78 protein-coding genes, 5 tRNA genes and 1 riboswitch are annotated in these 88,750 nt (G+C 42.0%); of the genes, 55 read left to right on the forward strand and 28 right to left on the reverse strand.

Going from position 1 to position 88,750, the window contains the following annotated elements:
- The 18 genes from B4C48_RS12700 to B4C48_RS12785 all read left to right on the forward strand — a co-directional run.
- The coding region (locus B4C48_RS12700; RefSeq protein ID WP_291357072.1) for a lysophospholipid acyltransferase family protein at nucleotides 1-420 on the forward strand (420 nt) is incomplete at its 5' end.
- Nucleotides 417-677 (forward strand): phosphopantetheine-binding protein, encoded by a 261-nt coding sequence (locus B4C48_RS12705; RefSeq protein ID WP_067722984.1) that lies wholly within the window; start codon nucleotides 417-419, stop codon nucleotides 675-677. The genes B4C48_RS12700 and B4C48_RS12705, both read left to right, overlap by 4 nt.
- 9 nt (nucleotides 678-686) lie before the next feature.
- Entirely contained in the window at nucleotides 687-935 is a 249-nt protein-coding gene (locus B4C48_RS12710; RefSeq protein WP_131216725.1) for an acyl carrier protein, read from the forward strand.
- A complete protein-coding gene (locus B4C48_RS12715) occupies nucleotides 932-1,486 on the forward strand; it encodes a Clp protease (RefSeq protein ID WP_291357080.1) in 555 nt (184 codons plus the stop codon). The genes B4C48_RS12710 and B4C48_RS12715 overlap by 4 nt, the downstream gene beginning before the upstream one ends.
- Before the next feature lie 11 nt (nucleotides 1,487-1,497).
- The gene (locus B4C48_RS12720) at nucleotides 1,498-3,168 is read left to right on the forward strand and encodes an AMP-binding protein (RefSeq protein WP_291357082.1); all 1,671 of its coding nucleotides are present in this window, start codon (nucleotides 1,498-1,500) and stop codon (nucleotides 3,166-3,168) included.
- A 12-nt stretch (nucleotides 3,169-3,180) separates the two neighbouring features.
- The gene (locus tag B4C48_RS12725) at nucleotides 3,181-3,915 is read left to right on the forward strand and encodes a glycosyltransferase family 2 protein (protein ID WP_291357084.1); all 735 of its coding nucleotides are present in this window, start codon (nucleotides 3,181-3,183) and stop codon (nucleotides 3,913-3,915) included.
- Nucleotides 3,916-3,970: 55 nt separating this feature from the next.
- Nucleotides 3,971-4,846, forward strand: a complete 876-nt coding sequence (locus B4C48_RS12730; protein WP_291357223.1) for an acyltransferase — start codon at nucleotides 3,971-3,973, stop codon at nucleotides 4,844-4,846.
- A gap of 2 nt (nucleotides 4,847-4,848) precedes the next feature.
- Nucleotides 4,849-6,381 carry an HAL/PAL/TAL family ammonia-lyase gene (locus B4C48_RS12735; RefSeq protein ID WP_291357086.1) on the forward strand — a complete coding sequence of 511 codons (1,533 nt, stop codon included), beginning with the start codon at nucleotides 4,849-4,851 and terminating at the stop codon, nucleotides 6,379-6,381.
- Between the two features lie 19 nt (nucleotides 6,382-6,400).
- On the forward strand, nucleotides 6,401-6,820 hold the full coding sequence (locus B4C48_RS12740; RefSeq protein WP_291357088.1) for an acyl-CoA thioesterase: 420 nt from the start codon (nucleotides 6,401-6,403) through the stop codon (nucleotides 6,818-6,820).
- Between the two features lie 5 nt (nucleotides 6,821-6,825).
- Nucleotides 6,826-7,473 carry a LolA family protein gene (locus tag B4C48_RS12745; protein WP_291357090.1) on the forward strand — a complete coding sequence of 216 codons (648 nt, stop codon included), beginning with the start codon at nucleotides 6,826-6,828 and terminating at the stop codon, nucleotides 7,471-7,473.
- Nucleotides 7,448-9,772 (forward strand): MMPL family transporter, encoded by a 2,325-nt coding sequence (locus B4C48_RS12750; RefSeq protein ID WP_291357092.1) that lies wholly within the window; start codon nucleotides 7,448-7,450, stop codon nucleotides 9,770-9,772. Before B4C48_RS12745 ends, B4C48_RS12750 begins: the two co-directional genes overlap by 26 nt.
- A gap of 21 nt (nucleotides 9,773-9,793) precedes the next feature.
- Entirely contained in the window at nucleotides 9,794-11,092 is a 1,299-nt protein-coding gene (locus tag B4C48_RS12755) for an NAD(P)/FAD-dependent oxidoreductase (protein ID WP_291357094.1), read from the forward strand.
- Nucleotide 11,093: 1 nt separating this feature from the next.
- Nucleotides 11,094-11,642 carry a DUF3261 domain-containing protein gene (locus tag B4C48_RS12760; protein WP_414631514.1) on the forward strand — a complete coding sequence of 183 codons (549 nt, stop codon included), beginning with the start codon at nucleotides 11,094-11,096 and terminating at the stop codon, nucleotides 11,640-11,642.
- Between the two features lie 11 nt (nucleotides 11,643-11,653).
- Nucleotides 11,654-12,853, forward strand: a complete 1,200-nt coding sequence (locus B4C48_RS12765) for a beta-ketoacyl-[acyl-carrier-protein] synthase family protein (protein WP_291357097.1) — start codon at nucleotides 11,654-11,656, stop codon at nucleotides 12,851-12,853.
- A complete protein-coding gene (locus B4C48_RS12770) occupies nucleotides 12,850-13,287 on the forward strand; it encodes a 3-hydroxylacyl-ACP dehydratase (protein WP_291357099.1) in 438 nt (145 codons plus the stop codon). Before B4C48_RS12765 ends, B4C48_RS12770 begins: the two co-directional genes overlap by 4 nt.
- On the forward strand, nucleotides 13,284-14,009 hold the full coding sequence (locus B4C48_RS12775; RefSeq protein ID WP_291357101.1) for a 3-ketoacyl-ACP reductase FabG2: 726 nt from the start codon (nucleotides 13,284-13,286) through the stop codon (nucleotides 14,007-14,009). Before B4C48_RS12770 ends, B4C48_RS12775 begins: the two co-directional genes overlap by 4 nt.
- Nucleotides 14,009-15,229, forward strand: coding sequence for a beta-ketoacyl-ACP synthase (locus B4C48_RS12780; protein WP_291357103.1), 1,221 nt, complete (start codon nucleotides 14,009-14,011; stop codon nucleotides 15,227-15,229). The genes B4C48_RS12775 and B4C48_RS12780 overlap by 1 nt, the downstream gene beginning before the upstream one ends.
- Nucleotides 15,230-15,251: 22 nt before the next feature.
- The gene (locus B4C48_RS12785; RefSeq protein ID WP_291357105.1) at nucleotides 15,252-15,686 is read left to right on the forward strand and encodes an excinuclease; all 435 of its coding nucleotides are present in this window, start codon (nucleotides 15,252-15,254) and stop codon (nucleotides 15,684-15,686) included.
- Nucleotides 15,687-15,805: 119 nt separating this feature from the next.
- Here the strand turns inward: B4C48_RS12785 and secF are convergent, their stop codons facing one another.
- From secF to queA, 7 genes are all read right to left on the reverse strand, one after another.
- A complete protein-coding gene (gene secF / locus B4C48_RS12790) occupies nucleotides 15,806-16,774 on the reverse strand; it encodes a protein translocase subunit SecF (protein WP_291357107.1) in 969 nt (322 codons plus the stop codon).
- Nucleotides 16,775-16,784: 10 nt separating this feature from the next.
- A complete protein-coding gene (gene secD, locus B4C48_RS12795; RefSeq protein ID WP_291357109.1) occupies nucleotides 16,785-18,686 on the reverse strand; it encodes a protein translocase subunit SecD in 1,902 nt (633 codons plus the stop codon).
- Nucleotides 18,687-18,737: 51 nt separating this feature from the next.
- Nucleotides 18,738-19,067 carry a preprotein translocase subunit YajC gene (gene yajC / locus B4C48_RS12800; RefSeq protein WP_086195837.1) on the reverse strand — a complete coding sequence of 110 codons (330 nt, stop codon included), beginning with the start codon at nucleotides 19,065-19,067 and terminating at the stop codon, nucleotides 18,738-18,740.
- Between the two features lie 104 nt (nucleotides 19,068-19,171).
- A complete protein-coding gene (gene tgt, locus B4C48_RS12805; protein WP_291357112.1) occupies nucleotides 19,172-20,302 on the reverse strand; it encodes a tRNA guanosine(34) transglycosylase Tgt in 1,131 nt (376 codons plus the stop codon).
- 243 nt (nucleotides 20,303-20,545) lie between these two features.
- Nucleotides 20,546-21,112 (reverse strand): LemA family protein, encoded by a 567-nt coding sequence (locus tag B4C48_RS12810; protein WP_291357114.1) that lies wholly within the window; start codon nucleotides 21,110-21,112, stop codon nucleotides 20,546-20,548.
- Between the two features lie 28 nt (nucleotides 21,113-21,140).
- The gene (locus tag B4C48_RS12815) at nucleotides 21,141-22,169 is read right to left on the reverse strand and encodes a hypothetical protein (RefSeq protein ID WP_291357116.1); all 1,029 of its coding nucleotides are present in this window, start codon (nucleotides 22,167-22,169) and stop codon (nucleotides 21,141-21,143) included.
- Nucleotides 22,170-22,195: 26 nt separating this feature from the next.
- Nucleotides 22,196-23,233: a tRNA preQ1(34) S-adenosylmethionine ribosyltransferase-isomerase QueA gene (gene queA, locus B4C48_RS12820; protein WP_291357118.1), complete on the reverse strand. Its 1,038-nt coding sequence runs from the start codon at nucleotides 23,231-23,233 to the stop codon at nucleotides 22,196-22,198.
- A 194-nt stretch (nucleotides 23,234-23,427) separates the two neighbouring features.
- On the opposite strand from queA, the gene B4C48_RS12825 reads away from it, so the two are divergent.
- Nucleotides 23,428-23,514: transfer RNA gene (locus tag B4C48_RS12825), tRNA-Leu, on the forward strand.
- A gap of 303 nt (nucleotides 23,515-23,817) precedes the next feature.
- Nucleotides 23,818-24,288, forward strand: coding sequence for a hypothetical protein (locus B4C48_RS12830; protein ID WP_291357120.1), 471 nt, complete (start codon nucleotides 23,818-23,820; stop codon nucleotides 24,286-24,288).
- Between the two features lie 126 nt (nucleotides 24,289-24,414).
- Here B4C48_RS12830 and B4C48_RS12835 read toward each other — a convergent pair whose 3' ends face one another.
- Nucleotides 24,415-26,646, reverse strand: coding sequence for an NADP-dependent isocitrate dehydrogenase (locus tag B4C48_RS12835; RefSeq protein ID WP_291357122.1), 2,232 nt, complete (start codon nucleotides 26,644-26,646; stop codon nucleotides 24,415-24,417).
- An 831-nt stretch (nucleotides 26,647-27,477) separates the two neighbouring features.
- Here B4C48_RS12835 and B4C48_RS12840 point away from each other — a divergent pair.
- The 9 genes from B4C48_RS12840 (at nucleotide 27,478) to B4C48_RS12880 (ending at nucleotide 37,922) form a co-directional block, all read left to right on the forward strand.
- Complete coding sequence (locus tag B4C48_RS12840; protein WP_291357124.1) at nucleotides 27,478-28,755, forward strand: sensor histidine kinase; 1,278 nt, start codon at nucleotides 27,478-27,480, stop codon at nucleotides 28,753-28,755.
- A 74-nt stretch (nucleotides 28,756-28,829) separates the two neighbouring features.
- On the forward strand, nucleotides 28,830-31,589 hold the full coding sequence (glnE, locus tag B4C48_RS12845; RefSeq protein ID WP_291357126.1) for a bifunctional [glutamate--ammonia ligase]-adenylyl-L-tyrosine phosphorylase/[glutamate--ammonia-ligase] adenylyltransferase: 2,760 nt from the start codon (nucleotides 28,830-28,832) through the stop codon (nucleotides 31,587-31,589).
- Between the two features lie 18 nt (nucleotides 31,590-31,607).
- Complete coding sequence (locus tag B4C48_RS12850) at nucleotides 31,608-32,534, forward strand: branched-chain amino acid transaminase (RefSeq protein WP_291357128.1); 927 nt, start codon at nucleotides 31,608-31,610, stop codon at nucleotides 32,532-32,534.
- Between the two features lie 127 nt (nucleotides 32,535-32,661).
- Nucleotides 32,662-33,405, forward strand: a complete 744-nt coding sequence (locus B4C48_RS12855; RefSeq protein ID WP_291357130.1) for a GT-D fold domain-containing glycosyltransferase — start codon at nucleotides 32,662-32,664, stop codon at nucleotides 33,403-33,405.
- Nucleotides 33,406-33,446: 41 nt separating this feature from the next.
- Nucleotides 33,447-34,325 carry a mitochondrial fission ELM1 family protein gene (locus B4C48_RS12860; RefSeq protein ID WP_291357132.1) on the forward strand — a complete coding sequence of 293 codons (879 nt, stop codon included), beginning with the start codon at nucleotides 33,447-33,449 and terminating at the stop codon, nucleotides 34,323-34,325.
- A gap of 12 nt (nucleotides 34,326-34,337) precedes the next feature.
- On the forward strand, nucleotides 34,338-35,366 hold the full coding sequence (locus B4C48_RS12865; protein ID WP_291357134.1) for a glycosyltransferase: 1,029 nt from the start codon (nucleotides 34,338-34,340) through the stop codon (nucleotides 35,364-35,366).
- Nucleotides 35,363-36,118, forward strand: a complete 756-nt coding sequence (locus tag B4C48_RS12870; protein WP_291357225.1) for a polysaccharide deacetylase family protein — start codon at nucleotides 35,363-35,365, stop codon at nucleotides 36,116-36,118. Before B4C48_RS12865 ends, B4C48_RS12870 begins: the two co-directional genes overlap by 4 nt.
- Nucleotides 36,112-36,891 carry a glycosyltransferase family 2 protein gene (locus B4C48_RS12875; protein WP_291357227.1) on the forward strand — a complete coding sequence of 260 codons (780 nt, stop codon included), beginning with the start codon at nucleotides 36,112-36,114 and terminating at the stop codon, nucleotides 36,889-36,891. The genes B4C48_RS12870 and B4C48_RS12875 overlap by 7 nt, the downstream gene beginning before the upstream one ends.
- The gene (locus B4C48_RS12880; RefSeq protein ID WP_291357136.1) at nucleotides 36,888-37,922 is read left to right on the forward strand and encodes a glycosyltransferase; all 1,035 of its coding nucleotides are present in this window, start codon (nucleotides 36,888-36,890) and stop codon (nucleotides 37,920-37,922) included. The genes B4C48_RS12875 and B4C48_RS12880 overlap by 4 nt, the downstream gene beginning before the upstream one ends.
- Here B4C48_RS12880 and B4C48_RS12885 read toward each other — a convergent pair whose 3' ends face one another.
- Nucleotides 37,923-38,807, reverse strand: coding sequence for a glucosamine inositolphosphorylceramide transferase family protein (locus B4C48_RS12885; protein WP_291357138.1), 885 nt, complete (start codon nucleotides 38,805-38,807; stop codon nucleotides 37,923-37,925).
- A gap of 79 nt (nucleotides 38,808-38,886) precedes the next feature.
- Between B4C48_RS12885 and B4C48_RS12890 the strand changes: the two genes are divergently transcribed.
- Nucleotides 38,887-39,648, forward strand: coding sequence for a glycosyltransferase family 25 protein (locus tag B4C48_RS12890; protein WP_291357140.1), 762 nt, complete (start codon nucleotides 38,887-38,889; stop codon nucleotides 39,646-39,648).
- Nucleotides 39,649-39,754: 106 nt separating this feature from the next.
- Here the strand turns inward: B4C48_RS12890 and B4C48_RS12895 are convergent, their stop codons facing one another.
- From B4C48_RS12895 to B4C48_RS12915, 5 genes are all read right to left on the reverse strand, one after another.
- Nucleotides 39,755-40,681, reverse strand: a complete 927-nt coding sequence (locus tag B4C48_RS12895; RefSeq protein WP_291357141.1) for a glycosyltransferase family 32 protein — start codon at nucleotides 40,679-40,681, stop codon at nucleotides 39,755-39,757.
- A 99-nt stretch (nucleotides 40,682-40,780) separates the two neighbouring features.
- Nucleotides 40,781-40,999, reverse strand: coding sequence for a hypothetical protein (locus tag B4C48_RS12900; protein ID WP_291357144.1), 219 nt, complete (start codon nucleotides 40,997-40,999; stop codon nucleotides 40,781-40,783).
- Nucleotides 41,000-41,121: 122 nt separating this feature from the next.
- A complete protein-coding gene (locus tag B4C48_RS12905) occupies nucleotides 41,122-41,988 on the reverse strand; it encodes a lysophospholipid acyltransferase family protein (protein ID WP_291357146.1) in 867 nt (288 codons plus the stop codon).
- 280 nt (nucleotides 41,989-42,268) lie between these two features.
- A complete protein-coding gene (gene aspS / locus B4C48_RS12910; protein ID WP_291357148.1) occupies nucleotides 42,269-44,059 on the reverse strand; it encodes an aspartate--tRNA ligase in 1,791 nt (596 codons plus the stop codon).
- 74 nt (nucleotides 44,060-44,133) lie between these two features.
- Nucleotides 44,134-45,399: an O-antigen ligase family protein gene (locus tag B4C48_RS12915; RefSeq protein WP_291357150.1), complete on the reverse strand. Its 1,266-nt coding sequence runs from the start codon at nucleotides 45,397-45,399 to the stop codon at nucleotides 44,134-44,136.
- 263 nt (nucleotides 45,400-45,662) lie between these two features.
- Between B4C48_RS12915 and znuD the strand changes: the two genes are divergently transcribed.
- Nucleotides 45,663-47,732 carry a zinc piracy TonB-dependent receptor ZnuD gene (gene znuD / locus B4C48_RS12920; RefSeq protein WP_291357152.1) on the forward strand — a complete coding sequence of 690 codons (2,070 nt, stop codon included), beginning with the start codon at nucleotides 45,663-45,665 and terminating at the stop codon, nucleotides 47,730-47,732.
- Nucleotides 47,733-47,838: 106 nt separating this feature from the next.
- Nucleotides 47,839-49,302, forward strand: coding sequence for a phospholipase D family protein (locus B4C48_RS12925; protein ID WP_291357154.1), 1,464 nt, complete (start codon nucleotides 47,839-47,841; stop codon nucleotides 49,300-49,302).
- A gap of 98 nt (nucleotides 49,303-49,400) precedes the next feature.
- Here B4C48_RS12925 and B4C48_RS12930 read toward each other — a convergent pair whose 3' ends face one another.
- The gene (locus B4C48_RS12930) at nucleotides 49,401-49,859 is read right to left on the reverse strand and encodes a hypothetical protein (RefSeq protein ID WP_291357156.1); all 459 of its coding nucleotides are present in this window, start codon (nucleotides 49,857-49,859) and stop codon (nucleotides 49,401-49,403) included.
- Nucleotides 49,860-50,043: 184 nt separating this feature from the next.
- Here B4C48_RS12930 and B4C48_RS12935 point away from each other — a divergent pair, with 184 nt between their 5' ends.
- On the forward strand, nucleotides 50,044-50,517 hold the full coding sequence (locus tag B4C48_RS12935) for an RcnB family protein (RefSeq protein WP_291357158.1): 474 nt from the start codon (nucleotides 50,044-50,046) through the stop codon (nucleotides 50,515-50,517).
- Between the two features lie 85 nt (nucleotides 50,518-50,602).
- Here B4C48_RS12935 and B4C48_RS12940 read toward each other — a convergent pair whose 3' ends face one another.
- Nucleotides 50,603-51,100: a phosphate-starvation-inducible protein PsiE gene (locus B4C48_RS12940; protein ID WP_291357160.1), complete on the reverse strand. Its 498-nt coding sequence runs from the start codon at nucleotides 51,098-51,100 to the stop codon at nucleotides 50,603-50,605.
- 168 nt (nucleotides 51,101-51,268) lie between these two features.
- Between B4C48_RS12940 and B4C48_RS12945 the strand changes: the two genes are divergently transcribed.
- On the forward strand, nucleotides 51,269-51,478 hold the full coding sequence (locus tag B4C48_RS12945; RefSeq protein ID WP_291357162.1) for a hypothetical protein: 210 nt from the start codon (nucleotides 51,269-51,271) through the stop codon (nucleotides 51,476-51,478).
- Between the two features lie 67 nt (nucleotides 51,479-51,545).
- Here B4C48_RS12945 and B4C48_RS12950 read toward each other — a convergent pair whose 3' ends face one another.
- The 3 genes from B4C48_RS12950 to B4C48_RS12960 all read right to left on the reverse strand — a co-directional run bounded on the left by B4C48_RS12950 (nucleotide 51,546) and on the right by B4C48_RS12960 (nucleotide 56,222).
- Nucleotides 51,546-53,327: an acyl-CoA dehydrogenase C-terminal domain-containing protein gene (locus tag B4C48_RS12950; protein WP_291357164.1), complete on the reverse strand. Its 1,782-nt coding sequence runs from the start codon at nucleotides 53,325-53,327 to the stop codon at nucleotides 51,546-51,548.
- Nucleotides 53,328-53,495: 168 nt separating this feature from the next.
- Complete coding sequence (locus B4C48_RS12955; RefSeq protein ID WP_291357166.1) at nucleotides 53,496-55,295, reverse strand: acyl-CoA dehydrogenase C-terminal domain-containing protein; 1,800 nt, start codon at nucleotides 55,293-55,295, stop codon at nucleotides 53,496-53,498.
- Nucleotides 55,296-55,598: 303 nt separating this feature from the next.
- Nucleotides 55,599-56,222, reverse strand: coding sequence for a hypothetical protein (locus B4C48_RS12960; protein WP_291357168.1), 624 nt, complete (start codon nucleotides 56,220-56,222; stop codon nucleotides 55,599-55,601).
- 137 nt (nucleotides 56,223-56,359) lie between these two features.
- Here B4C48_RS12960 and baeS point away from each other — a divergent pair, with 137 nt between their 5' ends.
- From baeS to B4C48_RS12980, 4 genes are all read left to right on the forward strand, one after another.
- A complete protein-coding gene (gene baeS, locus B4C48_RS12965; protein WP_291357170.1) occupies nucleotides 56,360-58,033 on the forward strand; it encodes a sensor histidine kinase efflux regulator BaeS in 1,674 nt (557 codons plus the stop codon).
- Between the two features lie 13 nt (nucleotides 58,034-58,046).
- Nucleotides 58,047-58,733 (forward strand): response regulator, encoded by a 687-nt coding sequence (locus tag B4C48_RS12970; protein WP_291357172.1) that lies wholly within the window; start codon nucleotides 58,047-58,049, stop codon nucleotides 58,731-58,733.
- Nucleotides 58,734-58,828: 95 nt separating this feature from the next.
- A complete protein-coding gene (locus B4C48_RS12975) occupies nucleotides 58,829-60,229 on the forward strand; it encodes a hypothetical protein (protein ID WP_291357174.1) in 1,401 nt (466 codons plus the stop codon).
- A gap of 54 nt (nucleotides 60,230-60,283) precedes the next feature.
- Nucleotides 60,284-61,360, forward strand: a complete 1,077-nt coding sequence (locus tag B4C48_RS12980) for a hypothetical protein (protein ID WP_291357176.1) — start codon at nucleotides 60,284-60,286, stop codon at nucleotides 61,358-61,360.
- A gap of 55 nt (nucleotides 61,361-61,415) precedes the next feature.
- Here B4C48_RS12980 and B4C48_RS12985 read toward each other — a convergent pair whose 3' ends face one another.
- The 5 genes from B4C48_RS12985 to B4C48_RS13005 form a co-directional block, all read right to left on the reverse strand.
- Nucleotides 61,416-62,861 carry a protein adenylyltransferase SelO gene (locus B4C48_RS12985; RefSeq protein WP_291357178.1) on the reverse strand — a complete coding sequence of 482 codons (1,446 nt, stop codon included), beginning with the start codon at nucleotides 62,859-62,861 and terminating at the stop codon, nucleotides 61,416-61,418.
- Between the two features lie 103 nt (nucleotides 62,862-62,964).
- The gene (locus tag B4C48_RS12990; RefSeq protein WP_291357180.1) at nucleotides 62,965-64,131 is read right to left on the reverse strand and encodes an acyl-CoA desaturase; all 1,167 of its coding nucleotides are present in this window, start codon (nucleotides 64,129-64,131) and stop codon (nucleotides 62,965-62,967) included.
- 289 nt (nucleotides 64,132-64,420) lie between these two features.
- The gene (locus B4C48_RS12995; RefSeq protein WP_291357182.1) at nucleotides 64,421-65,131 is read right to left on the reverse strand and encodes a glycerophosphodiester phosphodiesterase; all 711 of its coding nucleotides are present in this window, start codon (nucleotides 65,129-65,131) and stop codon (nucleotides 64,421-64,423) included.
- A 335-nt stretch (nucleotides 65,132-65,466) separates the two neighbouring features.
- The gene (locus B4C48_RS13000; RefSeq protein ID WP_291357184.1) at nucleotides 65,467-66,045 is read right to left on the reverse strand and encodes a cob(I)yrinic acid a,c-diamide adenosyltransferase; all 579 of its coding nucleotides are present in this window, start codon (nucleotides 66,043-66,045) and stop codon (nucleotides 65,467-65,469) included.
- A 95-nt stretch (nucleotides 66,046-66,140) separates the two neighbouring features.
- Entirely contained in the window at nucleotides 66,141-67,979 is a 1,839-nt protein-coding gene (locus B4C48_RS13005) for a TonB-dependent receptor plug domain-containing protein (RefSeq protein WP_291357186.1), read from the reverse strand.
- A gap of 38 nt (nucleotides 67,980-68,017) precedes the next feature.
- Nucleotides 68,018-68,221, reverse strand: a riboswitch (cobalamin riboswitch).
- A 156-nt stretch (nucleotides 68,222-68,377) separates the two neighbouring features.
- On the opposite strand from B4C48_RS13005, the gene B4C48_RS13010 reads away from it, so the two are divergent.
- The 4 genes from B4C48_RS13010 (at nucleotide 68,378) to B4C48_RS13025 (ending at nucleotide 72,465) form a co-directional block, all read left to right on the forward strand.
- Complete coding sequence (locus B4C48_RS13010; RefSeq protein ID WP_291357188.1) at nucleotides 68,378-69,019, forward strand: phosphoribosylanthranilate isomerase; 642 nt, start codon at nucleotides 68,378-68,380, stop codon at nucleotides 69,017-69,019.
- Complete coding sequence (trpB, locus tag B4C48_RS13015; protein WP_291357190.1) at nucleotides 69,003-70,229, forward strand: tryptophan synthase subunit beta; 1,227 nt, start codon at nucleotides 69,003-69,005, stop codon at nucleotides 70,227-70,229. Before B4C48_RS13010 ends, trpB begins: the two co-directional genes overlap by 17 nt.
- Nucleotides 70,230-70,780: 551 nt before the next feature.
- Nucleotides 70,781-71,299 (forward strand): DUF1543 domain-containing protein, encoded by a 519-nt coding sequence (locus B4C48_RS13020; protein ID WP_291357192.1) that lies wholly within the window; start codon nucleotides 70,781-70,783, stop codon nucleotides 71,297-71,299.
- Between the two features lie 173 nt (nucleotides 71,300-71,472).
- Complete coding sequence (locus B4C48_RS13025) at nucleotides 71,473-72,465, forward strand: DUF2804 domain-containing protein (RefSeq protein ID WP_291357194.1); 993 nt, start codon at nucleotides 71,473-71,475, stop codon at nucleotides 72,463-72,465.
- A gap of 58 nt (nucleotides 72,466-72,523) precedes the next feature.
- Here B4C48_RS13025 and B4C48_RS13030 read toward each other — a convergent pair whose 3' ends face one another.
- Nucleotides 72,524-73,402 carry a metal-dependent hydrolase gene (locus tag B4C48_RS13030; protein WP_291357196.1) on the reverse strand — a complete coding sequence of 293 codons (879 nt, stop codon included), beginning with the start codon at nucleotides 73,400-73,402 and terminating at the stop codon, nucleotides 72,524-72,526.
- A 136-nt stretch (nucleotides 73,403-73,538) separates the two neighbouring features.
- On the opposite strand from B4C48_RS13030, the gene B4C48_RS13035 reads away from it, so the two are divergent.
- From B4C48_RS13035 to B4C48_RS13055, 5 genes are all read left to right on the forward strand, one after another.
- Nucleotides 73,539-74,576 carry an AraC family transcriptional regulator gene (locus B4C48_RS13035; protein ID WP_291357198.1) on the forward strand — a complete coding sequence of 346 codons (1,038 nt, stop codon included), beginning with the start codon at nucleotides 73,539-73,541 and terminating at the stop codon, nucleotides 74,574-74,576.
- 441 nt (nucleotides 74,577-75,017) lie between these two features.
- Nucleotides 75,018-75,821: a tryptophan synthase subunit alpha gene (gene trpA / locus B4C48_RS13040; RefSeq protein WP_291357200.1), complete on the forward strand. Its 804-nt coding sequence runs from the start codon at nucleotides 75,018-75,020 to the stop codon at nucleotides 75,819-75,821.
- A complete protein-coding gene (gene accD / locus B4C48_RS13045; protein ID WP_291357202.1) occupies nucleotides 75,818-76,714 on the forward strand; it encodes an acetyl-CoA carboxylase, carboxyltransferase subunit beta in 897 nt (298 codons plus the stop codon). The genes trpA and accD overlap by 4 nt, the downstream gene beginning before the upstream one ends.
- Nucleotides 76,711-77,994, forward strand: coding sequence for a bifunctional tetrahydrofolate synthase/dihydrofolate synthase (gene folC / locus B4C48_RS13050; protein ID WP_291357204.1), 1,284 nt, complete (start codon nucleotides 76,711-76,713; stop codon nucleotides 77,992-77,994). The genes accD and folC overlap by 4 nt, the downstream gene beginning before the upstream one ends.
- Nucleotides 77,991-79,022: an SPOR domain-containing protein gene (locus tag B4C48_RS13055; RefSeq protein ID WP_291357206.1), complete on the forward strand. Its 1,032-nt coding sequence runs from the start codon at nucleotides 77,991-77,993 to the stop codon at nucleotides 79,020-79,022. The genes folC and B4C48_RS13055 overlap by 4 nt, the downstream gene beginning before the upstream one ends.
- Before the next feature lie 18 nt (nucleotides 79,023-79,040).
- Here the strand turns inward: B4C48_RS13055 and B4C48_RS13060 are convergent, their stop codons facing one another.
- The 3 genes from B4C48_RS13060 to B4C48_RS13070 form a co-directional block, all read right to left on the reverse strand.
- Nucleotides 79,041-79,622, reverse strand: coding sequence for a dual specificity protein phosphatase family protein (locus B4C48_RS13060; RefSeq protein WP_291357208.1), 582 nt, complete (start codon nucleotides 79,620-79,622; stop codon nucleotides 79,041-79,043).
- Nucleotides 79,619-80,434: an MBL fold metallo-hydrolase gene (locus tag B4C48_RS13065; RefSeq protein WP_291357209.1), complete on the reverse strand. Its 816-nt coding sequence runs from the start codon at nucleotides 80,432-80,434 to the stop codon at nucleotides 79,619-79,621. Before B4C48_RS13065 ends, B4C48_RS13060 begins: the two co-directional genes overlap by 4 nt.
- A 382-nt stretch (nucleotides 80,435-80,816) precedes the next feature.
- Nucleotides 80,817-81,458: a peroxiredoxin gene (locus B4C48_RS13070; protein WP_291357211.1), complete on the reverse strand. Its 642-nt coding sequence runs from the start codon at nucleotides 81,456-81,458 to the stop codon at nucleotides 80,817-80,819.
- A 340-nt stretch (nucleotides 81,459-81,798) separates the two neighbouring features.
- Between B4C48_RS13070 and secA the strand changes: the two genes are divergently transcribed.
- From secA to B4C48_RS13110, 8 genes are all read left to right on the forward strand, one after another.
- Nucleotides 81,799-84,531, forward strand: coding sequence for a preprotein translocase subunit SecA (gene secA, locus B4C48_RS13075; RefSeq protein ID WP_291357213.1), 2,733 nt, complete (start codon nucleotides 81,799-81,801; stop codon nucleotides 84,529-84,531).
- Between the two features lie 180 nt (nucleotides 84,532-84,711).
- Nucleotides 84,712-85,038: a hypothetical protein gene (locus B4C48_RS13080; protein WP_291357215.1), complete on the forward strand. Its 327-nt coding sequence runs from the start codon at nucleotides 84,712-84,714 to the stop codon at nucleotides 85,036-85,038.
- A gap of 158 nt (nucleotides 85,039-85,196) precedes the next feature.
- Entirely contained in the window at nucleotides 85,197-86,417 is a 1,221-nt protein-coding gene (argJ, locus tag B4C48_RS13085) for a bifunctional glutamate N-acetyltransferase/amino-acid acetyltransferase ArgJ (protein WP_291357217.1), read from the forward strand.
- A 149-nt stretch (nucleotides 86,418-86,566) separates the two neighbouring features.
- Nucleotides 86,567-87,634 carry a quinolinate synthase NadA gene (gene nadA / locus B4C48_RS13090; protein ID WP_291357219.1) on the forward strand — a complete coding sequence of 356 codons (1,068 nt, stop codon included), beginning with the start codon at nucleotides 86,567-86,569 and terminating at the stop codon, nucleotides 87,632-87,634.
- 153 nt (nucleotides 87,635-87,787) lie between these two features.
- Nucleotides 87,788-87,864, forward strand: a tRNA-Pro gene (locus B4C48_RS13095).
- Nucleotides 87,865-87,908: 44 nt separating this feature from the next.
- Nucleotides 87,909-87,985 (forward strand) — tRNA-Arg (locus B4C48_RS13100).
- A gap of 39 nt (nucleotides 87,986-88,024) precedes the next feature.
- Nucleotides 88,025-88,100 (forward strand) — tRNA-His (locus tag B4C48_RS13105).
- 3 nt (nucleotides 88,101-88,103) lie between these two features.
- Nucleotides 88,104-88,180: transfer RNA gene (locus B4C48_RS13110), tRNA-Pro, on the forward strand.
- Nucleotides 88,181-88,750 lie beyond the last annotated feature (570 nt).

The raw sequence follows: 88,750 nt of genomic DNA on the forward strand, positions 1-88,750 counted from the left end.
TTTACCAAAGGTCCGGTGCAAAATGCTGGTTATATTTTAAATGCCGGTTCTGAACAGTTTATTCAGGACTGTGTAGAAAAATTAAAGACTGATCAGGCGGCGTCCTTGTTGATTTTTCCTGAGGGGACACGTACCGCAAAAGGTGAACTGTTAAATGAATTTCAGCGCGGTGCGGCGAACATTGCGATTCGTGCCAATGTGCCGATTCGTCCGGTACTGATCACCTGTACGCCTTCAACTTTAACCAAAAATGAAAAGTGGTATCACGTTCCTTCACAGCCGTTTCATATTCATGTGAAGGTGCTAGATGCCATTCAAGTCGATGATCTTCTGGATGATGCCACGGTCAGTCCGAAAAATGTGCGTCATCTGAACCATCAATTACAACAATTTTTTAACCAAGAGTTATCTGAAAAATGAGCAATCTTGCTGATGAATTAAAGCAAATGATTATTGATGTACTGGCCCTTGAGGACATCAGCATAGATGATATTGAAACCGAAGCCCCTTTATTTGGTGATGGCTTGGGTCTAGATTCCATTGATGCCTTGGAACTTGGCTTGGCGCTAAAAAAACGTTACAACATTCACTTGAATGCTGAATCGGCAGAAACTAAGCAACATTTTAAATCAATTCAAAGCCTGGTGGCTTTGGTTGAAGCACAGCAAAAGGCGTAAGAGGTTGGGATGTTAACTCAGGAACAAGTGCTCGAAAAATTAAGAGAATGGATGGAAGATCTGTTCGAAATTACCCCTGAAGATGTTCAGCTAGATGCGAATTTGGCGAATGATCTGGATGTAGACAGTATTGATGCGATTGATCTTGTGGTCAAAATTAAAGAACTGACCGGTAAGCAGGTCAATCCTGAAGACTTTAAAAATGTCCGTACAGTGCAAGATGTCGTCACTGTGATTCAGAATATGTCTGCTGCATGAAATGGCTCTTGAAAGGGATAGTGGCAATCGGACTGATTCTCTATCCCTTTTTAGTGGGCTATAGTTTAGCGTATGGTCAATATATCTGGGTCAGTAGTCTGCTGATTATCCTGGGATTATTACGTCTGTTCAGTAAGGGCAATGCCTTGCTGTGGCCTTTAACCGGATTTGCGATTTTGTGTGGCAGCTTAAGCCTGATTTTAAAAGATCATGCCTGGCTAAAGCTGTATCCGGTGTTTATGAGTGTCGGTGCGCTGGTGATTTTTGCCTCGACTTTAGTTAAGCCGCCTTCCATGATTGAGCGTTTTGCCCGTCTGGCAGAACCGAACTTACCCGAAGCCGGGGTAATCTGGACCCGTAAAGTCACCATGGTGTGGTGTGTTTTCTTTGTGCTGAATGCGCTGATTGCCTTGGCAACGGTACTGTTTGCGCCAATGCAGGTTTGGATGCTGTATAACGGTTTTATTTCCTATGTACTGATGGGACTGTTACTGCTGGGCGAATTTATCTTGCGTAAGCGCCAGCAGCGCTTAAATCAACTTCAGGAATAAAACAGATTGTTATGTTGTGTCATTTTCAAAATCATCTTCATTCACTGAAACCGCTGTGTATTCAGCCTGATTTAAGCCAGATCCGTTTTCAGGATTTCTGGCAGGATGTGATCCAACAAAGCTATGCCATTGAGTCACTTGCGCAGGACAGCTGGGCACTCTGGGAAGCGGATAGTTACCAGTTTTTAGTGCTGTTATTTGCTGCACTTTTAGCTCAAAAACAGGTGCTGTTGCCGCCGCATCGGGTCAGCGATTTAGAAAAAGAACTGGCAGAACAGAATATTTATTTTTTACAGCGTCAGCCTGTAGCTTCTATACAAAATCAAAAGATTGAACTAAATCTGGATGATGCCTTTTTAAATCAGGCCCAACTCTTTTTTTATACTTCCGGTTCTACCGGTCAGCCAAAGAAAATTCCGCGCAGCTTGCATCAGTTACTCAATGAAGTGCAGGGACTAGATGCCAGTTTTCAGTTGCCGGAGCAGGCGATTGCCATTGCAACCGTCAGTCATCAGCATATTTATGGCCTGCTATTTAAGTTGCTCTGGCCATTGGCAAGCGGTCGCTTTTTTTATCAGGCACAGCTGGCTTTCCCTGAAGATGTCGCCGATATCCAAAAAAAATTAACTGCTTTAAAGCTTCAGAATTATGTGATTTCCAGTCCGGCTTTATTAAAACGCTGGACCCGTGATGTGCTGTTGCAAGATTGCCTGACGGTTTATTCATCCGGCGGGAAATTAGAGTCAGGAATTCGGCCATATCTGAACCGCCCCATTACCGAAGTGTTTGGCAGTTCGGAAACCGGTGGGATTGCACATCGACAACAGGATGATGCCTTGTGGACACCGTTTGCCAATGTGGATATACAGGCAGCTGAGCAACAGGAACTGCAAGTCAGAACCAATCATGCCTTTAGTGAAGACTGGATTTTTACGGGTGATAAAGTTGAAGTGATAGAACCCGGCAATTTAAAAAGTTCGTTCCGTTTGTTGGGACGCTTGGACCGGATTGTCAAACTGGAAGAAAAGCGCTTAAGTCTGGATGCGATTGAGCAAAAAATTATCGAGCTGGATGACATTGCGCAATGCCATGTGCTGATTCTAGAGCGGGAACATCGTCAGATTTTAGCCTGTGTTGCTGTACTGTCCGATCAGGCAAGAGTACAGTTAAAGCAGAGTTCTAAAGCGCAGTTTGTGGCAGCTATAAAAGCGCAGTTAAAATCCAGGCTGGAAAGCATAGCCATTCCAAGACAGTGGCGTTTTTTGACACAATTACCGCAAAATGCGCAATCTAAGCTGAATAAACAATACATGAAATCCTTATTTCAACCTATGTTGCTACCTATAGTACTGGAACAACAGAATGAGCCAGATCAGGCGCTCTATCGTCTGGAGTTTTCTCCTGAGCTGGAATGCTTTAAAGGGCATTTTCCCAGCCAGCCCATTTTCCCGGGTGTGGGGCAAATCGGTTTTATTCAGCATTTTGCCCGCCAGAACTGGGCACAACTTGAATGGTGCAATGGTTTTGAACAGCTCAAATTTCAGGATTTAATTCAGCCTTATATGGTGCTGCAATTGAAAATGTCGAGAAAATTGCACAAAGTCAGTTTTGAACTTACCCATGCAGAGCAGACCTTGGCCTCTGGACGCTTGTTATTTCATACACCAAACGATCCGATTTAAAGGTAAATGTAGATGCAGCAATGTTTTGTCATTCCAGTTTATAATCATCCTCATCATATTGAGGCTTTGGTGACTCATTTGAACCAGTTTCAAATGCCCATCATTCTGGTCAATGATGGCAGTGATGCCGCATGTACTCAGCTTTTACATACGATTGCCGCAGAAAATTCATGGGTCGAACTGGTTGAACATGACCATAACCAGGGTAAAGGTCAGGCGGTGATGACCGGTTTACGCCATGCTTATGCCTTGGGTTTTAGTCATGCCTTGCAGCTTGATTCTGATGGTCAGCATGACTGGCAAGATGTAGCAAAATTCCTGCAAATTTCCCAACAAAACCCGGAAGCGATGGTTATCGGGCAGCCGGTATTTGATGAATCGGTTCCTAAAAAACGCCTCTATGGCCGTTATGCCACGCATATCTGGGTGTGGATCAACAGCCTGTCCTTTGATATTAAAGACAGCATGTGCGGCTTCCGGGTTTATCCGCTTGCCAGTACCATTCAGGTGCTGGATTCTGCAAAATTTCAGCCGCGTATGGGTTTTGACAGTGAAATTCTGGTGCGCTTAAAGTGGGCCAATGTTCCCTTTATCAACGTACCGACCAAAGTGATTTACCCAGAAGATGGCATTTCGCACTTCAATGTATGGCGTGACAATATTGGGATGAGTCAGGCACATTTACGCCTGTTTGGCGGCATGCTGATTCGTCTGCCTAAATTGCTGTCAAAGAAAGTAAAAGGTTGATGGCGTGACTGAGCTAAAGAAAACCCAGTGGAATGAGATTAAAGAACGCGGCGGCATGACCTCATTGAGTCTGGTGCTGGCGTTTTACCGTCTGGGTGGCCGTTGGTTATGTCGGGTACTGATGTATTTTATTATTTTATGGTACTGGCTGTTTGCGACAGTGGCACGTCAGGCTTCGCTGCAATATTTAACCCGCTTACACCATTTTGCAGGCAGCCATTCGCCGTTTCCGCATCCTCCCAGTCTGGCGCATAGCTATCAGCATTTTATGCAGTTTGGTGAATGTATTCTGGATAAAATTGAGGGTTGGCTGGGTAAAATTCAGGAGCAGCAGCTGGTTTTACATGGGCATGAGCATTTCCGCGCGCATTATCAAAAAGGCACGGTGATTGTAGTATCGCATTTCGGCAATATAGAATTGCTGCGGGCGATCAAGTCAGACCATCCGCAAAAAATTAATGTGTTGGTCTACCAAAAGCATGCCACCAAATTTAACCAGTTCCTGAAAAAACTGAATGATCATGCCGATGTCAATCTGGTTTCAGTGGATGAGCTGGGTATTGAAACCGCAATGATCCTGCAAGACAAACTTGATCAGGGGGAATGGGTCATTGTCGCGGCAGATCGTGTGCCGGTGCAGTCAGATCGGGTACAGCCGATTTCATTTTTAGGTGAAGAAGCCAACTGGCCGCAAGGGGCATGGATTTTAGCCAGTTTGCTGAAAGTGCCGGTATTGGCCGTGTTTTGTTATCGAGTTGAGAATCAATTTGAAGTACATATTCATGCCATCGCTGAAAAACTGAATTTCCCTCGAAATAACCGTCTGCAGGCGATGCAAAATACTACCCGTCAATATGTGGCATTACTGGAGCAGCACTGTATGCGTGCGCCATATCAATGGTTTAATTTTTATAATTTCTGGAACAAATAATAATGCAAGTGTTAGTTGTTGGGGAAACATCACTTTCGATTGAAGATGTGGTGGCGGTTGCGCGTCAGGAAAAATCGGTGGCTTTGCCTATCAGTGCTGAATGGCGTGAATTAATTCAGCGCGGTGCAGATTTTCTGGATCAGCTGTTACAGGATGAAGGCGTGATTTATGGCGTCACCACCGGTTATGGAGATTCCTGTCTAGTGGAAATTCCCGCGCATCAGGTCAATGAACTGCCTTTGCATTTATCCCGTTTTCATGGCTGTGGCCTCGGTCAAAATCTAGATTTAATCACAGCACGTGCGGTGCTGGTGACACGCTTATGTTCTCTGGCGCGCGGCTATTCCGGTGTTTCGCATGCTTTGCTGCAACGTCTGGTGTGGATGCTGAATGAAAATGTGATTCCGGTGATTCCATCGGAAGGTTCAGTCGGTGCCAGTGGTGATTTAACGCCATTGTCCTATATCGCAGGGGCTTTGGTCGGTGAGCGTGATGTTTATTTTCAAGGTCAGATTGTTCCGGTCAGTCAGGTTTATGCTGAAAAAAATATGCAGGCTTTGGTGCTGCGTCCTAAAGAAGGTCTGGCACTGATGAACGGCACCGCAGTGATGACAGCCATTGCCTGTCTCAACTATAAAAAAGCCGAACAGATCAGTTTAGCCAGTACCTGCATTACCGCACTGAATGTATTGGCTTTGGAAGGTAATCCAAGTCATTTCGATGAAGTGCTGTTTGCACAAAAACCGCATCCAGGTCAGCAAAATATTGCTGCACAACTGCGTCACTGGCTGAACAGTGAAGTACAAACCGAACATCAGAGTTCACGCCTGCAGGACCGTTATTCCTTGCGCTGCGCACCGCATATTATTGGCGTGTTTGAAGATTCTAAACCCTGGTTACGCCAGTTTATTGAAAATGAACTGAACTCGAGTAATGACAATCCGCTGATTGATCCGGTGAATTTACGCGTGTTGCATGGTGGTCATTTCTATGGCGGGCATATTGCTCAAGCCATGGACAGCCTGAAAATAATGATTGCTAATATTGCCGATTTAATGGATCGTCAATTTGCGCAACTGGTGGACTATAAAATGAATAACGGTTTGCCGCGTAACTTGACCGGTGCAACCGATGACCGCCTGCCATTGAATCATGGTTTTAAAGCGGTACAGATTGGCGTGTCGGCATGGACAGCGGAAGCGTTGAAACAGACGCTTTCGGCTTCGATTTTCTCGCGCTCGACCGAATGTCATAACCAGGACAAGGTCAGTATGGGGACTATTGCGGCACGTGATGCCAGTCGGGTGATTGTCCTGACTGAACAGGTGATCGCGGCACTGTGCTGTGCCAGTGTGCAAGCGGTGAACTTAAAAGGTTTAGATGGCAAGTTAACTGAAGTTTTGACTGCATTTAAAGCGTGGGTCTTGCAGACATTTGATTACGTTGTGGAAGATCGACCATTGCAACAGGAGTTGCAACAGCTGGTAGATCGTCTGGAAAATTTAGAATTGTTAAGTAGTGAACTCGTTTGCTAAACGTGATGGGAAACAGACTATGCATGCCGATGTGATTATAGAAGTGCCATTTCATGATGTGGATACCATGGACGTGGTCTGGCATGGGCATTATTTGAAATATTTTGAAATTGCGCGCTGTAAGTTGCTGGATCAGTTTGATTATAACTATAAGCAGATGCGTGATTCCGGCTATGCATGGCCTGTGATTGAAAGTCATGTGCGTTATGCGCATGGCATTCTGTTTCAACAAAAAATTCGGGTGCGTGCCATTTTAAAAGAATGGGAAAACCGCCTGAAAATTGAATATCAAATTTTTGATGTGGAAAGTGGAAAAAGACTGACCAAAGGCTATACCACACAAGTGGCGGTGCAAATCGAAAACCGGGAAATGTGTTTCCAGTCACCGCAAATTTTATTGCAGCGTTTAAACGCCTGGTCTGAGTTTAAGCCGGAGTAAAGCAGATGACATCTCTCAATCTACCACGTGCAGTCTGGCTATTTTTAGCGAGTTTGCTGTGTCTCACATTCATGTTGCCGCAACCGGTGCATGCGCAAAATCCGCAGCTCAGACAAATCTTTGGGCAGCTTTCCGCAACTCCTACCGTACGTGCCAATTTTGACCAGCAAAAAAAACTGGCATCCATGAACAAAACTTTTGTTTCTAAAGGCACGGTATTATTTTCCAAATCGCAAGGGGTGATTTGGAAAATTCAAACGCCGGTCAAGGCCGACCTGATTGTGACGCCGCGTAAACTGGTGCAAAAAACCCAGCGCACGCATAGTCAGATTGAAATTGATAAATCACCGTATGGTTCGGTGGCGACCATGTTCTTGCAGCTGATGTCGGGCAATGAAACGGCTTTAGCCAAGAACTTCAATATTGTTTCGGCAAGTTATACCCCGGCGCAGTGGAATGTGATTTTAACCCCGAAAAGCAGTTTATTTAAAAAATTATTTGTCCGGGTTGATGCGCAAGGGCAGCGTTATGTCGATCGTATTGTGTTGCAGGAAAAAGCCAATAACAGCACCACCATTCGCTTTAGCCAACAAACCACTCAACCCCAAACCTTAACGGCTGAGGAAAATGCACTTTTCCAACTGGCAAAATAAATTTACGGCGCTGTGGCTGATTGTACTGAGCGTGATTGCCATTGCGCTGGGTACGGCTTGGCTGAAAAAAGATATTCATATTCAAACCAATATCTTTGCCTTGTTGCCTGAATCGACGCATGAGCCACGGCTGGAACGGGCGCAGCAATATGTCAGTCAGCAACTGAATGATAAAGTCTTTGTGGTATTGAATGCTAAAGATGATGCTGCCTTGGCCAAAGCTACAACCACCTTTCAACAAAAAGTGGCACAAAGTGATTTGTGGCAGCCCTTAAATGCTCAAGTAGATAGTGACCAGTTCGCGCAGCTATTATATCAACATCGTGCAGGTTTATTGACCGCCGATGATCAAAAGCTGCTGGAACAACACGATTATACCTCCCTGACTGAACAGGGCTTATTGCAAATCATGAGTCCGGGCATTCCCATTACGGCAGAGCTATTACAACAAGATCCGCTGCTGTTATTTCCACGTTATGCCATGGGCTTATCCAGTTTACAGAGCAATTCAGATATTACTTTGGAACAGGGTTTTGCTACTATTCGGGATGAGCAGGGAATTTCACGGCTAGTGGTCCTTGAACTCAAAAATAGTCCTTACAATATTGATTACCAGGAAAAAACGGCGGTCTGGATTAAGCAGCTAGACCAGCAACTGCAACAGATGCAGGTTGAGCCGCATTGGACAGGTACGTTATTGTTTGCCCAATTCGGTACGACTTCGGCTGAAAAAGAAATCTCCACCATTGGTCTGGGTTCAACCTTGGGTATTTTCTTTTTAGTGCTGTTCGGTTTCCGCTCGATTCGCCCCATGCTGACTGAAATGATTGCCGTGGGAACCGGTTGTCTGGTGGCCTTTGCCATCACCCATTGGGTCTTTGGTGAAATTCACCTGATGACCTTGGTGTTTGGCGCCAGTCTGGTCGGGGTTTGCGTCGATTTCTCTTTTTACTTTATGGCGATGCAATCGCAGCATCGACAGATCAACGGTTTTGCGGTACTCAAACCGCTGTTACCGAGCCTGTTTATGGGCTTAATGACCACTCTGGTCGCGTATATTTTCTTGAGCTTTACCCCATTTCCGGGCTTTAAGCAGATTGCTGTTTTCTCGATGGTCGGTCTTGCTGCCGCATGGGTCACCAGTGTTTTATTGCTGCCACGATTACCGGCCTTAAATGCCGAACCTGCAATTCGAACCCTCAGTTTTATCGGTAAAGCACGCGCGGTCATCCAGAGCAAAAAAGCTCTGCGTTATGGCTTAATTGCAGTGCTTACTGTAGTCACCGGCAGCAGTTTAATGTTGCTGCAAAGCAATGATGACGTACACAATTTACAAAGTATGGATCAGAAGCTGAAGCAGGAAGATCAATACGTGCGTGAACGTTTTATGCAGCAACAAAGCAGCGAATATTTTGTGGTGCATGGCAACACCGCGGCAGAGCTTGAGCAAAATGAGCAGCAATTGCTGCAAAAACTGCAACTGTTACAAAGTAAAAAGGCCCTAGATACTTTCCAGGCTTTAGGACAATGGTCGCCATCACTCGCACAGCAACAGCATAATATTCAGTTATTGCAGGACATACCGGCCAGTGCCTTACAGGATTATGCCGTAGCGATGCAACTGAATCCGGCGCAGGTCTTGGCTTGGCAGAAGCAACTTTCCGAGCAGCCATTACTTAGTCCTGCTGAAATGAAAAAGCATCCCTTGGCATTTTTACAAATGAGTCCGACCGAGCGACTGGTGCTGCTGCAAAATGTGCATGATGTAAAGGCTTTAGAGCAACTGAATAGTCCGGAAGTGCAATTATTGCGTCCAGTCGATCAGATGTCTGAACTGTTTAAACAGCATCGTATCCAGGCACAGTGGTTGCTGGTATCTGCCTTAATCACCTTGGCGATCAGCTTGGGTCTGATTTATGGCATCAAGTCGATTTTACCTTTGGTATTGCCGGTAACGCTGGCCTTGATGACCACCTTTGCGATTCAGGCCTGGCTGGGTGTGGAAATTAATTTATTCAGCATTATGGGTACCTTTCTGATTATCGGGATTGGGGTGGACTATGCCATTTTCTACCGCCATGGACATGATCATCCGCAAGTGGTAGGCATGGCGCTATTCCTTTGTATGATGTCAACTTTATTGGGTTTCGGGTTATTATCCTTTAGCCAGACCTATGCCATTCATTGCTTTGGTTTGACCGTATTACTTGGGGTGATTTTTTCATTTATTTACGCAACCTTGTTTACATCTTCCGATGCCAAACATGTGGTGCTTCAACAATATCAGCCAAAGAGCTGAGAAACTATAAGGTACAGTGCAATGAGCACCATGCAACACACAGATGTATTGATTATCGGCGCGGGACCATCAGGCAGTTCGGCAGCAGCATTGCTGCGCCAGAAGGGCTATCAGGTGACCCTGATTGAAAAACAATATTTTCCACGCTTTTCAATTGGTGAATCATTGCTGCCACAATCGATGGTTTTTCTGGAAGAAGCTGGGCTGCTGGATACGGTACGTGAGCATGTGGGCGAGTTTGCATTTCAGTTTAAAAACGGTGCGGCATTCTTAAGAGGCAAGCAGCGCAGTTTTTATGACTTTACCCAAAAATTTAGCGATGGTCCGGGCACGACCTGGCAAGTACGCCGTGCCAACTTTGACCATTTACTGGCACAGCAGGCAGAAAAATTCGGTGCAGACATCCGTTTCGGTCATGAAGTGATTGATGTGGATGTTGCGTCAGAACATCCGGTACTCACCGTAAAAGATGAGCAGGAAAATGTATACCAGATTCAAGCGAAGTTTTTACTCGATGCCAGCGGTTTTGGCCGGATCTTGCCGAAGTTCTTAGACCTGGAAAGTCCATCCAACTTTCCGGTACGTCGTGCCGTGTTTACCCATATTGAAGATGGCATTCTGGATGATCCGGAATTTGACCGGGAAAAAATCCTGATTACGGTACATGCCAAAGATCATCGCGCTTGGTACTGGCTGATTCCATTTGCCGATGGCCGTTCATCTTTTGGTGTAGTGGCAGAGCAGGACTTCTTTGAGCACTATGGCTTTGATGGCAGTGCCGATTATGATGTCGAGGCCTTGTTTAAGCGTATTCTGGCGGATGATGAAAGTTTGTCGCAGGTATTACGCAATGCCAAATTTGACACGCCAGTACGCACCTTGGTGGGCTATTCTGCCAATGTGAAACATCTGGCTGAGCGTAACTATGCCTTGCTGGGCAATGCCGGTGAATTTCTTGATCCGGTATTTTCTTCAGGTGTGACTATTGCGCTGAAATCTTCCAGTCTGGCGATTCCATTGGTGGATCAAGTGCTGCAAGGACAAACGGTCAACTGGATGGAACAGTACGAAAAACCGCTGCGTGAAGGCATTCAGGTATTCCGTGCCTATGTGGAATCCTGGTATAGCGGTGAATTTCAGGATGTGGTGTTTTCCACCCAGCAAGATGAAAAGATTCGTCGGATGGTTTCATCCTTACTTGCCGGATATGCCTGGGATACCACCAATCCGATTCATAAAAATGCCAAAAAGCGTTTAAGTACCTTGGCGGAATATTGCCGTGATCCGCAGTTACAGCAAACACAAATGAATGGTGCTTAAGATGAAACTGAAATGGGCGGGAATGTTCATCAGTGCTGTGCTGCTGTGTAGTGGCTGTCAATCCATGCTGCCCAAAGCGCAGGGTTTAAGCACTACAACTTGGGTTGCACAGAATTATCAACGTCAGGATCAGTTAGAAATCCAGTGGAAAGAACAAAGTTTTAGCTTTTTGCTGTATCAGCAACAAGGCCAAAAACTGGAAATGCTGGCGTTGACCCTGACCGGGCAGCAATTGTTCAAGCTGAGTTTTGATGGTCAGAAAGTGCATGTCGAACAGCGTATTGAACAAATGAAGCTGTTGCCATTTGAATTTGTGGTGCGCGATATTTTATATGCCACTTATCCGAATTTTGCCCAGTTACAGCAGCAGAATGTCCGGATTGAAAATTCCGCTCAGACCCGAAAAGTATTGATCAACCAGCAGCATGTACTGAATATTCAGCAACAGGATGATGTGATTGAGCTGAATAATCTGCAGGTGCCGTATCAAATGGTGATTAGTCCTATTAATGATGGTTTAGCGAATACTGATGCGGACAGCACTGAATAAGAGGCATGATCATGGGTGATCAAATCAATACACAACATCCTGCAGTCGGGATTCAGTTCAGTGTGGGTTTATCCGCACTCGGCAATAGCGCTGAACAGATCAAACAGGCACTGACTAGCGAGCAAAATACCTTGAGCTTGGCGTCAGGATTTATTCCTGAAAAACAGGTCTGGGTAGGTGCTTATCAACACGCCTTAATCGACAACATTCCAGAGTTTTTACAGGATGTCGATTCGCGTAATTTACGTTTTGCCTTGACGGCTTTAAAGTCAATTGAAGCGGATGTGAAGGCCTATACCGCGCAGTTTGATCGCAAACGTCTGGCAATTATTTTAGGCACATCGACCTCAGGCATTGCCGATAATGAAAAACTGCTGAAACAATATTTTAACCATCAGACTGATGTAGACGTTCAGCATCACAAACAGGAAATGGGCAGTTTGACCAAAGGCTTGCAAATGTATCTAGGCTGGGAAGGGCCGGCTTATACCATTTCTACGGCCTGTTCTTCCAGCGCTAAAGCCATGGCGGCAGGACAGCGTTTGATTAATGCCGGTCTGGCGGATGCAGTATTGGTTGGTGGTGTAGATACCTTGTGTCAGCTGACCTTGAATGGATTTGATAGCCTGGAAAGTCTATCCAATAATCTGTGTCAGCCCTGTGGTGCACAGCGTGACGGGATTAATATTGGTGAAGCAGCGGGTCTGTTTTTATTGTCCAAAGAAACTGCACCGGTGATGCTGATGTCAGCCGGTGAATCGATGGATGCCTGGCATATTTCCGCACCGCATCCGGAAGGCAAAGGCGCTGCCGAAGCCATGCAAAAAGCCTTGAGTATGGCTGGGATTAGCGCAAACGATATTGGTTATCTGAATATGCACGGCACAGCGACCCCGCAAAATGATGCCATGGAAATTAAAGCGGTTCAGACGGTATTTCAGTCCTATGAGGTGCCGATCAGTAGCAGTAAACATAAGACCGGACATTGTCTAGGTGCGGCGGGAGCCATTGAAGCGGTAATTTGTCAGCAGGTATTAGCCGATCAATCCTGGCTGCCTTTGCATCACTCGGGCAGTATCGATCCGGAGCTGGATGAAGCCAACTATGTGCTGAATGCAGCACTGCAACAGCCCATCGAGTATGTCATGAGTAATTCTTTTGCCTTTGGCGGCAGCAATATTAGTTTGATTTTTGGAACAAAACTGAAATGATGGATGCTGTACAGTTTATCCCGCATCAAAAGCCCATGGTGTTTGTGGATCATCTGATTGAAGCCAATGAACATTTTGCGATTGCTGAACTGGTGATTCGCCCCGAGTTGATGTTTTGTGAAGCTGAAGGTTTACCGAGCTGGACCAGCATTGAACTGATGGCACAGACCATCAGCGCCTATGCAGGCCATAAAGGTCAAATGCTGGGCTTGCCGCCTAAAATCGGTTTTTTATTGGGCACGCGTAAAATGCAGTTGCCTGTGCCTTATTTTGCTTTAGGGGAAACCGTTAGGATTAAAGCAGAACAGGGTTATTTACATGAGGGGTTGGGGCAGTTTCAATGTGAAATTGAATACCGAGAACATCGTTTCAGTGCCATGTTGAGTGTATTTGAACCGCCAGAAATGAAAGAAGATATCAGGAAGTCAGAGTGAGTAGACGAATTTTAGTAACCGGCTCAAGCCGCGGAATCGGTAAAGCCATTGCCTTGCAACTGGCACAGTCGGGTTTTGATGTCACGGTGCATGCGCGTTCCAGACAACAAGAAGCAAAACAAGTCGTAGAAGAAATTCATGCCTTGGGACAATCCAGCCATGCACTGTTATTTGACGTGAATGACCGTGAAAAAGTCATGCAATTGCTTGAGCAGGATGTTGCAGAACATGGGGCGTTTTACGGGGTGGTGTTGAACGCCGGTTTAACCCGTGATGCAGCATTCCCGGCTTTAACCGACAGTGACTGGGATGAAGTGGTTTCGACTTCTCTGGGCGGTTTTTATAATGTTTTAAAACCTTTGGTGATGCCGATGATCCGTCTTAAAAAAGGCGGACGCATTGTGACCATGTCCTCTGTGTCAGGTGTAATGGGCAATCGTGGTCAGGTCAATTACAGTGCAGCAAAGGCGGGCTTGATTGGCGCGACCAAAGCTTTGGCACTGGAACTGGCGAAACGCAAGATTACCGTCAATTGCGTAGCACCCGGTTTGATTGAAACTGAAATGGTCACTGAAGAAGTCAAAGAACATGCCTTGAAGATGATTCCATTACAACGCATGGGGCAGGTCGATGAAGTGGCGAAAGTGGTTAAATTTTTATGCAGTGATGATGCCAGTTATATCACTCGTCAGGTGATCTCTGTGAATGGAGGCTTGATTTGATGAAACGTGTTGTGGTCACGGGCATGGCGGGAATCACGTCTTTAGGTGAAACCGCAGATCAGGTTTTTGCTCAATTTGAACAGGGTAAAAGCGGTATTCGCTATATGCCGGAATGGGAAGTTTATACTGACTTGCGCAGCAAATTGGGCGGTCCGGTAGAGTCTTACACCATCCCCAAACATTTTAACCGTAAAGTAACACGCGGCATGGGACGGGTGGCTTTAATGTCGACCGTATGTGCTGAAACAGCGCTGCAAGATGCCGGTCTGTTAAATGATCCAATCTTAAACAGTGGTCAAACCGGTGTAGCCTTTGGTTCATCTGCCGGTAGCGTGGATGCGATTGGCGAGTTTGGCAGCATGTTGATTGATAACAATATGAACAAACTCAATGCCACCACGTATATCCGCATGATGTCGCATACCAGTGCGGTCAACATGACCGTTTATTTTGGCTTGAAAGGCTTAACTCTGCCGACTTCAAGTGCCTGTACCTCGGGTTCAATGGCGATTGGTCAGGCTTATGAAGCGATTAAATATGGCAAGCAGACCGTGATGCTGGCAGGTGGTGCGGAAGAGTTGAGTGCCGCAGGTTCAGCGGTATTTGATGTGTTGCTGGCCACCAGCAGCCAAAATGAACATCCGGAAAAAACTCCACGTCCATTTGATGCCCAGCGTGATGGTCTGGTGGTGGGTGAAGGTGCAGGCTGTTTAATTTTAGAAGAATATGAACATGCCAAAGCCCGTGGGGCCAAAATTTATGCAGAAATCATCGGCTATGGCAGCAATACTGATGGTCAGCATGTCACCCGTCCAGATTCGGACATGATGGGACACTGTATGCAACTGGCTCTGTCAGATGCACAAATTGCGGCAGACCAGATTGGCTACGTCAATGCACATGGTACATCGACCGATCAGGGTGATATTGCAGAAACTCAGGCAACCGCAAGAATTTTGGGCAAAAAACCGATCAGCTCTTTAAAAAGCTATTTTGGGCACACGTTGGGTGCGTGTGGCGCAATTGAGGCCTGGCTGAGTATTGAAATGATGCAACGTAGCCAGTTTATTGCTACATTAAATTTAGAACAAATAGATACGGCATGTGGCGATCTGGATTACATCGTGAATGATTCTAGAAATATGCATGCTGACATCATCATGAGTAATAATTTTGCTTTTGGAGGAATCAATACCTCCCTTATTTTTAAACGGGTTTAACAACAACAAAAGGGTAAAAATCATGTTAATGAAAAAATTAACACTTACAGCTGCATTGTGTTTTGGTGGGGTCGCTTCAGCTCAGGCTGCAGATCAAATGCATGACTTCAATTTTCAGGAAGCTGTAAATCGTGCAGTTGCAGATGGAACACTGGATGGTTCAGTTAAGTTTTATCTGGCGGGAACCAGAGCGGGCGGTAAAGTGATTCAAAAGGGTCTGGTCACCAATAAAAAAACAAACGGTTTTGCCAAATCTGCTGAAACGTCATGTGATCATGTATTGCGTTCAGCTCTAATCCAGTTCCAGAATACGGCAAAAGCGCAGGGTGCCAATGCAGTCACCAATATCGTCAGTTACTTTAAATCCAATGAAACAAGAAGCACGACGACTTACCAGTGTGCCAAGGGTATGGCTGTTGCAGGGGTGGCTTTAAAAGGCGATCTTGCCAAGTTATAAGCTTTCTGCGCCTCTGATTTTAAATATTGAGTTGAAGCTATAATTTTTATATTTTTGAGTCAGATAAAAAAAGCCCATCATGTGATGGGCTTTTTTATAGAATTTAAACCAAACAAAAATTACTTAGGAATTTCCTGTTCTTCATCAAATTCAGGTTTTACTTGTACAATAAAGTCTTGACGGTTCAGGCCGCGCCATAAGGCAAATGCAGTACCAATATAAATTGAAGAATAAGTACCGACAAATACACCAATAAACATGGCAACAGAGAACCAGTGCAAACCTTCACCACCCAGGAACATCATCGCAACCACAACCAGCAATAAGGTCATGGAAGTATGAATGGTACGGCGTAAAGTTTCGGTCAAAGAAATATTGACCACTTCACGAGGGGTAGCACCGCGAATCTTACGGAAATTTTCACGGATACGGTCAGAAACCACGATGTTATCGTTTAGCGAGAAGCCTAACAGTGCCAGAATGGCAGCCAGTACGGTTAAGTCAAACGGCCATTGCATCATGGCAAAAACACCAATGGTTACAATGACATCGTGGAATAACGAAAGCACTGCGCCTACCGCCAGCTTGAATTCGAAACGAATAGTCACGTAAACCAGCATCAACAGCAAAGCCAAGGCTACGGCACCTGCCGAACGGACATAAAGTTCATTACCGACTTGTCCACCGACAGAATCCACTTTGTGGACTTCAGCAGGGTTGTTCGGTAATTGTGCCGCCTTGGTAATGGCGTTATTCAGATCTTCTACTTCAATGTCCTGCACAGGCATACGAACCAAAAGGTCTTTGTTGCTACCGAGGGTTTGCACCACAGCATCTTTAAAACCTGCCTGGCTCAAGGCCTGAATAACTTCAACCTGGTTGGCAGGTTGTTTATAGTTCAACTCGGCAGAGACACCGCCGGTAAAGTCCAAACCGAGGTTTAGACCTTTGGTGGCAATAAAAAAGATACTGGCCAGGGTTAAAAGAATAGAGATAATTGCCGCAGGTTTGGCAATTTTCATAAAGTCTATGATGCGCTCATCATCCGGGCGACCGTATTTCTTTTTCGGTTGAGTCATATCAGTCATCTTCGATCTCCTAAATGCTCAACTTTTTCAAGTTACGTTTTTTGCCATAAATAAGCTGTACGATCGCGCGTGTTACAGTAATGGCTGTAAACATCGAGCAGACAATACCAATCATCAAGGTGACTGCAAAGCCTTTAATCGGGCCGGTACCAATGGCAAACAGAATGAACGCAACCAGGAAAGTGGTTAAGTTCGAGTCAAAAATGGTGTTATAGGCCCGATCATAACCTGCGACAATGGCCTGTTTGGGCGATGCTCCCCATTTCATTTCTTCCCGTATTCGCTCACAGATCAGTACGTTGGCATCGACCGCCATACCAATGGTAATCACGATACCGGCAATACCCGGAAGGGTGAGGGATGCGCCAATCCATGACATGACTGTCAGGATCATCGCCAGGTTGGCAATCAGGGCAAAGTTGGCAATTAAACCGAATAGACGGAAGAATACCACCATCCAGATTGCGACCAGAATGAAACCGATTTGAGTTGATAACACGCCTTTGTCAATATTTTCCTGACCCAGGCTTGGACCCACGACACGTTCTTCAACGAAGTACATAGGCGCAGCCAAAGCACCGGCACGAAGCATCAAGGCAAGTTCAGCCGCTTCTTGAGGTGAATCCAGACCGGTAATACGGAACTGGGAACCTAATACTGCCTGAATGGTTGCTGCATTAATGATGACAGATTCTGCATAAGGCGTACGAACTTCAGTTTGCGCACCGGTTACAGGATCTGGAACATAACTGATTTTCTGCTTGTTCTCGATGAACAATACCGCCATGCGCTTACCAACCGCATTACGGGTTGCATCAGCCATCAGTTTGCCGCCAGCGCTGTCCAAAGTAATATTTACTTCAGCACCACCGGTATCCTGGCTAAAGCCACTCGATGCGTTTTGTACACGTTCACCGGTCAGAATACGGTTACGATTAAGCAGTAATTCACGACCACTATCCAGTGACTCATAAGCAAAAGCTTCTGTACCTGGCGGTAAGGCTTTTCCTGACGCCTTACCGGTATATGGATCGATATACTGGTCATTCAAATCGGAAACGATACGGAATTCCAGGTTCGCTGTACGACCTAATACACGTTTCGCTTCGGCAGTGTCTTGCACCCCTGGTAATTCAACCACAATACGGTTGCTACCTTGAGTTTGAACCAATGCTTCCGCTACACCTAACTCGTTAATACGGTTACGTAAAGTGGTTAAGTTCTGGTTGACTGCATAAGACTGAATTTCCTGCTTGCGTACATCGGTATAATTCAAACGCAGGGTTGAACCCGTTTCGGATGCAACAGCTTGCTGATTGAATTCATTACCATTACGGCGTAAGAAATCCATCACCGCGTCACGATCGCTGTTGTTGGCGAACTGTACGGTAATAGTATTGTTATTCAAAGACAGGCTGTTGAATTTCAGTTTGTTGTCACGCAGTTGACGACGCAAATCAGTCGCCGATGTTTCCATACGCTGACTGATTGCCTTGTCCATATCCACTTCCAGCAAGAAGTGAACACCACCACGTAAATCCAGACCCAGTTTCATGGGTTTGGCACCAATTTTCTGTAGCCATTCTGGAGTCGTTGGCGCAAGGTTTAATGCCACAACATAATTTTCGCCAAGTCCACGACGTAAAACTTCTTTAGCTTTTAACTGGGCTTCGGAAGAGTCTAAACGTAAAAGGGCAGCATTATTGCTAAAGCTGTTGTCATGGCTTGTAATTTTTTCACTTTGTAATAATTGCTCTGCTTTTTGCACGATGCTTTGATCAATTTGGGTACCAGCTTTGGCACCCGAAATTTGAACAGCAGGTTCATCGGGGTACAAACTAGGCAGGGCATATAATGTGCTAATCATTAAAACCACAATGATCAGCAGATATTTCCATGCTGGGTAACGCATCTGTTTTCTTCTTAAAATGAAAAAGTCGTGCAAGGGCACGACTAATTTTGATTAGAGATTATTTAATGTGCCTTCAGGAAGAACTGAAATCACACTTGCGCGCTGAATTTTTACTTCTACGCCACGGCTTAATTCAACCACTGCAAAATCACCTTCAATTTTAGTGATTTTACCCATTAAGCCACCCGCAAAAACAACTTCGCTACCTACACCCAGGCTTTCAACCAGAGTACGGTGTTCTTTTGCGCGTTTTGCTTGAGGGCGCCAGATCAGGAAATAGAAAATTGCGACAAAAACCGCAATCATCAAAAGGTTAGTCACCAAACTTGGTTGTTGTGCAGCTTCACCTGCTGCGTGAGCAGTAGAAATAAAAAGGCTCATTTCAATTTCCTAAACTAAAAAAATGTATTATCAACTACATGATAAATAAACTGACTTGCTCTGCAATTTACCTTGTCTTTTTCCTCAGCGCAAATGCTGATGGATTAATCTTCAGGACAAGGCGGCACTTCTAGACCACGACGCGCATAAAAATCCTGTACATATTCATCAAAAGTACCATTATCCAACGCATCACGAATGTCTTGTGTAAACCTTTGGTAATAACGCAGGTTATGAATAGTCCCCAGCATAGAACCGAGCATTTCACCGCATTTTTCCAGGTGGAATAAATAGGCGCGAGTGAAATTCTGGCAAGTGTAACAATCACAATCCGGGTCAAGCGGACGTTGGTCATGACGATATTTGGCATTACGGATACGTACCAAACCGTCTGTCACAAAATAATGACCGTTACGTGCATTACGCGTTGGCATCACGCAGTCAAACATGTCTACACCACGGCGGATACCTTCGACGATATCTTCTGGCTTGCCGACACCCATCAGGTAACGCGGTTTGTCTTCCGGCATTTTCGGTGGAAGATGATCCAGAATCTTGATCATTTCTTCTTTCGGTTCACCAACAGACAGACCACCAATGGCAAAGCCATCAAAGTCAATTTCTTTCAAGCCTGCCAGTGACTCATCACGCAGGTCTTCATACATACCGCCCTGAATGATCCCGAACAGGGCATTTTTATTTTTTAACACATCATGATGATGGGTTTTACAACGTTTAGCCCAACGTAGTGACAGCTGCAAAGATTTTTGTGCTTCTTCACGCGTAGCAGGATAAGGTGTGCATTCATCAAAAATCATCACGATGTCTGAATTCAGGGTATGTTGAATATCCATTGAAATTTCAGGTGATAAGAAGACCTTAGAACCATCAATAGGAGAGCGGAAGGTTACACCTTCTTCTTTAATTTTGCGCATGGCACCAAGACTGAAAACCTGGAAGCCGCCTGAATCGGTCAGAATCGGTTTATTCCATTTCATAAACTCGTGCAAGCCGCCGTGTTCACGAATCACGTCCAGACCTGGACGCAAATAAAGATGGAAAGTATTACCCAAAATAATTTGAGCTTTAATATCTTCAACATCACGTGGGAGCATGCCTTTGACTGTACCGTAGGTACCGACAGGCATGAACACAGGGGTTTCCACCACGCCGTGTTCAAGCGTTAAACGACCACGACGGGCACGACCCGACTGACCTAATTTCTCAAACTTCATAAAATATCCTGAACAAGAGCAAAGCACTGCGTGCAGTGCAAGAGCGAAAAAACAGTTCGCCGCTAAAAGTTCGCTATTTTCCTTGATTACGCACATAAACGCCAGTGTTGTCGAATTTTAACTCGATTCTTTTTTGCTGAAGAAAATAAGCTGAAAGAGTGGCTCTGCTTGCCCTGCGGATGGGCATACAGAAAAGATGGTTTTCTGCATGCCGATATTTTGATTTATTCTAATATTAACAATTTAAAAATTCGGTCGGTAGTCAAAATTCTGCGTAGCTGCCAGATCGCGGAAGGGACGAATGGCTTTTTTACCCAGTGACATGGTGTTGACGATGTTATTGGGAAAAATCTGAATATTGTTATTAAACAGTTCGACATTACGGTTAAAAATGGTAATGGCTGCCCCGACATTTTCATTCTGCTCTTCAATTTCATTCATCATTTTTAGATAAATTTCATTGGCTTTCAACTCGGGATAGTTCTCTACCACCACATTGAGACTACGCATCACTTCCTTATTGAGGCTTTCGATACGTTGTAACTGGGCAACATCGGCATTGTTTACATTGAGATTTAAAATATTCTGACGCAGTTCAGTGACTTTTTCCAAAGTACCTTGTTCAAAATTGGAATATTGTTCCACCAAAGGTTGCAGGCCATCCAGAATTTTAATTTTCTGACGTTCATAGCTTGCCACATCTGACCAGGCACGAATAGAGGCATTATGATGACGCACAATATTATTGCGAATCATGATACAGGCCACGATCACGGCAATAATCAACAATAAAAAAATCAATAGCCCCATTTATTTGTCCCCAAAACATTTATTATTACTATTTTAAAAATTGTGTTAAATCACGCTGTAAGCTTTCTAAATAAGGTAATTTAAAAGTACGTAAGTGTCCACGTAATGCGGAAATATCTTGAATGTTTTTTGCCCGTGTTGAAATGTGAAATAAATCGGCAGGCCCTAAAAAACATAAGATATGACTGTCGGGATGGAAGATTAAATCGCCCTGACGTTGGGCAAAAAACTCATCCAGTCGCAGCACAAATGCAGGGGTGAGCTGTTTCGCCATCTGCATTTCATCGCTGCCAAAAATATTGAGTTTTTGATTGATTTGTATATCACTGGTATGCCAAGGGAAACTGTAAGGATAATAAAAGTCCTTGTTAGCTGTAGTGACAGCTAACCCTTGTACTTCGATATCAAAAACAAAGACACCCCATAAATCTTTATGTACTTCGCTGACCTGTACTTCATTGCCGTCTTTATTACGGATACGGATTTCATTGACATAATGATATTGAAACACCATGACCTGATGCTGTTTGCCTTCATCATCCGTCCATTGGGTGCTGGCGTAATAGGGAAAGTCATTGGAAATACTGCCCTGATTAAAAACCGGGAACAGGCGTTTTAAATGAGCAATAAATAAAACCGGTTGCATGGGAACAGAAAGATGTTGCGGCTGCTGCTGGAAGGCGAGATTGTATTTTTTGGCAATGGTTTGCTGTTCCAGATATTCAATGACTTCATCCACGGGCTTGCTTTCTTCGTAGCTAATATAGGCCCAGAAAATCATAAAAAAACCGCTGATCAAGCTGATCTGAATCCAGATATTGCCTGGATTGATAAAAATCAGCAGGATAAAAAAAAGTCCTGCTGCTGCCAGAAGCAACGGGAGGACATTTTCAAACTTGAGCACGATCGGGGCATTCCAAGGGTGCAGGCCATCTAAAATATCCTGATGCGTTTGCGCCTTGCGGCCAATGTCCCAAAGCCGCGCAACATTATTAAAGACCCGTTCATTTTTTTTACGTCGAATATGAATCGAATGTTTAACAGTATCGAGCGGCATGGCGTGCTTCTTTTTATCGGCAAATATTAAGGTGTGATTTTATCAATCAACATGGCATCGCCATAACTGAAGAAACGGTACTTGGCTTCTACAGCATGATGATAGGCATTTAAAATATTATCACGATTCGACAGGGCCGAAACCAGCATCAATAAAGTTGATTCAGGAAGATGGAAGTTGGTAATCAGACGATCGACCACTTTAAACTCGTAACCTGGGTAAATAAAGATTTGGGTATCGCCCGTCCAGCCTTTTAGTTCACCGCCATTGGCCTGTGCAGCGCTTTCAGTGGCACGGGTTGCCGTGGTACCGACAGCAATCACTTTCTTGCCACGCGCTTTGGTTTCGCGGATTAGCGCCATAGATTCATCTGAAACATCACACCATTCACTGTGCATAATATGATTTTCAATATCGGTGGTACGAACCGGCAGGAAGGTACCCGCACCGACATGCAAAGTTACAAAGGTTTTCTGGATGCCTTTTTCTTCCAGCTTTTTCAACAAAGCTTCGTCAAAATGCAGGCTGGCAGTCGGGGCAGCAACACTGGCGATTTTAGTTGGATCATTAAAGACAGTTTGATAACGCTCGGTATCAATCGATTCAGCTTCACGGTTGAAGTAAGGCGGAATTGGCAATGCACCGTATAAATCTAGAACATTTAAAATCGGCTGAGAAAACTCGACAATGAACAGGTTCTCATGACGGCCTTTAACAGTGACTTTAACTTCATCTGGACCAATAAACAGTTCTGCACCTTCTTTAGGCGAGTTGCTGGCTTTAATGTGGCAATGCGCAATGAACTTGTCCATCATGCGTTCCACTAAAACCTCAACAGCGCCGCCAGTGGCACGTTTACCTTTCAGGCGCGCTTTCATGACCTTGGTGTCATTTAAAACCAGCAAATCGCCCGGTTCGAGTAAATCGAGAATATCAGTGAAGTGATGGTCATGATATTGGCCTTGAGCATCTAGATGCAAAAGACGTGAAGCACTACGGGTTTCAAGCGGGTAACGGGCAATCAGCTCGTCAGGGAGATCAAAATTAAAGTCGGAAAGTTGCATCTTCAATGTATAGAAATAAGAAAAACCTGTGCATTATAGGCCTGAAATGGACAAAACAGATGATATGTGATGCTTTTTAAGACAAAGTTTTTGATTTTGCTTTAAAAGTGAGCGATTGACTAAATTAGCTAATTGACAATTTCACGTTTGATAGTAATATAGCCACCACAAGCTGATTAGCTTGCAACACCTTTCCCGAGGTGGTGAAATTGGTAGACGCGGCGGACTCAAAATCCGCTGTCAGAGATGACGTGTCGGTTCGAGTCCGACCCTCGGGACCAAAATTCTAAAGAACCCCAAGCATATTAAGTCTTGGGGTTTTTTATTGCCTGATGAAAAGTGGGTAGTTGCATTTAAAGCATGGATAGATTTTATGTTATTCTTTTTAAAATATTTTTTATTTTTATGAAAATGATAACGATTGATTTATTAATTAAAATTTTGCCAGTATTTCTAGCTGTTGTGCCTTTTTTAGTCTGGCTTGATAAATCTAAGCGTTTTATGCATCGGCGGAAATTTTATTTGAATCGCTTGGAAGCTGTTAAGCAATACTTGGATAATTATTATAATTCGGACAAAATAAATTGGAGAATGATTGCGCTGCACAAGCATTGGTGTGTTCTGAGAAAATTGGACATTTAGAAGTGGATTATGTAATTAAAGAATTTCCGCAACGTTTTTTTATAATTATTAAAAAATTAATTACTGCACGTCATTTTATAAAAGCATTGATTGAAAATGATAAAATAATTCTTGTGGCGCACTCCTCTAAAGAAAATTATAAAAAGAAAAGAATGATTTTGGTTGGGATGTATTTGTCTTCAATTATTATTATCCCTCTAAATAATATTTTGGTCTTTCTGATCAAAAAAATAGGCTGGTTTCCTTTATTTGATGTGTCGGAATGGGTGGTGGTAGCAGGAGGGTTCTGTACTCTTGTTATTGGTACTATTATTGCCATTATTTCTGGTCTTCTATTTCGTACGATTGATGCGGCTATAGAAATTTATGATGATTTAAAAGTGGAGTGTATTCCTAAAAAGCAAGAAAGCTAAATTTGGTCTGAATTCTAGTTCATAGTCTTGAATGAAAATTAGAGTGTTATAAAAAGACACATAAAAAAACCGGCGCCTAAACGCCGGTTTTTTCTACATCACTGACACCGTCAGTTTTGTATCAACTTAGATTGAAGCAAGAGCAGCATTCAAAGTAGCGCTTGGACGCATTACCGCATTTACTTTCTCTTGATCAAGAGCGTAATAGCCGCCGATGTCTACTGACTTACCTTGCACTTCTGCAAGTTCAGCAACAATTTTCTCTTCATTGTCAGCAAGTGCTTTCGCAAGAGGAGCAAACTTCGCTTTAAGCTCAGCATCTTCGTCTTGTGCAGCAAGCGCTTCAGCCCAGAATTTAGCCAGGTAGAAGTGGCTGCCACGGTTATCCAGCTCACCAGTACGACGAGAAGGTGACTTGTCGTTGTCTAGCAATTTGCCAGTTGCCTGATCTAGAGTTCGAGCAAGAAGTTTCGCACGAGCATTGTTTTCTTTAATGCCCATTTCTTCTAGAGAAACAGCTAGAGCAAGGAATTCACCCAAAGAGTCCCAACGCAAGTGGTTTTCTTCTACCAATTGCTGTACGTGTTTAGGTGCTGAACCGCCTGCACCAGTTTCGTACATGCCGCCGCCAGCCATCAACGGCACGATAGACAGCATTTTCGCAGAAGTACCCAGTTCCATAATCGGGAACAAGTCAGTCAGGTAGTCACGCAAGATGTTACCAGTTACTGAAATGGTATCCAGGCCACGAGCAACACGTTCAAGCGTATAACGCATTGCACGTACTTGTGACATGATTTGGATATCCAAACCAGTTGTGTCGTGATCTTTCAGGTATTTTTCAACTTTCTTGATCAGTTCGTTTTCGTGTGGACGGTACGGGTCAAGCCAGAAGATCGCAGGCATGCCTGAGTTACGTGCACGAGTCACAGCAAGTTTCACCCAGTCACGGATTGGAGCATCTTTCACCTGACACATACGCCAGATATCGCCTTCTTCCACATTTTGAGACATCAACACTTCACCAGTTTCTAGGTCAGTTATGTTCGCAACACCTGCTTCAGGAATTTCGAAAGTCTTGTCGTGTGAACCGTATTCTTCTGCTTTTTGTGCCATCAAACCAACGTTAGGTACAGTACCCATTGTACGTGGATCGAAGTTACCATTCCATTTACAGAAGTTGATCATTTCCTGGTAAATACGCGCAAAAGTAGATTCAGGCATTACAGCTTTACAGTCGTAAGGTTTGCCGTCAGCACCCCACATTTTACCGCCACCACGGATCATTGCAGGCATAGAAGCATCTACAATCACGTCGTTAGGAGAATGGAAGTTAGTGATGCCTTTAGCTGAATCAACCATCGCAAGTGCTGGACGGTGTTCTTGACAAGCATGTAGATCTTCGATGATTTCTTCACGCAACGAAGTTGGTAAAGTTTCGATTTTCTCGTAAAGACCCGCCATACCGTTGTTGATGTTAATACCCAATTCATCAAACAGTTTGCCATGTTTCTCAAACGCTTCTTTGTAGTAAATGCGTACACAGTGACCGAATACGATCGGATGTGACACCTTCATCATGGTCGCTTTAACGTGTAGAGAGAACAGGATGCCTGCTTCTTTACAATCATCTAATTCTTTTTCATAGAAGTCGCAAAGCGCTTTTTTGCTCATGAACATTGAGTCAATGATTTCGCCTTCAAGAAGCGCAACTTTTGGCTTAAGAACAATGGTTTCACCAGACTTAGTGATCAATTCCATTTTCACGTTACGCGCGCGGTCTAAAGTCATAGACTTTTCACCATGGTAGAAGTCACCTTCGTCCATATGAGAAACGTGAGTTTGTGACCACTGTTTCCACTCGCTCATAGAATGCGGGTGTTTTTTCGCGTAGTTTTTCACTGCGGCAGGTGCACGACGGTCAGAGTTACCTTCACGCAATACCGGGTTTACAGCAGAACCTAAACATTTGCTGTAACGTGCTTTAATAGCTTTTTCTTCCTCAGTTACCGGGTTTTCCGGGTAGTCAGGAAGCGCATAGCCTTTCGATTGAAGTTCCTTGATACACGCTGTCAACTGGCCGACTGAAGCACTAATATTTGGGAGTTTGATGATATTAGTGTCAGGATCTTGTGTGAGACGGCCAAGCTCTGCTAGGTTATTTGGTACCTTTTGCTCGTCGCTTAGGAATTCGCTAAATTCTGCAAGCACACGTACGGCCACAGAGATGTCTTTTTTAACAATCTCAACACCAGCCGGCTTGGTAAAGGTCTCAATGATCGGCAGCAGGGAGTAGGTCGCCAACAATGGCGCCTCGTCGGTCAATGTGTAAATGATTTTTGACTTTCCACCAGCCATATGTAGCCCCTTGCTTTGGATTGAGTTTTCAGGCACCGAGCTTGTGGCTCAGTCCCGCGAACCGGTTTGCTTAAATAAAACATTAAAAAGTATCGGTGCTTATTTGCACCTCAGCCAAACAGCAAGATCTTGCATACTGATCTTTGGCTGAAAATTTGTATACATCAGTGTTGTTCACCAATACCGATATTCTACGTGAAATTTAGTTTTATTTCGAATCTAGACGTGGTAGTCAGTCTGTTAGAACGCTCAAACACTCATCTAATTGACCAACAGGGGATTTTGGGTGTTAATGTAATATATTTTATATTTATCAATTATTTGTATATTTTTTAATAAAAATATTGATTAAAATTTAAACATATTATTTTTCTGATTTGTAAACTAATTACTTACAACATGTTGGGTATCATGGAAATAAATCATTCATAACAGAATAACCTATAAATTAATTTTATATATGCTCAGAAAAATCGTTCTTGAGAAATAGATGTTTCTCATTATTCGGATACAATTTTATCTATAGTTCTGTATACCGCTATACACCTCAGTTGAAGTCGGAAATGACTGATTTTTTAGAACGCTTTAAATTAAATAGTATTAAATTAAGGTGATCATTGAGACAAATCAGGTTATTATTCACATTAATTATTTGGTTAAATTTTGAACATTTTAATCGGATGATAAAATAATTTAGGCTAAATATGACTTAGAATGTCACATTCTATCTATTTATGTCTTTATTGATTGTGTTCATAGTGAAATTTTGTTAATAAGGTAAAAGGTAATAATTATTTTTTACAACAATAATAGTGATTGGATGAATCAAATATGAAAATGCAGTTGCTTGAAATAGGCTCAGAAACTGAGCAGCTTAGTGCATGTAAGCTTTCACTATTATTGGGTGTGTTTACCCCGACTAATCAGGTTGAACGTTTTTTAAAATTTGCCCGTAAAATGCTTGGAGCAGATCAGGCGGTATTGACTTTTCATAATGAGCCTTATATCTGGTATTCCTCAAGACAGGGTTTTAAGGCATTTTGCTCGCCAGGTGAAACCTGTTTAAGTCCTTATTTTGAAGGCCAGACCTTTATTGATCATCAACATGCACAATATGCAAATCTGGTACAGCATATTGGTGAGTTCGGCGTAGATGCAAACCGTTATCTGGCTTTCGATCTGCGGATGAGTGATGGCGTGTCCATTGGCCAAGCGCTATTTTTTGATTTAAAACAGGAAAGTTTTGCGTCTGAAGATATTGCAGCCGTAAATGATTTTACCACCAGTCTTATCCATGTGATTGAATTGAAAGCCGATCATGCCGAACTTAAAGATATGTACGAGCAGCAAGCGGCACTCAACTTCAGCAAGACCAAGTTTTTCCAGATTATTGCCCACGACTTGAGAGCACCTTTTCATGGTTTGCTGGGTTTTTCCGAGGTGTTGGCGCAAGAACGTGAAACACTGGATGAATCGAGCGTACAGAGTATTGCTGAATATTTGTATGATACGGCACAATCCACCTATAACCTGCTGGAAAGTCTGCTGAATTGGGCAATGGCTGAAGGTGGACGTTTTATTTATCATCCGATTAATTTTGAGTTAAAACAGTCGACTAAAATTGTCTGCGATGTACTTAACAGTCTGGCTTTAAAGAAAAATATCCAGTTAATTGACCAGATTGAAGACGACATGAAAGTTTATGCCGATATCAACATGATTACTTCGGTGATTCAGAACCTGGTATCAAATGCCCTGAAATTCACGCCAATCGATGGTACGGGTAAAGTCATTATTGCTGCGAACAGATTGGATACGCACGTGCATATTTCTGTCCGTGATACGGGACTGGGCATGAATCAGGCTCAAATAGAGCAACTGTTCCAGCAATCTGTAACTGCTAGTATCAAGGGTACTGCAGGGGAGAAAGGGACTGGACTGGGACTGGTGTTGTGTAAACGCTTTATCGATCTGAACCATGGCGAAATTTTCGTAGAATCTCAGGAAGGTGAAGGAACGATTTTCCATGTGACCTTGCCGGCAGCCACCAATGCCCATCAAGCCTTAATTCCGGAACAGATCATCAAGAATGAAAAAGTGAAAGTATAGAAAAATAAATTTTCTTTTCCACTCTCTCTTGTCAGCTGCTATAACTAGGAAAAAATCAGGCTGAAGGTTTTAAGATGAATGCGGAACAATTGCAGAACACATTGCGAGCGAGCCAATACGCAGAACAGGTATTGGGGAAACACGGCGCTTTATTAGAACAGGATTATGCAATTGATCAATTTCTTCTTCCTTTAAGCACGCTTCAAATCCAGAACTTTGTTCATGACACGCTAGAGCAGATTGCAGATGAAAACACATGGATGCGTGCCATCCGTGTGCTTCGCGCGCGTCTGATGTTTCGCTGGATCTGGCAGGATGCCAATCGGCTGACCGATGTAGTTACGCTGACACGTGAGCTTTCCGATTTTGCCGATGCAGCCATTTGCGCGGCTAAAGATTTTGCCCAGGTACCTTTGGTGGCCAAGCATGGTGAGCCAATAGGATACGGTGGTGCCGTGCAGGATTTAATTGTTGTGGCTATGGGTAAACTCGGGGCACAAGAGCTGAATCTTTCCAGTGATATTGATTTGATCTTTGCCTTTGATGAACAGGGCGAAACAAACGGCCGTAAATGTCTGGATGTACAGCAGTTTTGTATTCTGTGGGGACAGAAACTGATTTATCTGCTGGATCATATTACCGCAGATGGTTTTGTATTCCGAGTTGATATGCGTCTGCGTCCCTGGGGTGATGGTTCAGCTCTTGCGATTAGTCATGCCGCATTAGAAAAATATTTAAGCCAGCATGGACGTGAGTGGGAGCGCTATGCCTGGATTAAAGCTCGTATTGTCACCGGTGGAAAAGAAGGTGATGAGTTACTGGAGATGACCCGTCCCTTTGTGTTTCGCAAATATGTCGATTACACCGCCTTTGAAGCCATGCGCGAAATGAAGGCGATGATCGAGCGTGAAGTACAACGCCGAAATATTGAAGATGATATCAAGCTGGGTGCAGGCGGAATTCGTGAAGTCGAATTCATCGTTCAAGTCTTTCAATTGATTTATGGTGGCTCAAAACTGGAGTTGCAGGATCGCCAGTGTCTGGTCAGCCTGCATCATTTGGGAGAAGTAGGGCTACTTGAGCAAAATGCCGTGCTTGAACTGGAGGATGCTTACCTGTTCCTGCGCCGTATCGAGCATGCCATTCAGGCTTTACATGACCAGCAAACCCAGTCCTTACCAACTGAGCCTGATTTAAGAAATCGTATTATTGAAACTTTGGGTTTTGAATCCTGGGATGCCTTCCTTGAGGTACTGAATCAAAAACGCGGCAAAGTTATTTATCAGTTTGAGCATTTAATTAAAGAAAAAGAGCCTGATCCGCTGGTGGAAAGTTTTACTCAGCTTGAAAAACAGCTGAATGAAGTACTGGATGAAGATGCCAAAAATCTGGTACATGAGTTTTGGTATGGCCATGCTTTAAAAAAATTACCGGCGAAAGCGGTACAACGTCTGAAAGCTTTTTGGCCGCACCTGATTGAAGCGATTTTACAGTCCGATAAACCGCAAGTCGCATTGCTGCGCTTAATGCCGTTGGTGGAATCGGTGATGCGTCGTACCGTGTATCTGGTGATGCTGATTGAAAGCAAAGGCGCACTGCAGCGTCTGGTGAAGATGGCAACTGTCAGCCCGTGGATTTGTGAGGAACTAACCCATTATCCAGTATTGCTGGATGAATTTTTATCAATGGATTTTGAATTGCCAAAACGCAAGGATCTGGAAGATTCACTGCGTCAGCAATTGTTACGCATCGAGATTGATCAGATTGAAGATCAGATGCGGGTTCTGCGCCTATTCAAGAAATCCAATGTATTGGCTGTGGCCGCCAGTGATGTACTGGCAGAAAGTCCGCTGATGAAAGTATCTGATGCATTAACCGATATTGCAGAAGTTTCAGTAAATGCCACGCTGCATTTGGCTTATCAGATGGTGGCGAAAAAACATGGTTTCCCATTGGATGCCGAAGGCCAGCGCTGCGCCCTGGATCATACTGCTTTTACCGTGATTGGTTATGGGAAAGTTGGCGGAATTGAACTGGGTTATGGTTCCGATCTGGATCTGGTGTTTATTCACTATATGAGTGAACAGGGCGATACAGATGGCATTAAACCGATTAGCGGTTTCGAGTTTGCCATGCGTGTGGCACAGAAATTCATGTCATTGATGACCACCCAAACTTTAGATGGGCGGGTCTATGAAATTGATACCCGTTTACGTCCATCCGGTGAAGCCGGTTTACTGGTGACAAGCCTGAAAGCCTTTGAACAATATCAATTAAAAAGTGCCTGGGTATGGGAACATCAGGCGCTGGTTCGGGCCAGATCGATTGCCGGTGAAGCTTCACTGCGAGAAAAATTTGAAGATTTACGCTGTCGTATTTTGACTCAACCGCGGGATGAGGCGAATGTTCGTGCAGAAGTGCTAAAAATGCGTCAGAAGATGAAAGAACATCTGGGTTCCTCCAAAGAGCAGCAAAAAGATGGGATTTTTCATTTAAAACAGGATGCAGGAGGTATCGTTGATATCGAATTTATGGCACAGTATGCGGTATTAGCATGGAGTGGGTCGAATCCTGATCTCGCCCATTACTCCGACAACGTACGAATCCTTGAGGATGCCGCAAAAACGGATCGCTTATCCAGCGCCGATGCGACAGCATTGATTCAAGCTTATCTCAGTGAACGAGCCGAGAGCCACCGTTTAGCCCTTGCAAATCAATCCATGCAAGTTGCAGCTGACGACTGGCACGATACCCGAGAGGTCGTTTGCAAGTTATGGCAAAGATTAATTGATCCAACTGCAACTTTTGCGTTGGATAGAAATGACTGTGTATAAAAATTTGGAGTGTGTGCCATGAACTTGGCTGATCGTGATGGTTTTATTTGGCAAGATGGACAAATGGTTGACTGGCGTGAGGCGAAAATCCACGTCCTAACTCATACATTACACTACAGTATGGGTGTCTTTGAGGGTGTCCGTGCTTATGAAACACCAAATGGTACCGCGATTTTCCGTCTCCAAGATCATACAAAACGTTTGCTTAACTCTGCAAAAATTTATCAAATGAAAGTTCCATTTGATCAGGCAGCACTTGAGCAGGCTCAAATTGATGTAGTACGTGAAAATAAATTAGCTTCATGCTATTTGCGTCCAATTATCTTTATCGGTTCAGAAAAACTCGGTATTGCTGCAACCAATAATACGATTCATGCGACTGTAGCGGCATGGGGCTGGGGTGCTTACCTGGGTGAAGAAGCCATGGCGAAAGGTATTCGCGTGAAAACTTCATCATTTACCCATCACCATCCAAACGTGACCATGTGTAAAGCAAAAGCGTCTGGTAACTATACCTTGTCGATTCTTGCGCATCAGGAAGTGGCACATTCGGGTTATGACGAAGCGATGTTGATGGACCCGCAAGGTTATGTATGCCAAGGTTCTGGCGAAAACGTATTCTTGGTGAAAGATGGCGTATTGCATACCCCTGATATCGCTGGCGGTGCTTTAGATGGTATTACCCGTCAAACCATCATTACCATTGCTAAAGACTTGGGTTATGAAGTGGTCGAACGTCGCATCACCCGTGACGAATTCTATATTGGTGATGAAGCATTCTTCACGGGTACTGCTGCTGAAGTGACGCCAATTCGCGAATATGATGACCGTATCATTGGTGAAGGCTGTCGTGGTCCAATTACGACACAAATCCAGAAAGCGTTCTTTGATGCAGTTCAGGGTAAAGATCCTAAATATGCACACTGGTTAACTTACGTAAAATAAGTTGATCGGTTAAGATGAGAAGGCGGAACGAAAGTTTCGCCTTTTTTGTATTTAATAGATATTGTACAGGTGCTGAATGACATTTGAGTCGGCTATGCGTAGATTTAAACTACGCATGAAAAAAAGAATGTATAAACTTGATAAAAAGCGCTGGCTTTCTGAAAATCAGTCAGATTTGCAATATTTTGAAGAAAAATTACTGTATTCCATGCCAGAAACTTTACAGTTGGTTGCGCAAGGAAAATCACTAGCACGTTTTGGCGATGGCGAAATCACTTTAATGGATGGCGATGATATTGATTTCCAGAAATGTCATCCTGAACTCGCATTGGAACTTGAAAATATTTTAAAAAACCAAGATGAAAAATTGTTAGTCTGTTTGCCGACCATATTGAAAGCTTGTAATGATGATGAAGTCAATTGGTGGCTAAAATTTTGGTATGTACGTTGGAAAGACTTAAAACAAAAACTGAGCTTTGAACATTCATACGGACATTCTATGGTGACACGTCCAGATTTTTTCATCATGTATCCCGAACAGGCAGTGCCGGCATGGAAATCAATTTGGCAGAATCGTAAAACTGTTTTAATTACAGGTGAGGGTTCTAAACTAAATTTAGAGCATACGCTGTTTGATAATGTTTCAGCCCGTCAAATAATTTATTCAAAAGCGACGAATGCGTTTGCTGATGCAGAGCGGATTATTGCGGAGGTGCAAAATACTGCTAAGCAAAGCTGTTTGATTTTGATTGCTTTAGGTCCTACTGGAACGGTTTTAGCCAAACGTTTTTCCGACCTGGGCTATCAAGCATTAGATATTGGTCACATCACTAGTTCATACGATACGGTTTTTCAGCAGAAAGCAGGCTAATTGGCAGTCCATTCAAGCAGCATCTATGAGGATTTTTCTCTATGCATATTGTCTACGTCAGTGATGGTAAAGCAGGACACCGTTCGCAAGCAGTCGGTTTATATAAAGCCATGCAACGCATAAGCAATATCGAAGTGACCTTTCAGGAAATCTCCATTCAGCAATTGCCAATTTTCACGCTGTTAAAAGGCATGTTGAGTCATCAATTGGCACTGTTTGAAAAAAAGCCGGATTATATTTTTGGCGTGGGCAGTCATACCCAATCACAGGTCTTGCTGCTGGGGAAAGTATATCCACAGGCGAAAACGGTTATTTTAATGAAGCCGAATTTTCCGTTTACCTGGTTTGACCATACCATCATTCCTGAACATGATGGCGTACCTGAATCTAGACATGTGATTACCACTCAAGGGGCTTTAAACCCGATTGTCAATGAACAGCGCCATCAAGCCAATCGGATTTTGGTTGCTTTAGGTGGCTCATCCAAACGTCATCAGTGGAATGAAAAGAAGGTGTTAGAGGTGATTCAGAATATTGTGCAGCACCATCCACAAGCTGAAATTATTTTAACCACTTCACGTCGTACTCCCAAAGAATTTCTTGGACATTTATCAGCTCAGCCTTATGTCAGTCAGCTACAGATTTTCCCGGTGGAAGATACGCCGCAAGGCTGGATCTTTGAGCAGATGCAACAAGCCGAAGCAGTTTGGGTCACGGAAGACAGTGTTTCCATGATTTTCGAGGCTTTAACAGCCGGTTGTAAGGTAGGGATAATTGCGATAGACCGTTTGAAATCTGATAGAATTACCACATTGTTGGATCAGCTTTTATCGACATCGTCAGATAAACCACATCACAATCTATTGAATTTAAAACTGAATGAAGCAACCCGAGTTGCTGATATATTATTGAAAAAATAGAGTTGTTTCTTCATGAAAATTTTACATATTGCGAATTTTGGCTTTAATAAACAAGGCGCGCATTTTTACTGTACAGACCGCAAAATTTCAGCGGGATTAATTGAAAATGGTCATTTTGTTTATGATTTCAGTTTTCGCGATATGGCGCGTATGGGAACAGTGTTCAAAACCAAAAAACTCGGTGCGAACTGGGCCAATAAAGAAATTCTAAAAATTGTGGATAATATTGAGCCGGACTTGGTTTTGGTGGGACATAGTGACTTGATGAGTCCAAATGTGCTCAAAGAAATCAAGCAGCGTTATCCTCAAACCAAAATAGCTTTCTGGTACGTTGACCCCCTGTATCTGGAACAGAAACTCGGTTTTGTACGTGAATTTTCACCCTATCTGGATGCCATTTTCTGTACCACGGGTGGTGAATATCTGAAAAAACTCAAGCAGCCGCATTTAAAAGTGGCTTATATGCCCAATGTGGGACATCGTAATGTAGAACAATTAAAACAGTTTGAATCAAGTAATATTGATAAGGAATTTATTTTCTGTGGCGTGGTGTATAAAGAGCCGGAACGTGAAAAATTCCTTAAAGATTTGGCTGACACTTTAAAGAATAATCATATTCAATATCAGTATTATGGCTGTTTTGAACAGCCGGGCGTGTATGGGAAAGGCTATTATAAAGTATTGTCTGAATCACGTATGGGACTGAATTATTCACGTAAAAATGATGTCACCTTATATAGTTCAGACCGGATTGTGCAGCTCACAGGCAATGGCTTATTAACATTTAGTCCACGAATTCCAGGCTTCGATAAATTATATTCTGATCAAGAAGTGATTTATTTTGATGATCAGTTTGATTTGGCTGAAAAAATTAAATTTTATGCAGAACATCCAGTTGAGGCGAAGCGTATAGCGGAAGCGGGTTGGAATAAAACACGCAACAGTTTTAATGCTAAACGCATTAGCCAGTTTATGCTTGAAGTGACGTTTGATCAGCCATTGTCCGAAGCTTATGAATGGTCACATGAGGTATACGCATAATGTGGTTATTGTATGTGGTATTGGGTTTAGTCGTCTTTGTGGCAGTATTATATCTACTGGGAAATTATACCTTTTGGCTGCCATTTCGTAGCGCCAGTTTGCCAAGAATAGTCATGCTGCATCAAGTCACGCCACATGTAGAAGCTTCAGGCATGAATATGCCCCCCGCCAAGTTTGAGCAACTGCTGCAATATCTAACTAAAAAGAAGTCTACATTCTGTTTTGTTTCGGAACTGGATCAGTTTCAGGGGCAAAAAAATATCGTAGCATTATCCTTTGATGATGGATTCTTAGATAATTACCAGTATGCCTATCCCTTGCTGAAAAAATACCATGCCAAGGCGACCATTTTCCTGGCAACCCAAATCGAAGGTATTGAAAAACTCAGCCCTGAACAGATTTGTGAAATGTCTGATTCAGGCGTGATTGAGTTTGGCGCGCATACCCAGCATCATGTTAATTTGCTGAAACTGTCCGATGAACAGGCTTTTGCAGAAATGCAGGCCTCAAAACAGGATGTTGAAGCACTGGTTGGACGTTGCCCAAGTTTTGCTTATCCCTTTGGCCGTTTTAATGAAAAGCATCAGCAAATGGCCAAAGAAATTGGTTTTAAAAATGCAGTGTCTACCCGCAAAAAAATCGAAGCCTATACAGCGGAAAATCAATTTAATATTCCTCGTGTCAGCACACACGGGGCGATGAATGCCTTACAAATGCGTATTGCCTTAGCCAAAGGACGTTATAAATTATGAGTATTCCATGTAGTGTTTATATCGTCACTTTAAATTGCGGCGCATGGCTTCAAGATACCTTATACAGTGTGCGTGATTTTTCTGAAGTGATTATTTTGGATTCTGGCAGTACGGATGATACGTATGCGATTGCCCAGTCATTTCCGAATGTGCGCATTTCGCACCAAAACTGGCAGGGTTATGCCGGACAAAAAAGTCTGGCCTTGGCGCAGTGTAAAAATGATTGGGTACTGAACCTGGATGGCGATGAAGTTCTGTCATCCGAGTTAAAAAATGAAATTGAACAGACCATTCAGGCCAATCAGATTGATGCCTTAATCACGCCAATTAATGACGTATTTTTGGGTGTGCCGAACAGCAAGCACACGAAAAAGCATGCCAAAGTACGCTTTTTCCGCAAAAGTAAAGGGCATTATGACCTGGAAAATGAGGTCCATGAAAATGTGCTTGTCGATGGTCAGAGTGTTCGTGCGCAAGGCGATATTTACCATTACGGTGAATCCAGCATTTTTGTCAAAGTGGAAAAAAACAATCAGTATTCCAATTTGAAAGCTGCCGAGAAATTTCAAAAAGGCAAAAATCCAAGCTTGTTAAAGTTGAGCTTAGTTATGCCGGTGACTTTCTTGAAATCATATTTCATCCGCCGGAGTTTTTTGAATGGCTGGCGTGGTTTTGTGAACAGCATGATTAATGCGTTTTATGCTTTTTTAAAAGAGGCCAAGTTGTTTGAACAGTATCAAAATGCGTCCAAGAATAAACAGGACAAGCCATGAAGATTGTTCAGGTTTTGGCGACCAGTGGCGGTGTCGGTGGTTTAGAGCAGCACACATTTAATCTGGTCAATGAAATGTCATTGCAGCATGAAGTGCATATGATTGCACATCCATGTTATGCAGAAAAGTTTAATCAACATGTACATTTTCATGCGCTTGATTTTGCTCGTAGTCGCTGGAATATTTTCTTACTCTGGCAGCTGAAAAACTTGATCAATCAAATTCAGCCGGACATTGTGCATGCCCAGGCAGGTAAGGCAGCGGAGCTGATTTCCCGGATTCGACCATTTTTAGCCAATGTTAAAGTGGTGACGACTGTTCACGGCACCAAAAAGAATAAATCTGCTTATTTGGTGGGAGAAGCAGTCATTGCCGTGAGTCAGGCATTAACACAAGAGATTCCTGAGTCGAAAGCCCATGTGGTTTATAATGGGGTATATGCACAACCCAGTCTGACAGATGCACAAAAGCAGGCATTGAAAGCAGATATTGATAAGAATTTTCCTGCCTTGGGTGCGGGCAAAAAAAATGTGATGTGTATTGGCCGTTTAGAGCCAGTTAAAAATATTGCACTCTTGATTCAGGCCATGCAGTGTGTAGATGCCAATGTGTATATCATCGGTGATGGTTCATTACGCCCGGCACTTGAACAGCAAGTTGCTGAATTGAATATGCAAAATCAGGTCGCATTTTTAGGCTTTCGAACCGATGCACGTGACTTGATTCAGTTGGCCGATGTCGTGGTGCTTTCATCAGACCGTGAAGGATTTCCTTTGGTGATGGTAGAAGCCTTACAGGCAGATAAAGTCATGGCTGCAACGAAAGTGAATGGCGTAATTGAATGGCTGCCTGAAGCATATTTGGCTGAAATTGGCGATGTACAAGGATTACAGCAGGCCATTCAGAATGCGTTGAATGGCAATGCTCAGCAGGATTTTCTGCCCTTATTTGCTCAAGCCAAAGCGGAGTTGACTGTTGCTGCAATGACACAGCAAACGCTCAATATTTATGAGCATTTGCTAAAGAGTTAGCTATTGCTTAGCGGATAAACGAATTGCATCCAGCACCACAAAGTTATTTTCTGCATTAATAGTGTGGCAGCCATCGTCCTCATTGTTCCAGTTTGGCAATACCACTTCTAAAAGGTGTTCTTGATAAACCGTCGGGCTAAGTTGAATAATTTCTTTTAGCTCAATATTGCCGCCATAGCGTTTGAGTGAATCCTGGCTTGGTCGAACCAGTTTGTCATTGTAAATAAAAGGTTTGCCTGCCATACGGAACTGTTGCTGGCCTTTGCACACCGGGTTTTGCGGATGCTCTTGCCAGTCTGAATTAAGAATATCTTTAGTAAAGAACAGGTCTAAACGGTCACCAAACTTTTTACAGTTTCTGCGTGTCGAGCTAAACAGGTACCACATGCCTTCATGGTAAAAAGGTGTGCTATCGACAGCTTCAATACCTTCCAGAATATTGGAATGTTTTTCCCATTTCAGAGGAAACTCGGTACATTTCCACAGCTCAATGGTCTTATTGGCACTGGTTTCGGGAATCATGTACCAGTCATTTTCGATTTTAAATACGCATGGATAAGACAAGTGATAATCCAGTTTTAAAATGGTTTGTGGTTCTGTATAGCGTCCATCTTTGAAAATTTCCAGCACTGAGAGAAACCCTACAGGGTGTACATCATCAACTTCTTCAAAGAAAATAAAATGACGATCATTTTCCTGCACATAAAAACAGTCTGCAAAAGTGAATTTTCCGGGCGAATGGATTTCAAATAAATTATGTAGCTGATCTTGGCTTTTTAAGGGGTGATCAAGCCAGCCAAAGCGCATGTACCAATGAGAATTAAACTTTTTGAGTTGTTGGTTTTGTTGAAATTTGTACCACTTCTTTAAAATTGTACGCATCATATAAGTAAGGAAACATATAAGGCTATCTATCCAATTCTACATTAGATATTATGCGATTAGGGTAAAAGCGGTACATTTTATGAAAACTTACATCGTCAGTATTGAAGAAGATAATTCTCCTCGCTTAAATAAATTATTTAGCCAGCCTTTTTTTAAAGATGGGCAGACTAAATTCTGCAAAGTAGGTATTAAGGGAGGGAATTTATCTGCTAAACAATATTTTGAATTGGGTGTAAAAGGCCGGTCTAAACCATTATCACCTAGCATGGTGGGATGTACTTTGTCTCATTTAGAAGCGTTAAAAGCCTTTTTAGCTACAGATGATGAATATGCTCTTGTCATTGAAGATGATGCAATTTTTCCAAATGATTTAACGATTGAAAAATTATCAACAGCATTGTCTTCGCTTAAGTTACCTAGAAATACCTTGTTCAGTATAGGGGGCATTCGGATGAAAGAATGTCAAAAAGTTCGTGGAGATATTTTAGATCAAGAGTTTTTATCTCAGAAAATTTTAAAAGTATCACCAGATTTTTATCAGCGAATTTGTTATGCCGTTGCCTATATTGTTGATCGGGAAATTGCGCAGACATTGATTAATTATCATCGTCCTGTGCGAGCAGCAGATGACTGGCGATATTTAACTGATTTCAATGAAACAGCCTCGATTTTGATGACAGCAATTGTTGATCATCCAATAATTGCTGCTGGGGAGCAGAACTCACAGCTTAGCTCAATTGAACAGGAAAGAGTTGAAAGTTCAGATGTACCTATGAGTCGTTTTGGTACACCTTTACGATATAATATTGCAAAGTTTTTATACAAAAAATATCCAAAATAAAAATATTTTTTCTTAAGTAAACAGTTTTGAAGAAAAAATTATTACCATTATAATTTTATAAAGGTACTCTAGATATACAATCTTAAGTAATACGGTTTTTTCATATTTAAAAATCTATAAGAGAATCTTTTTTAAATTTTTGTTTTAGTAAATAAGGAGAAATAAGTGCTCGATCTGATCCTATAAGCTTAATAAGTTTTGGCATAATATCCGGCCTTCGCATTAATATAAGTGATTCAATAAAGTAAGTATGAGATTTAGCACCTATATTTTGATAAAGAAAAGCATTTTTATCACAATTGATTAATGAAATACTTGCTTTAGTTTCTCTTAATACTTTTTGACAAACAACATATGCAATTAAGTATTCAAGTATTCCTATTTTTTGAAAATAATCGGAATAGTTAGGAATGGTTTTTTTTATTTCTAAAATATAATTCTTCGATCCTAAATTTAATGCATAAATTAATTCATCTAACCATTTTTTGAAGAAAATATTTCCTTTTTCTGAAGCTAAAAGCCAATTTTCAATGACGGGATATTCAGGTACAGTAACATTTTCTGCCCTGTAATATCCAAATGCAGATGTTCTGTTTTTATTGCAAATATCAATAATCCAATCTAAATTAGAATAAGTTATGATACTGCCATCTAGCCATATACCACCATAATGATATAGTAAATAGAACCTTATTAAGTCTGATTTTTGCTGAGGAGTAAGATTATTAAATTCAGTAAAATTCAGGTCGCAAAAAGATGCAGTATTTTTTATATTTAAAACATTAATTTGATAGGTTGGATTTAGTTTTTTTATTTGATCAAAACATTTTTGAACAATAGGGGGGATTTCTGAGTCCCAGTACATCCATATTATTTTAGGTATATTAATTTCATGTGAATCATCTATTGGATTTAAAATGATAGGATCTGCATAATTGTCTGGATTTAAATTTTTTAATCTAATGTTTTTATAATATCTTATATTTAATGACACTAGACGAAATATTTTTCTTATAGATTTTCTTAATCCCATTCAATAGCCTTTTAAATTTAAATATTATAAAATTTTAAAAATAAATATCTTAAAAAAGATTTATTTTTGTACTTTGAAATTTTTTCAGAAATATCGTAGTTATTCCTTATCCGGATTTCCTCTCAATACCATATAAATTAATCCCACAAAAATAAGTAAGGCTCCGCCTAAACTGCTGACACAAAAATATAGAATGCGTTCGTTTGTATGCATGTTAAATAAGCCATTGGCTAGGATATAACGCATAAATAGCCACTGCACAACAGAAAACACAATCAACATAATGCCACGATTACGAACAGCGGGACGCATAGCCATAGCTTGCTTGACTCAATAATAGAAAAACAGGGCTATTATGCCATTAGCAGCCAGCAATCTCAATTCATTCCATTTTGGTGTTCTGTTCACCTAACTTGAGATGAGAAGGGGAAAGATAATATTTAAACTCTATAGGGATTAACATTTCCATAACAATTTCTAAAGCGTTTATAAGACCAAATATACTGTTCTGGCATTTTCGCAATCATGAGCTCCATTTCTTGATTTAAGCATCCAACACTTTTTTGCAGCTCTTTTGATGAGATTTCCGTTGATAGAGGAATACATTGAATATCGAAACTAGATGTATCGGGATTTCTTGTACAGCTTAAGCCCACTACATTGCACTGAGTTTTATATGCTAATTTAGAAACAATGGTAGCGGATAGGGTATTTTGCTGAAAAAAATGAGCATAAATACCCCCCGAAGATTTAGGTAAATGATCGGGAAGAACTACCGTAAGACCACCTTGCTTTAAGTATTTGAAAATAGAACGTACACCGGTTTCATCGGCAGGAACCAATATTGCGTTAGTCTTTTGACGTGATTCTAAAATATAGCGATTTATGCCTTTTATCTTATTTGGCTTATACATAATCATGGGTTGAGTATGTGTACAAAGCCAGGCATTTAATAGTTCCCAGCTACCAAAATGTGGCACGACGACAATAACGCCTTTTTGATTGGTCAAGGCTTCTGTTAAATAGTTTGTACCATGAATTTTATTTAAGAGTTTTAAACTGTATTGAGGTGACATCCCCCAGCATTTAATACATTCTACATAACTTAAACATTGACTTCGAATACTTTCATGAAGCAACTTTGCTCTTTGCACTACTGTCAATTCTGGGTAAGCCAACTTTAGATTAATACAAGTTATACGTTTAAATGACGAATTGCTTCTACAGAGTAGCCATGCTGCAAAGCAGGCTAGATTTTGCAGCATACGTAAAGGTAGTAAGGCTAGAACTTTAAATAAAAAGTACATAAATTCTTAAAGGACTCTTGAAGTATTAGGTTAAATTAGAATGTTGACAAGAGTCTAAAAATCTAAGATAGAAATGATTAAAAAAGAATCTTACTAACAAGATAGAATGAATTAAATTAGTGTAATAATGCACATAGGATTTAATTCTTAAACAAGATAACATATCGCATCTAGTGAATTATTATCAAAAATTATCAAATTTTAATTATTTTCTATCCTATTTTTGAAACAATAAAAAACCCTGCCTAAGCAGGGTTTTGATCACTGAACTAATAAAACATTAAACTTCTTGTTTAGTTTCAGCTTTAGGTTTTTCGCGTAAACGGATACCCAAATCACGTAATTGATTGCCTTCAACTGGAGCAGGTGCTTGAGTTAATGGACATTCAGCAGTTTTGGTTTTCGGGAATGCAATCACGTCACGGATTGAAGATGAACCTGTCATCAACATCACCAAACGGTCAAGACCGAATGCCAAGCCACCATGAGGAGGCGCACCGAATTTCAATGCATTTAACAAGAAGCTGAATTTCTCTTCGGCTTCTTCTTCAGAAATACCCAGCGCTTCGAAGATCGCTTTTTGCATTTCTAAGTTAAAGATACGCAGTGAACCACCACCAATTTCAGTACCGTTCAATACCATATCGTAAGCAACAGAAAGTGCAGCACCTGGATTGTTCTTCACTTCTTCAACGCTTGATTTAGGCAGCGTGAATGGGTGATGCACAGATGTCCATTTACCGTCATCTGTTTCTTCAAACATAGGGAAATCAACAACCCAAAGTGGCGCCCACTCGCAAGTCGCCATCTTCATGTCATGACCGACTTTAATACGTAAAGCACCCATTGCATCATTGACAACTTTGGCTTTGTCCGCACCGAAGAATACGATATCGCCATTTTCAGCGCCAACACGTTTCAACAAATCAAGCACGATTGGCTCGATGAATTTAACGATTGGAGATTGCAGACCTTCAATACCTTTTTCAAGTTCGTTGACTTTAATGTAAGCCAAGCCTTTTGCACCGTAGATGCCAACGAATTTAGTGTATTCATCAATTTGGCTACGTGGCAGCGCACCAGCACCTGGTACGCGAAGCGCAACGATACGGCCTTTAGGATCTTTAGCTGGACCTGCGAATACTTTAAACTCAACGTCTTGCATCATGTCTGCAACGTCAACCAGTTTCAAAGGAATACGTAAGTCAGGTTTATCAGATGCATAGTCGCGCATTGCGTCTGCATAAGTCATACGCGGGAATTTGTCGAATTGAACGTCTAGAAGTTCTTTGAACATCTTGATCGTTAATGTTTCCATCAAATCCATAATGTCATCGTCACTCATGAACGATGTTTCAACGTCGATTTGGGTGAATTCAGGCTGACGGTCAGCACGTAAGTCTTCATCACGGAAACATTTAGCGATTTGGTAGTAACGATCGATACCGCCTACCATCAACAACTGTTTGAACAGCTGTGGAGACTGTGGAAGTGCATAGAAGCTACCGTTAGAAACACGACTTGGAACGAGGTAGTCACGTGCACCTTCAGGCGTCGCACGAGTCAAAATCGGTGTTTCAACATCTAAGAAACCATTTTCTTCAAAGTAGTTACGAATTAGGTTGGTTAATTTAGAACGGAAACGCAGACGTTCTAACATCTCTGGACGACGGATGTCCAAGAAACGATATTTCAAACGCACTTCTTCAGAAATATTGGTGTTTTCGTCATTTAATGGGAATGGCGGAGTTTCAGATGCAGCAAGAACTTCGATTTCTTTACCCAGAACTTCGATTTGACCGCTAGTGATATTCGCGTTTTCAGTACCTGCATAACGACGACGTACGCGGCCTGTAATTTTTAATACAAATTCTGAACGTGATTTGTCCGCAGTTGCGAATGCTTCAGGGGTATCTGGGTCAATAACCACTTGAACAAGACCGTCACGGTCACGCATGTCCAGGAAGATAACACCACCGTGGTCACGGCGACGGTGTACCCAACCGCATAATGTTACGGTCTGGTCAATTTGGGCTTCAGTTAATGAGCCACAGTAATGAGTTCGCATCATAGCGTAAAAAATCCAACTATATGGGTTAAGGTCAGCGTATACGTAAACAGCGTACCGCTTTTTCGAATGTTGAATTATGCCTCTTTGGCCGAATTGTCACAAGTTCTAATTAAAAGTGAGCTATAGGTGAATAATAGTACTATTAATAGGCTATAAATAAATAAGGAATAGTTTCTTACGAATGTATAATCAGTTAATCCACAAATAAATGTAAATAAAACTATACATATGCCAGTTACACAAATATTTCTATGCAATTCGCTAATATTATTTTTGAAAATTGTGGAAATAAAAATAAATAAAGGAAAAAATATTAATGTAGACATTCCTATGAAGCCTAGTATACCGTGGCTTGCAAGCTCTTGAGTAAAGAGATTATGTAAATGAGGTTGTTTTATCTTTAAAGTTAGCTGCTTTTCTAATTCTTCTGTACCTACTCCATATAAAGGGTTTTTCTTAAAATTATTAAAAAATTCTTTATACATTAAAACTCTTAGCCCGGTACTGGACTCATTAAATTTTTCAATATTTTTAACTGATAAATCAGATTTAAAAGCCTCAATGCGATTTTGAATTGGAGAAGCTGGCGCAAATATTCCTATAATTCCTAAAAATAAGCATAATAAACAAGAAAAAATAACTTTTTTAGATTGTTTTTTATAATAATAAATAAAAATAATTAAGAATATTATTAGTATACTTACCCATATCCCTCTTGATCCATGAAGACAAATCGTGAGGATGTTTAACAGACTTAATGTGATAATTACATATGAAATTTTATTTTTATAAAAGAAAGAATAAATTAATGAAAATAATGATAAACAAATTATAGAATAGTCATAAATAATTATTGTATCTATACGTGCTACTAAATTATCACGATTAAATTTTTCTATTATATTTATATAGGTATTTAAAATTAAAGAAAATACACATGCTAAGGTAGCTAAAATATAAATTGTCTGAATCTTAATTTTTAAATTTTTAATAATAGTAGGGAGTAATAATAGTAAGAATGAATAAATATAAAAGTAAGGATGATAATGTTTGATTTTGAATTGAGTTATGTGGAGATTACTATGTAATATATATTCATTTAATGTTATGAAAATCAAAGGAGTTATGCAAAATATTAGTAAATCTCTTGTTATTATTGTTTTTTTAAAAATTAATGTAATTAAAATAAAAAAAATAATAATAAAATCGAAAAAAAAGTATAGTGTTCCGATTGGATATACTATTTTAAAAAAGAATATAGTGAGGATTATTAATGTAATCCATGAAAATATTTTTAATATTTTTTTCTGAGATAGCAAAGTTTTTTGTAAAGTCATCATAGTAAATATGGTTGAAAGATGCTGCCATTATATACTTTAACAAGTAAAATTATTAACTTAAGATTTTTTTGTTCCAAACTTAGGATCTGAATTCCAATCGACTTTCTCGCTATTAGCATAAAGTGACCAATGGAATGGCAAGATAAAATTTAATTAAAATATGTATATACATCTAATTTAGATGAGTATGCATTTTTTCTTGCAATGAAATTGAAATGTTATATTATAACATTGTTCAGAAATTGCAGCCTAGAGTCCGTTCCATGCTTCTCCATAAGAATTTAATTACATTGTCTATTTTTGCTGTTATTGCCCCAGCTGTTTTTGCTGATGAGGATGCTAAAACTCAACAACTCGCCACCCTTAAATTGCAGGCACATCCCTTAGTACAGTCAGCTGCAGATTTTGCAGTGGCTGATCAAGTGATTGATCACAAAAAGCTTGCCGAAGGCGGTACGAGCATTGGTGACGCTTTGGCGGGTGAGCTTGGGGTATCTTCGAACCAGTATGGTTCAGGTTCAAGCCGTCCAGTCATTCGCGGACAGGACGGTGCGCGGGTAAAAATCTTGCAGCATGCTTCTGAAACAGCCGATGTCTCTACGCTTTCACCAGACCATGCAGTAACGGTTGATCCTATTCTGGCGAAACAGGTCGAGATTATTCGTGGACCATCGACTTTGCTGTATAGCGCAGGAAAAGTGGGTGGACTGGTCAATGTCACCGATAATAAGATTCCAGCGCAAATGCCTGAAAAGGGTTATGAAGGTCAGCTGGGCTTACGTTACAACACGGGTAGTGATGAAAAACTGGCTAGTGCGGGTGCCACGGTGGCTTTAGCCGATCAGGTGGCTTTACGTGTAGAAGGCTCAAAACGTGATGCCAACAATTATATCGCACCCGGTTATTTCCATGATCATGATGGCGAGTTAGAAAAAGAACGCCGCGTCGGCAATACCTTTGCTGAAGGTGAAACGGTCAATGTCGGATTGTCCTGGATTCATGACCGCGGTTTTAGCGGGATTTCATACAGTAACCGTCAGGACCAGTATGGCTTGCCGGGCCATAGCCATGAATATGAAGACTGCCATCCGCATGATAATGAACTCTTTTGTGGTGACCATTCAGGTCATGCACTGGACCATGATGAACATGATCATGATGAAGAACATGGTCATGCAGCCGGACCGTGGGTCGATTTGAAAACAGAACGCTATGATTTTCGCACCGAACTTAATGATCCTTTTGCCGGCTTTCAAAAGCTGCGTGCCCATGCCAGCTATACTGACTACAAGCATGATGAAATTGAAGAAAATGCTGTGCAAACCAGCTTTAAAAGTAAAGGCTATGATGCACGTTTAGAACTGGTCCACAATCCGATTGCCAACTGGGAAGGGATGATCGGTGCTCAATATAACCAGCAAAAACTGGATATTACTGGGGCAGAAGCCTTACTGGATCCGAACAAAACCCAGAAATGGAGTCTGTTTGCCCTAGAGCATAAACAGTTTGATGATGTACACGTCGAATTGGGTGCACGTTTGGATCAGCAAAAAATTGACATCGATTCCAATAAAAAAGACTTTGATGATTATGGTTTTTCCTACTCAGGCGCGCTGAACTGGGAATTTGCGCCGAGCTATAAATTATCACTGGTCGGTTCGCATCAAGAACGTCTGCCTTTGGCGCAAGAACTGTATGCCAATGGCAAACATTTTGCGACCAATACTTATGAACGCGGCAATGAAAACCTGGCTGCAGAAAAATCCAATAATCTGGAGCTGGGCCTGCACTATGAAAATGGTCCGCTGGATTATCATGTACATGTCTATCACAACTGGTTTGACAACTACATTTATGCGGCAACCACAGATAAATTTGAAAACTTCCGTCTGGTGGATTACACCCAAGATAAAGCCAAGTTTTATGGCGCTGAAGCAGCTGCTTCTTATGCACTGAGTGATACCTATAAAGTGGGTGTGTTTGGCGATTATGTGCGGGGCAAAATCGAGAGTGAAAATGCACCTCGCGTTCCGGCAGGGCGTCTAGGAACCAAAGTGGATGCGAGTTTTGATGATCACTGGTCAGGTCTGGCTGAGTATTATCATGTGTTTAAGCAAGACAAGACGGCCAGCTATGAACAGGAAACTAACGGCTACAACATGTTGAATGTGGGTCTGTCTTATGCGGGCCAACTGAAAGATCGCAACGATTACCGCGTGTATTTTAAAGCCAATAACCTGCTGGATGATCAAGTCTATTCACACGCTTCATTCTTGTCGAATATTCCACAAGTAGGACGTAACTTTACTGTGGGTCTGGAAGTGGGTTTCTAGAAAATCTTATTCTGAAATCTGCTGATCCAAACAGGTGAAACAGAAATCCTCTTGATAAATCAAGCAATAAAACCTAGTCTGATGATATTGGACTAGGTTTTTTGTTATGCGTATTTTTCAACGAATTCATCAGAAACTGAACTGGTCACGCCGTCGTTATATCAGCGTGATTATCGGTTTGCTGGCTTTGGGATATCTCTCCTCGGCCATTTATCATACTTATAAGCCGTTGCCTGAAGGCCTGAATTTTAGCGGTAAGTTGCGTCATGCTGAGGTGAAGTTTATTGCAGATCAAACCTATCTGGATGCGACTGGAAAACAGCAGCAAGACCATCATATTTTTAATGAAATGTTAAAGTTGATTGATGAAGCGCAGACCACCATTGTACTGGACATGTTTTTATTCAATAGCGAAGTAGGGGAATCGACCTTAGCGCATCGCCCACTCGCACAACAGCTCACCGATGCCTTAATTGCAAAACGCGGCGTTCAGCCAAATATTGAAATTAAAGTCATTACCGATCCGATTAATTCTGTCTATGGTGGTCTTGCACCCAAACATTATCGTCAGTTAAGAAACGCAGGCATTGATGTGATTGAAACGGATTTAAGACCACTGCGTGCATCCAATCCAATATGGTCGGGCTTCTGGTATCTCTGTTGTCAGGATGCCGGTAATAATCCTGAAAAAGGCTGGCTCGCCAATCCATTTGGTCAGGAAAAAATTACCCTGCGCAGTTATTTTAATCTGTTTAATTTCAAGGCCAATCACCGTAAAACCTTGGTGGCAGATACAGCTGAAGGCTGGAAAGCTTTGGTGACTTCGGCCAATCCGCATGATGGCAGTTCGCGGCATTCCAACGTTGCCTTGCTGGTAACGGGTAATACCGCAATTGATGTATTAAAAACCGAACAGGTAGTCGGCCGAATGTCCAAAGGTGACATTCCTATGGTGATTACCGGGGAGTTTCAGGGTGATCAGTCTTTACCTCAGGTTCAGGTATTGACGGAAAAAGCCATTTACGATGCAACCCTCAAACTGATTGAAACTGCCAAACCCAAAGAGCAGATTGATTTGGCCATGTTCTATTTGTCTGAACGACATATTGTGAAAGCCTTGATTGCAGCGCATGAGCGTGGAGTTAAAGTTCGTGTCTTGCTCGATCCGAATAAGGATGCTTTTGGGCGGAAGAAAAATGGTATTCCTAACCGGCAAGTGGCTTCTGAATTAAATGCTGCCGGTGTGCCGGTGCGTTGGTGTAATACTCAGGGTGAGCAATGTCATAGCAAGATGATCATCAAAGCAAATGCACAGCAGTCAAACCTGATTTTAGGTTCAGCCAATTTCACTGCACGGAACATCAAAAACTATAATCTGGAAACCAATTTACGCGTGGTTGGTTCATCACAAGCAGCTGTATTTACGGATGCTCAAGCTTATTTTGATACGGCTTGGGCCAACTTGAATGGTAAAAACATGAGTGTGGATTACCGTCAATATGCAGATGAATCGAAAATGAAATATGTGATTTATCGTTTTATGGAATGGAGCGGGTTGTCGACGTTTTAATTTTGATTTATGAATAGAAATCCCTCCTAACCTCCCTTTAAGAAAGGGAGGAAAGTCCCTCTTTGAAAAAGAGGGATTTAGGGAGATTTCATTTTTTTTTAATTTTTTGGCTCAGGATTAGGCGGAACCATCTGATCCAGATCTTTATCAGAGAGTTTATCCAGCTCGTGTAAATCTGTTTTAATTTTCCACTGGCTTTCATCTTCAACCGGCTGAGGTAAACGTGCCTCTAACCAGTCACAGACGACATCGGGTGTAAAATCTGGATGATTGCACTGAATCACCCAAGCCAAAAAGTCTTTGGCTTCACCATTCATATAAGGTGGCGGAGAGACAGGCAAAAACTGTGTCGGTAAACGCTCATTCTTGGAAATGTAATTCAATACATGACCTAGTTCCTGTACGGTTTGCCAGGCCAGAGGGTGTTCAATATTGATTTGAAATTTAAACCACCAGGCATGATGACCATCTGAACCATAGGCATTAATTAAAGATTCTTGAATACTTGGAACCTTGCAAAAGAATTGATGTAGGCGGTCAAAACTTAAATCAGACACTCTGTTTGATCCCATAATAAAAAACAGTATTTTAGCATATTCAGCATTTGAGTCGGGATGTCTCTCAATAGAAAATCCGTGAACTATTTCATTTACAAAACTTTGCATTTGCTGTTTTTTTATTCATTTTTTATCCTACACTCGGGATTAAAATAAGTTTTATACAGTAGGTGGGGGGGCTCTTATGAAGTTAGCAGTTCTTTGTGCTTTGAGTGGCATGCTACTCTTGGGAGCTTCTGCAACAACGCAGGCGGAAAATCGCTGGTCAAATTATCGCGGGGTAGATACTACCAAGTATCAACCTCGTCCCTACTATCCGCAAAATCATTATCCACAAAACAGTTATCCTCAAAATCACTATTCGTATCAGCAGCGAAATTATCCACAGCGCTATCCGAATTATCCGCAGCGTCCACCGCATCATCAGAATTATCCGGTCATTCAGAATGGCGTTAGCATTCAATATCAGGCACCTACGACCATCACACAAAACTCTCAAAGTTATAGCTGGGTGAATGGTGATCCGAGAACGGCACGAATTGAAAGCTCAAGTACGACCTTTATCAGTGATTGGGAGCGTTTAGGTTTACCTGCACCGCCGACTGGCACCTATTGGATATATGAAAATGGTCGTTATGTGTTGGTGCCGAATCGCTGATTTGAAACCTCTCCCTAACCCTCTCTTGCGCTTCACTTTAAAAGCAGTGCTTTAAAATGCGCTCAGGAGAGGCAATTATGCTAGTTTAAGCCAATTCATCATCTTGGGGTTGTGGAGTTTTACCTTCAGGCAATGGCTTTTCTGAGTGTTTATCGCGAATCACCGACGGATAGGTCCAGGAAGAAAAACGCACCACCAAAATCGAAAATGCCAGAATCAGAATTGAACCGGTAATAATGACCAGATCCATATCGGCTTTATGGTCATGTTGGATATCTGAAATAAGTAAACGGGTCAGTGCAGTAATGGCAATATAAATTAAAAAACGCACTGGCATATGATTGGTTTTGAAGTAAATACCCACCATGGCACCCAATTCAAGATAAATAAACAGCAGCAAAATATCGTCAATGCTTGCAAATTTTTTAATGGTTAAAATTTCAAATACCGTATGTCCGGCAGACCAGATCACCATACAGCCAATAATAAACAGGGCAATATAGTGAAAACTTTCTACGGCGATATTTCCGAAACGGTCGAGGAGGGTCTCAATTTTTTCAACTTTGCTATCAGGTTTTGGCATCTTTTCCTCCTGTATCTTGAATGGTTATTTAGATGAATTATCATGCAATTTTCATGCACATTAGAAATGGAAAAATGAAAGATTATAAATAATTTAAGAGAGTGTATTTTTTTTATACTAAATTCATGTAATGTATGAATGGTTATTTCATTGATCAGGGAAAAGAAAATGTTAGAAATAATTCAAACAAAAATTAATAATTTACAGAATGGCAAAAAACTTATTTTAGGTTCAGGGATTAAAATGGACGAAATGCAGAAGCTGATTGCATTATGCGAAAATTTACAAGCCGAGGGGGTGATTAAAATTGTGAAAATGAATCAAGACACACAGCGTGACAAAAAAAGTACAGATTCGATTGTTGTTGAGAAAATCTAATTCATTTTTATCCATAAAAACGCCTGCACATGCAGGCGTTTTTTTATAGCTTATTTTTTATTTAAAATTAAGCCTGGGTTGTAAAGTAATCTTCAGAGAAGTTCATAACCACTTCAGCACCGGCTTTTACTTTGGTAATGCGCAGTGTAAGTTCAGGCAAAATGCGTTGTACAAAGTAAAGTGCAAGTGACAATTTATTTTGATAGAACTCGCCGTCTTTGGCTTTCGCTGCATTGGCAATTTTTGCAAACATGTAAGAGAAGCTGAGCAGACCTACTGCATGCAGATAATCCACTGCTGCTGCATTCGGGAAGTCGATATTCTCTTTACTTGCTTCTAAAATATATTGCGTTACCGATTCAACTTCTGCTGCTGCATCTAAAGTAGCATCTTTAATGAAGTTAAGATCTGCATCTAGGCCATTGGTAAAATCACGGATTTCCTGGATGTATTCTGCAATGAAAGCGCCACCACATTTAATGGTCTTACGGCCGATCAAATCCTGTGATTGAACGCCGTTGGTACCTTCGTAAATCTGTGAGATACGCAAGTCACGGATACACTGTTCCATGCCCCATTCACGAATGAAGCCATGACCACCAAACACCATTTGTGCATCTAAAGTTGCGTTAAATGCTGTGTCAGTCAGATAAGCTTTTGCGATTGGCGTTAATAGCGCAACACGGTCATTGGCTTTCTTCACTGCTTCTGCATCAGTCGAGAATTTGGTGATGTCGAGCTGTTGACCGACATACACGGCAAAGGCACGAGATGCTTCGTTGTTGGCACGTGCATTAAGCAGCATACGGCGTACGTCACCATGGACCAAAATACTGTCCGCAGGTTTGTTTGGAGATTTCACGCCAGAAGCACTACGGCCTTGAATACGGTCAGTCGCATATTGCGCAGCATTCTGGTAAGCAAACTCAGAAGCACCTAAACCTTGAATACCCATAGACAGACGTTCGTAGTTCATCATCACGAACATGGCAGCCAGGCCTTCGTTTTCTTTACCGACTAAATAACCTTTGGCACCGTCAAAGTTCATCACGCAAGTTGCAGAGGCTTTAATGCCCATCTTGTGTTCGATTGAACCTGGACCTGCATGGTTTCGTTCACCCAAAGAACCGTCTTCATTGACCAGGAATTTCGGTACGATAAACAGTGAAATACCACGTGAACCGGCAGGTGCATCAGGCGTTTTCGCAAGAACAAGGTGAATGATGTTTTCAGCCAGGTCATGGTCACCACCGGTAATGAAGATTTTGGTACCAGTAATGTTGTAAGTACCGTCTTCGTTACGTTCAGCTTTGGTTTTGATAATACCCAGGTCTGTACCGGCATGTGGCTCGGTTAAGCACATGGTACCTGACCATTCGCCAGAATAAATTTTAGGTAAATAGGTTTCTTTTTGCTCTTGAGATGCATAGCTGTTTAACGCCATACCTGCACCGACAGAAAGAAGCGGGTAGAGCATGAAAGATGGGTTAGTCGCGAACAGCATTTCGTCTGCAAGCACAGTCAGCATTTTCGGCATGGCTTGACCGCCCCATTCTTCATCTGCTGCCAGGCCAATCCAGCCGCCTTCCGCATATTGTTTGAAGGCCTCTTTAAAGCCAGCAGGTGTGGTCACATTACCGTTGCTATATGTTGCACCTTCTTCATCACCAGTACGGTTTAAAGGTAAAGTCACGTTTTGTGCAAATTTCGCCATTTCTTCAAGAATGGCTTCTGCTGTTGCTGCATCAACATGCGCAAGATTTTCATTGTTTTGCCAGAATTGTTCTGCATTGAAAACATCGTTCAGGATGAATTTCATATCCGCAAGAGGCGCATTATAGATTGGCATAGTGAGTCACCTGTTTATTGTTTGATTCAGTTCGGTTTGATGAGTCTAATACAGGAAAATTCATGTTGTTAGACGACTAAAGGTTAATTATTTTCTATCTTTGATAAAGAAAAAGGACTGTCAAAAGTCTGACCGTCCTTTTTCTCACATCAGTTTAAAACCATGTACTTAGAATGCGAAGTGTTCAGCATCTAAAGCAAGTAATGGCTCAACGCCACCCGCAATCACGTCAACGTGTGAGCGAACGCGTGGAAGAATTTTCTTGAAGTAGAAACGGGCAGTAGTCACTTTCGCGTTGTAGAAATCTACGTCAGTTGTACCAGCAGCCAATGTTTCCTGAGCAACAAGTGCCATACGAGCCCATAGGTAAGCAAGCGTTACATAGCCAGAGAAGTACAGGTAATCTACTGCAGCAGCGCCAACTTCATCCGGGTTTTGCATTGCACGCATACCAATCTGCATAGTCAAATCACCCCACTCTTTGTTTAGAGCAGCAAGTGGTTCAACAAATTCTTTCATTGCAGCATTGTCTTTGTGGGCTTCGCAGAATTTATGGATGACTTTGGTGAAGTCTTTCAACATTGCACCTTGAGTACCCAAAACTTTACGACCTAACAGGTCAAGCGCCTGAATTTCAGTGGTACCTTCGTACAAGCAAGCGATACGTGTATCACGAACAATCTGTTCCATACCGTGTTCAGAGATGAAACCGTGACCACCGAATACTTGAACGCCGTGTTTCGCAGATTCAGAACCGGTTTCAGTCAAGAATGCTTTTGCAATCGGAGTAAGTAGCGACAACATGTTGTCCGCAGCTTTACGTTCTTCAGTTGCACCTTGCTCTACCGTGTCTGCATAGAAAGACAACAAGTAAACCAATGCACGGCCAGCTTCAGCAAAAGATTTTTGCGTGAGCAGCATGTTGCGTACAGCAGGGTGAACAATAATTGGATCTGCTTCTTTTTCTGATGCTTTAACGCCTGAAAGTGAACGCATTGCCAAACGGTCTTTAGCATAAGCCAATGCACCCTGGAACGCGCCTTCAGAAGCTGAAAGACCTTGTACCGCAGTACCAATACGGGCAGTGTTCATGAATGTGAACATGCAGTTTAAGCCGCGGTTTTCAGGGCCAATCAGGAAGCCTTTTGCGTTATCAAAGTTGATTACACACGTCGCGTTACCGTGAATACCCATTTTGTGTTCGATTGAACCACAACGTACTGCATTGCGTTCACCAATTGAACCATCAGCATTCAGGTTAAATTTAGGAACGATAAATAATGAGATACCTTTAGTGCCTTTCGGTGCACCAGGAAGACGCGCCAACACGATGTGAACAATGTTCTCTGCCATGTCGTGTTCACCAGCAGAGATAAAGATTTTCTCGCCAGAAATTGCATAGCTGCCATCTGCATTTGGTTCAGCTTTAGTACGGATAATACCCAGGTCAGAACCTGCATGAGATTCAGTCAAGCACATGGTACCCGTCCATACACCTGAAACCAGGTTAGGCAGGTAAGTGTCTTTTTGTTCTTGAGAACCGTGATGTTCCAAAGTACGCACTGCACCGTGTGAAAGGCCAGGGTACATGCCCCATGCCCAGTTTGCAGTACCGACCATTTCAGAGATCACGTTGCCTAAAGAAACAGGTAATGCTTGACCGCCATATTGTTCTTCAGCAGAAAGTGACGGGAAACCCAATTCGATATATTTTTGATACGCTTCTTTAAAGCCTGTAGGTGTAGTCACTACACCGTCGTTCCAGGTACAACCTTCACGGTCGCCCACTTGGTTTAGAGGAGAAAGTTCATTTTCACAAAAGTCAGCCGCAGCTTCTAAATATTGATCAACCAATTCACGGCTTACGGTGTCAGAAAATGCCGGCAAGTTTGCATAATGTTGTTCAGCATTTAACAATTCATGTAGAACAAATTGCATATCACGTAAGGGCGCTTTGTATTGTGGCATATCGGTTTCCTCAATACTGGTTTAACCAGCTTATAATCCTAATAAACATTGAAACGTGCTTTCAATAACACGTATTTGTATGGCTTAATCGTGCAACATCTTCTTACTTGGTACAAGCGTTTCCATGCGTTTTCTTGGTGACTGTAAAGTCAAAGATTTCTAACTTGAAATTGCTAAGTAGCTTGAGTGTAAATGCTTTTATGTTTTATTCGATGTCATAAATAGTCAAAAACCTAAAATTTTATAAATAATAAAAAAGGCGCAGTATTGCGCCTTTTTTATTTGGGAGAGGTTTTATGATGCTTACTTTATTGCAGCAGGAGCAACAGGTGCTTTAGGCTGGAAGCGAACTTCACATTTACCATTCATACTGTGGGTGCCCACCTTAACTTGTACTGCAGCGCCATTGGCTTTGCCCTGACAAGCTTTTAACATGGCTTGCTGATGCGCTTGACGTTGTGCCAGGCGCTGATCAAATTGCTTGGTTAGTTCAGCACGTTTGGCATCAGTGAGTGGTTCTGATGATCGCATTTGCATGCCTTTCATCCCACCGGCCATACCTTGCATATGCATATCTTTCATTTCACCACGCATGCGTTTCATCTCTTGACGATCCGCTTTGAAGCGCATGTTACATGTACCATCAATGGTCTTTTCACCAGCCTTGATTTGTACGGCAGAGCCGACCGCTTTACCATCACAAGCTGTTTTCATGCTTTTCATCATTTGCTGGCGTTCGGCACGGGCTTGCTGAAAATGCTCACGCTGTTCAGGTGTCATGTTTCGTTTATGCTTTTGATGATCCTGCATCATGCGCGCATGATCAGCATCTTTATCTTGAACGGTATTGGTGGATTGACAGGCAGTCAAAGCACCCATGCCAATTAGGCTTGCGCCCACTAAAGCTATTTTTGCCATGGAATTCATTGTTGTTATCTCCAATGAAAAAAACGAAATTTGATAAGTTAAAGATTAAACAATAATGATGAAGAAACAATGAAGAGTATTTTTTTAGAAGGTTCGTTACAATGACCTAATTGAAAAGAAATCTTGAGACTTTGCTTTTGAATATTCGCCGTGTTCCGATCGCCTTGCGCTTGTTTTTGACCGTATTACTCACGACTTTAGTGATTACCACGGTCAGTCTGGGTGTATTGCATTGGACCATGCAAAAGAACTTTGCCCGTTATGTGGCAGATGTGGAAATGCAGAAGCTGGATCATGTGATTAGTAATCTGGCTGGCGTCTATTCGGTTTATCATGACTGGGGTAATGCCATTCAGGCGCAAATCCTGCAAATCGAAGGCACGGCTGCACCGGATGACTATGACCGTTTGTCTCGCTGGTGGTTACGTCGTCAATATGATATTGCTTTGCAGCAGCGTTATTTTCAGGAAAATACTTTAATCAGTGTTTCTCCGGGATTAAATAAAACCGAGCAGAGTAAACCGATTTTAGATGCAGAAGAACTGCGCATGATGGAGTTGAATTTACCTTCAGAGTATCAGCCTTTTGAAGGACTCAAATTTCCTTTAAGTTCCAATCAGAATATCTTCCGTCCAGACAGAAAATCGGAAGCTAAACCTGGCGATACTGCACAAAACCAGAACCAAAGCCAGAATCAGAAAAAGCAGTTTATCTCTTTGCCCGACCGTTTAGGTTTAAGTTCCCGGTTATCCTTATATGATGCCAATAAACAGTTTGTAGTAGGCGAGCCGTCTGATATTCCAGTTTCCTATCGTCGTATTATGGTGAACGATAAAATTGTCGGTTATCTGGGGTTAAAACCGGTGCTGGATCAGGATGATGCTTCAAGTATTAACTTTTTCAGTAATCAAAAACGTTATTTATTATTGGTATATGGATTAACTTTTCTGACCAGCCTGATCGCAGCGTTATTGCTGGCCACTTATTTTAAAACGCCAATTCAACGCTTGCTGCAAGGTACACGCGAACTGACCAAAGGCAATTTCCAGCATCAGGTCAAAGTCAACCGTAATGATGAACTGGGTGATTTATCAACAGAGCTGAACCATCTTGCCGTGATTCTGGATCAGCATGAACAATCACGCCGTCAGTGGGTGGCAGATACTTCACATGAATTAAAAACTCCGTTGGCGGTACTGCAAGCCCAAATTGAGGCGATGCAGGACGGTATTCGCAAACCCACACAGGAACATTTTGAATCGATGCTGCGTCAGGTCACCAGTCTGAAAAAACTGACTCAGGATCTGGCGGATTTGGCTCAGGCTGAAGCACAGCAACTAAAATGTTATTTTGCCGAAGTGAATCCCTGGAATGTGGTACTGCAAGAAGTTGAAAACTTCAAACCAAAATTTGCCCAAGCGGATCTGTCTGTTTCAGTACAGGGTGAAGGCGCGAATTTACAATTAGATATAGATCGTTTTAAACAAATTATGGTCAACTTACTTGGTAACAGCATTCGCTATACTGAAGCGGGTGGTGAAGTGCGTGTGCATACCGAGCAATCGGCGACCCATTGGAGCGTGATTGTGGATGACAGTCCGCTTGGATTGAGTGATGAACAGTTGGCACGTTTAGGCGAGCGCTTCTATCGTGTGGATGATTCGCGGACCCGTAGTACCGGTGGTACAGGTTTAGGTTTGGCATTATCTGGTAAAATTGCGCAGGCATTAGGTGGAGAGCTAAGTTTTGATCATTCACCACTCGGTGGTTTGCGTTGCAAACTGACTTTTCCAAAACAGTTAAACAAATAAAAGGATGAGATTCATGAAACATGTCATGCTGGTTGAAGATGAAGTTGAACTTGCGCAGCTGGTGCGAGACTATCTGGAAGCGGCTGGTTTTGAAGTCAGTATGTTTCATGATGGGCAAGAAGCGTATGACAGCTTTACTCAGCGTAAACCAAGTTTAATGATTCTGGACTTGATGGTGCCGCGTATGGATGGCTTGACGATTTGCCGTAAAGTACGTGAACAGTCTGATTTGCCAATTATTATGGTGACTGCACGGACTGAAGAAATTGACCGTGTGTTGGGTTTGAACATGGGTGCAGATGATTATATTTGTAAGCCTTTTAGCCCGAAAGAACTGGTGGCGCGTGTACAAGCGGTGTTGCGCCGTTTGGACCGTCATGCCGAGCCTGAACAGAACAGCCTGTTCCGTATGGATAAAGCCCAGCAACGAATCTGGTATCAGCAAAAAACCTTGAACTTAACGCCAACTGAATTCCGTTTGCTTGAATTATTCCTGGAGCACGTTGGACAAGTTTATTCACGTGCGCAATTACTCGATCATATCAATCCAGACAGCTTTGACGTCGCAGACCGTGTGATCGACAGCCATATTAAAAACCTGCGCCGTAAAATTTCTGATGCTGCCGAAACAGGCAACCGTCATGAATGGATTCAGGCGGTGTATGGTGTGGGTTATCGTTTTGAATATCCTGAGGATTGATTGAAATATAATTTTAAAATCATTGTAAAGCTCCTAAAAAAGCTTTATTTTTTAGGAGCTTTTTTTTACTCATAATTTTAAGAGGGTAGGGGTAAATGATTTTAAAAAAAACACTATTAGCAATAAGCTGTTCTTTCTTTTTAGTGGCTTGTGGTGGTGGAGGTGGTGAGTCATCTTCATCTAGTGGAACAGATGGTGGACAGGTAACGACACCTGCTTCAGATTTAGAAAAAGCAAAACAACTTGTAAAAACAACCAATGCTATTGTTTCTTATTATGATGGTTTTCAAAATATTGCTGATCAATATAAAGTTCCTGCACAAGTAATAAATGACACATCTTCAGATTTGAGCCGTGCAACGAATTTATTATTAGTGATTGCAGAGGTTGTTACTCAGGATGCGCAGGGGCAGACCAAAACTTATACAGCACAACAAATACAGGATTTAATTAATCAGGATGATGCACGTAATTTTAAATTCAAGAGCAATAATTTAACCGCTAAGGTGGTTGGTGACTCTATTACCATTTCAGGTGATGCCAGTGTCCAATATTGGCAAGCGTTTAATTGGGATAAAATTACAGCGGACAATGCGTGGAGTAATACAAATTGGTATAATGATTCTGCATACTCAATTTATGGTGATGATGCTGAAGTTACAGTATCAAATTTGGTCTTAGAAGCACCATTTATTGATACCGCTCGCACAACTTATAATTATAAGATTCAGAATAATGGAAAAATTTCTACCAAGAATCTTAAAAATCAGACTGCGAGTTTTAGTTTTACCTCTGATAGTACTGCATCTATGGTTTATGCTACGGCAGACACCATGGAAAACCGTGAAGGTATTCCAAATCAAGCGACTTTGAAATTACAAGGTTTAGTCTTTGAAAGCGCAGATGTAAAAGCTAATTTATCTGAAGTTTCTTTAATTGTACGCAAAGCTATATTTAATAATGGTGTTGGAATTCAAGAACAATTGATTCCATCTGAATTAGTGCTGAAAGGTCTTGTAAGTTATCAGCAGGAATCCTTGAATTTAGAAGCCAAACTTAATTTGAATAATGATTTATCTCAAGCTATTGATGTGAGTGCTGGACAGGAAACATCGACTAATTTCATCAATGCGAATTTAAATGTCAAATTAAGTGGTAACTTAAAAGGCGCCAATGCAGTACCTACACCATTTAGCATTGATATTAGCGCAAAACGTGCTGAATTTACCAAAGGTACAGCGACTGTTGCCGTTGTCGTTGATAAAAATGCATTGGATATTGAGTTAACTGCAAAAGACCTAGATCAGGACCATCAAATTATTGCGGGTGTGCTTAAGCATAAAAATGGAGCATCCATCAGTATTGCAGATGTACAGAATTTTACCTCAGCGAATATTCTGGTTGCAGGAAAAAGTTATGGGACACTCACTAAAAATTCATCTGGGCAATATGTGGTTAAATTTAGTGATGACACAATAACTTATATCGCTCCTTAATCTAAAACTTAACTTTGAGAAGAAGGCAGCATTTGCTGTCTTCTTTTATATCTAATGAAAAAATATTTATTCATATTGGCTGTAAGTTTGCCATACTCTGCTTATGCGGAAAAAACGATTCAATACAGTATAAATGCAGATATTTATAGTGAGCCTGTTAGTGTACATGCCTTTTTAAATAGCTGGGAAACGCCCAATTTAAAAAAAGGTAATAATGCCTTTGCGCATGGGAAAATGAAATTAGAAACCAAACAGGATAATTGGACTGTAGGTTGGGTTTGGGCTTATGACTATCAGATTCACTTTAGTAATGATATGGCAAAGCTCTATTATCAAATTGAAAATGATCAGTTAATTGATGCAAATAAATACAATCAATTAAAATTAGAAGCTCAACATGTCGACACAGTGGGAACTCGTTTTGCCTATGACTGGAAGGTTCATCCTGATTGGACCATTGTGACAGGAGCAACTGCGCTTATCGGACGTCATTATGTAGATGGTAAATTCCAGGCAACAGGTCAAACAACCAATATGACTGAATTGATGGATCGGGTTGCTTGGTTAAATGGTTCATTGGATTATAGTTATGACCGTCCTGCATTAAAAGAAGAGGAATTAGGCTGGGATGGAAGAACGAGTCAAGGTTATGGCTATGCCCTAGAGTTTGGTTTACATGGACAAATCAAAAAAGATTGGAATATTAATCTTCAGGTCGATGATTTATTCAGTTATTTATATTGGGATAATGCTCCATTTACGCGCTACGACCTTCGTTACGATCAAAATCAACGTCCTCGAATGGATTTAAGTGGACAATTAAGTAAGAGCAAGCAGTATCGTCAAAAACTGCCTTTCAAATTGAGTTCGGAAATTAGCTATGATGTTCAAACCAAGCCTTGGAGTGTGAGCATCAGTAGTTTTTCAAATGAGTATATAACATTAGCTCAACTGAATGCTTTTTGGAAAACAGAACAATTAAAATATGGTCTGCATATAGAGCCGCAAACACATGCTTTGGGATTATCGGTACAGCATAAAAATTTTGGGGCTAAGTATATGACCGATGATTTAGACAGCAATCAGGCACATCGTTTTAGTGCTTTTTTATATGCTCAATATCACTGGTAAAACCTTTCAAAATTAAAATGTCAAAAAAAAACGGAGCATATTGCTCCGTTTTTTGTTATGAGGAACAGCTCACCATCACTTCAGGCACATCACTCGGCAAGGGGCCTAAATCTTCAGTCTGCTCTAAATCGGGTTGTTTAAGATAAGGCTGGTGCAGCAACTTAAACAGACGCTCCACTTCCGCAAAATCATCCCGTTCCGCCAGCTCAATGGCTTTTTGCGCCATGTGATTACGTAAAATATACTGCGGATTGGCTTGCACCATTTCGGCATCAAGTTCATCTGTTTCTTGGTTTGCTCGAATATTTTCATATTGAGTCAAAAAACTTTCAAACTGGCGTCGGTCCAGACAGTCATCTTTAATCATTTCAAACTGTTTGTTCTGAAGCTGAATAAAGTTTTGGGTATAGTCCAGTTGCTCGCTTTGCAGAATTCTTAAGAAAGCCATGCCGCAGTCAAAACTGTCTTTATGGAAACTTGGCAAGCCCATTTTCTGGTTTAAACCATGTTTATAATGCTCTAAGAATGTTGGCTCATAGTGCTCTAAACATGAAGCTAAATCCTGTTTCCATTGCTCTTTATCATAGTCTGTAGGGCAGAGCGGAACCAGGTTGTTTAACCATTGCCATACATTCCAGTGCCCAATACTTGGCTGCTGCTGATAGGTATAACGGCCTTGATAATCCGAGTGGTTGTTGATCCAGCTCGGACGGAAACGTTCCATAAAACCATAAGGACCAAAGTCCAAAGTCGAACCGGTAATATTCAGGTTGTCAGTATTCATCACGCCATGGGCAAAACCCACCAGCTGCCATTTGGCAATCATCACTGCAGTACGTTGGGTGACTTTGGTTGCAAAAGCTAAAACAGGCTGTTCAGCATCGAGACATTCCGGATAATGCCATTCAATGCACTTTTGGGTAAATTCAGTGAGTAATTCAGGTTGATACTGATTAATCCATTCAAAATGTCCAAAGCGAATATGACAGTCTGATGTGCGCAGCATCATCGCGCCCGGTTCCAGTTTTTCGCGTTGTATGCCTTGGGTGGAAGAGGTGAATCCAACTGCATTACTGGATGCAATACCCAAAGCATTCAAGGCATGACCGGCCAAGTATTCGCGAATCACGGAACGTAAAACGGCACGACCATCACCCATACGCGAGTAGGGCGTTGAACCAGCACCTTTTAAATGCAGGTCGATGGTTTGACCATTTGTATCTAGAATTTGTGCAATCAGTAAGCCACGGCCATCACCGAGTTGTCCTGCCCATTGTCCAAACTGATGCCCGGCATAGACCATCGCCAAAGGTTCAAATTCGGTAAAGGTTTTTTGTCCACTACAGATTTCAACCCATTTGGCTTTATCTTGTTCTGACCATTGTAGTTGATTGGCCAGAGCTTCATTGAAATGACCGGCTTTGGCGCCTTTTAAAGGAACTGGCATTTGATGATGATAAAGCTTGGGATTGAGCGATGGATAGCGAGGATTAAATTGCATAGGACAATCTAAGAAATGGGAGAGATGTGATCACTATAACAAATTTAAACGGCCAAAATGAATAAAGCCCCAACAATGGGGGCTTTATCGATCGAATCAGGTTTTATTCTGAAACAGGATTCTTTTTAATGCTGCGCATTAAAATTTTTAGGGTATTACGGTGATGGGAAAGACGTTGTTCAACTAGCTGGAAATCCATTTTAAGTTTGCTATCCATCTGGTGAATTTTTTCAGCAACAGAAGCTTTTTTGGCTTGAATCTCTTGCTCTTTTAGCTTGGCCCAATCATTTAAAGTTTGGGTAAACGCTTCATATTCCTGAGCAATACGAAGTTTAGCTGCCGCCATATCTTCATTGACATTATGACCATACACCGCTAAATCTTGTTCAGCATATTTAAAGCGCATTGCCAATTCAGCTTTTTTAATATTAAAGCTCGGAATACGACGTAAATTTTTAGCTAAGCCCAATTTTGAACATGACCAGATCAGCCATTTGGTAGGATCGTACTGCCACCATTTCACGCCATTACGGTAATCGTATTGGAAAATGTGGTGGTAGTTGTGATAACCCTCACCCCAAGTGGCAATCGCTAAAACGAAATTGTCACGTGCAGTGTTTTCGTCGGTATATGGACGTTTGCCCCACATATGACAAAGTGAGTTAATAAAGAAGGTCACATGATGGCTCAAGATCAGGCGGAGTAAACCACCCAATAACAATACGCCCCACATATCATCAACTGCCCAACCCACTGTAGTCAAAATCACAGCATGTACGGCAATGACCAGTGGAATGTAATATTTGTCCTGAAACATCACCACTTTGTCATTTAACAAATCGGGTGCATTTTTATAATTCGCTTCTGCTGCCGGATAGTTACGAAGCATCCATCCAATATGGGCATACCAAAAGCCATTATTAATTGAATATGGGTCTTGATCGACATCATCGACATGGCGGTGATGGGTACGGTGACCTGAAGCCCAGAACAAAATACTATTTTGAACGGCAAAAGTACCCATAAGCATTAAAATAATTTTTAATGGCAAAGTTGCTTCGTAAGCACGATGTGCCCATAAGCGGTGATAACCCGCAGTAATCCCTAAACTACTCACACCGAGTAGTACAAATAAGCTGATCCATGCGCCTAAGCTAAAATCATGATGATAAGCATATAAAGGGATAGCGATTACAGCCACAATTGGCAAGAATACCAATGCGAATACTGCAATCCAGTTAATTGGGGCTTTGGGTAGGGGAGCATTCATCTCCAACAGCACTCCTAGAACCTTTTAAAAGGTAAAGGTAAGGTATAAACGAATTCTTAATTCAATACAGTTTATATGGATTAAGACTTCTTCAATATTAGCATGAGCTACTAAATCTTCACTAGCGTTATTCTACAGGTGTATTGTACTAAACAGTAACAGAATACGAGGCAGGGTTGATTGATTTTATCGAAGGTCAAAGCAGCTTCTTTCCACCCTGACGATATGAATCATTTTTGATTAAATAAATAGTGAATTAAGTCATATAAATGGGGGCGAAAAATTTATTTTAAAGTTGCTCCAGCATCATTTTCGGAAAATCGGTAATCAATCCGTCTATTCCTAAACTTTGCAGATGCTTGGCGCGCTCAATATCATTCACTGTCCAGACACTGATGTGTAAATGAGCTTGTTGGGTAGCTTGAATCATCTCATCAGTTGCCAGCTGATTCATCCAGCCAATTTGGCAACAACCCAGTTCTAACGCCTGTTCAATAGCTTGGTGTTTGATGTCATCTTCAATCAATAAGCCGCGTTTAAATATCGAGTCTTGCTGTTTTAAGACCTGATGGATTTTTAAATCGAAACTGGTGATTACGGCAGTTTGTTCAAAGCCGTGTAATTGTTTTTGTAATTCTAAGACTAGTTTTTCAGCTTCCGCCATAGTTGCAACAGCTTTGACTTCAACTTCAATATGCTCAAAGTCATGAATAATGCTCAGGGTCTGGCGGAGTGTCGGGGTGAGCTGTTTTTCCCAGTCCATCCAGATATGCGCCTGATTATAGGCTTCAAGCTGATGGCTGTTTAGGTCATAGAGCGGCTGATCTGTACCGGTGGTTCTTAAAAAGTTGTCATCGTGCATGATAACGAGTTCATTATCTTTAAGCTGACGGACATCAAATTCGACTGCACGGATGCCCAAGTCATGAATGTATTGAAAGCCGCCTAGGGTATTTTCCGGGGCTTCACCACGTGCACCACGATGGCCGATGATTTTCATAATGAACTCTTTTTCTAGATTGAACTGTGAAAGTGAATCACTGCTTTTATCTTATCATTCAATGCATGTTAGATATTGGAATTTAAGGTTTACTTGTTTTAAATTGCAGTAGAGATTGTGAATTGATTTTGTATAGGTGATTTCTTACTTTTCAAAGATGAAAAGTAACAAAAATCTTTTGTCTGGCAAAAGGTTCATCCCTGAAACCTTTGCCAGACGGCGACATCCTTGTCACCTGGCGCGGTAGCAGTATACTGGTACTTTGTTTTTAGAAAGAGCAACAAGTAGTCATTTTTTATCAGCGAAACGAGTGACAATTTTGAATTAACAATAAGTTAAATCGTCTCATTAATATTTTTTTGCCACAGTACTTCAGATCCACCTTCAGCACGTTGCAATGTCCGCGAGGCAACAAATAACCAGTCAGAAAGACGGTTTAAAAGCTGCAATGACGTTGCCTGAATATTTTGATCGCGGGTATGTACCGTCATCAGGCTGCGCTCAGCACGGCGGCATACTGAACGTGCTTGATGTGCATAACTGCATGCTAAAGTTCCGGCCGGTAAAATAAAGTCTTTCAGCATGGGTAAAGCTTCATTCATACGGTCAATTTCATTTTCCAGAAATTCAACTGAAACCGGTAAAACCATGTTGTAGTTGGGAATACAAACTTCACCACCCAGGTCAAAGAGCCAATGTTGAATCAGGCTTAAAGACTTATCCCAAGCAGCTTTGTCTTCAATATTACTCACGGCAATTTGTGAACGTAAAATACCAATACAAGAGTTGAGTTCATCGACATCACCTAAAGCGGCAATACGCAAGTCATCTTTGGCTACGCGTGAACCGTCGCCTAGTCCGGTTGTACCAGAGTCGCCTGTGCGGGTATAAATTTTACTTAAACGGTGGCCCATTTATAATTCCTTAAAACTTTGATATCTGAATATAAAAAGGATAATGCCATAGGCATGACATTATCCTCAAAAGTATTTACTAAAAGTCGGCAAACTTAGTATGTGAAGGTCACACCAGCAGAGGCTAAACGACCGCCATTAACATAGTAGTAGCCTCGATCTTGATAGGCGGCTTTGTATTCTACATCGCCAATATTTTGAATATTGCTAAACAATTTAACATGGGGATTAACATTCCAGTAGGCATTGACGTCAACAGTTGCATAACCCGGATTTTGGTAGTTTTTGTCCCAGTCTTTCGATTTTGATTTGGCAATTAAAGACGCGCTAATTCCATAGATTTCATTTTGAATACCTGTAGTTAAAGTGAAACCCTGACGGGGACGGCGGCCTAACTCCTGATGGGTTTCATCATTTTCAGATTTCACATAGCTATAAGCTGCTTTGGTAAATAAATCATTTTGTTGCCAAGCCAAATATAGCTCTACGCCTTTATAGGTGGCTTTATCAATATTGCCCAATTTACCGAAGTTTTCTGAACCAATCAGGTCTTCAACTTCAGTGTAATAGGCAGATAGGCCAGTTTTAAAACCTAAAGCTAAAGTCTGATCAATCCCGGCTTCATAAGACATACTTTCTTCTGGCGCAAGTTCAGGGTTGCCGTTCCAGGCATTGTAAAGCTCATTCAAGGTAGGCGATTTAAAGGCTGTTCCAATATTGGTGTAAATACTGGTAGAAGGGAGAACCTGATAACGTGCTGCTATTTGCCCTACAGTATGTGAGCCATATTTTTCATTGTCTTCAACACGAATACCGGCCTGGGTATTTAGCTTTTCACCTTTGAACTGATGCTGTACATAGTAGCCGGTGGAATCGACATTTTCCTGATAAGGTGCGCCGTAAGACAAAATGTCTGCATCAAGATTACGCTGAGTGAAACCTGCAAGAATGCTGTGCTGAGGTAAAAAGTTCCATTTACCGTAAAGTTCAGCTTCCTGGGTTGTGCTATGTACAAAATCAGTCGAATCTTTTTGCTCGACCTGATCTTTAAATTGAGATAAACGTCCATTCAGCTCAATGTTTTCCGTAACCTTGGCGCGGCCTCTTAAATTAACGATTTCATTTTCAAAATCCTGTTTGAGCAAGCTGCCATCAAAGGCATAGGCATCATATAAATTTGTACCTTCATTGCGGCTGTAATCTATAGATGCGGCAAATTGCTGTTTTTCTAAGCCCACTTTGGCGCTATAACCTTTTTGCTCAAATGAAGCTGTTTCAGAGCGATCGGTTTTTTGGTTGGTGACTTGAGTGGCGTCAGACTCCAGACGTTGGCCACGAATTTGTGCATAGAAACCATCGTCATATAAATCAGCCCCGAGGACAGATTTATAAGTTTGATGTTCACCGATTTCACCGGTGATAAATGCACTGGTTTTTTCCGGGGTTTTGGAAACCAGCTGAACTACACCGCCAATGGCATCCGTACCGTAGAGTACAGATGCAGGACCTTTGAGCACCTCAATCTGTTGAATATCTGTGGTATCGATAAATGCTAAATTGGCAGTTCCTGAGGATGGGTTGTTGAGTCGAATACCGTCACGGAGGACGAGGGTATGATCAGATTCCGTACCACGTAAATACATGTCTGCAAGTTGACCCATGCCGCCATTCTGCACCATGTTAATTGCAGCATCATGTTTTAACAGATCAGGAAAAGAAGCAATCGGTGACTGCTCGACAATATGTGGCTCAATAAGCGAAATTCTTGCAGGGACAGCGGTAATCTTTTCTTCAGAGCGTGTGGCAGTCACCACTAAAGTGTCTAAAGAAGCATTCACAGTGGTTGTGTTGTCTTGTGCAAAGACAGATGCAGAGAAACCCATCGCAATAGCGATTGCGCCCACTAAGGCTGTAGTCTGAAATTTAATCGTCATGATTTAAGCTCCATACATTCACCCCCCGTGAATGATTGAGTTAAAGAACACAACAAGCAGGTATCCGGACTTAAATGTGCATGCATCTACATGTTACATATCCACCTTCCCACATTATTATGCAGTGGTGTAAATCAGCTGATTTATAAAGATATGCTTTTCATTTTACCGTTGCGGGGGCAGTGTCGGATTTGCACCAACTTCCCTAAAGCCTAAGCTTGACTCGTTGCAATTGCGCGCAGTATAAGGTTTGTGCAGGCATTAGACAATCTATGGCAATATTATTCCGGATGAACTTTACTCAAGCTTTTAAAATTGCATTACAATGATTCGCCCCCATATTTATAGACTGACTATAAATCGGGCAAAGATTCAGCCAAAAAATTAGAGCGAAGTATATGCGAACCCGTGCCAAAATTTGCGGAATCACACGAATAGAAGATATACATTCTGCTGTAAATGCAGGAGCAGATGCGATTGGTTTTGTGTTTTTTCCACCCAGTCCACGCAGTGTGACCCAAGAGCAAGCGAAAGAACTGATTCAGCATGTACCTGCCTATGTGCAAACTGTGGGCTTGTTTGTGAATGCATCGCTTGATGAAATTGAGCAGATTTTAAAACAAGCGCCAGTCGATATTTTACAGTTTCATGGGGATGAAAGCCCTGAACAATGTCAGCAGATTTCCAGTCAGGTCGGTCGTCGCTGGTATAAAGCGATACAGGTAAAACCTGAGCTAGATGTCATCAATACTATAAAAAGCTACCAAAATGTAGGCGCAAGTGCAGTATTATTAGACGCCTGGCATCCTGAACTGAAAGGCGGAACCGGGCACAGCTTTGACTGGTCAAAATTCCCCAAACTCGATATTCCTTTAATTTTGGCAGGCGGTTTAAAGTCTGACAATATTGAAGACGCTATAAAGACGACCAATGCTTATGCAGTAGATGTCAGCGGAGGCGTAGAATCCGCTAAAGGTATAAAAGACCAACAACTGATTGAACAGTTTATGCAAGGAGTCCAACGTGGATCAGCAAAATAAGATTGACTATACCCAATTCCCGGATAAACGCGGGCATTTCGGTATCCATGGCGGACGTTTTGTGTCAGAAACTCTAATGGCAGCATTAGAAGACTTAGAAAAACTTTATTCTCGTATGAAGGATGATCCTAAGTTTCTGGCAGAATTCGACCGTGATTTAGCCTACTATGTAGGTCGTCCTAGTCCTCTATATTATGCTGAACGATGGTCGAAGGAATTAGGTGGGGCGCAAATTTACTTAAAACGTGAAGACTTAAACCATACAGGCTCACATAAAGTCAACAACACCATTGGTCAGGCGCTTCTGGCTAAGCTTTCAGGTAAAAAACGTATTATCGCTGAAACTGGCGCAGGTCAGCACGGTGTAGCAACCGCAACCATTGCAGCGCGTTTGGGCCTTGAATGTATTGTATATATGGGTGCAGACGACGTAAAACGTCAAGCCATGAACGTGTATCGTATGCGTTTGCTGGGTGCAAAAGTTGTTGCAGTAGAAAGTGGCTCTAAAACTTTGAAAGATGCCATGAATGAAGCAATGCGCGATTGGGTAACTAATGTTGATACCACATATTATGCAATTGGGACGGTAGCAGGTCCACATCCTTATCCGCAACTGGTTCGTGATTTCCAATCAATCATTGGTCGTGAAGCGCGTAAACAAATTCAGGAACAGGCTGGCCGTCTTCCAGATGCATTGGTTGCATGTGTCGGCGGTGGTTCAAATGCGATGGGCTTGTTCTATCCATTCTTGAACGATGAAGATGTAAAAATGTACGGTGTTGAAGCAGCAGGTTTGGGGATTGAAACCGGTAAACACTCTGCGCCACTCAATGCCGGTCATGTCGGGGTACTGCATGGTAACCGTACTTACTTGATGTCGGATGAACAGGGTCAGATCATTGAAACCCATTCAATTTCTGCCGGTCTGGATTATCCGGGTGTAGGTCCTGAACATAGTTTCTTAAAAGATATGCACCGTGTTGAATATGTGCCGATCAATGACCAAGAAGCGCTGCAAGGTTTCCGTGATTTAACGCATATTGAAGGGATTATTCCTGCCTTGGAAAGTTCACATGCGATGGCTTATGTGACCAAACTTGCACCGACCATGGATAAGGATCAAATCATTATTGCGACGGTTTCTGGTCGTGGTGATAAGGACTTGATGACTGTTGCCCGTATTGATGGCGTGGAAATGGTAGAGATGTAAAAATTTTCCTAGTTCCTTTGTGGGAAAGAGGAAAAAAGCCCTCCTTTCTCAAAGGAGGGTGGGGAGGATTTAAAAAAATCGTGCCGAAGCAATTCAGCACGATTTTTTTTGAAATAGAAGTTTATCCAAAACGTGAACAAGTGAAGGCAACATGGTTATTGCCCGTTAAGCAGCATTACAGGGATGTAATGTCTGCTTAACAAGATGGTTTTCTTGCGAAGCTTCGCTTCTCATTTTGCCGAAACAAAAGTTAGATATTTCCTACCAAAGAAAACTCTAGTCAAATTCAACTTTCTGGTTATGAAGATCTCTACATGTTGACGGAGTCTTGCTGCTTATAACTCAAATATAAGGAGCTCGTAATGTTACTTTGGATAAGCCCAAAGTAACCAAAGGCATTGTCATTCGCAAAACTCGTCTTATACTTTCATGTGATTAATTTAGTCGCAAAAACATTTCTATCGAGTTGTGGTCTGCCTCGAACAATTGCGAATGACGTTTCCGTGAATCGCAGATTCTTTGTAAAAATGCTTCAAAAGAAAGGAAATAAAATGCCCAGCTTATTTATCGTCATGCTTGGTGGCCGTCATGCGCGTGCCAATACCGAAGTCCATGATGTGGTACTCGCCGTGGGGGATTCATTAGAAGAGACCTATCCTCAACTTAACACTGCATGGTTTGGCGAGCAAAAAGGCTTGCACATTGATGCCTGGGCGCAAATCAATGGCGTAGAATTTAAAGGCATACATTATCAAATTCAATTTAGTAATGCCCAGCCGAACTCATCTGAACAAAAGCTGTTTTTAATTAATCTGGGTGGCTACGATGCCCGGGAGTTTGGGGAGCTGCATCGCTATGTTTTGGTTGTGGCGCAAAATGCGATGCTGGCAAAACAACGTGGTAAAGCTTACTTTGCCTCACATTGGAAAAAACAGCATACCGACCGAGTATTAGATGTGGACGATTGTATTGCGATTGATCAGGTACATGGCCGTTATGTGCATCTGATTGAAGGCGAGTTCAGTGGCAACCGTTGGGAAAATACGTATTTGATGCTATCTCATGACTGATTTATATGTGTTTGATTAATAAATTATATTTATAAAATATTAAATCAAAAGGAATAATATATATTTTTTGTATTTATTCGATGAAATCTGCTGATCGATACTTCTAACTTGGATTTATATAGGCATAATAAGCGTAAGAATTTATGATCTCTTGGCTAGATGGAATTTGATAAATGGATTTGATTCAATCAAATGGACAACCGAATTATGGCCGCTTTAAGTCTCTCCCAAAAACCATCGATTTGAATCAATACCAGTATAAGACGCCTTATGGAAAGGTCTTAACCGGTTGGCGCAAACGATTAAAATACAAAAAGTTTAAATTTTGCTGTATTCAGCATGAGCATTACACGATTGGCCTGGCAATTGCCGATATTGCATGGGCAGGGCATGGCTTTTTTTATATTTATAATCATCAAAATCAGGAAGTTTTAGAATGGAATGCGATTAACCTCTTATCGCGCAATACCGTGGTAGATGAGCAGCCGCTTTATAACCAGAGTTTTTTTTCCAAGTCACCTTTTCAAATTGATATTCAGCATGCCAACGGCGTACGTTACATCCATGTGACCAAATATGGTGAAATCAGGCTCAGTGCACGAATTTTCTGTGCCGGGACAGACCCGCTGAGTATGTGCAGCCCGACGGGAATTAATGGTTGGACCTATACTCAAAAACTCACGACTTTGGCCTGTGAAGGCTTTTTTATTAATAAACAGCGTGAAACCATACAGTTTAATGAAAGGACTTTTGCCTCACTGGATGATACCTGTGGTTTTCTACGTCCGGAGACGGCATGGTTCTGGTTGTCGTGTAACTTTTGGGATCAAAACAATAACCGGATCGGCTTAAACCTGGCTTCTGGCGTGAATGAAAGTTTTGGCAATGAAAACTGCTTGTGGGTGAATGGCGTGCTGTATCCTGTAAGTGATGTTTTATTTCAGCATCAGGGGGATGATCATTGGACCATTCGCTCACTAGATGAAAAGTTAAACCTGGATGTAAAGACGGGTTGGCGTCGTTTTGAAAATCTGAATTTAAGACTGGTCGGCAGTCAGTTCAGTCAATGGCAAGCCAAAATTAGTGGCACCATTCAGCAAGATGATCAGGAAATTATTTTGCTCAATGAATATGGTTTGCTCGAGCAGCACTATGCCAAGTGGTAAGCGCCAAGTGACCAATCTACAAAAATAAAAAAGCCTGCAAATTATGCAGGCTTTTTTTCTATTCTTTTGCCGCTTGCCAAAACGCTTCACCCGCTTGTATGGGATCGCCAGTTTCTTCTAAAGTTTTAACCCAGACATCATATTGGGCAATCACTGGATGCTGGCTAGGATGAAAATCCTTTTTAAACCAGTCACCGTATTGTTTATTCATTCGGGTCAAGATGCCACGTTTACCAAAAAACCACGGTAAGCCTTTGATATTCATTTGCAAACGTTGCAATCGACTAAATCCGTCATGTTCTAACATCATGTTGGTGCGGTAAATGGTAAAGCCAAACATTAAAAATGTAGTCCACACCAAGGTGAATTTACGTGTAGATTCAGGCACATTACCAACCTGTTTCATCACGTCAAAAGCCACATCCCGATGTTCCATTTCTTCAATCGCATGCCAGGCAAATAGTGCGCGTACATAAGGATGAGCATCGCGCAAAGTTTCTTTTTGGCTATAAAAGGTTTCCGCCATTAACGCCGTCAAGTGTTCAGCGGCAGCGGTCATGGCAATATTGTATTGTGGAGAGCGTTTTTCCAGTTCGAATTTAAAAATTTTATTTAAACGCTGGATAAACTGATCGACCGGCATGCCTTGTTCTTTCATGACCTGATTCATTTTGTCATGGGCAATGCCGTGCTGTGCTTCCTGACGGATAAAATCTGCCACACGCTGTTTTAAATCCGGGTCGGTAATCTGGTCACGGAACAGTCGTACAGACTGAATAAAATAGCGTTCACCATCCGGAAAAGTCAGGCTGAGTGCATCAAACATTCGGGTAATAAACGGGTCGCCACCGAACCAGAAGCGAGGTACTTCATTCAGTTTGAAATCCAGATTGCTACGAACCACAGGTTCGACTTGATGATGGACTATCGCATTCATATTTATTTTATTCGAATCGCCTTGGATAGCTGTAGTATGTTGGGATTTTGCATATTTGTTTTGACAGTTATTGCCATTTTTTATACATTTTACGCCAAGGTGAAAATATCGCATGTCAAATTATAAGTGAATCATCATGCAAGAATTACAAATACCCAATGGTTATTTTCAACTCTGGAATATGTATCTGATAGAGCAGGGGCTCGACTTTCACACGCTTGAATTTTTAGCACCTTATTGGGACGATCTGGATCAGGTGCTGCAATTGCCTATTGATACCCAATCACCTTTTTCTTTTTTTTACAGCATTTTGCAATTAACCCGTGAGCAGCTGGATTGCCCGCAGCTGATTATTGAAATGGCCAAGCGCATTCGTCCTGAACATTTCGGCGTACTCGGTTATATGGCCACCCGAAGTAACAGTGTGGCTGAAGCATTGCAATATATCATGCGTTTCAGCCGTCTGGTGATCGATGGTGCCGATGCGGTTCCGATACAGATGCATCAGCAGGGCAATGAAATCTGGCTGTTCTGGCCACTTTCAGATGAAAAATATGCCTTGTTAAATGAAATGACCATGGCGGCCATGGTGCATTTGGCCAAGCAAATTTTTCCCGATCCACCGAAATTTTTAAATATCCAGATGGCGCATCGAGCGCAAATGGCGCAATATCATTATCAAAAATTTTATGGTTGTGAGGTGCTGTTTGATCAGCCACGTTATGCCTATGTCATGAGTGTAGATAGCTTGACGTTGAAATCGGTATTGGCCGATCCGTCATTAATGCAGTTATTGCTGAAACAGGCCGAGGAGGCCATTGCACTCAAGCCAAGTTATGAAAGTCTATTACAGCAAATCCATGCCGCAGTGGCTGAATATTTAAGACTGCATGCCACAGTGCCCAAAATTGATCAGATTGCAGATGAATTGCACCTGTCGACACGGACGTTGCAGCGCCAACTGCAGGAGCAGAACACTTCATTTAAAAAATTATTGGAAGCAGAGCGGATGAAACGCTGTGAGCAGTTATTGCAGCAGAATTCCAGCTTCACTGATATTGCCATGCGCCTGGGGTATTCAGATCAGTCGGCATTGGCACGTGCTTATAAAGCCTATAGCGGTCAAACCTTATTACAACGAAAGCAGCAACTGAAAGCCCAATCTGAACTATAAAAAAATACCTTATTCCTGCCATTTTTTTTAATCAATACAAGTGTGGACATACACTTCATCTTAGGATTCGGCAGCCCTGAAAAATTCAAATTAAAAAACCTGCATCATAGAGTGCAGGTTTTTGCTATTTCATGAAATTTCAGTTTTAAAAGACAAGCTATTTATTTTTATAAATTTTTTATAAGTAGGAAGAAGTTTATCTTCATTAGTGATATTTTTTTACATAGCAAAATTAGGCATCTTTGATCATTGAGAAAAAATCGTAAATATCAGTAAATGGTGTTCTCGGATTGTTCTGAAAAGATGAGATGGTAAGTTGAATGTAGCGCGAAATGCTCAAGCCCTATTCAATGAGTAAAAAATAGCGTTACAATGCGTTGTCTTGTATTTCTACAAAGCCAACTCCTCAGTTTTTTAATAATTCAAGGAAAGTACAACCCTATGTCACGTTTAGCCACTCGTTTTGGACAGCTTAAATCTCAGCAGCGTAAAGCGCTCGTTTCTTATGTAATGGCTGGTGACCCTCATCCACAAGTAACCGTTCCATTGTTACACCAAATGGTTGAGGCAGGGGTAGATGTGATTGAGCTTGGACTTCCATTTTCAGACCCTATGGCAGATGGCCCCGTGATTGCCCTTGCAGCGGAACGCGCATTGGCTGGTGGTACCAATACCTTAGATGCTTTGAACATGGTGAAAGAGTTCCGCCAAAAAGATACAGAAACACCGGTGGTTTTGATGGGGTATTTAAACCCTGTTGAAGTGATCGGTTATGAAAAGTTTGTATCTTATGCCAATGAATGCGGTGTAGATGGGGTACTTCTAGTAGATTTACCGCCTGAAGAAGCCAAAAATTTAGATGACGTGTTGAAAAAATTCGACATGGATCAAATTTTCCTGCTTGCACCAACCTCGACTGATGAGCGTATTCAGCATGTGGCAAATCAGGCCAGTGGCTTTATCTACTATGTATCCTTGAAAGGGGTAACCGGTGCTGCAACTTTAGATGTTGCTGAAGCGGCAGCCCGTATCCAGAAAATTAAAGCTGTGACTGACGTTCCTGTGGGTGTCGGTTTTGGGATCAGCGATGCTGCCTCGGCAAAAGCCATGGGTGTAGCGGCTGATGCTGTGATTGTTGGTAGTGCATTTGTAAAACAGTTTGCGAACCTAGCGCCAGAACAAGCCGTTGTTGAAACGGTCAATAAAGTCAAGGAGCTTCGAGCTGCGCTCGATGAGTTAGTATGAATCAAGAAGTGAAATCAGGAAAAATTCTTAGCCCAGCGACGCCGTGGACGGAACGTCATGTTCCGGGTATTCACACGCCCGATGAGCAAACCTCACTCAAAGCAACATTTACCGAGCCTACGATTGAGTGTCCTGAATGTCACGCACTGGTTACACGTACCGCGATGTCATTTAACGCCTATGTTTGCCCACAATGTGATGAACATTTGCGTATGAAAGCACGCGATCGCTTAAACTGGTTCTTTGATCAGGTTCAAAATGAACTGGGTCAGGAATTTGTGGCCAAAGACCCACTCAAATTTGTCGACAGCAAGGCATATCCAGACCGTATGTCTGAAGCACAAAAGAAAACCGGGGAAACTGAAGCCTTAGTGGTGATGCAAGGTTTACTGAAAGGCATTCCTTTAATCGCATGTGCATTTGAATTCGACTTTATGGGCGGTTCAATGGGTACTGTGGTCGGTGACCGTTTTGTGCAAGCGGCTGAACGTGCCATTAAAGCCAAACAGCCTTTAATCTGTTTCGCAGCTTCAGGTGGTGCACGTATGCAGGAAGGCATGTTGTCATTGATGCAGATGGCGCGTACTTCAGCAGCGATTCAACGCATGAAAGATGCAGGTTTACCGTATTTAGTGGTACTTACTCATCCGGTTTATGGTGGTGTAACCGCTTCACTGGCAATGCTCGGTGATGTGCATATTGCCGAACCTAAAGCCATGATCGGTTTCGCGGGCAAACGTGTGATTGAGCAAACGGTACGTGAAAAACTGGAAGAACCGTTCCAGCGTGCAGAATATTTGCTTGATCATGGTGTAATCGATCAAATTGTTCACCGTCACGCATTACGTGATACTGTATATCGTATTGTAGCGAAACTGATGAATTTGTCTTGAACACAGCACCACTTGCAACAGACTCTTTAAACACATGGCTCGATTATTGGAGCCATGTTCACGTTACGGGTATTGATTTAGGTCTGGAACGGGTTATTCCAGTGGCTGAAAAGCTGGGAGTGACGCGTCCTCAGGCTAAAGTCCTAACAGTAGCGGGAACCAACGGTAAAGGCTCAACCACCACCACTTTGGCTGCCATTTTAAATGCGCAGGGCTATCAAGTGGGATTATATCAATCACCGCATATTTACCGTTTTAATGAGCGGGTGAAACTGGCCGGGATTGAAGTGGATGATCAAACCTTGGTGGATGCATTTGTGCAAGTGGACCAGGCACGGCGTGACTGTGATCTTACCCTGTCTTTTTTTGAAGCCACCACATTGGCGGCTTTTGTCATTTTCAATGCTAAACAATGTGATGTCTGGGTATTGGAAGTCGGTCTCGGTGGCCGTCTGGATGTCGTCAATGTGATCGATCCTGATGTCGCGGTGATTACCAACATTGGTCTCGATCATACCGACTGGCTCGGTGACACGATTGAAAAAATTGCCTATGAAAAAGCCGGAATTATTCGTCCGAATATTCCTGTGATTTTTGGTGGTTTGCAGCAACTTCCTCAAGCCATTCAAAACAAGGTTGATGAATCTCAGGCGAAACTGTTTGCGGTCAACCGTGATTATTTTTATCAATATAGCGAAGATGGTCAGTCCTGGATGTTTGCCTCATCAGGCAGTACCTTAAAACTTCCGCTCGGTGCTTTGGCACTGGAAAATATCTCTACAGCTGTTGCCGCGATTTTGCTGAGTGGTCTAAAAGTGACTCAAGCTGCCATTGCGCAAGGCATTCAAAATGCAAAATTGCCAGGCCGCTTTGAAATACGTCATATTCAAGATAAAACCGTGATTTTCGATGCCGGACACAATCCACATGGCGTAGAATTTTTGTTAAATCAGTTGCGAAAATTTTTAGAATACAATAAACAGTACACAGAAGTGATCAGTGTTTTTTCTATGTTGGCGGATAAAGATATCAATTCTGTCGTAGATTTATTGAAAGATACTGTTTTAACATGGAAAATCGCACCGTTAACCGTTCCGCGAGCAGCTGCAGTCGAACAGCTGGATGAAGCGTTAAAGGGCGAAACAGTACAACACTTCAATAGTGTTCAATTGGCTTTTAAATCAGCGCTAAATGAAACAAAAAATAATCAGCTGATCTTGGTATGTGGTTCATTTCATACCTTAGAAGCGGTATGGGAGTATTTGGAAGAATGTCAATGAATAGCAAACAACGCTGGATGGGAGGCGTTGTTTTATTAGGTGGTGGTGTTTTATTGGCAGCATTACTTCTCAAAGGTAAAGAAGAAATATATCAGAACGAACTCAAAACCCCGGATTTAGCCGCTCAAGTGGAGCAAAAAAATCCGGCGGCAGATGGTGGAATGGTTCAACTGCGACCTTTAACGGTGGATGTGGAAACCGAAAAACGTTTACTTGAAGAACAACGTCGGGCACGTGAAAAAGCGGTTGCGGAACAGGAAGCACGTGCAGCCGAATTTTTAGCAATGCAGCAACAGGCTGAAGCAGAAGCGGCACGTAAAGCGGCTGAAGAATATGCGGCTTTAAATGCGCGTCGTAGTGGAGCGCAGCAGAGTTCAGACAATATTCCTCCTGAACTGGTGGAAGATGAAAAAGCCAAGCAGAAACGTCTGGCTGATGAGCAGTTGCTCGCGGCAAAAAAGCAACAACAGCAGACAGCTCAACAACAGCGAACTGATGCTGAGAAAAAAATAGCTGAAAATAAACGTAAGGCCCAAGCTGAAGCTGAACAGCAATTGGCTGCAAAGCAGGCAGCAGCGAAAAAAGCAGCTGATGAAAAAGCCAAACATGAGGCTGAAGTAAAACGCAAAGCAGCTGAAGCCGAAAAACAGTTGGCTGCTAAAAAGGCGCTGGAAGCCAAGAAAAAAGAACAAGCAGAGCAAGAACTAGTAGCGAAGAAAAAAGCGGAAGCCAAGAAAAAGGCAGAAGCTGAAAAAGCGCGTGATTTGCTAGAAAATGGTGATAAACAGTGGATGGTTCAGGTGGCATTGGCTGCCAATGAAGCCAATGCAGATGCACTGGCATCCAAGCTGCGTGCCAAAGGCTATAAAGTCACCAAGAGCCCAACATCGAAAGGGGTTCGAATTATGGTTGGTCCGTCTAAAGATCGTGATGTGGCTGATGCGACCCGTAAAAAAATTACGGCTGATACAAGCCTGGGAATGAAGTCGGCATGGGTGATTGATTGGGTGCCGCTCGATAAGCGCTAAAGTTTAATTTAATTCCCTTCAAGATGGATTCAACAGTTGCTGTTGAATCCATTTTACATTTTCGGGACTGAATATTTTTTCAATGTGAATCCAGATTGGATGAAAACCGTAGCCGCCATATTTCATTTCATTCAACGCATCTGAAATGGTCCAGTTTTCAAAAATAATCCGGTACATGGCAATACTTGCACCGGTACGGTCTGAGCCGTGATAACAATGAATCAGTACTTTCTGATGGAGTACTTTGGCTTGCTGAATCTGTCGCATCACCTGTAATAAATCTTCACGCGACATTGCCCAAGTGTGAATCGGCACATGAACCAGTTTAAAATCTGTGGAGGGTAGGATAGTCAGGTCTTTATTTCTTGATCTTAAATTAATGACGACATCAATATCATGGGCTTTTAACAGTGGAATCAGTTCGGCGTTCGGCTGTTCACTGCGAAATATCTGTGGACTAATTTGATAAAAATTATGGCTTGGATGAAGTGATTTGGCCCAATTTTGAGGACGTTGTTCCGCTGTAAATGCAGGTGCGGTCATACATCCCATTAAACTTGAGCAGCTCAGTACTAGAGCCAAAGCAGTTCTTTTGATCATGCGAGATAACGCTCCAGTTCTACAGGATCGTGAGCACAAATAATGTCGATATTCTTTGTAGTTTGTGCGAGCTGTTGAATTTTATGCAAGTTGTCTACGCGCATCTGATTATTTTCAGCAAAGAAGCGTTCCAGTTTATCCAGAGTTCGCAGCTTATTTTCAGGGTCAAGTTGCAGGTGGGAATAGTAGGCATCTCCACAGAAGAATAACCAGCCTTCTTTTTGTTTAATCGCAATTCCAGAATGACCTTGGCTATGACCCAAAAGTGGAATCATTAAAATTTCATCCTGAAATAAGCGAAATCCTTGCACTTGATGCAAGTTAAACCAGGCTTCACCCTGAGCCGGTTCTATAAAGTTCCAGTGGCGATGCTGCTTGAATTGCTGGGTTTTATAACGGGCTTTATTTTTCAGTGAAAAAAAGTTTTGTGTGGCATTGTACTCACTGGATAGTACATGAACAGTGGCATGCGGAAAGTCTGAAATACCACCAGCATGATCGAAATCCAGATGTGAAACTAGAATATGCCTCACATCTTGAGGACGAAAACCTAAGTGTTGAATCTGTGCAGTGGCGGTCAACTCTAAATTGTTTTCAATGCGCCCTAGCCGTGAGACCAGATTGCCTAAACGTGCTTTGGTGTGTAGATAATCCTGTAAACCTAAACCGGTATCCACCAATACTAAGCCTTGATCGGTTTCAAGCAGTAGGCAATGACAAACCACTTTGGCATGTAAGCCTTTTTGTCCAAACAGTGGGCCACAAACCGGGCACATGGTGCCACAGTGCAAATGATGAATATTATAGATCACAATAGTTATTCTTAAGATGACTAGGCGTATTTATAAACTGACTGTGAAATAAACAGCAACTTGATTTTGTAAGTTAATTTCTGAGCAGAATAAAAAAAGCCTGTCATCAGACAGGCTTAAGCGAAATCAGGATTTGGCTCGTCATTTTAATCCTGTATTTGCCGCATACTTAAAGCATAGCTTCAGATTTTTTTTGCGGCATATATTCCTCAGGGCACAGTGCTCTTTTTAAAAGAAACTACGCACTTCGTTTGTCTTGCACAAAAATAAAAGCACAACTTCTGATACTACGCACTTCGTTTGTCTTGCGAAAAACTAAAGCAGCGGTTCTTTATCCGAAACTATGCGCTTCGCTTGTCTTGCGACAAAATAAGACAGTGTCTTATTTTGTCTCAGGCTGTGGAGTAAGGCGCAAGTATGGTGTTACAGCTTTATAGCCTTTAGGGAAGCGTTGTTTGATTTCGTCTTCATCTTTAAGAGAAGGCACAATCACCACGTCTTCACCTTGCTGCCAGTTGGCCGGTGTTGCCACTTTATGGTTGTCGGTCAGTTGCAGTGAATCAACCACACGTAAAATTTCATTGAAGTTACGGCCTGTAGATGCCGGGTAGGTAATAATCAAACGTACTTTTTTGTTCGGATCAATAATCACCAAAGAACGAACAGTCAGGGTTTCACTGGCATTCGGGTGAATAAAATCATAAAGGGTAGATACTTTACGGTCTTGATCGGCAATGATCGGGAAATTCACCGAAGTGTTTTGGGTTTCATTAATATCCTTAATCCAGCCCTTATGGGATTCAACATCATCAACCGACAGGGCAATGGCTTTGACACCACGTTTTTCAAATTCATCTTTCAGTTTTGCGGTATAGCCGAGCTCAGTGGTACATACCGGTGTGTAGTCAGCAGGATGGGAAAATAAAATCCCCCAGCTGTCACCCAAAAAGTCGTAAAAATTAATCGTGCCTTCGCTTGAGTCCTGCACAAAATTCGGTGCGGTATCGCCTAAACGTAATGTCATTTTCTATTACCTCAAATTATTTGTTATAAACCTTGATGAGACTTAATATGGCGCATTTTTTTTTGCAATGAAAATAGCGTTTTTGTATTTCTTTATGAAGATAGGGAATATAAAACGATAGCTTCAATTGTAAAAACCTTATGAATGGTTATGATTATGACTATATTGGCTGTTTAAAATTTGTTACATTGTTTGCCCTTAGCTGTCACGTGCTAGAACAGGTGATCAGAATTTTTTTATTGGTTTTGTGCAAAACCCTTGTACTTCAAATTTCTAGCACCATAATAACGACTGAGAAAAAATTTATTCATTCGACAAGCAAGATTTAGAGAGTCTATTCATGTTGGCAAGTCTGATCGGAGGCATCTTCGGTACTAAAAATGAGCGCGAACTCAAACGCATGCGTAAAATCGTAGATAAGATTAATGCGCTCGAGCCGACGATATCTGCACTAAGCGATGCAGACTTATCTGCAAAAACTGAAGAATTCAAACAACGATATAACAAAGGCGAAAGCCTGGATAAATTATTGCCTGAAGCATTTGCTGTTTGTCGTGAAGCGGCTAAGCGAATCATGGGGATGCGCCATTACGACGTCCAGTTGATTGGTGGTATTACCCTTCACGAAGGTAAAATTGCAGAAATGCGTACCGGTGAAGGTAAAACCCTGATGGGTACCTTGGCCTGTTATCTAAATGCCATTAGCGGACAAGGCGTACATGTCATCACTGTGAATGACTATTTGGCACAGCGTGATGCCGAGTTAAACCGTCCCTTATTCGAATTCCTGGGTCTGAGCATTGGCATCATTTATTCCATGCAAGATCCAACAGAAAAAGCTGAAGCTTATCGCGCCGATATTACTTACGGTACCAACAACGAATTCGGTTTCGACTATCTTCGTGACAACATGGTGTTCTCTCTGGCCGAGAAGAAACAACGTGGCCTGACTTATGCCATTATCGATGAGGTCGATTCGATCCTAATTGATGAAGCGCGTACACCGTTGATTATTTCGGGTCAAAGTGATGACTCATCACAGCTTTATGCTGCAATCAACAGTATTCCGCCAAAACTTCATCCGCAAAAAGAAGAAAAAGTTCCGGATGGCGGTCATTTCTGGATTGATGAAAAACAGCGTCAGGTTGAAATGACTGAAGTCGGTTATGAAGCCGTAGAAGACCAGTTGATTCAGATGGGTTTGCTGGCTGAAGGCGAAAGCTTGTATTCACCTTCTAACCTGAACCTGGTTCATCATGTTGCGGCAGCCATTCGTGCGCACTTCCTTTATCTACGCAACGTGCACTACATCATTCATGATGGTGAAGTGATTATTGTGGATGAAAACACTGGTCGTACCATGCCGGGCCGTCGTTGGTCTGAAGGTTTGCATCAGGCAGTTGAAGCGAAAGAAGGTTTGGAAATTCAACCTGAAAATCAGACTTTGGCAACCACAACTTTCCAGAACTATTTCCGTCTTTACAAAAAGCTTTCAGGTATGACCGGTACTGCCGACACTGAAGCTGCGGAAATGAAAGAAATTTATGGTCTGGATGTGGTGCTGATTCCAACCCACCGTCCAATGATTCGTAATGACCAAAACGATTTAATTTATTTGAACCGTAATGGTAAATACAACGCAATTATTCAAGAAATTCAAAATATTCATGAAGCAGGCGTTGCACCAATTCTGATTGGTACTGCTACCATCGAAGCTTCGGAAATTCTTTCAGATAAATTGAAAGAAGCCGGTATTGCCCATGAAGTTTTAAATGCCAAGCAACATGAACGCGAAGCGGACATTATTGCTCAAGCGGGCGCGCCGCGCGCAGTAACGATTGCTACAAACATGGCAGGTCGTGGTACTGATATTTTGCTCGGTGGTAACTGGAAAGCCAAACTTGCCAAAATTGAAAACCCAACCCCTGAAGATGAAGCACGCCTCAAAGCAGAATGGGAAGAGAACCATGAGGCGGTATTGGCCTCAGGTGGCTTGCACATTATCGGTTCAGAGCGTCATGAATCGCGCCGTATCGATAACCAGTTGCGCGGTCGTGCCGGTCGTCAGGGCGATCCGGGTGTTTCACGTTTCTACCTGTCGCTTGAAGATGACCTGATGCGTATTTTCGCAGGTGACCGCGTTGTAGCTATGATGCGTGCCATGGGCTTGCAGGAAGATGAAGCCATTGAACACAAAATGGTGTCGCGTTCCATTGAAAATGCCCAACGTAAAGTAGAAGCACGCAACTTCGACATTCGTAAGAACCTGTTGAAATACGATGATGTGAATAATGAACAACGTAAGATTATTTATTCACAACGTGATGAAGTGCTCGCTGAAAGTACGCTACAAGATTACATTGAAGAAATGCATCATGAAGTGATCAAAGGCGTAATTGCAAATTATATTCCACCTGAATCAATTCATGATCAATGGGATATTGATGGTCTGGAACGTGCACTCCGTGAAGATTTGGGCATTGATTTACCGGTGAATCAATGGCTGGAAGAAGATCGCCGTTTAGATGAAGAGGCTTTGGTAGAACGTATTTCTGATGAAATCGTGAACCGCTATCGTGAACGTCGTGCACAAATGGGTGATGAGTCAGCAGCCATGCTGGAACGTCATTTTATGCTCAGTGCTTTAGATCGTCACTGGAAGGAACATTTGGCGGCTATGGATTACTTGCGTCAGGGTATTCACTTGCGTGGTTATGCACAAAAGAATCCTGAACAGGAATACAAGAAAGAAGCCTTTAATCTGTTCGTCAATATGCTGGCTGTGATTAAGTCAGATGTGATTACAGACCTTTCGCGTGTTCATGTGCCTACTGCTGAAGAACTGGCTGAAATGGAAGCGCAAAAACAGGCTCAAGCTGAAGCCATGCAATTGAATCTTACACATGCAGAATTTGATAATTTGTTAGCGGGTGACTTTACTTCTGCTGAAACTCTAGAAGTAGAGCCGGGTTATAGTCCAGCAGAGCAAACATTTGCCCCACCTGCAAGCCGTAATGCACCTTGTCCATGCGGTTCGGGTCTGAAATACAAGCAATGTCACGGTAAGATTTAATTTTATCTAAGCATTTCGCCACTTTATATATTTATTTCCTTCCGGATGTGGATATATAAAGTGGTTTTTTATTGCAGCAAAATATAAGGTTTATTTTTGCAAGATGTGAATATGTTTGCAGAGCGCTGCATTAAATGCTATTTAGTGCATAGTGATGAACATTGAGAAGCGGAAAAGACAATGAAAAAAGTATTACAACCATTGATGATTTTAGCTTTAGCTATTCCAGGTTTGGCTTTTGCCAATGAACCATCGAAAACCACAGCAGCGAATGGTGCGGTAGTGAAAGATGATAATATTACGGTGATGAGTCCTCGTACCGGAATTCGTTATACCTTTGCTAATCCACAGCAACGTCAAGTGATCTTGAAAACTACAGCGATTACGCCTGCAAATGCAGCAAATGCGAACCGCATTGTCGCTTCAAATCCGGCTTTATCTGCGGCCAGTCAGGAAAAAGCTAAACAGGCATTATTATCAGAAGCTGGTCAGTTAGCCTCTAATTAAAGCGATATTGTGATTTAAGCCAGTCTACGGACTGGTTTTTTTGTGCCTGAAAATATTCATCTAATAAAAAATAAATCAAACCCGGCGTTCCGCTCGATTTTTTGCTAAATTTCTACTAAGCTGTCTTCTTTATCACGCACTTATTTGGAAGTTTAAAAATGGCGGTGGGCGACGTAGCAATGCCACAGATGCATGTGGTTAAAGGTGTAAAAATTGGTTCAGCTGAAGCATATGTGCGCTATCAGAACCGACGTGACCTCGTTATTTTTGAATTTGCTGAAGGTTCAAATGTTGCTGGTGTATTTACCCAAAATGCATTTTGTGCTGCACCTGTACATGTCTGCAAGGCACATCTTCAAGTCGGTAATCCACGTTATTTAGTCATTAATACCGGTAATGCCAATGCAGGTACCGGAAAAACCGGTATGGCTAATGCGGAGGCAACTTGTGCAAAACTGGCAGAACTTGCAGGTGTATCTGCAAACGAGATTTTACCTTTTTCTACCGGCGTGATTGGCGAACAGTTGCCTATTGAACGCTTGATAAATGGCTTGCAGCCTGCATTAAATAGCCTGAAAGAAGATGCCTGGTTGGATGCAGCGACTGGCATTATGACCACAGATACCTTACCTAAAGGTGCCTCAGAGCAATTTGAGCTGAATGGCGTAACTTACACTATGACTGGCATTTCAAAAGGTGCCGGCATGATTCGTCCGAATATGGCAACCATGCTGAGTTATGTCGCTACAGATGCTCCAATTAGCCGTGAACTGGTACAGCAACTATTAAAAACCACGGTGAATGTTTCTTTTAACCGTATTACCGTGGATGGTGATACCTCAACCAATGACTCATGTATTTTTGTGGCGACCGGTCAGGCAGGCGGTGCTGAAATCAGCTCAACTGATGATGCACGTTATGCGGTAGTTCTGGATGTTTTGACCCGAGTGATGAAACGTTTGGCGCAGCTGATTGTACGGGATGGTGAGGGTGCAACCAAATTTATTACCGTTGCGGTTGAAGGTGGTGCGGATACTCAGGAATGTTGTGATATTGCTTATAGTATTGCTCATTCACCTTTAGTTAAAACTGCAATTTTTGCCTCCGATCCAAACTGGGGACGTATCCTTGCAGCAATTGGTTATGCTGGGGTAAAAAATTTAGATGTTGAAAAAATCCAGGTTTGGTTAGATGATGTACAAATCTGTAAAGATGGTGGTGCTGCAGCAGACTATACTGAAGAAGCGGGTGCACGTGTGATGTCACAAGCTGAAATGACCATTCGTGTCGATTTAGGCCGAGGACAGGCAAGAGATACCGTGTATACCTGTGATCTTTCTTATGACTATGTCAAGATCAATGCAGATTACCGTTCTTAAGTTAAGTTGAATAAAAAAAGCCTCCATAGTGAGGCTTTTTTAAAATGCAAAGTTTTTAATGACTGGTCAAAAAAAGCATAATGCCATTCTGATCAGTGAGTTGAGTGTACGGCTTGTAATAACAAGCACTAAGGATAGAGAAGACGTTTATGAATGATGCGACCAATTTAATTGCCAATGAAGCTAAATCGATTGTGCAGGCGCATTTAGATCGTTTAGGTGAGCCTAAAGATGTTCATTTGAGTGATGAGGTCAAACAGGAAAAGTTTGCGCAAATTCTGGCAGAACTCAAAAAACGCGATGCTGTCCTTGTCGCTCACTACTATTGCGATCCTGAAGTGCAAGAGATTGCTGAACTGTCTGGCGGTTGTGTTTCTGATTCCTTAGAAATGGCGCGTTTTGGCCGTGACCATCCTGCATCAACCTTGGTGGTTGCTGGGGTGAAATTCATGGGAGAAACAGCGAAAATTCTTTCTCCTGAAAAAACCGTGCTGATGCCTACTCTGGAAGCGACTTGTTCACTGGATTTAGGCTGCCCGGTCGATGAGTTTACTGCATTCTGTGATGCGCATCCTGATCATACCGTGGTTGTCTATGCTAATACCTCAGCTGCAGTAAAAGCACGTGCGGACTGGGTGGTGACATCAAGCTGCGCAGTTGAGATTATTGAACATCTAGATAGCTTGGGTGAAAAAATTATTTGGGCACCCGATCAGCATTTGGGACGTTATATCCAGAAAAAAACTGGTGCAGACATGCTGCTTTGGGATGGCGCCTGTATTGTGCATGAAGAATTCCGTGCACGCGGTATCGCCAATATGAAAGCGCTTTATCCAGATGCAGCTGTTTTGGTTCATCCTGAATCCCCAGAATCTGTGGTAGATATTGCCGATGCAGTAGGAAGTACCTCACAACTGATTAAAGCAGCACAGACTCTTCCGAATGAACGTTTAATTGTGGCAACCGACCGCGGCATTTTTTACAAGATGCAACAAGCCGTGCCAAACAAGATTCTGATTGAGGCTCCAACTGCAGGTGAGGGGGCAACTTGTCGCTCATGTGCCCATTGTCCGTGGATGGCAATGAATGAATTAGATGGAATTCTAGAGGTTTTACAAAAGGGTGATCAAGAAATACACGTTGATCCGGCGCTTGCGGAGCGGGCTAAATTACCCCTTGATCGCATGTTAAGCTTTAGTGCCAACCTAAAACGTTAATTTTGATTAAAAAATACCTAAAATGCTTGATAAATAAGCGGTTGAAGTGATTTTTTGAGTTTTTTTGAATATAGGTGTTGACGTCTCTAGGCGTCACGCCTAAAATGCACCCCGTACCGCACGATGTGCGATACACTAAAAGCTGAGATGAATCGGAGTATGGCGCAGCTTGGTAGCGCATCTGGTTTGGGACCAGAGGGTCGTAGGTTCGAATCCTACTGCTCCGACCAATTCTTCAAGGCGAGTATCGCATGATATTTTTATCATCGGTCATGCGCCTGTAGCTCAGTTGGATAGAGCATCCGCCTTCTAAGCGGATGGTCACAGGTTCGAATCCTGTCAGGCGCGCCATTTGGTAGTCTGGTATTATAGAGCCAAAATGTTGTAACGGTGGATGTAGCTCAGTTGGTAGAGCCCCGGATTGTGATTCCGGTTGTCGTGGGTTCGAATCCCATCATTCACCCCAATTCGGAGTATGGCGCAGCTTGGTAGCGCATCTGGTTTGGGACCAGAGGGTCGTAGGTTCGAATCCTACTGCTCCGACCATTTTAAGTTTAAACTTAAAAATAAATGATCCGCTTAAATGCGGTTTTTTTATGCCTGAAATTTAATAATAACATTCCATATTCCATATTCCATATTCCATATTCCATATTCCATATTCCATATTCCATATTCCATATTCCATATTCCATATTCCATATTCCATATTCCATATTCCATATTCCATATAGTCTGAAAAATATTAAGCCTTTGCAGTATTAAGTTTGTTGAAATGAGCTAAGGGGAAATCTGTACTCAATAGCATGAAATACAAATTCAATATTTTAAATATTTTCTACTCTAATTTTGCTGCAGGTATAAAAAGGGAGATTTTGTTCCTTTATCTAGATCTCTAGCAATTCTTTATTCTGTCTGATTGTTAATTTACTTAAAAAGTCTTTAGCGGTGATAGGTGATTTAAGAATTATAAGATATTTCTCGTAGGAAAATAAAAAGTAAAAGAGGCTAAAACCATTAATGAATAGATAGGAATGAAAGTTTTATTTGACCTGATGATGAGTTTTAAATTGAGATTGTTGTTAATTCATACTTAAAAATAATAAAAAACACGTG

The organism is Acinetobacter sp. UBA3106 (assembly GCA_002365595.1).
Classification (GTDB): Bacteria; Pseudomonadota; Gammaproteobacteria; order Pseudomonadales; family Moraxellaceae; genus Acinetobacter.

Excerpts from the sequence above, each read along its gene's own strand:
- B4C48_RS12785 (WP_291357105.1), top strand. The coding sequence starts at position 15,252 with ATGTTAATGAAAAAATTAACACTTACAGCTGCATTGTGTTTTGGTGGG.
- B4C48_RS12730 (WP_291357223.1), top strand. The coding sequence starts at position 3,971 with ATGACCTCATTGAGTCTGGTGCTGGCGTTTTACCGTCTGGGTGGCCGT.
- B4C48_RS12895 (WP_291357141.1), bottom strand. The coding sequence starts at position 40,681 with ATGGGATTAAGAAAATCTATAAGAAAAATATTTCGTCTAGTGTCATTA.
- B4C48_RS12980 (WP_291357176.1), top strand. The coding sequence starts at position 60,284 with ATGAAAAAATATTTATTCATATTGGCTGTAAGTTTGCCATACTCTGCT.
- B4C48_RS13080 (WP_291357215.1), top strand. The coding sequence starts at position 84,712 with ATGAAAAAAGTATTACAACCATTGATGATTTTAGCTTTAGCTATTCCA.
- B4C48_RS13055 (WP_291357206.1), top strand. The coding sequence starts at position 77,991 with ATGAATAGCAAACAACGCTGGATGGGAGGCGTTGTTTTATTAGGTGGT.
- yajC (WP_086195837.1), bottom strand. The coding sequence starts at position 19,067 with ATGAGCCTTTTTATTTCTACTGCTCACGCAGCAGGTGAAGCTGCACAA.
- znuD (WP_291357152.1), top strand. The coding sequence starts at position 45,663 with ATGCTTCTCCATAAGAATTTAATTACATTGTCTATTTTTGCTGTTATT.
- B4C48_RS12755 (WP_291357094.1), top strand. The coding sequence starts at position 9,794 with ATGAGCACCATGCAACACACAGATGTATTGATTATCGGCGCGGGACCA.
- B4C48_RS12925 (WP_291357154.1), top strand. The coding sequence starts at position 47,839 with ATGCGTATTTTTCAACGAATTCATCAGAAACTGAACTGGTCACGCCGT.
- B4C48_RS12735 (WP_291357086.1), top strand. The coding sequence starts at position 4,849 with ATGCAAGTGTTAGTTGTTGGGGAAACATCACTTTCGATTGAAGATGTG.
- B4C48_RS12955 (WP_291357166.1), bottom strand. The coding sequence starts at position 55,295 with ATGCCACAATACAAAGCGCCCTTACGTGATATGCAATTTGTTCTACAT.
- B4C48_RS12850 (WP_291357128.1), top strand. The coding sequence starts at position 31,608 with ATGAACTTGGCTGATCGTGATGGTTTTATTTGGCAAGATGGACAAATG.
- B4C48_RS12915 (WP_291357150.1), bottom strand. The coding sequence starts at position 45,399 with ATGATGACTTTACAAAAAACTTTGCTATCTCAGAAAAAAATATTAAAA.
- B4C48_RS12725 (WP_291357084.1), top strand. The coding sequence starts at position 3,181 with ATGCAGCAATGTTTTGTCATTCCAGTTTATAATCATCCTCATCATATT.
- B4C48_RS12945 (WP_291357162.1), top strand. The coding sequence starts at position 51,269 with ATGTTAGAAATAATTCAAACAAAAATTAATAATTTACAGAATGGCAAA.
- B4C48_RS12860 (WP_291357132.1), top strand. The coding sequence starts at position 33,447 with ATGCATATTGTCTACGTCAGTGATGGTAAAGCAGGACACCGTTCGCAA.
- B4C48_RS12900 (WP_291357144.1), bottom strand. The coding sequence starts at position 40,999 with ATGGCTATGCGTCCCGCTGTTCGTAATCGTGGCATTATGTTGATTGTG.
- B4C48_RS12760 (WP_414631514.1), top strand. The coding sequence starts at position 11,094 with ATGAAACTGAAATGGGCGGGAATGTTCATCAGTGCTGTGCTGCTGTGT.
- secF (WP_291357107.1), bottom strand. The coding sequence starts at position 16,774 with ATGACTGATATGACTCAACCGAAAAAGAAATACGGTCGCCCGGATGAT.
- argJ (WP_291357217.1), top strand. The coding sequence starts at position 85,197 with ATGGCGGTGGGCGACGTAGCAATGCCACAGATGCATGTGGTTAAAGGT.
- B4C48_RS12990 (WP_291357180.1), bottom strand. The coding sequence starts at position 64,131 with ATGAATGCTCCCCTACCCAAAGCCCCAATTAACTGGATTGCAGTATTC.
- tgt (WP_291357112.1), bottom strand. The coding sequence starts at position 20,302 with ATGAAGTTTGAGAAATTAGGTCAGTCGGGTCGTGCCCGTCGTGGTCGT.
- B4C48_RS12950 (WP_291357164.1), bottom strand. The coding sequence starts at position 53,327 with ATGCCAATCTATAATGCGCCTCTTGCGGATATGAAATTCATCCTGAAC.
- B4C48_RS12835 (WP_291357122.1), bottom strand. The coding sequence starts at position 26,646 with ATGGCTGGTGGAAAGTCAAAAATCATTTACACATTGACCGACGAGGCG.
- B4C48_RS12710 (WP_131216725.1), top strand. The coding sequence starts at position 687 with ATGTTAACTCAGGAACAAGTGCTCGAAAAATTAAGAGAATGGATGGAA.
- secA (WP_291357213.1), top strand. The coding sequence starts at position 81,799 with ATGTTGGCAAGTCTGATCGGAGGCATCTTCGGTACTAAAAATGAGCGC.
- B4C48_RS13025 (WP_291357194.1), top strand. The coding sequence starts at position 71,473 with ATGGATTTGATTCAATCAAATGGACAACCGAATTATGGCCGCTTTAAG.
- B4C48_RS12970 (WP_291357172.1), top strand. The coding sequence starts at position 58,047 with ATGAAACATGTCATGCTGGTTGAAGATGAAGTTGAACTTGCGCAGCTG.
- B4C48_RS12705 (WP_067722984.1), top strand. The coding sequence starts at position 417 with ATGAGCAATCTTGCTGATGAATTAAAGCAAATGATTATTGATGTACTG.
- B4C48_RS13010 (WP_291357188.1), top strand. The coding sequence starts at position 68,378 with ATGCGAACCCGTGCCAAAATTTGCGGAATCACACGAATAGAAGATATA.
- B4C48_RS12750 (WP_291357092.1), top strand. The coding sequence starts at position 7,448 with ATGCACTTTTCCAACTGGCAAAATAAATTTACGGCGCTGTGGCTGATT.
- nadA (WP_291357219.1), top strand. The coding sequence starts at position 86,567 with ATGAATGATGCGACCAATTTAATTGCCAATGAAGCTAAATCGATTGTG.
- B4C48_RS12715 (WP_291357080.1), top strand. The coding sequence starts at position 932 with ATGAAATGGCTCTTGAAAGGGATAGTGGCAATCGGACTGATTCTCTAT.
- B4C48_RS13020 (WP_291357192.1), top strand. The coding sequence starts at position 70,781 with ATGCCCAGCTTATTTATCGTCATGCTTGGTGGCCGTCATGCGCGTGCC.
- B4C48_RS13030 (WP_291357196.1), bottom strand. The coding sequence starts at position 73,402 with ATGAATGCGATAGTCCATCATCAAGTCGAACCTGTGGTTCGTAGCAAT.
- secD (WP_291357109.1), bottom strand. The coding sequence starts at position 18,686 with ATGCGTTACCCAGCATGGAAATATCTGCTGATCATTGTGGTTTTAATG.
- accD (WP_291357202.1), top strand. The coding sequence starts at position 75,818 with ATGAATCAAGAAGTGAAATCAGGAAAAATTCTTAGCCCAGCGACGCCG.
- B4C48_RS12880 (WP_291357136.1), top strand. The coding sequence starts at position 36,888 with ATGAAGATTGTTCAGGTTTTGGCGACCAGTGGCGGTGTCGGTGGTTTA.
- B4C48_RS12810 (WP_291357114.1), bottom strand. The coding sequence starts at position 21,112 with ATGGGGCTATTGATTTTTTTATTGTTGATTATTGCCGTGATCGTGGCC.
- B4C48_RS12940 (WP_291357160.1), bottom strand. The coding sequence starts at position 51,100 with ATGCCAAAACCTGATAGCAAAGTTGAAAAAATTGAGACCCTCCTCGAC.
- B4C48_RS13070 (WP_291357211.1), bottom strand. The coding sequence starts at position 81,458 with ATGACATTACGTTTAGGCGATACCGCACCGAATTTTGTGCAGGACTCA.
- B4C48_RS12840 (WP_291357124.1), top strand. The coding sequence starts at position 27,478 with ATGAAAATGCAGTTGCTTGAAATAGGCTCAGAAACTGAGCAGCTTAGT.
- B4C48_RS12740 (WP_291357088.1), top strand. The coding sequence starts at position 6,401 with ATGCATGCCGATGTGATTATAGAAGTGCCATTTCATGATGTGGATACC.
- B4C48_RS12935 (WP_291357158.1), top strand. The coding sequence starts at position 50,044 with ATGAAGTTAGCAGTTCTTTGTGCTTTGAGTGGCATGCTACTCTTGGGA.
- B4C48_RS12765 (WP_291357097.1), top strand. The coding sequence starts at position 11,654 with ATGGGTGATCAAATCAATACACAACATCCTGCAGTCGGGATTCAGTTC.
- B4C48_RS12815 (WP_291357116.1), bottom strand. The coding sequence starts at position 22,169 with ATGCCGCTCGATACTGTTAAACATTCGATTCATATTCGACGTAAAAAA.
- glnE (WP_291357126.1), top strand. The coding sequence starts at position 28,830 with ATGAATGCGGAACAATTGCAGAACACATTGCGAGCGAGCCAATACGCA.
- B4C48_RS12855 (WP_291357130.1), top strand. The coding sequence starts at position 32,662 with ATGTATAAACTTGATAAAAAGCGCTGGCTTTCTGAAAATCAGTCAGAT.
- trpA (WP_291357200.1), top strand. The coding sequence starts at position 75,018 with ATGTCACGTTTAGCCACTCGTTTTGGACAGCTTAAATCTCAGCAGCGT.
- B4C48_RS12960 (WP_291357168.1), bottom strand. The coding sequence starts at position 56,222 with ATGAATTCCATGGCAAAAATAGCTTTAGTGGGCGCAAGCCTAATTGGC.
- B4C48_RS12995 (WP_291357182.1), bottom strand. The coding sequence starts at position 65,131 with ATGAAAATCATCGGCCATCGTGGTGCACGTGGTGAAGCCCCGGAAAAT.
- B4C48_RS12745 (WP_291357090.1), top strand. The coding sequence starts at position 6,826 with ATGACATCTCTCAATCTACCACGTGCAGTCTGGCTATTTTTAGCGAGT.
- B4C48_RS12720 (WP_291357082.1), top strand. The coding sequence starts at position 1,498 with ATGTTGTGTCATTTTCAAAATCATCTTCATTCACTGAAACCGCTGTGT.
- B4C48_RS12975 (WP_291357174.1), top strand. The coding sequence starts at position 58,829 with ATGATTTTAAAAAAAACACTATTAGCAATAAGCTGTTCTTTCTTTTTA.
- B4C48_RS12890 (WP_291357140.1), top strand. The coding sequence starts at position 38,887 with ATGAAAACTTACATCGTCAGTATTGAAGAAGATAATTCTCCTCGCTTA.
- B4C48_RS12780 (WP_291357103.1), top strand. The coding sequence starts at position 14,009 with ATGAAACGTGTTGTGGTCACGGGCATGGCGGGAATCACGTCTTTAGGT.
- B4C48_RS13035 (WP_291357198.1), top strand. The coding sequence starts at position 73,539 with ATGCAAGAATTACAAATACCCAATGGTTATTTTCAACTCTGGAATATG.
- B4C48_RS13060 (WP_291357208.1), bottom strand. The coding sequence starts at position 79,622 with ATGATCAAAAGAACTGCTTTGGCTCTAGTACTGAGCTGCTCAAGTTTA.
- B4C48_RS12865 (WP_291357134.1), top strand. The coding sequence starts at position 34,338 with ATGAAAATTTTACATATTGCGAATTTTGGCTTTAATAAACAAGGCGCG.
- B4C48_RS13005 (WP_291357186.1), bottom strand. The coding sequence starts at position 67,979 with ATGACGATTAAATTTCAGACTACAGCCTTAGTGGGCGCAATCGCTATT.
- B4C48_RS12905 (WP_291357146.1), bottom strand. The coding sequence starts at position 41,988 with ATGTACTTTTTATTTAAAGTTCTAGCCTTACTACCTTTACGTATGCTG.
- queA (WP_291357118.1), bottom strand. The coding sequence starts at position 23,233 with ATGCAACTTTCCGACTTTAATTTTGATCTCCCTGACGAGCTGATTGCC.
- B4C48_RS13000 (WP_291357184.1), bottom strand. The coding sequence starts at position 66,045 with ATGGGCCACCGTTTAAGTAAAATTTATACCCGCACAGGCGACTCTGGT.
- B4C48_RS12770 (WP_291357099.1), top strand. The coding sequence starts at position 12,850 with ATGATGGATGCTGTACAGTTTATCCCGCATCAAAAGCCCATGGTGTTT.
- aspS (WP_291357148.1), bottom strand. The coding sequence starts at position 44,059 with ATGATGCGAACTCATTACTGTGGCTCATTAACTGAAGCCCAAATTGAC.
- B4C48_RS12885 (WP_291357138.1), bottom strand. The coding sequence starts at position 38,807 with ATGATGCGTACAATTTTAAAGAAGTGGTACAAATTTCAACAAAACCAA.
- B4C48_RS12985 (WP_291357178.1), bottom strand. The coding sequence starts at position 62,861 with ATGCAATTTAATCCTCGCTATCCATCGCTCAATCCCAAGCTTTATCAT.